Consider the following 88,128-nt stretch of genomic DNA (forward strand, 5'->3'; position numbering starts at 1 on the left):
GATGCCATAGGCGGTGCGGTTCTCGGCGAGGATCTGCTCGACGCAGGCGACGCTGGCTTCGATCTGCGCGGCGGCGCTGTAGTCGAGAGTCAGTTTGACCGGGTTCTGGTAGACATCACGCAGTTGGGCCAGGCTCAGTTGGCCGGGGATCAGGTTCAGCGCAGTCATGTTCAGGCTCCTTTAACCGAAGTGATCATTGGCAGGTTCAAGCCCTGCTCCTTGGCGCAGTCGATGGCGATCTGGTAACCGGCATCGGCATGACGCATCACACCGGTGCCCGGGTCGTTGTGCAGCACACGAGCGATGCGCTCGGCCGCCTCATCGGTACCGTCGCAGACGATCACCATGCCCGAGTGCTGGGAGAAGCCCATGCCGACGCCGCCACCGTGGTGCAGCGAGACCCAGGTCGCACCGCTCGCGGTGTTGAGCAAGGCGTTGAGCAGCGGCCAGTCGGAGACGGCGTCGGAGCCGTCCTGCATCGATTCGGTTTCGCGGTTCGGGCTGGACACCGAGCCGGAGTCGAGGTGGTCGCGACCGATCACGATCGGCGCCGACAGCTCGCCGCGGCGGACCATTTCGTTGAACGCCAGACCGAGTTTGGCGCGCAGACCCAGGCCGACCCAGCAGATCCGCGCCGGCAGACCCTGGAAGCTGATGCGCTCGCGGGCCATGTCCAGCCAGTTGTGCAGGTGGGCGTCGTCCGGGATCAGCTCTTTGACTTTGGCGTCGGTCTTGTAGATGTCCTGCGGATCACCCGACAGCGCCGCCCAGCGGAACGGGCCGATGCCACGGCAGAACAGCGGACGGATGTAGGCCGGGACGAAACCCGGGAAGTCGAAAGCGTTTTCCACACCCTCTTCCTGGGCCATCTGACGGATGTTGTTGCCGTAGTCGAAGGTCGGGATGCCTTGTTTCTGGAAGTCGAGCATGGCTTTGACGTGCACCGCCATCGACTGCTTGGCGGCTTTGATCACAGCGGCCGGCTCGGTCTTGGCGCGGGCGCGGTATTCGTCCCAGGTCCAGCCGGCCGGCAGGTAGCCGTTGAGCGGGTCGTGGGCGCTGGTCTGGTCGGTGACCATGTCCGGGCGCACACCGCGACGGACCAGTTCCGGGAGGATTTCTGCAGCGTTACCCAGCAGCGCGATGGAGATCGCCTTGCCTTCTTTGGTGTACTTCTCGATGCGCGCCAGGGCGTCGTCGAGGTCTTTGGCCTGCTCGTCGACGTAACGGCTTTTCAGGCGGAAATCGATGCTCACCTGCTGGCATTCGATGTTCAGCGAGCAGGCACCGGCCAATGTTGCAGCCAGCGGCTGGGCGCCGCCCATGCCACCGAGGCCGGCAGTCAGAACCCAACGGCCCTTGAGGTTGGAATCGTAATGCTGGCGCCCGGCTTCGACGAAGGTTTCGTAGGTGCCCTGGACGATGCCCTGGCTACCGATATAGATCCAGCTGCCGGCGGTCATCTGGCCGTACATCGCCAGACCTTTGGCGTCGAGTTCGTTGAAGTGTTCCCAGGTCGCCCAGTGCGGCACCAGGTTGGAGTTGGCGATCAGCACGCGCGGGGCGTTGCTATGGGTCTTGAACACGCCGACCGGTTTGCCGGACTGCACCAGCAGGGTCTCGTCGTCGTTCAGATTGGTCAGGCTTTCGACGATCTTGTCGTAGCACTCCCAGTTGCGCGCGGCGCGACCGATACCACCGTAAACCACCAGCTCTTTCGGGTTCTCGGCCACTTCCGGGTCGAGGTTGTTCATCAGCATGCGCAGCGGCGCTTCGGTCAGCCAGCTCTTGGCGGTCAGCTTGTTGCCGCGGGCGGCGCGGATTTCGACGTCACGGAATTTAGTAGTTTTTGCGTCAGTCACGAAAAAGACTCCTCAGCGATCAATTCAAACCAACCCTGGCGATGGGCAAGCGGCTTGTGCGCTTCAATGCGCGACAAGCGAATCAGTGGACGTGATGCTTGGTTTCTTTCAACTCGTATGCATACGTCTTTACTTGTACATACAAGCATATGCAATTGAACGGCCAACTTATGAAGAAGCTGTCCGACAAAACCAGCGAACATCGCTGAGGACACCGAAATCATGGGGCATCGAGTGATTGAATTTTTTTCGAAGGGACGCTTTTTGAAATCAGAGAGGTTGTTACAGGAGCGTGGCATTGCACCGCGCTGGGGTGTTCGGTAACAAAAAGTGGGAAACATCCCTCAGCCTGGAGACTCAATGAGTCTCCAGGCTGAGGTCGTCTATTGCGGCGTGTGGATAACTTATTCCACCGTCACCGACTTGGCCAGGTTACGCGGCTGGTCCACGTCAGTGCCCTTGAGCACGGCGACGTAGTACGACAGCAGTTGCAGCGGAATGGTGTAGAGGATCGGCGACAGGATGTCGTGGATGTGCGGCATCTGCACCACGTGGGTGCCTTCGCCGTTGGTCATCCCGGCCTTCTCGTCAGCGAACACGATCAGTTCGCCGCCACGGGCACGAACTTCCTGCAGGTTGGACTTGAGCTTCTCGAGCAGTTCGTTGTTCGGCGCCACAGTCACCACCGGCATGTCGTTATCCACAAGCGCCAGCGGACCATGCTTCAGTTCGCCGGCAGGATAAGCTTCGGCGTGGATGTAAGAGATTTCCTTGAGTTTCAGGGCCCCTTCCATCGCGACCGGATATTGCGCGCCACGACCAAGGAACAATGTGTGGTTCTTGTCGGCGAACAGTTCGGCGATTTTTTCCACCGTGCTGTCCATGGCCAGCGCTTCGCCCAGTCGGGTCGGCAGGCGACGCAGTTCTTCGACCAGCGTGGCTTCAACGTCTTTGCCCAGCGTGCCGCGCACCTGCCCCAGGGACAGGGTCAGCAGCAGCAGACCAACCAGTTGCGTGGTGAACGCCTTGGTCGAGGCCACGCCGATTTCACGACCGGCCTGGGTCAGCAGGGTCAGGTCGGATTCGCGCACCAGCGAACTGATGCCGACGTTGCAGATCGCAAGACTGCCCAGGAAACCCAGTTCCTTGGCGTTGCGCAGCGCCGCGAGGGTGTCGGCGGTTTCGCCGGACTGGGAAATGGTGACGAACAGCGTGTCCGGCTGCACCACGACCTTACGGTAGCGGAACTCACTGGCCACTTCGACCTGGCACGGAATTCCTGCCAGCTCTTCGAGCCAGTAACGGGCAACCATACCGGCGTGATAGCTGGTGCCGCAGGCCACGATCTGTACGTTGCGCACCTTGGCGAACAGTTCGGCCGCTTGCGGGCCGAATGCCTGCACCAGCACCTGGTTCGGGCTGAGACGCCCCTCCAGCGTGCGTTGCACCACAGACGGCTGTTCGTGGATTTCCTTGAGCATGTAATGGCGGAACTCGCCTTTGTCGGCCGCTTCGGCGCCATCGGTGTACTGCACGGTCTGGCGCTCGACGGCTTTGCCGGTCAGGTCCCAGATCTGCACCTTGTCACGCTGGATTTCGGCGATATCGCCTTCTTCCAGATACATGAAACGGTCGGTGACCTGACGCAGAGCCAGTTGGTCGGAAGCGAGGAAGTTTTCGCCCAGGCCCAGACCGATCACCAGCGGGCTGCCGCTTCGAGCCGCAACCAGACGATCCGGCTGCAGGGCGTGGATCACCGCCAGCCCATAGGCACCATGCAGTTCCTTGACCGCTGCTTTCAGGGCGTCGGTCAGATCCGGCAGCGCCTTGAGTTTTTCGGTCAGCAGGTGAGCAATGACTTCGGTGTCGGTGTCGGAAGAGAACACATAACCCTGCGCCTTGAGTTGCTCGCGCAGCACTTCATGGTTTTCGATGATGCCGTTGTGCACCACCGCGACATTGCCGGAGAAATGCGGGTGAGCATTGCGTTCGCTTGGCGCGCCATGGGTGGCCCAGCGGGTGTGGGCAATGCCGAGGCGTCCCGCCAGCGGATGTTCAGCCAGGGCCGCATCCAGTTCGCTGACCTTGCCCACACGACGGGTACGCTCCAAAGCGCCGTCATTGGTGTACACCGCCACACCGGCACTGTCATAACCCCGGTATTCGAGGCGCTTGAGGCCTTCGACCAGGATGGCGGTGATATTACGTTCAGCTACCGCGCCGACAATTCCACACATGCTTATTTCTCCTGACTGACCGTCGCGCAAATCAAATTGATACCGCGAGCCTGAATCTGATCCCGTGCCTCCTGCGGCAGGCGATCATCGGTGATTAGGGTATGGACGCTGCTCCATGGCAGCTCCAGGTTTGGAATCTTGCGACCGATCTTGTCGGCCTCGACCATCACGATCACTTCCCGCGCCACTTCCGCCATCACTCGGCTCAGGCCGAGCAGTTCATTGAACGTTGTGGTGCCACGCACCAGATCGATGCCATCGGCACCGATGAACAATTGATCGAAGTCGTAAGAGCGTAGTACCTGCTCGGCGACCTGACCCTGGAAGGATTCCGAATGAGGATCCCAGGTTCCACCGGTCATCAGCAGAACAGGTTCATGCTCAAGTTCGCTCAGGGCATTGGCGACATGCAGGGAGTTGGTCATCACCACCAGCCCGGGTTGCTGGCCAAGTTCGGGAATCATCGCGGCCGTGGTGCTGCCGCTGTCGATGATGATACGGGCGTGCTCGCGAATACGGGTGACCGCGGCGCGGGCAATCGCCTGTTTGTATTTGGAAACGTTCTGACTGACATCGGCCACCAGCTCCTGAGGCATGGTGATCGCTCCGCCGTAACGGCGCAGTAGCAGGCCATGGCTTTCCAGCGCGGCCAGATCCTTGCGAATCGTAACTTCCGAAGTTTCGAAACGCTTGGCGAGCTCGTCGACACTGACTTCACCCCGCTCGTTGAGCAAGGCCAGTATGTTGTGGCGGCGTTGGGGTGTATTGCGTTTCGACATGGCCTGATAAATTTCGATTCGAAAGATAACGGAAGCAATCAAAACCGATCAACGCAAAATCGTCAAGCCGGGGATGAAAAAAAAATCGCTGCCCTGGGGCAGCGATTTCTCTGGATTGAGGTGCTGTGGATAACTCAGCTCTTCCTGATTTTCTCGGGACGCTTCCAGCCATCGATGTTTCTCTGCCGCGCACGCCCCACGGCGAGCTGAGCGTTATCCACATTCTGAGTGATGGTCGAACCGGCGGCAGTGGTCGCACCGGAGGAGATATCCACAGGCGCCACCAGCGAGTTGTTGGAACCGATGAACACATCTTCGCCCAACACGGTTTTCCACTTGTTGGCGCCATCGTAGTTGCAGGTGATGGTGCCGGCTCCGATGTTGGTGCGGGCACCGATCTCGGCGTCGCCCAGATAAGTCAGGTGCCCGGCCTTGGCACCCTCGCCCATGCGGGTGTTTTTCAGTTCGACGAAGTTACCCACATGAGCGCGAGCTTCCAGCACGGAACCCGGGCGCAGGCGTGCAAACGGACCGGCTTCGCTGCCCTCGCCCAGCACCGCGCCTTCAATATGACTGTTGGCCTTGATCACCACGCCTTTGCGCAGGGTGCTGTCCTTGATGACGCAGTTCGGGCCGATCACCACGTCATCTTCAATGACCACCTTGCCTTCGAGTATCACGTTGATGTCAATCAGCACGTCGCGACCGACGGTCACTTCGCCACGTACATCGAACCGGGCCGGGTCACGCAGGGTCACACCCTGCGCCATCAGGCGGCGACCGGCGCGCAACTGATAGTGGCGCTCCAGTTCGGACAGTTGCTTGCGATCGTTGGCGCCCTGCACTTCCATCGGATCATGGGGTTGCTCCGTCGCAACCACCAGGCCGTCACCGACCGCCATTTCGATCACATCAGTCAGGTAATACTCGCCTTGGGCATTGTTGTTCGACAGGCGTCCCATCCAGTCGGCCAGATGGCTGGCCGGTACCGCGAGAATGCCTGTGTTGCCTTCGGTGATCATGCGTTGCGCTTCAGTGGCATCCTTGTGCTCGACGATTGCCGCCACCTTGCCGCTGGCATCGCGCACGATACGGCCGTAGCCGGTCGGGTCCTGCAGCTCGACAGTCAACAAGCCCATTTGCCCTGGAACGACATGCTTTAGCAGACGCTGCAGGGTTTCGACCTCGATCAACGGCACGTCTCCGTAGAGAATCAGAACGGTGTCGGAGGTAATGAACGGTACGGCCTGAGCGGTCGCGTGGCCGGTGCCCAACTGCTTGTCTTGCAGCACAAAATTGAGATCATCGGCAGCCAGACGCTCGCGCACCACATCGGCGCCATGGCCGATAACCACGTGAATGCGCTGTGGATCGAGTTGACGCGCACTGTGGATAACATGGCCGAGCATGGAGTCGCCGGCGATCGGGTGCAGCACTTTTGGCAATGCCGAACGCATGCGGGTGCCTTGGCCGGCCGCGAGGATAACGATTTCAAGAGACATGACTGGCTACCAATCCTGGGTGGTCAGCAACTGCGACCGGTTTTTTGAAAGTAGGAAAATAAAAAAGGGTAGCCGAGGCTACCCTTTTTTATCAATCGCACAATAAGTGGCTGACGGATCAACCGCCAAACTTCTTGCGGATCTGCTGGACGGTGCGCAGCTGAGCTGCAGCCTCGGCCAGACGTGCGGACGCAGCTCCGTAGTCGAAATCTGCGCTCTTCTCATGCAGAGCGGCCTCGGCAGCCTTGAGAGCTGCCTGGGCCTGAGCTTCATCCAGGTCGGCGGCACGTTGCACGGTATCGGCAAGCACCTTGACCATGTTCGGCTGAACCTCGAGGAAACCACCGGAGATGTAGAACACCTCGGCTTCCCCGCCTTGCTTGATCAGGCGGATCGGACCCGGCTTGAGATTCGTGATCAACGGCGCGTGGCCCAGAGCGATACCAAGATCACCCAGAGCACCGTGCGCAATCACCATCTCGACCAGACCGGAGAAGATTTCCCCTTCCGCGCTGACGATATCGCAATGGACTGTCATAGCCATCTGATTGCCTCAACCTAAATTAGCGCCCGTTGCCGGGCGCCTGGATTACAGTTTCTTGGCTTTCTCGATCGCTTCTTCGATGCCGCCAACCATGTAGAACGCTTGTTCTGGCAGGTGGTCGTAGTCACCGTTGAGGATGCCTTTGAAGCCAGCAATGGTGTCTTTCAGGGAAACGTATTTACCCGAAGCACCGGTGAAGACTTCAGCCACGAAGAACGGCTGCGACAAGAAGCGCTGGATCTTACGAGCACGAGCTACCAACTGCTTGTCGGTTTCCGACAGCTCGTCCATACCCAGGATCGCAATGATGTCCTTCAGCTCTTTGTAACGCTGCAGCACGTACTGAACGCCACGAGCGGTCTCGTAGTGCTCGTTGCCGATCACGTTCGGGTCCAGCTGACGCGAAGTCGAGTCCAGTGGGTCTACCGCCGGGTAGATACCCAGGGAAGCGATGTCACGGGACAGAACGACGGTGGCGTCCAGGTGAGCAAACGTGGTTGCCGGCGACGGGTCGGTCAGGTCGTCCGCAGGTACGTATACGGCCTGGATCGAAGTGATCGAACCTTGCTTGGTCGAAGTGATACGTTCCTGCAGAACGCCCATCTCTTCAGCCAGAGTCGGCTGGTAACCTACTGCCGAAGGCATACGACCCAGCAGTGCGGATACTTCGGTACCGGCCAGGGTGTAACGGTAGATGTTGTCGACGAACAGCAGAACGTCGTTACCTTCGTCACGGAACTTCTCTGCCATGGTCAGACCGGTCAGCGCTACACGCAGACGGTTTCCCGGTGGCTCGTTCATCTGACCGTAGACCAGGGCTACCTTGTCGAGAACGTTGGAGTCCTTCATCTCGTGGTAGAAGTCGTTACCCTCACGAGTACGCTCGCCCACACCGGCGAACACGGAATAACCGCTGTGCTCGATGGCGATGTTACGGATCAGTTCCATCATGTTTACGGTCTTGCCTACACCGGCACCACCGAACAGACCGACTTTACCGCCCTTGGCGAACGGGCAGACCAGGTCGATAACCTTGATGCCGGTTTCGAGCAGGTCGTTGCCACCTGCCTGTTCAGCGAAGGAAGGAGCGGCGCGGTGGATACCCCAGCGCTCTTCTTCGCCGATCGGGCCGGCTTCGTCGATCGGGTTGCCCAGTACGTCCATGATCCGGCCCAGGGTCGCTTTACCGACCGGTACGGAGATGGCTGCGCCAGTGTTGTTGACGTCCAGACCGCGCTTCAGACCCTCGGTGGAGCCCATCGCAATGGTACGAACCACGCCGTCGCCCAGCTGCTGCTGAACTTCCAGAGTGGTTTCGGCGCCTTGAACCTTCAAGGCGTCGTAGATGCTCGGTACGCTGTCGCGTGGAAATTCCACGTCGATAACGGCGCCGATGATTTGAACGATACGTCCGCTACTCATAGCTGGATCCTCTGAATATTTGAACCGTTAAACCGCGGCAGCGCCGCCGACGATTTCCGAGATCTCTTGGGTGATCGCAGCCTGACGCGCCTTGTTGTAGATCAGCTGCAAGTCGCTGATCAGATCACCGGCGTTGTCGGTAGCGTTCTTCATCGCGATCATCCGCGCAGCTTGTTCGGCCGCGTTGTTCTCGACCACCGCCTGGTACACCTGCGACTCCACGTAACGCACCATCAAGCCGTCAAGCAGCTCTTTGGCGTCCGGTTCGTAGAGGTAGTCCCAGTGGTGCTTGAGTTCTTGATCCGGGGTCGCCACCAGTGGAATCAACTGCTCCACGGTTGGCGTCTGGGTCATGGTGTTGACGAACTTGTTGGACACCACGGACAGGCGGTCGATACGGCCGTCCAGATAAGCATCCAGCATCACCTTGACGCTGCCGATCAGATCATTGATCGACGGCTCTTCACCCAGATGGCTGATAGCTGCAACGACGTTACCGCCGAAGTTGCGGAAAAAGGCCGCACCCTTGCTACCAACGACACACAGATCGATCTCGACGCCGTTTTCGCGGTTTACCGCCATGTCCTTGACCAGGGCCTTGAACAGGTTGGTGTTCAAGCCGCCGCACAGACCACGGTCACTGCTCACCACGACATAGCCGACGCGCTTGACGGCGCGGTCGATCATGAACGGATGGCGGTATTCCGGGTTGGCGTTGGCCAGATGCCCAATTACCTGGCGGATACGCTCCGCATAAGGGCGGCTAGCAGCCATGCGCATTTGTGCCTTGCGCATTTTGCTGACCGCCACTTTTTCCATGGCGCTGGTAATTTTTTGCGTGCTTTTGATGCTCGCAATCTTACTGCGAATCTCTTTTGCGCCTGCCATGTAACACCTATCAGGTTAGCAAGCGGGAGCCTTGCGGCTCCCGCTGCGGCTTACCAGGTTTGGGTGGCCTTGAACTTCTCGATACCGGCTTTCAGGCCAGCGTCGATTTCGTCATTGAAGTCACCCTTCACGTTGATCTTGGCCATCAAATCGGCGTGATCGCGGTTGAAGTAAGCAATCAGCGCTTGCTCGAAGCTGCCGACTTTGGCGATTTCAATGTCAGTCAGGAACCCACGCTCAGCGGCATACAGCGACAGCGACATGTCGGCGATCGACATTGGCGCGTATTGCTTCTGCTTCATCAGCTCGGTAACGCGCTGACCATGCTCAAGTTGCTTGCGGGTCGCTTCGTCCAGGTCAGAAGCGAACTGGGCGAATGCCGCCAGTTCACGGTACTGGGCCAGAGCGGTACGGATACCACCGGACAGCTTCTTGATGATCTTGGTCTGAGCGGCACCACCCACACGGGATACCGAAACACCGGCGTTCACTGCAGGGCGGATGCCCGAGTTGAACATGGCCGATTCCAGGAAGATCTGACCGTCGGTGATGGAGATCACGTTGGTCGGAACGAACGCGGAAACGTCGCCAGCCTGGGTTTCGATGATCGGCAATGCGGTCAGGGAACCGGTTTTGCCGGTCACTGCACCGTTGGTGAACTTCTCTACGTACTCTTCCGAAACGCGGGATGCGCGCTCCAGCAGACGGGAGTGGAGATAGAACACGTCGCCCGGGTAGGCTTCACGTCCTGGTGGACGGCGCAGCAGCAGGGAAATCTGGCGGTAAGCCACTGCTTGCTTGGACAGATCGTCATAAACGATCAGCGCGTCTTCACCGCGGTCGCGGAAGAATTCACCCATGGTGCAACCGGAGTACGGAGCCAGGAACTGCAGTGCTGCAGATTCCGAAGCGCTCGCGGCAACGATGATGGTGTTGGCCAATGCACCGTTTTCTTCCAGCTTGCGAACCACGTTGGCGATGGTCGACTGCTTCTGACCGACCGCTACGTATACGCAGAAAATGCCGCTGTCTTTCTGGTTGATGATCGCGTCGATCGCCAGAGCGGTCTTGCCGATCTGACGGTCACCGATGATCAGCTCACGCTGGCCACGGCCGACAGGGATCATGGCATCGACAGCCTTGTAGCCAGTCTGTACAGGCTGGTCTACCGACTTACGCCAGATCACGCCCGGAGCAACTTTCTCGACCGCGTCGGTCTCGGTGTTGCCCAGTGGACCTTTGCCGTCAACAGGGTTACCCAGTGCGTCGACAACGCGACCCAGCAGTTCCTTACCAACCGGAACTTCGAGGATGCGGCCGGTGCACTTGGCGCTCATGCCTTCAGCCAGAGTCGTGTATGCGCCCAGTACAACGGCACCTACGGAGTCTTGCTCCAGGTTGAGGGCCATACCGTAGACGCCGCCCGGAAACTCGATCATCTCGCCGTACATGACGTCGGCCAGACCGTGAATCCGCACGATACCGTCAGATACGCTGACGACAGTGCCTTCGTTACGGGCTTGGGAGGTCACATCGAGTTTTTCGATGCGGCCCTTGATAATTTCACTTATTTCGGAAGGATTGAGTTGCTGCATTGCTCTGCTGCCCCTTCAAACTCAAGATTTCAATGCTTCGGCCAGTTTCGCGAGTTTGCCGCTAACTGAGCCATCGATAACCAGGTCGCCGGCGCGGATAACGACACCACCTATGAGGGCAGCATCCTCCGCAACTTGCAGGCGCACTTCCCGGTTGAGTCGTGCACTGAGAACCTTGGCGAGTTTGTCTTGCTGTTCTTGGTTCAATGCAAAAGCACTGGTCACTTCAACGTCTACCGATTTCTCTTGTTCGGCCTTGTACAGGTCGAAAAGAGCAGCGATCTCCGGCAGAAGCGGGAGACGGTCGTTTTCGGCAACGACGTGAATGAAATTTTGTGCCTTGGCATCAAACTTGTCGCCGCACACGTCAATGAACGTGGCGGCCTTTTCTGCGCTCGTCAGTCGCGGGGCCTTGAGCACGCGCTGCATGGTGTCGTCTTGCGACACCGCTGCTGCCAGGCCGAGCATGGCTGACCAATTGGCCAGTTGCTGGTGGGCCTGAGCGTGCTCGAAGGCCGCCTTAGCGTAAGGTCGGGCCAACGTGGTCAGTTCTGCCATGATCGCCCTCGCTTAGATTTCAGCAGCCAGTTGGTTAACCAGCTCTGCGTGCGCGTTTTGATCGATTGTCTTGCCCAGGATCTTCGAAGCACCGCCAACGGCCAGGCTACCCACTTGGGCGCGCAGCGCATCTTTGACACTGTTCAGTTCCTGTTCGATCTCGGCCTGAGCCTGAGCCTTCACACGGTCAGCTTCGACGCGAGCCTGTTCACGGGCTTCGTCAACAATCTGGTTACCGCGTTTCTTGGCTTGCTCGATGATTTCAGCTGCCTGAGCTTTCGCTTCGCGCAGTTGCTGACCCGCTTTCTCTTGGGCCAGCTCCAGGTCGCGAGCTGCTCGGTTGGCAGCGTCCAGACCATCGGCGATCTTCTTTTGACGTTCGCGCAGTGCCGTGATGACCGGAGGCCATACGAACTTCATGCAGAACAGTACAAAAATCAGGAACGCAACGGACTGGCCAATCAGGGTCGCATTAATGTTCACGCCAACACCTCGCAGTTACGTTGTCCATCACATCAAATCAATCGGAAGATCCGAATGATTAGCCAGCGATCTGACCAACGAACGGGTTCGCAAAGGTGAAGAACAGAGCGATACCAACACCGATCATGGTTACGGCGTCGAGCAGACCGGCAACGATGAACATTTTAACTTGCAGCATTGGAACCATTTCCGGCTGACGCGCTGCGCCTTCCAGGAACTTGCCGCCCAGCAGGCCGAAACCAATTGCGGTACCCAGTGCGCCCAGGCCGATCAACAGTGCAACAGCGATAGCGGTTAGACCAACTACAGTTTCCATCTTTCCTCCCGACTTTTACGTCGTATGGTTTAGGTTTTTTAGATTAAAGCGGTAAAACAAATCGTTTCAGCGGCCCCGTGAGGAACCCCCTCCCGTTTGACCGGGAGGGACATCAGACCGGCCGAGACCGGTCTTAATGGTTTTCTTCGTGCGCCATCGACAGGTAGACGATGGTCAGCATCATGAAGATGAACGCCTGCAGGGTGATGATCAGGATGTGGAACACCGCCCACGCCCACTGCAGCGCAACGCCCAGGCCGCTGAGCCAGAGCAGGCCGCTGCCGAACATCACAGCGATCAGGATGAACACCAGCTCGCCGGCATACATGTTGCCGAACAGACGCAGGGCCAGAGAGATCGGTTTGGCGATCAGGGTCACGAATTCCAGCAGGAAGTTCACCGGGATCAGCAGCGCCTGAACGAAGATGTTCTTGCTGCCGAACGGGTGCAGGGTCAGCTCGCCGATGAAGCCGCCGATGCCCTTGACCTTGATGCTGTAGAAAATGATCAGTGCGAAAACCGAGAACGCCATGCCCAGGGTCGCGTTCGGGTCGGTAGTCGACACGGCACGGAACGGGATGTGGTGGTCGCCGGAGATCAGGATGGCCAGCTGAGGAATCCAGTCGACCGGTACCAGGTCGACGGCGTTCATCAGGAACACCCAGACGAAGATGGTCAGTGCCAGCGGTGCGATCACCGGGCTACGGCCATGGAAGCTGTCTTTCACGCTGCCATCGACGAATTCGACCAGCACTTCAACGAAGTTCTGCAGTGCACCTGGCTGACCGGAAGTCGCCTTCTTGGCCGCCATGCGGAAAAGAATGACGAAAATCAGACCCAGTGCGACCGACCAGCCGAGGGTATCGACGTGGAAAGCCCAGAAACCCATTTCCTTGGCTTCTGCTGCGGTGTGGGCAAAGCCCCAGCCGCCGTTGGGTAGCTGACCGAAGGTCAGGTTCTGCAAGTGGTGCTGGATATAGCCCGAAGCGGTTGTTTCTGCCATGGTTGCCTCAAACGCCCTAAGGTCTCGAAAGTCTTGTTCTCATCAGCAGGGGAGCGAACCAGCTGACCGACTGAGTCAGCACGAAGGCGCCGAATACAGCGATCGGCGCCAGTGGCTTCACACCTGCAAACACCAGTGCAAAAAGCACTGCCGTCAAAATCAGTTTGCCTGCCTCGCCGGCATAGAAAGACCGGACGATGGACTGGGCTGCTCGGGCGCCGGAAAACCGAAATGCCTTGTGAGCGAAATAAACATTGGGCAGCAAGGCTATCAGGCCTCCGCAAAGTCCCGAGTATCCGGCAACGACTCCGTGCCATTGCCAGAGCGCCAAAGCGGCAATGAGCAAAATGACAAATTGAGCCATCAACACCGGAAAAACCGCCAGGCGATGGAAGGGCAGGCGGTTTGGCTTGCGGGTTTCCATCACGATTGCTCTCCAATGGTCGGCTGCCGAAATTCAATAACTTGGCATAATTTGTGCCGACAAAATGCGCGCAGAGTATAGGGGCGGTTCTGCCCCTATTCAACTGTCAGGTAGTGATTTCCGACTGCGCGCTACAAGAGCAATTGTTTCAGCGGATGTGTGCAAGCACACCTTGAAGCTCGTCGAGCGAGTTGTAGCCGATCACCAGTTGACCCTTTCCCTTCTTGCCGTGGCGGATCTGCACCGCAGAGCCAAGGCGCTCGGCCAGACGTTGTTCGAGCCGGGCGATATCCGGGTCGGGTTTTGCCGGTTCGACCGGCGCGGGTTTGCCACTCAGCCACTGGCGAACCAGTGCTTCAGTCTGGCGCACTGTAAGGCCGCGTGCGACAACATGTCGCGCCCCTTCCACCTGCTGATTGTCCGGCAGACCGAGCAATGCACGGGCATGACCCATTTCCAGGTCGCCGTGGGACAACATGGTCTTGATGACTTCCGGCAGTGCGATGAGTCGCAGCAGGTTGGCCACAGTGACGCGAGACTTGCCCACAGCCTCGGCCACCTGTTGCTGGGTGAGCTGGAATTCCTGCTGCAAGCGCTGCAGGGCCACCGCTTCCTCGATGGGGTTCAGGTCTTCGCGCTGGATGTTTTCGATCAGGGCAATGGCGATCGCGGTTTCATCCGGCACATCACGGACCATGGCCGGAATGGTTTCCTGCCCGGCCTGCTGGCTGGCACGCCAGCGACGTTCACCTGCGATGATTTCAAAGCGGCCACCACCGATCGGGCGAACCACGATCGGTTGCATCACGCCCTGAGTCTTGATCGATTGCGCCAGCTCTTCCAGCGCCTGGGGATCCATGTCCCGGCGCGGCTGATACTTGCCACGCTGCAACAGATCCAGCGGCAGGTGCTGCAACTCACGGCTGTCAGCCTGCGCAGCCTGTTCTTCCAGGGCGCTGACAGTCGGACCGCTCAGCAGTGCATCCAGTCCACGTCCGAGACCTCGTTTCTTGACGGCCATGGGGATTCCTTAAGTTGGCTGGGCAGCGGCGATGCGTGAATTTTTGCGCTGGCGGCGAACCATCTCGCCTGCCAGAGCGAGATAGGCCAGCGCTCCACGCGACTGCTTGTCGTAGGCCAGCGCCGGCATGCCGTAGCTCGGTGCTTCGGCCAGGCGGACGTTGCGCGGGATCACCGTGTCGTACAGCTGATCGCCGAAGTGTTCCTTGAGCTGCGCCGATACATCGTTCATCAGACTCAGACGCGGGTCGTACATGGTCCGCAGCAGGCCTTCGACCTTGAGGTCCGGGTTCAACAGCTCGGCGATGCGCTTGATGTTATCCACAAGGTCGCTCAAACCTTCGAGCGCAAAGTATTCGCACTGCATGGGGATAATCACCCCGTCGGCGGCAACCAAAGCGTTCAGCGTGAGCATCGACAGCGATGGCGGGCAGTCGATCAGAATGTAATCGTAATTTTCACGGACCGGCGCCAGCGCGCTGCGCAGGCGACTTTCCTTCATCTGCATTTCCAGCAGCACCACTTCGGCCGCCGTCAGATCACGGTTGGCCGGCAGCAGTTGATAACCGCCGTGTTCGGAAAAATGCATGGCCTGGGCCAGATCGCATTCGCCGATCAACAGGTCGTAGACCGAGTTTTCCAGGCCATGTTTATCCACACCGCTACCCATGGTGGCGTTGCCCTGTGGATCGAGATCGATCAACAGCACCCGGCGCTTGGTCGCGACCAGGGATGCTGCGAGGTTGATGCAGGTGGTGGTCTTGCCCACACCACCCTTCTGGTTCGCTATCGCGAATACCTTAGCCATTCTTGCTTGTGTTCCCAATCATGCCGTGCGGCGCAGTATCAGCAGATGGCGTTGGCCCTGGCAACCGGGTACGGCCAGGGCGTGTTCGCTATCGAGTTTGAAGTCTGCCGGCAATGCTACCAGCTCATCGGCCGGATGAACGCCCTTCATTGCCAGCCAGCGCGTATCGGCGTCGCCGAGGTGGCGAGTCCAGTTGGTGAAATTCTCCATGCTGCTGAATGCCCGGGAAATGATCCCGTTGAAAGGTTCTGCAGGCTGGAAGGCTTCGACGCGGCTGTGGATAACTTGCAGATTGTCCAGTTTGAGCTCAAGTTTGACCTGGGTCAGAAAGCGGGTTTTCTTGCCGTTGCTGTCCAGGCAGGTCACTGGCGAATCCGGATACAGGATCGCCAAAGGAATACCAGGCATGCCTCCGCCGCTGCCGACATCCAGCCAGCGACCGTTTTCGACGAACGACATCACGCTCAGACTGTCGAGCAAATGGCGGGAAACCATTTCGTCCGGATCGCGAACGGCAGTCAGGTTGTAGGCCTGGTTCCATTTGATCAACAGGGCCAGATAACCCAGCAGCAATTCGTGCTGGGCCTCTGTGAGATTGACACCGAGCTCACGGGCTCCTGTGGATAACTCTTCGGCGTGTTGCGAAGTGACCTTAGAACTCAAGCGCTTTGCTCCAACTGACGGCCCGCGCCGCGTTTTTTCAAATGAATCATCAACAGCGAAATCGCTGCCGGGGTCACGCCCGGGATCCGCGAAGCCTGGCCCAGCGTCTCGGGACGCGTGGCGCTCAGCTTGCTCTGAATCTCCTTGGAGAGACCGGAAATGCTGGTGTATTCGATATCCACAGGCAATTTCGTGTCTTCGCTGGCGCGCAAACGGGCGATTTCGTCCTGCTGACGGTCGATGTAACCGGCATATTTGGTCTTGATCTCGACCTGCTCGGCGACCTGTGGGTCTTGCGCACCCGGCCCGGTCACTTCGACCAGACCAGCGTAGTCGATTTCCGGACGACTCAAGAGATTGAGCAAGTTGTATTCGTGGGACAGCGGTGTGCCGAATTTTTCCGCAATCGCATCCCCCTGCGGCGTGCCCGGACGAACCCAGGTGCTTTTCAGGCGTTGTTCTTCAAGTTCGATGTTTTCGCGTTTCTTGCAGAACGCCGCCCAACGCGCGTCATCGACCAGACCCAGTTCGCGACCTTTTTCGGTCAGGCGCAAGTCCGCGTTGTCCTCGCGCAGGATCAGGCGGTACTCGGCACGTGAAGTGAACATGCGGTACGGCTCCTGGGTGCCGAGGGTGATCAGGTCGTCGACCAATACCCCGATGTACGCCTCATCGCGACGCGGGCACCAGGCTTCCTTGCCCTTGGCCCGCAGTGCGGCGTTCGCGCCAGCCAGCAGACCTTGAGCGCCGGCTTCTTCGTAACCGGTGGTGCCGTTGATCTGGCCAGCGAAGAACAGACCGCCGATGACTTTGGTTTCCAGGCTGTACTTCAGATCCCGTGGATCGAAGTAGTCGTACTCGATCGCGTAACCCGGACGCACGATGTGCGCGTTTTCCATGCCGCGGATCGATTGCACGATCTGCAATTGCACGTCGAACGGCAGGCTTGTGGATATCCCGTTCGGATACAGCTCATGGGTGGTCAGGCCTTCCGGCTCGATGAACACCTGATGGCTTTCCTTGTCGGCAAAACGGTGGATCTTGTCTTCGATGGACGGGCAGTAACGCGGACCGATGCCCTCGATTTCTCCGGCGGCGGAATACATCGGCGAACGATCGAGGTTCGAAGCGATGATTTCGTGGGTACGGGCGTTGGTGTGGGTGATCCAGCAACTCACCTGCCGTGGATGCTGTTCCTTGTTGCCCAAAAACGACATCACCGGGATCGGCGTATCGCCTGGCTGCTCGGTCATGACCGAGAAATCCACAGATCGGCCATCGATGCGCGGCGGTGTACCGGTCTTCAACCGGCCGACACGCAGTGGCAGTTCACGAAGACGACGAGCCAACGCAATGGACGGCGGATCACCGGCGCGACCGCCGGAGTAGTTCTGCAAGCCGATGTGGATAAGTCCGCCCAGGAACGTACCGGTGGTCAATACCACGGAATCTGCAAAGAAGCGCAGACCCATTTGCGTGACCACACCACGCACCTGCTCCTGCTCGACGATGAGGTCGTCAGCGGCCTGTTGAAATATCCACAGGTTCGGCTGGTTCTCCAGGATTTCGCGGACAGCGGCCTTGTAAAGAATCCGGTCGGCTTGTGCACGGGTTGCACGCACGGCCGGGCCTTTACGGCTGTTCAATACACGAAACTGGATGCCACCCAGATCGGTAGCCGTGGCCATCGCGCCGCCGAGGGCATCGATTTCCTTGACCAGATGGCTTTTGCCGATGCCGCCGATGGCCGGGTTGCAACTCATGGCACCGAGGGTTTCCACGTTATGCGTCAGCAGCAGGGTTTTTGCCCCCATGCGTGCTGAGGCCAGTGCTGCCTCGGTACCGGCATGACCGCCGCCGATGACGATCACTTCAAAACGGGAAGGGAAATCCACCACGCACCTCGTGCCTGCTTAAGTAGGTATTCAGGAATAGTTTGAGATCAGGTTTCTGGACCTGGTCGACAAGTATAGGGACTTCGCCCTTCCTAAAGAACCCTTTGCACAAAATTTAACCAGCTGTGGAGAACTCGCGGTTAAAAAAATAAAAAAGAGAGAAATTTATAAAACCCTTGTTTTAAAGCTTATTCTTACTGCACCTGATTTCTGTGGATAGATTTCTACAGGCCTTTATTTTCGATGTGTACAGAGATTCAAAACCCTGTGCCCATGTCACCGTGAGGCCCTTGGATAACCGGTGTAAGCCTGTGGATGAATGAGATGGTTATCCACAGAGGCGGTTATATCCAGTTTTGAAGCTCTGTTATCAACTGTCCTTAACGGCAGTTATTCACAGGGCTTGATCCACAGTATTCGGATGAGTGAGCACGCAGCGGACAGGAGAAATCCGCTCAGGGAGAAGGAATCTGCCCGGGGCTGGAAGCAAAGAAATGCAAAGAGAAGGAACAGACAGGTCGCGAACGGACCTGTCTGTGGACAACGGAAGGGTTATTTACCGATGCAGAAACTGGAAAAGATCCGCCCGAGCAGATCATCGGAGCTGAACGCCCCGGTAATTTCCCCGAGGGACTGTTGAGCCTGACGCAGATCTTCTGCCAACAACTCGCCGGCCCCCGCCAGGGTCAGCTGTGCACGGCCATGTTCAAGAGCAGCGCTGGCATGGCGCAAGGCTTCCAGATGACGACGACGTGCGCTGAAGCTGCTTTCCGAGGTCTGCTCGTAACCCATGCAGGCCTTGAGGTGATCGCGCAGCAGATCCAGGCCTTCGCCGGCAGCCTTGGCGCTCAGGCTGATGGTCACATGGCCATCGTCGCTGACTTCCAGGGCAATCGCTTCACCGGTCAGGTCCGCCTTGTTGCGAATCAGGGTGACCTTTGCCGGATCCGGTCGGGTTTCAAGGAATTCGGGCCATAACGCGAAAGGATCGGCCGCTTCCGGAGCCGTAGCATCGACCACCAACAGTACTCGATCGGCTTCGCCGATGGCTTTCAGCGCACGTTCTACACCGATCTTTTCCACATGGTCGTCGGTATCGCGCAATCCGGCAGTGTCTACGACATGCAGCGGCATGCCATCGATGTGGATATGTTCGCGCAGGATATCCCGGGTCGTACCGGCGATTTCCGTCACGATGGCGGCTTCTCGCCCAGCCAGTGCATTCAACAGACTGGATTTGCCGGCATTCGGACGACCGGCAATCACCACGGTCATACCGTCACGCAGCAACGCTCCCTGCCCGGCTTCACGCAACACGGTGGATAACTCGTCACGAACCTTGTCGAGCATGCTCAGCACATGGCCATCGGCAAGGAAGTCGATTTCTTCTTCCGGAAAATCGATGGCAGCCTCGACATAAATGCGCAGGCCGATCAGTTGTTCGGTGAGGTTATGCACACGTTGGGAAAAGGCGCCCTGCAAGGAACGCAACGCATTACGTGCAGCCTGTGCAGAACTGGCTTCGATCAGGTCGGCGATCGCCTCGGCCTGGGCCAGGTCGAGTTTGTCATTGAGGAAAGCGCGTTCACTGAATTCCCCCGGACGGGCCAGACGGCAACCCAGTTCCAGACAACGTTTGAGCAACATGTCGAGGACGATCGGACCGCCGTGGCCCTGCAGTTCCAGCACATCTTCGCCGGTGAACGAGTTCGGGCCGGGGAAATACAGCGCCAGACCTTCGTCCAGCACCTGTTGATCGTCACTGAAGAACGGGCCGTAGTGAGCGAACCGTGGTTTCAGTTCACGGCCGCTGATGGCTTTGGCTGCAACGCCAGCCAACGGCCCGGAGATCCGAACGATGCCCACGCCACCACGGCCCTGGGCGGTGGCGACGGCTGCGATGGTTTCACGAGGTACGCTCATAACCGGTATCCAGACAGAAATGGCAGATAGCAAAACGCCCCACTAGGGGGCGTTTCGAATGGTGTTATCCACAGAGTAAGTTACGCCTCGGCTTTTTTCGTCGCCGATTCGATCTTACGCGTGATGTACCACTGTTGGGCAATCGACAGGCAGTTGTTCACAACCCAGTACAGCACCAGACCGGCCGGGAACCACAGGAAGAAGAAGGTGAAGATGATCGGCATCATTTTCATGACCTTCGCCTGCATCGGATCCGGCGGAGTCGGGTTCAGACGCTGCTGGATGAACATGGTCGCGCCCATGATGATCGGCAGGATGAAGAACGGATCCTTGATCGACAGGTCGGTGATCCACAGCATGAACGGCGCCTGGCGCATTTCCACGCTTTCCAGCAGAACCCAGTACAGCGAAAGGAAAACCGGCATCTGCACCAGGATCGGCAGGCAGCCACCCAGCGGATTGATTTTCTCTTTCTTGTACAGCTCCATCATGGCTTGCGACATTTTCTGCCGGTCATCGCCATGTTGTTCTTTCAACGCAGCCAGTTTCGGAGCCACGGCACGCATGCGGGCCATCGACTTGTAGCTGGCGGCCGACAGAGGGAAGAAAATTCCCTTGATCAGCATGGTCAGGAAGATGATCGACCAGCCCCAGTTGCCGACAATCGCGTGGATATGTTGCAGCAGCCAGAAGATCGGCTGGGCAATGAACCACAGAATGCCGTAGTCGACGGTCAGTTCCAGACCTGGGGACAACTCCTTCAGGACAGCCTGGCTTTTCGGGCCGGCGTACAGAATGGCGCCGGTTTCAACTTTTGCACCTGGTGCCGCGGTCAGCGAAGGACCGGTGTAACCGATGATGTAGTTGCCTTTGCTGTCTTTACGGGTCTGGACGATGTTGTTTTCGCCTTTCGGCGCAACCCATGCCGTCACGAAGTAGTGCTGCAGCCAGGCGACCCAGCCACCGGTGACGGTTTCCTTGAGCTGACCCTTGTCCATGTCCTTCATGGACACTTTCTTGTAGGGCTCGGAACTTGTCCACAGGGCGGCGCCCAGGTAAGTCGCAGTACCGGTAGCGGTGGTCGACGAAGGATCGGCGCTGTTGTCACGCTTCAACTGCGCAAACATCGAACCGGTCCAGGGCTGAGCGCTCTGGTTATCCACAAGGTAGGTCACGGTCACGTCATACAGGCCACGTTTCAGGGTGAAACGCTTGATGTAGTTGACGCCGTCCTTGCTGAATTTCAGGTCGACGACCAATTGGTCCTGACCGTCGGCCAGTTGATAACTTTTCTTCTCCGAGGAGTAGACCGGACGGCCGGCCGGATTGGCGTCCGGGCCGTTGGTGCCGATCAGCCCGCTTTGCGCCAGATAAGTACGTTCACCGCCGTTGTCGAACAGCTGGAACGGAACATCCGGACGGTCCTGACGACGTGGATACAGTGGCAAGGTCAGTTGTGCAACGTCACCGCCTTGTGGGTCGATCGCCAGATCGAGCACGTCGGTTTTGACCTGGATCAGATCCTTGCTGGCAGCGACCGGGACTTCTGCAGGTGCGCTGGTATCGCTTGCGGCATGCGGAATATCGTCACTGACGGAAGCGTTATTGCCAGGAACGGTGTCCGGCAAACCGGAGGTGGTCGTGCTGGAAGCAACATTCTGAGTCGGCAGGGCAGCCTGGCCATAATCCTGGTTCCATTTAAGAACCATGACGTAGGACACGATTGCCAGGGCGACGATCAGGATCGTGCGTTTGATATCCATGATTACTCGGCCATCGAAGAAGAACGGGAGGTAGGGACAGGTGGAACCGGGTCATAACCACCGGGATTCCACGGATGACAGCGACCTAAACGACGAAAGGTCAGCCAGCCACCGCGAAGAAGACCATGATTTTCGATGGCTTCCAACGCGTAGCAGGAACAACTGGGGTAGAAACGACAGTGACTGGCCATCAGGGGGCTAATGGCGTAGCGGTAAAACTGGATCGGAACGAGTGCCAGTTTACGCATCTGGACTGTCTACCCCTACAGTTTCGGTTTTGGCTGCCGGTGCCGGCTTGTTGCGCGCCAGACGTTTCCAGAGTTTGCCGAAATGCTGAATCAATTCGGGGTTTTCTACATCGCCCAAACCTTTGCGCGCGACGATAACGATGTCCCAGCCGACCAGTGAATCCTGGTGCAGGCGAAACGATTCGCGCATAAGACGTTTGAGACGATTGCGCTCGACGGAGAGCTTTACGCTCTTTTTCCCGATGACCAACCCTAGACGGGGGTGATCGAGATCGTTGTTGCGCGCAAGGAGCAGGAGATTTTTCCCCGGAACCTTGCCGGTAGGGGAGTCAAAGACCGCCTTGAAGTGCCGGGGGGTAAGCAGACGCTTTTCCCGACTGAAGTCCTGACTCACCTCCAGTGCCGGATTATCAAACTGCCAGACGTGCGCGGCCTTTGGCGCGACGACGCGACAGTACGGCACGACCGTTCTTGGTAGCCATGCGAGCACGGAAACCGTGGGTACGAGCGCGTTTGATAGTGCTTGGTTGGAAAGTGCGTTTCATGTCGTGTTACCTGGTTCGTCCACAACGGGCCGGAATGGCCCCCGTTTTAAGAGACCGGGGATTCTAGAGAAAGCAAGTCCACAGGTCAATTTCCAACCAGCGTTTCCTTATAAATAGATCCCGGATGCCTCGACGCTCGAAACCTTGTCGACCAGACATAAAAATAAAGAAGCGAAGTATTTAAAGCTTTTCTGTAAAGCTTGTAAAAGCTAGGCTAGCCCATGTCTGTGGATAACTGTCTCAAGTCCTTATTCGACGTGATGTACAGAGAATGACAACTACGGTGGAAAACCGTGATCAGCCTGTGCTGCGCGACCGGATAACCTGTGTGTGGAAGGTGGTGTTATCCACAGGCGGATTATCCACCGGGTTTCGCCCCCGGTTGTCCAGTGCTCTCAGCTGTATTTATCCACAGAGCTTATTCACACACCGTCGGTCGCTTTTTCGTGGGTTAACGTATTGATAAATCATGTCCACCGGGCAACCTGCGTGTGGATAAGTGAACGTCCCGCCGCTACAATGGCCGCTTGTTTTTTGCCTCACCGGCTTTCAACTTAGGGGATTTCCGTGTCAGTGGAACTTTGGCAGCAGTGCGTGGAGCTTTTGCGCGAAGAGCTGCCAGCCCAACAATTCAACACCTGGATCCGTCCATTACAGGTCGAAGCCGAAGGCGACGAGTTGCGTGTCTATGCACCGAACCGTTTTGTTCTGGACTGGGTCAACGAAAAGTACCTCGGGCGCGTCCTTGAACTGCTGGATGAGCATGGCAACGGTCTGGCGCCATCGCTTTCCTTATTAATAGGCAGCAAACGCAGTTCTGCCCCACGCGCAGCGCCGAACGCTCCGCTGGCCGCGGCGGCAGCGTCTCAGCTGCAAGCCAGCGCGGCTCCAGTCAGCGCTCCGGCTCCGGTTCCGGCTTCTGCCCCGGCCAAGCCGGCGACGCAGAAAACCGAGGAAGTCAGCGAAGAGCCGTCCCGCGACAGTTTCGATCCGATGGCAGGCGCTGCTTCGCAGCAAGCCCCGGTTCGTGCCGAACAGCGTACCGTGCAGGTTGAAGGCGCACTCAAGCACACGAGTTATCTGAACCGTACGTTTACCTTCGAAAACTTTGTCGAAGGTAAATCCAACCAGCTCGCCCGTGCGGCGGCCTGGCAAGTGGCAGACAATCCCAAGCACGGCTACAACCCGCTCTTCCTTTATGGCGGCGTGGGTCTGGGTAAGACGCACCTGATGCATGCGGTGGGCAACCATCTATTAAAGAAGAACCCGAATGCCAAGGTCGTCTACCTGCATTCCGAGCGTTTCGTCGCCGACATGGTCAAGGCGCTGCAACTGAACGCGATCAACGAGTTCAAGCGTTTCTATCGCTCGGTGGACGCCCTGCTGATCGACGACATTCAGTTCTTTGCCCGCAAGGAGCGTTCACAGGAAGAGTTTTTCCACACCTTCAACGCCCTGCTTGAAGGTGGCCAGCAGGTCATTCTCACCAGTGACCGCTACCCGAAGGAAATCGAAGGCCTTGAAGAGCGCCTGAAATCCCGTTTCGGTTGGGGTCTGACGGTCGCCGTCGAACCGCCGGAGCTGGAAACCCGCGTAGCCATCCTGATGAAGAAGGCCGACCAGGCCAAGGTCGAGCTGCCGCACGATGCGGCATTCTTCATTGCCCAACGCATTCGCTCCAACGTCCGTGAGCTGGAAGGCGCGCTGAAACGCGTGATCGCCCATTCGCACTTCATGGGCCGCGACATCACCATCGAGCTGATTCGCGAATCCCTGAAAGACCTGTTGGCATTGCAGGATAAACTGGTCTCTGTGGATAACATTCAGCGCACCGTCGCCGAGTACTACAAGATCAAGATCTCCGACCTGCTGTCCAAGCGCCGCTCGCGCTCGGTCGCTCGTCCGCGTCAGGTGGCCATGGCGCTGTCCAAGGAACTGACCAACCACAGCCTGCCGGAAATCGGCGATGTGTTTGGCGGTCGTGACCATACGACGGTGTTGCACGCCTGCCGCAAGATCAACGAACTTAAGGAATCCGACGCGGACATCCGCGAGGACTACAAGAACCTGCTGCGTACTCTGACCACTTGATGAACACCAGCGCAGCTTATTAAGGCAAGGGACTAGACCATGCATTTCACCATTCAACGCGAAGCCCTGTTGAAACCCCTGCAACTGGTCGCAGGCGTCGTCGAGCGCCGACAGACCTTGCCGGTACTGTCCAATGTGCTGCTGGTCGTCGATGGCCAGCAGCTGTCGCTGACCGGTACCGACCTGGAAGTCGAACTGGTCGGTCGCGTTCAACTCGAAGAGCCTGCCGAAACAGGTTCCATCACCGTGCCGGCGCGCAAGCTGATGGATATCTGCAAGAGCCTGCCGAACGATGCACTGATCGACATCAGGGTCGACGAGCAGAAGCTGGTGGTGAAGGCCGGTCGTAGCCGCTTCACCCTGTCGACCCTGCCGGCCAATGACTTCCCGACCGTGGAAGAAGGCCCGGGTTCGCTGACCACCAGCCTGGATCAGAGCAAACTGCGTCGCCTCATCGAGCGCACCAGTTTCGCCATGGCCCAGCAAGACGTGCGTTACTACCTCAACGGTATGTTGCTGGAAGTGTCGACCGGTGTGATCCGTGCTGTGGCGACCGATGGTCACCGTCTGGCCATGTGCTCGATGCAGGCCGATATCGGTCAGCAGGATCGCCATCAGGTGATCGTGCCGCGCAAAGGTATTCTCGAACTGGCACGCCTGCTGACCGAACCGGACGGCAACGTCAGCATCGTCCTCGGTCAACATCACATCCGTGCGACCACCGGCGAATTCACCTTCACTTCGAAACTGGTCGACGGCAAGTTCCCTGATTACGAGCGCGTTCTGCCAAAGGGCGGCGACAAGCTGGTACTGGGTGATCGCCAGGCACTGCGCGAAGCGTTCAGCCGTACCGCGATTCTGTCCAACGAGAAGTACCGCGGCATTCGTCTGCAACTGGCCAGCGGTCAGTTGAAGATTCAGGCCAACAACCCGGAGCAGGAAGAAGCGGAAGAAGAAGTGGGCGTGGAATACAACGGCGGCTCGCTGGAAATCGGCTTCAACGTCAGCTATCTGCTCGACGTGCTGGGCGTGATGACCACCGAGCAGGTTCGCCTGATTCTGTCCGACTCCAACAGCAGTGCGCTGCTGCAGGAGTCCGATAACGACGATTCGGCTTACGTTGTCATGCCGATGCGTCTGTAATCAGCTGACTCTGGATGTCGCTAAGTCGCGTCTCGGTCACCGCGGTGCGCAATCTGCACCCGGTGACCTTCTCCCCCTCTCCCCGAATCAACATTCTTTACGGCGCCAACGGCAGCGGCAAAACCAGTGTTCTGGAAGCCATTCATCTGCTGGGGCTTGCCCGTTCGTTTCGCAGCACACGACTGTTGCCGGTCATCCAGTATGAGCAACTCGCCTGTACCGTATTCGGGCAGGTGGAGCTCGCTGAGGGTGGTCACAGCGCATTGGGGATTTCTCGCGACCGTCAGGGCGAATTCCAGATCCGCATCGACGGTCAGAATGCCCGTAGCGCCGCGCAACTGGCGGAAATGTTGCCGCTGCAGTTGATCAATCCGGACAGTTTTCGTCTGCTGGAAGGCGCACCGAAGATCCGCCGGCAATTCCTCGACTGGGGCGTATTCCATGTCGAGCCGCGCTTCATGGCCACCTGGCAGCGTTTGCAGAAGGCCTTGCGCCAGAGAAACTCCTGGCTGCGGCATGGTACACTTGACGCCGTTTCGCAGGCGGTTTGGGACAGGGAACTGTGCCAGGCCAGCGCTGAAATCGATGAATACCGCCGCGCCTATATCAAAGCCTTGAAACCGGTCTTTGAGCAGACCTTGAGCGAACTGGTTGAGCTTGAAGGTTTGACGCTCAGCTATTACCGAGGCTGGGACAAGGATCGCGAACTGAGTGACGTGCTTGCCGGATCCTTGCAGCGTGACCAGCAAATGGGTCATACCCAGGCCGGGCCGCAACGTGCTGATTTGCGTCTTAGACTCGGCGCACACAATGCCGCGGACATCTTGTCCCGGGGTCAGCAGAAGCTGCTGGTCTGTGCGTTGCGGATTGCCCAGGGGCATCTGGTGAGCCAGGCCCGGCGCGGTCAGTGTATTTATCTGGTGGATGACCTGCCGTCCGAGCTGGACGAGAGCCACCGTCGCGCGCTGTGCCGCTTGCTGGAAGACTTACGCTGCCAGGTCTTTATCACCTGTGTAGATCATGAATTATTGAGGGAAGGCTGGCAGACGGAAACGCCAGTCGCTCTGTTCCACGTGGAACAGGGCCGTATCACCCAGACCCACGACCATCGGGAGTGAAGGCATTGAGCGAAGAAAATACGTACGACTCATCGAGCATTAAAGTGCTGAAAGGCCTGGATGCCGTGCGCAAACGTCCCGGTATGTACATTGGTGATACCGATGATGGCAGCGGTCTGCACCACATGGTGTTCGAGGTGGTCGACAACTCGATCGACGAAGCCCTCGCCGGCCATTGCGACGATATCAGCATCATCATCCACCCGGATGAGTCCATCACCGTCAGAGACAACGGTCGTGGCATCCCGGTAGACGTGCACAAAGAGGAAGGCGTATCCGCTGCCGAGGTCATCATGACCGTCCTCCACGCCGGCGGTAAGTTCGACGACAACTCCTACAAGGTATCCGGCGGTCTGCACGGTGTAGGTGTTTCGGTGGTGAACGCGCTGTCCGAAGAGCTGGTCCTGACCGTGCGCCGCAGTGGCAAGATCTGGGAACAGACCTACGTCCACGGCGTACCTCAGGCGCCGATGGCCATCGTTGGCGACAGCGAAACCACCGGTACCCAGATCCACTTCAAGGCTTCCAAGGAAACCTTCAAGAACATTCACTTCAGCTGGGACATTCTGGCCAAGCGTATCCGTGAACTGTCCTTCCTCAACTCCGGTGTCGGTATCGTCCTCAAGGATGAGCGCACCGGCAAGGAAGAGCTGTTCAAATACGAAGGCGGCCTGCGTGCGTTCGTTGAATACCTGAACACCAACAAGACTGCGGTCAACCAGGTATTCCACTTCAACATCCAGCGTGATGATGGCATCGGCGTGGAAATCGCCCTGCAGTGGAACGACAGCTTCAACGAGAACCTGTTGTGCTTCACCAACAACATTCCGCAGCGCGACGGTGGCACCCACCTGGTGGGCTTCCGTTCCGCGCTGACGCGTAACCTGAACAACTACATCGAGCAGGAAGGTCTGGCGAAGAAGCACAAGGTCGCCACCACCGGTGACGATGCCCGTGAAGGCCTGACCGCGATCATCTCGGTGAAGGTGCCGGATCCGAAGTTCAGCTCGCAGACCAAGGACAAGCTGGTGTCTTCCGAAGTGAAGACCGCGGTCGAGCAGGAAATGGGCAAGTACTTCTCCGACTTCCTGTTGGAAAACCCGAACGAAGCCAAACTGGTTGTCGGCAAGATGATCGATGCCGCCCGTGCCCGTGAAGCGGCGCGCAAGGCCCGTGAGATGACCCGCCGCAAAGGCGCACTGGACATCGCCGGCCTGCCGGGCAAGCTGGCCGACTGCCAGGAAAAAGACCCGGCGCTGTCCGAACTGTACCTCGTGGAAGGTGACTCCGCGGGCGGCTCTGCCAAGCAGGGACGTAACCGCAAGACCCAGGCGATCCTGCCGCTGAAGGGCAAGATCCTCAACGTCGAGAAAGCCCGATTCGACAAGATGATCTCGTCCCAGGAAGTGGGCACCCTGATTACTGCACTGGGCTGCGGTATCGGTCGCGAAGAGTACAACATCGACAAGCTGCGTTATCACAACATCATCATCATGACCGATGCTGACGTCGACGGTTCGCACATCCGTACCCTGCTGCTGACCTTCTTCTTCCGTCAGTTGCCGGAGCTGATCGAGCGCGGCTACATCTATATCGCCCAGCCGCCGCTGTACAAGGTCAAGAAAGGCAAGCAAGAGCAATACATCAAAGACGACGACGCCATGGAAGAGTACATGACGCAGTCGGCCCTGGAAGACGCAAGCCTGCACCTGAACGAAGACGCCCCGGGCATTTCCGGTGAAGCGCTGGAGCGTCTGGTGAATGACTTCCGCATGGTGATGAAGACCCTCAAGCGCCTGTCGCGCCTGTACCCGCAGGAGCTGACCGAGCACTTCATCTATCTGCCTGCCGTCAGCCTGGAAATGCTGGGCGACCACGCGAAGATGCAAGCCTGGCTGGCTCAGTACGAAACCCGTCTGCGCACCGTCGAGAAATCCGGTCTGGTTTACAAGGCCAGCTTGCGTGAAGACCGCGAGCGTGGTGTGTGGCTGCCAGAGGTTGAGTTGATCTCCCACGGCCTGTCGAACTACGTCACCTTCAACCGCGACTTCTTCGGCAGCAACGATTACAAGACCGTCGTTTCCTTGGGGGCCCAACTCAGCACTCTGCTGGACGAAGGGGCTTACGTTCAGCGTGGCGAACGCAGAAAATCGGTCACCGAGTTCAAGGACGCTCTGGACTGGCTGATGGCCGAAAGCACCAAGCGCCATACCATCCAGCGATACAAAGGACTGGGTGAGATGAACCCGGATCAGCTGTGGGAAACCACCATGGATCCGACCGTGCGCCGCATGCTGAAGGTCACCATCGAAGATGCCATTGCCGCGGATCAGATCTTCAACACCCTGATGGGTGATGCGGTCGAACCTCGCCGTGACTTCATCGAGAGCAACGCCCTGTCGGTTTCGAACCTGGATTTCTGATCCCGCTCGGTACCAACGCAAAAGGCCAACGCATTCGCGTTGGCCTTTTTTATTTGCCTGTCGTTTATTGGCCGGCAGATGCCACACTCTCCAACCGATACCCGTACCCGTAAATCGTCAGCAACTGCCAGCCCCGATCCGCTGTCAGCCCGAGCTTGTTGCGCAGGCGATAGATGTGGGTATCCAGCGGTCGTGACGAGGCCATCTCTTCATGGGGCCAGAACCTTTCGTATAGATAGTCCCGTGACAGTGGTCGGCCGAGGTTGCTGAACAGGCAATGAGCGAGCCGGTATTCGCGCTCAGTCATCATGATCGGTTTTCCTTCACGGGTAACGGTCAGCTCGGCATCGTCGAACACCAGATCATTGAAACGCAGGACATTGGCTGCAGCCGGGCGTTGATGGCTGTGCCGACGCAGCACGGCGGTGACCCGGGCCTTCAATTCGTTGGGACGAAATGGTTTGCTGACGTAATCGTCGGCGCCGGCGTTCAGGGCCTGGACGATATCGCTCTCGCCGTCGCGACTGGTCAACATGATGGCCGCTGGCGGCGCTTCCATGTGTTCTCGGGTCCAGCGCAGCAGCGCCATTCCGGTAAGATCGGGAAGCTGCCAGTCGAGTATGAGCAGGTCGAAGGTTTCGCGACGCAGCTGTCGCAGCAGGTCTTCTGCGCGTTCGAAACTATGCAGTGACCAGGGCTGTTCGCCGGCCTCGGCCATTTGTTGCAGGGTCTGCTCGACCCGGCGCAGTTCGGCGGGTTCATCGTCCAGTATCGCAACGCGCATACGCGGGATTCCTTGTCGCTGGTTTTATGCAAAGCAAATGAAAGTAAGCGGCACGCCGTGAGGGGAGCCGCTATGATTCTTCGGATCTACGTCCTCAGACCTGTCGCCTGTGAAACCATTCAACCCGCCCAGTCCGGTATTCCATGATTAACCGCCGCCGCCACGAAAGCCGTGTGCAAAGTCAGGTTCAACGCCTGTTTCGGCAACTGGTACGCGAATGGGTGTGGATAAGTCTAGTGCTGTTGCCGCTGACTGCATTGTTGTCGTGGCGTGCGCAGGTCAATCTGCAGGAATCGGCGCCGGCGATCGGCGCGATGTTGTCGGTCGCTCTGGTGGCTAGTGTGTTGGGGTTGCTGCTGTGGCGCCCTCGCCTGGCTATCTGGGTGACGCTCGGCGGGATTGCCAGTGTGTTGCTGACCAGTGCCGGCCTGGCGCAGATGCGCCTCTGGTGGTCACCGACACCGGCGGCGCTGGGCATGCTGTTTGGCTACCTGATCTGGAACTGGCGTCGTCTGAGCGTCGTACTCACGTACTTCGGCTGGGAGCTGTCACGGCTCGACAGTGAACCGAAGGTGTTCCCCGAGCGACGCCGGGCGCAGTTTTCCAGTGCGGATCGCCTGCAGGGGCAGATCATGGCCCTTGAACAGGCCATGAGCCGCACCCGCGATACGCGACGGTTCATTGCCGATGGGCTGGAGTACTTGCCGGTAGCGACCTTGATCAGCGATCCACGGGGGCAAATCCTGCTGGGCAATCGCAAGGCCCGGAGCCTGTTCGATCATCCTCTGGTGGGTGAGGATGTCCTCGATCAACTGGCGAGTCTGGGCTATCCGGATTTATCCACAGACTCGCGCCCCCCGCTATCTGATTTACCTCTGCTGGAATTTCGCGACCCCAAGGAACGCAGCCTGCGTCTGGAACGCGCCGCGTTGTTGCCAGTGGATGGCGATACGCCGATTGGCTGGCTGCTCAGCCTCACCGATCTGAGTGCCGAGCGCGCCGCCGAGGAACAGCGCAGCGTGTTGCTGCGTTTTCTGTCCCATGATCTGCGAGCTCCGCACTCGGCGATTCTCGCCCTCCTCGACGTCCATCGGCACCAGGCAGGAAGCGATGCGCCGTTGTTCGAGCAGATCGAACGTCAGGTGCGCCGCGCGCTGGAACTGACCGATGGTTTCGTATTGCTGGCCCGGGCCGAATCCGAGGCGTATCAGTTCCAGCCGACTCTGTTCGCAATGCTGGTGATGGACGTCCTGGACCAGGCACTGCCGATCGCCCAGCAAAAGCGTATCGAACTGCTGAACGAGATGGATGAGCAATCACAGGAACGTCTGGTAATGGCGGATCAGGGCTTGCTGACCCGGGCGCTGTTCAATCTGCTGGAAAACGCGATCAAGTACAGCCCGGTCGGCTCCACGGTCAGATTGCGCGTTCGCTGTCACGATGACTGGTTGCAATGCGAATTGACCGATCAGGGCAAAGGCATCGCCGCCGAAGAACTGCCCGAACTTTTCAGTCAGTACCGCCGTTTTTCTTCAGCCCAGGGTATCGATGGCGTGGGCCTGGGGCTATCGATGGTCAAGGCTGTGGTGGATCACCACGGTGGCCGGATCGAGTGTCTCAGCGTAGTCGATCAAGGCACCACATTTCGTCTGGCGTTACCGATGATTGCCGAAGAGCAGGTATAAAAAAACCGGCTATATCAGCCGGTTTCCTTACTTCCGAAAAAAACTTATGCACCTTTTACGGCGTTTTAGCAGGTTCAGAAATATATAAGAAAATCAGTCACTTATTTATTACTTTCTGAACGATGCCAACAAACCGTACACAGGTTATCCACAAAAATCAGACCGTCGCCTGATCGTTGGTAGCCGGTGCTTGTGGAGCCGGTGGCAGCGACCCCATTTCTCGCTGGGCCTGTTCGTTCCACGTCTGCACCCGGTCATTCAGATCGGCGATGGCGCGGGGGCCGGTTCCTTCGGCATACATCGGTTCACCGATGACTACGGTGATCACCCCCTGCTTTTTTCCCCACCCGATTTTCGGCCAGAACTTGCCGGCGTTGTGCGCAACCGGCAATACGGGCAACTGCGCATTGACTGCCAGCGCGCTGCCACTGCGGGAGAACTTGCCGATGGTGCCGTGAGGTACACGAGTGCCTTCCGGGAAGATCAGCACCCAGACATTGTCCTTGAGCAGATCATCACCTTTTGCCGCCACCTGTTTGAGCGCGGCTTTCGGGTTGTCGCGGTCAATCGCGATCGGCCGCAGCATGGCCATCGCCCAGCCGAAGAACGGCACATACAGCAATTCGCGCTTGAGTACCTGGCTCAAGGGCGAGAAATAAGCGGAGAGAAAGAACGTTTCCCAGGTGCTCTGATGGTTCGATTGAATCACGCAGGGCCGGTCAGGCACGTTTTGCGCGCCTTTGACTTCATAACGGATACCCAGGAACACCTTGGTCAACCACAAGGCGCAGCGGCACCAGTACACATTGATGAAGCGATAGCGCGCCTTGAACGGCAGAAAGGGCGCGATAAAAAAGCTCAGGCTGCACCACAGCAAGGCGGTGGTACCCAGCAGCAGGTAAAAGAGGACAATTCTGATGGCCTGCAGTATCGACATGGCGACGTTTACCGTTACGGGCGATGCCCGACTGTTCAAGCGCACTCCCGATCAATCCCTGGTCAGGAACTTCAGAAGTACTCTAGTTGTGGATAAGTTCTGCGGCAATCGCCGCCAGATCGTCAAAAATCAGGGTGCCGACCGGAAGGGTCTTGCCCAGGGTCTTTTCGCCTTTCCCGGTCTTTACCAAAACGGGCTGTGAATCGACGGCTTTGGCAGCCTCCAGGTCACCAAGGCTGTCGCCGACAAACCAGACATTGGTCAGCGTCACGTTGTAATGCTGCGCGATGGTTTTCAGCATGCCGGGTTTCGGCTTGCGGCAGTCGCAACCCTCGTCCGGCCCGTGCGGGCAATACACGATCAGCCCGACTTCACCACCCTGCTCCGCCACCAGTTCGCGCAGGCGCGCGTGCATGGCGTCGAGGGTGGCGAGGTCGTAGTAGCCGCGAGCAATGCCCGACTGGTTGGTAGCGACCGCCACCGTCCAGCCGGCCTTGCTCAACTGCGCAATCGCTTCGATCGAACCGGGCAGCGGAATCCACTCCTCCACCGACTTGATGTAAGCGTCGGAGTCGTAATTGATCACTCCGTCCCGATCGAGAATCAGCAGTTTCAACAGCAATCCCTCAACCCAGCAGCGAAATGTCGGCAACGCCCAGGAACAGGCCACGCAGGCGCGCCAGCAGCGCGTAACGGTTGGCCCGCACATTGGCGTCTTCGGCATTGACCATCACGGCGTCGAAGAACGCGTCCACCGGCTCGCGCAGTGCAGCCAGACGTGCCAGCGATTCGTTGTACTGACGCGCCGCAGCCATTGGCTGTACCGCCTGGTCCGCCTGCTGGATCGCCGAGTACAGCGAGAACTCGTTGGCGTTGTCGAAGTACTTGGCCTGAACGTCGGTCGGCACCGAGCCTTCGACTTTGCTCAGCAGGTTCGACACCCGCTTGTTCACCGCCGCCAGCGCTGCCGCTTCCGGCAATTTGCGGAAGGCCTGAACCGCTTGCACACGCTGGTCGAAGTCCAGCGCCGAACCTGGCTTCAGGGCCCGTACCGACAGGTAGGTGGCGACATCCACGCCTTCGTCTTCGTAACGCGCACGCAGACGGTCGAAGATGAACTCCAGCACCGCGTCGCTCAGGCCGGCAGCCTTGACCTTCGCGCCGAAGGAATTCACGGCGAACGCCACGGCGTCGTTCAGGTCCAGATCCAGTTGTTTCTCGATCAGGATCCGCAGCACGCCCAGTGCCGCACGGCGCAGGGCATACGGGTCCTTGCTGCCGGTCGGCAGCATGCCGATGCCGAAGATGCCGACCAGGGTATCGAGCTTGTCGGCAATGGCCACGGCCGCACCGGTCAGGGTGGCTGGCAGTTCAGCGCCGGCACCGCGCGGCATGTACTGCTCGTTCAGCGCCAGGGCGACGTCTTCCGGCTCGCCGTCATTGAGGGCGTAGTAGTAGCCGGCGACACCTTGCATCTCCGGGAACTCGCCGACCATTTCGGTGGCCAGGTCGCACTTGGACAACAGGCCTGCACGGGCAGCCCACGAAGCGTTGCCGCCGATACGCGCCGCGATGTATGCGGCCAGTTTCGACACGCGCTCGGCCTTGTCGTAGACGCTGCCGAGTTTTTCCTGGAACACCACGTTCTGCAGACGTTCGTTGAACACTTCGAGCTTCTGCTTCTTGTCCTGCTTGAAGAAGAACTCGGCGTCGGTCAGACGTGGGCGAACCACTTTCTCGTTACCGGCGATGATCTGCTGCGGGTCTTTGGATTCGATGTTGGCCACGGTGATGAAACGTGGCAGCAACTTGCCGTCGGCATCCAGCAGGCAGAAATACTTCTGGTTGTCCTGCATGGTGGTGATCAGCGCTTCCTGCGGCACGTCGAGGAAGCGCTCCTCGAACGAGCACACCAGCGGCACCGGCCATTCGACCAGCGCGGTCACTTCGTCGAGCAACGCCGGCGGCACGATCGCGGTGCCTTCCTGACGGGTTGCCAGTTCTTCGGTGCGCTTGCTGATGATCTCGCGACGTTCGTTGGCGTCAGCCAGTACATAAGCGGCACGCAGGTCGGCCAGGTAGCTCGACGGCGAACCGATGCGCACGGCTTGCGGGTGGTGGAAACGGTGGCCACGGGATTCACGGCCGGCCTTCTGCGCGAGGATGGTGCAGTCGATGACCTGGTCGCCGAGCAGCATCACCAGCCACTGGGTCGGACGCACGAACTCTTCCTTGCGTGCACCCCAACGCATGCGTTTCGGGATCGGCAGATCGTTCAGCGAGTCTTCGACGATGGTCGGCAGCAGGCTGGCGGTCGGCTTGCCGGCGATGTTCTGGCTGTAGCGCAGTTTCGGACCGCTCTGGTCGATTTCGCTCAGCTCGACGCCGCATTTCTTGGCAAAGCCCAGTGCAGCCTGGGTCGGATTGCCTTCGGCATCGAACGCGGCCTGACGTGGCGGGCCGTCGAGGTTGATGCTGCGATCGGGCTGCTGGGTGTCCAGCCTGGTGATCAACACGGCCAGACGACGTGGCGCGGCATAGACAGCCTTGGACTCGTAGCTGAGACCGGCAGTCTGCAGGCCCTTTTCGATACCGGCCAGAAACGCTTCGGCCAGGGTGTTCAGGGCTTTGGGTGGCAGTTCTTCGGTGCCCAGTTCAACCAGAAAATCTTGAGCACTCATTGTGCAGCCTCCAGCTTGGCCAGTACTTCGTCACGCAGATCCGGGGTTGCCATCGGGAAGCCCAGCTTGGCGCGGGCCAGCAGGTAGGCTTGGGCGACGGAACGCGCCAGGGTGCGAACGCGCAGAATGTATTGCTGACGCGCGGTCACCGAGATCGCCCGGCGCGCATCCAGCAGGTTGAAGGTGTGCGAGGCCTTCAGGACCATTTCGTAGCTTGGCAACGGCAGCGGCTGGTCAAGTTCGATCAGGCGCTTGGCTTCGCTTTCATAGAAATCGAACAGTTCGAACAGCTTGTCGACGTTGGCGTGCTCGAAGTTGTAGGTGGACTGCTCCACTTCGTTCTGGTGGAACACGTCGCCGTAGGTCACCTTGCCGAACGGACCGTCGGCCCAGACCAGGTCGTAGACCGAGTCCACGCCTTGCAGGTACATGGCCAGACGCTCGAGGCCGTAGGTGATCTCGCCGGTCACCGGGTAGCACTCGATGCCGCCTGCCTGCTGGAAGTAGGTGAACTGGGTCACTTCCATGCCGTTGAGCCAGACTTCCCAGCCCAGACCCCAGGCGCCGAGGGTCGGCGATTCCCAGTTGTCTTCGACGAAGCGGATGTCATGGACCAGCGGGTCCAGGCCGACATGCTTGAGGGAGCCCAGGTACAGTTCCTGGAAGTTGTCCGGGTTCGGCTTCAGGACCACCTGGAACTGATAGTAGTGCTGCAGACGGTTCGGGTTTTCGCCGTAACGGCCGTCAGTCGGACGGCGGCTTGGCTGTACGTACGCGGCGTTCCAGGTTTCCGGGCCGATGGCACGCAGGAATGTCGCGGTGTGGAAAGTGCCGGCGCCTACTTCCATATCGTAGGGCTGAAGTACCACACAACCTTGCTCGGCCCAGTATTGCTGGAGCGCGAGGATCAAGTCTTGGAAGGTACGCACGGCTGGCGTAGGCTGGCTCACGAAATTCACCTGTTTCTTGGGCTGCGATTTAAAGAGCGGGAGTATACCCGATTCAGTCGCACCTCCACCCCCTGGAGCCTTATGCCACGCTGCTTTTGGTGCAACGATGATCCGCTGTACATGGCTTACCACGATCAGGAGTGGGGTACGCCGCTACGCGACGCGCAGGGATTGTTCGAGTTGCTTTTGCTCGAAGGGTTCCAGGCCGGGCTTTCCTGGATCACCGTGCTGCGCAAGCGTGAGCGATATCGCGAGGTGTTGTACGGCTTCGACGTACAGCGCGTAGCGCAGATGAGCGACGCGGAAATCGATGAGTTGATGCTCGATCCGGGGATCATCCGCAACCGTCTCAAGCTCAATGCCGCCCGGCGCAACGCTCAGGCGTGGCTGGAACTGGATGACCCGGTGGCGTTCCTCTGGTCGTTTGTGGATAACCGCCCGATCATCAATCATTTCAAGGATCGCAGCGAAGTCCCGGCCATTACCCCGCAAGCCGTGGCCATGAGCAAAGGCCTTAAAAAGGCCGGTTTCACCTTCGTCGGCCCGACCATTTGCTATGCCCTGATGCAGGCTTCGGGCATGGTCATGGATCACACACAGGATTGCGACCGCTACGCGCAGTTGGTCAACGGCGGTTAGAATGGCCGCCTCGCGCACAGCACAAGATCAGGAGTGACCTGTGGAAAAGTTTAAAGGCGCCATGCTGGTCGGCGCTCTGCGGCTGTTTGCCATGCTTCCGTGGCGGGCCGTGCAGGCCGTGGGTTCGGCGATCGGCTGGATCATGTGGAAAACCCCCAACCGTTCCCGCGATGTGGTGCGGATCAACCTCGCCAAATGTTTTCCACAGATGGACCCGGCCGAACGTGAGCGTCTGGTGGGGCAGAGTCTGAAAGACATCGGCAAGTCCCTGACCGAAAGCGCCTGCGCCTGGATCTGGCCGGCCCAGCGTTCCATTGATCTGGTACGCGAAGTCGAAGGCCTCGACATCCTCAAGGAGGCGCTGGCGTCGGGCAAAGGTGTGGTCGGCATCACCAGCCACCTGGGCAACTGGGAAGTGCTCAACCATTTCTATTGCAGCCAGTGCAAACCGATCATTTTCTATCGTCCGCCGAAGCTCAAGGCTGTGGATGAATTGTTGCGCAAGCAGCGGGTGCAACTGGGCAACCGTGTGGCGGCGTCGACCAAGGAAGGCATCCTCAGTGTCATCAAGGAGGTGCGCAAGGGCGGTCAGGTGGGGATTCCGGCGGACCCGGAGCCGGCCGAATCCGCCGGGATCTTCGTGCCGTTCTTCGCCACCCAGGCCCTGACCAGCAAGTTCGTGCCGAACATGCTGGCCGGCGGCAAGGCTGTCGGCGTGTTCCTGCACGCCCTGCGTCTGCCGGATGGTTCCGGTTACAAGGTGATCCTCGAAGCGGCGCCGGAAGCCATGTACAGCACCGATACCGGAACCTCCTGCGCCGCAATGAGCCAGGTGGTCGAGCGTTATGTGGCGGCCTATCCGAGCCAGTACATGTGGAGCATGAAACGCTTCAAGAAGCGCCCGCCGGGCGAAGCGCGCTGGTACTGAGCCGCGCGTTCATCTGTGGATAACCTCGCCTGCGAGGTTATCCACAGACTTCACGGCTTTTGCCGATCCAGCTTCTTCAGAAACACCGTCATTTCCTTCTCGGCCTGCTTGTCGCCATGGGCCCGGGCCGCTTCCAGTCCCTGCTCCCAGGCCTGTCGCGCAGCCGCCGGATCACCCAGCGCCAACTGCGCCTTGCCCAACAGTTTCCAGGCCGCCGAATACTTCGGATCGAAACCGACGCAATGCTGAAAATGTTCGGCCGCCTTCGCATTTTCCCCCTGATCCAGATAACCCTTGCCGAGGCCGAAGCGCAGCAATGAGTTATCCACACCCTTGGCGAGCATTTTTTCCAGGGATTCGATCATCGGTTTCGCCTCGAGGTCGGTCAGAAAAAACTCAGTCCCACGTGGAACAGCTTCTCCACATCGCGAATATGCTTTTTATCCACAAGGAACAGAATCACATGGTCACCGGCGGCGATGACGGTATCGCCGTGGGCGATGATCACTTCTTCATCGCGAATGATCGCGCCGATAGTCGTGCCCGGCGGCAGGGCAATGTTCTCGATGGCCTTGCCGATGACCTTGCTCGACTTCGAATCACCATGGGCCACCGCTTCGATGGCTTCCGCCGCGCCACGGCGCAGGGAGTGCACGCTGACGATATCGCCACGGCGCACATGGGCCAGCAAGGTGCCGATGGTCGCCAGTTGCGGGCTGATGGCGATGTCGATGTCGCCGCCCTGGATCAGGTCGACGTAGGCCGGGTTGTTGATGATCGTCATCACCTTCTTCGCCCCCAGGCGCTTGGCCAGCAGCGATGACATGATGTTGGCCTCGTCATCGTTGGTCAGCGCGAGAAAGATGTCGGCGTCGGCGATGTTTTCCTCCAGCAGCAGGTCGCGATCCGACGCACTGCCCTGCAGCACCACGGTGCTGTCGAGGGTATCGGAAAGATAGCGGCACCGCGCCGGGTTCATCTCGATGATCTTCACCTGGTAACGGCTTTCGATGGCCTCGGCCAGGCGCTCGCCGATCTGCCCGCCGCCGGCAATGACGATGCGTTTGTAGGTTTCGTCGAGGCGGCGCATTTCGCTCATCACGGCGCGAATGTTCTCACGGGCGGCGATGAAAAAGACTTCGTCGTCGGCCTCGATCACCGTGTCGCCCTGAGGAAGAATCGGGCGGTCGCGTCGGAAAATGGCGGCAACCCGTGTCTCCACATTCGGCATGTGTTCGCGCAACTGACGCAGTTGCTGCCCCACCAGCGGCCCGCCGTAGTAGGCGCGCACCGCTACCAGTTGCGCCTGGCCTTCGGCGAAGTCGATCACCTGCAAGGCGCCGGGATGCTGGATCAGGCGTTTGATGTAGTTGGTGACCACTTGCTCGGGGCTGATCAACACGTCGACCGGAATCGCTTCGTTCTGGAACAGCTGTTCTTCGCGGGTCAGGTACGAAGCTTCACGTACGCGGGCGATCTTGGTCGGAGTGTGGAACAGGGTGTGGGCGACCTGACAGGCGACCATGTTGGTTTCGTCGCTGTTGGTCACGGCCACCAGCATGTCGGCGTCGTCGGCGCCAGCCTGGCGCAGCACGCTCGGCAGCGAGCCTCGGCCCTGTACGGTGCGGATATCGAGACGGTCGCCGAGGTCGCGCAGACGGTCGCCATCGGTGTCGACCACGGTGATGTCGTTGGCTTCGCTGGCCAGGTGTTCGGCCAGCGAACCGCCGACCTGCCCCGCACCGAGGATGATGATTTTCAACCCGTCACTCCATTGAATCCGTTTAGCCGCGCGCGGCAGCGATCTTGATCAGCTTGGCGTAGTAGAACCCGTCATGCCCACCCTGCCGGGCCAGCAATTGGCGACCATGAGGTTGTTTGATTCCAGCCTGCGTGGCCAGATCCAGTTCCCGGGCGCCCGGCGTGCGCTCAAGGAACGCGGCGATCACTTCGGTGTTCTCGGTCGGCAAGGTCGAGCAAGTGGCGTAGAGCAGGATGCCGCCCACTTCGAGGGTTTTCCACATGGCGTCAAGCAGTTCGCCTTGCAGTTGCGCGAGGGCGGCGATGTCGTCGGCCTGGCGGGTCAGCTTGATGTCCGGATGACGGCGGATCACCCCGGTGGCCGAACACGGCGCGTCCAAAAGGATGCGCTGGAACGGTTTGCCGTCCCACCATACGGAAGTGTCGCGCCCGTCGGCGGCAATCAGTTCGGCGCTCAGGCCAAGGCGTTCGAGGTTTTCCTTCACCCGTACCAGCCGCTTGGCTTCCAAGTCCACCGCCACCACACCGGCCAGCGCCGGTTCGGCTTCAAGGATGTGGCAAGTCTTGCCGCCCGGCGCACAGCAGGCATCCAGTACCCGTTGGCCCGGTGCGAGATCGAGCAGGTCGGCGGCCAGTTGCGCGGCTTCGTCCTGCACGCTGATCCAGCCTTCGGCGAAGCCCGGCAGGCTGCGCACATCAGCGGCGGCATCCAGCACGATGCCGTCGCGGCTGAACGTGCACGGCTGCGCAGCGATGCCCGCTTGCGTCAGCAGACCGAGGTAGGCGTCGCGGCTGTGATGACGGCGGTTGACCCGCAGGATCATCGGCGGATGGGCGTTGTTGGCTTCGCAAATGGCTTCCCATTGTTCAGGCCAGAAAGCCTTCAGGGATTTTTGCAGCCAGCGCGGGTGGGCGGTGCGCACCACAGGGTCGCGTTCCAGTTCGGCGAAGATCGCCTCATGATCGCGCTGGGCATTGCGCAGCACGGCATTGAGCAGACCTTTGGCCCATGGTTTTTTCAGCTTGTCGGCGCAACCGACGGTTTCGCCAATGGCGGCGTGCGGCGGGACGCGGGTATAGAGCAACTGATAGAGACCGACCAGCAGCAGCGCCTCGACATCGGCGTCCGCCGCCTTGAACGGCTTCTGCAACAGTTTTTCCGCCAGTGCCGACAAGCGTGGTTGCCAGCGGGCAGTGCCGAACGCCAGATCCTGCGTGAAACCGCGGTCGCGATCTTCGACCTTGTCCAGTTGTGCCGGCAGGGAGCTGTTGAGCGAAGCCTTGCCGCTCAGGACAGCGGCGAGTGCCTTGGCGGCGGCCAGACGCGGGTTCATGGCGCGTCCACCGCTGCACCCAGTAGGGTGCCGATGGCGAATTTCTCACGACGGCTGTTGAACAGATCGCTGAAGTTCAGCGCCTTGCCACCGGGCAATTGCAGGCGGGTCAGGCACAACGCCTGTTCGCCACAGGCAACCAGCAGACCGTCCTTGCTGGCGCCAAGGATGGTGCCCGGCGCGCCTTTGCCTTCGGCCAGCGTCGCCGCCAGCACTTTCAGGGCTTCACCGTTGAGCGTGCTGTGGGTGATCGGCCATGGGTTGAAGGCGCGGACCAGACGCTCCAGCTCGATGGCCGGGCGGCTCCAGTCGATGCGTGCTTCATCCTTGTTCAGTTTGTGGGCGTAGGTGGCGAGGTCATCGTTCTGCACTTCACCTTCCAGGGTGCCGGCGGCGAGCCCGGCAATCGCCTGCACGACGGCGGGCGGGCCCATTTCGGCGAGGCGGTCGTGGAGGCTGCCGCCGGTGTCTTCGGCGCTGATCGGGGTCACGACCTTGAGCAGCATCGGCCCTGTGTCCAGGCCGGCTTCCATGCGCATCACGGTCACGCCACTTTCGGCGTCACCTGCTTCCACAGCGCGCTGGATCGGTGCTGCCCCGCGCCAGCGTGGCAGCAGCGAGGCGTGGCTGTTGATACAACCCAGACGCGGAATATCCAGCACCGCTTGCGGCAGGATCAGGCCGTAGGCGACCACCACCATCAAGTCCGGTTTCAATGCCGCGAGTTCGGCTTGAGCGTCGGCATTGCGCAGGGTCGGCGGCTGCAACACCTGGATATTGTTTTCCAGGGCGAGTTGTTTGACCGGGCTCGGCATCAGTTTTTGTCCGCGACCGGCCGGACGATCCGGTTGGGTGTAGACGGCGACGATCTCGTAAGGGCTGTCCAGCAGGGCCTTGAGATGTTCGGCGGCGAATTCCGGGGTACCGGCAAAAACGATGCGCAATGGCTCAGTCATGGGGGGAATCTCGTAAAAAGAAAAAGGCTTGCCGCGGCAAGCCTTTGGAGAGGGGCATCAAGCGTTCTGGCGGTGCTGCTTTTCCAGTTTCTTCTTGATCCGGTCGCGTTTGAGCGTGGACAGGTAATCGACGAACAGCTTGCCGTTGAGGTGGTCGCATTCGTGCTGGATGCACACCGCGAGCAGACCTTCGGCGATCAGTTCGTATGGCTGGCCGTCACGGTCCAGCGCCTTGATCCTGACCTTCTGCGGGCGGTCGACGTTTTCGTAGAAGCCCGGCACCGAGAGGCAGCCTTCCTGATATTGCTCCATTTCGTCGGTCAGCGGTTCGAACTCGGGGTTGATGAACACCCGGGGTTCGGTGCGGTCTTCGGAAAGGTCCATCACGACGATACGTTTGTGCACGTTGACCTGGGTCGCGGCAAGGCCGATGCCCGGCGCTTCATACATTGTTTCAAACATGTCATCGACCAGTTGACGCACTTCGTCGTCCACTACGGCCACAGGTTTGGCGATAGTGCGCAGACGCGGGTCCGGAAATTCGAGGATGTTCAAAATGGCCATAAGCTTGATTGCTGCACGTGTGAGGTAAAGTCGGGTCGATGGCCTGGCGGGTCCGAAGATGCAGGCTACCGTTGTGAAACGTAGCGCCTTGCTTTTCAGCGTAGAGCAGGGAGCGAGCCACGGGGGCTCTGGCGTTTCACGCGAACGCACATGATAAAGGGATTCACCGCATGAGGAAATCACTACTCGCCCTGCTGTTTCTGGCCTCGGCCGGCGCCGCATACGGGCAAGTGCAACTCAAGGAAGGTTTTCCACAGCAATACACGGTGGTTTCGGGGGATACACTCTGGGACATATCCGGCAAATATCTGCGCGAACCCTGGCAGTGGCCACAACTGTGGCGGGCCAATCCGCAGATCGAAAACCCCAACCTGATCTATCCGGGCGACACCCTGACGCTCAGTTACGTCAACGGCCAGCCACGTCTGACCCTCAATCGCGGGGCGTCGCGCGGCACCATCAAACTTTCGCCCAGGATCCGCAGCAGCCCGGTGGCCGAGGCGATTCCGAGCATTCCGCTCAAATCCATCAACAGCTTTCTGCTGAGCAACCGGATCGTCGACAAGGTCGAGGACTTCGACAAGGCGCCGTACATCGTCGCCGGCGATGCGGAGCGCGTGCTCAGCGGCACCGGCGACCGGATCTTCGCCCGTGGCCATTTCGATCCGGGCCAGCCGGTCTACGGCATCTTCCGTCAGGGCAAGGTCTATACCGATCCACAGACCAAGGAGTTTCTGGGGATCAACGCCGACGATGTCGGCGGCGGTGAAATCGTCGCCACCGAAGGCGACGTCGCCACCCTCGCCCTGCAACGCACGACCCAGGAAGTACGCCTCGGCGACCGTCTGTTCGGTGGCGAAGAGCGTTCGATCAACTCGACTTTCATGCCCAGTGCTCCCGCCACCGACATCAACGGCCTGATCATCGATGTGCCGCGTGGCGTCACGCAGATCGGCGCGATGGACGTGGTGACACTCAACAAGGGCAAGCGCGACGGACTCGCCGAGGGCAATGTGCTGGTGGTGATGAAAACCGGGGAAACCGTACGCGACCGGATCACCGGTCAGCCGCTGAAAATCCCCGATGAACGTGCCGGATTGCTGATGGTGTTCCGTACCTACGACAAGCTCAGTTACGGCCTCGTCCTGAACGCGTCGCGCTCGCTGGCAGTGCTGGACAAGGTGCGAAATCCTTAGCTGACTTCACAAGTTACCAACAGAGTTATCCACAGCTTGTCCCGAAGGGTTCGGGGCTGATGACGATCAAGGATGATCCATGATGATGCCTGTCTGTACGTCGGTTTCCCCGGCGGAACTGGAGGCGCGTTTGCGCCTGCACCGCCTGCCGGAAATCGGCCCGAAACGTTTTGCCCGATTGCTCGAAGCGTTCGGTTCTGCGTCCAAGGCCCTCAGCGCGCCGGCCAGTGCCTGGCGCTCGCTGGGATTGCCGGCGGCGAGCGCCGAAGCTCGCCGCTGTCCTGAAGTGCGCGACGGCGCCAGCCACGCACTGCGCTGGCTGGAGCGGCCACGGCAGCATCTGTTGATGTGGGACCAGGCGGATTACCCGGCGTTGCTGGCGCAGATTCCTGATCCACCGCCCTTGCTGTTTGTCGCCGGGGATCCCGCCATTCTGGAAAAACCGCAACTGGCGATGGTCGGCAGCCGACGTGCCTCGCGTCCGGGCATGGACACGGCGGCGGCGTTTTCCCGGAGTCTGGCCGGAGCCGGTTTTGTCATCACCAGTGGCCTGGCCCTGGGAATCGATGCAGCGGCCCATCAGGCGGCGGTGGACGTCGGCGGGCAGACCGTCGGCGTGCTGGGTACCGGGCTGGAAAAATTTTACCCACAGCGCAATCGACGGCTGGCGGACGCGATGATTGCCTCCGGCGGCGCGGTGCTTTCGGAATTTCCACTGGACGCCGGACCGACGGCGAGCAACTTCCCCAGGCGTAACCGGATCATCAGCGGTTTGTCCCTCGGCGTGCTGGTGGTCGAGGCCAGTGTGGCCAGCGGCTCTCTGATCACGGCGCGACTGGCGGCGGAACAGGGCCGCGAGGTTTACGCGATTCCGGGGTCGATCCACCATCCCGGTGCGCGCGGATGCCACCAGTTGATCCGTGATGGCGCTGTGCTGGTGGAGACCGTCGAACACATCCTCGAAGCCCTGCGTGGCTGGCAGTACCTGCCGGCATCCGCGACTGCGCCGGGCTCCGACAGCCCGTTGCTGCGCCTGCTGCATGCGGCCCCGCACACCAGCGAAGGGCTGGCCGAGAGCAGTGGCTGGGCGTTGCCCAAAGTGCTGGCGGCACTGACCGAACTGGAGATGGAGGGGCGAGCGGTGTGCGAAAACGGTCGCTGGTTTGCACGGGCAAGCTAGGTTTTACATTGAAGATCGGTAAACTGCGCGAAACCTGTTTGCGGAGAGTTTTTTCATGGTCAACAGTTGGCGTGTGCAACAAGCCGCACGAGAAATTCGCGCCGGGGCGGTGATTGCCTATCCAACCGAAGCCGTCTGGGGGCTGGGGTGCGATCCATGGAATGAAGAAGCGGTGGATCGCCTTTTGGCGATCAAGAACCGTTCGGTGGACAAGGGACTGATTCTGGTCGCCGACAACATTCGGCAGTTCGATTTCCTGTTCGAGGATTTCCCCCAGGACTGGATCGACCGCATGGCCAGTACCTGGCCGGGTCCGAACACCTGGCTGGTGCCGCACCAGAACCTGTTGCCGGAGTGGGTGACCGGTGTGCATGACACCGTGGCGCTGCGGGTCAGCGATCATCCGCAGGTGCGGGATCTGTGCTCGCTGGTGGGGCCGCTGATTTCGACCTCGGCCAACCCGCAGGGACGGCCGGCGGCGAAGAGTCGCTTGCGGGTCGAGCAGTATTTTCGCGGGCAGGTCGATCTGGTGCTGGGCGGCATGCTGGGCGGCCGCAAGAACCCGAGCCTGATCCGCGATCTGGCTACCGGCAAGGTCGTGCGCCCGGCCTGACACCGTGGTGATTTGTGGCGAGGGAGCAAACGCCCTCGCCACCTTCGGTCTATGGCAACAGAATGGTCGAGCCAGTGGTACGCCGCGCCGACAACTCGGTCTGCGCCTTCGCCGCATCCGCCAGTGGATAACGCTGACCGATATCCACTTTCAGCTTGCCGCTGGTGATCATTCCGAACAATTCATCCGCCATGCGCTGCAGGTTCTCGGCGTTGTTGGCGTAGGTCGCCAGGGTTGGCCGGGTGACGTACAGCGAGCCTTTCGCCGCCAGAATGCCCAGATTGACCCCGTCCACCGCGCCGGACGCATTGCCGAAACTCACCAGCAGCCCCCGTGGTGCCACGCAATCCAGCGAGGCGAGCCAGGTGTCCTTGCCGACGCCGTCGTAGACGACCGGGACTTTCTTCCCGTCGGTCAGTTCCAGCACTCGTTGCGCGACATTTTCGTGGCTGTAGTCGATGGTTTCCCAGGCGCCGTGGGCCTTGGCCAGTTCGGCTTTGGCTTGCGAGCTGACGGTGCCGATCAGCTTCACGCCCAGGGCTTTCGCCCATTGGCAGGCGAGCAAACCGACGCCGCCGGCCGCCGCGTGGAACAGAATGGTTTCGCCACCCTTGAGTTCATAAGTCTGGCGCAGCAGGTACTGCACGGTCAGACCCTTGAGCATTACGCCCGCTGCGGTTTCGAAGCTGATGTCGTCCGGCAGGTGCACCAGATTCGCCTCGGGCAGGACATGCACGTCGCTGTACGCGCCCAGCGGACCGCTGCCGTACGCCACGCGGTCACCGACCTTGAACCGGGTAACGGCGCTGCCCACGGCCTCGACGATGCCCGCGCCTTCCGCACCCACACCCGACGGCAATGCCGGCGGCGCATACAGACCGCTGCGGTAGTAGGTGTCGATGAAGTTAAGGCCGATGGCCTTGTTGCTCACGCGGACCTGCTGCGGGCCGGGCTCGGCGGGCTGGTAGTCAATGTATTCGAGCACTTCGGGGCCGCCATGGGCGCGGAACTGGATTCGCTTGGCCATCTGCCTACTCCTCGGGACGATTCGGAAGGCCCCTATCGAACTCCCCTGCTTGATCTTCGTCAACTGCGGCGTGCCGGCCTGCGATGGTATGCTACGCGCCCATTTGCGCCGCCCCTCGCCCACGGGGCGATGCCCGATCCAAGGTGATGCCATGACGACCCGCACCGAAGCCGTAAAGGCCTATCTGCTCGACCTGCAAGACCGCATCTGCGCGGCGCTGGAATCCGAAGACGGCGGTACACGCTTCGTCGAAGACGCCTGGACCCGTGCGGCCGGCGGTGGCGGTCGCACCCGGGTGATCGAGAACGGTACGGTGATCGAAAAGGGCGGCGTCAACTTTTCCCACGTCTTCGGCAGCGGTCTGCCGCCGTCCGCCAGCGCCCATCGTCCGGAGCTGGCCGGGCGCGGCTTCGAAGCCCTTGGCGTGTCGCTGGTGATCCATCCGCACAACCCGCATGTGCCGACGTCCCACGCCAATGTGCGTTTTTTCATCGCCGAGAAGGAAGGCGAAGAACCGGTCTGGTGGTTCGGCGGTGGCTTTGACCTGACCCCGTACTATGGCAACGAAGAAGACTGCATCCACTGGCACCGCGTCGCCGAGCAGGCCTGTGCGCCGTTCGGTGCGGACGTCTACCCGCGCTACAAGGCCTGGTGCGACACCTATTTCCACATCAAGCATCGCCATGAACCACGGGGCATCGGCGGTCTGTTCTTCGATGACCTGAACGAATGGGATTTCGACACCAGTTTCGCTTTCATGCGTGCCATCGGTGATGCCTACATCGACGCTTACCTGCCGATCGTGCAACGTCGCAAGAATGATGCGTTCACGGCCAAACAGCGTGAGTTCCAGGAATTCCGTCGCGGTCGCTATGTCGAGTTCAACCTGGTTTACGACCGTGGCACCCTGTTCGGTCTGCAATCGGGCGGGCGTACCGAGTCGATCCTGATGTCGCTGCCGCCGCAAGTGCGCTGGGCCTATGACTGGAAGGCCGAACCGGGCAGTGAAGAAGCACGCCTGACCGACTACTTCCTGCAAGACCGCGACTGGCTGGCCCAGGCCTGAGGATTTCTGATGGATCGTTACGTCGTTTTCGGTAACCCCATCGGCCACAGCAAGTCGCCGATGATTCACAGGCTGTTCGCCGAGCAGACCGGGCAGAGCCTCGATTACAGCACCCTTCTGGCGCCGCTCGACGACTTTTCCGGCAGCGCCACGGCGTTTTTCCGCGAAGGTCGCGGCGCCAACGTGACCGTACCGTTCAAGGAAGAGGCCTACCGCCTGGCCAACAGCCTGACCGACCGTGCCCAACGGGCGGGAGCAGTGAACACCCTGAGCAAACTCGCCGACGGCAGCCTGCTCGGGGATAACACCGACGGTGCCGGGCTGGTGCGGGACCTGACGGTCAACGCCGGGTTCAGCCTCACCGGCAAGCGCATCCTGCTGCTCGGAGCCGGTGGCGCGGTGCGTGGCGCACTGGAGCCGTTGCTGGCGGAGAAACCGGCCTCGATGATCATTGCCAACCGTACCGTGGACAAGGCTGAGCGGCTGGCCGAGCTGTTCTGCGATCTGGGGCCGGTGTCGGCCAGCGGTTTCGACTGGCTGCGCGAGCCGGTGGACGTGATCATCAACGCCACCTCCGCCAGCCTCAGCGGCGATGTGCCGCCCATTGCTGCGAGCCTGATCGAACCGGGCAAGACCCTGTGCTACGACATGATGTACGGCAAGGAGCCGACCGCGTTCTGCCGCTGGGCCAGCGAACAGGGCGCGGGCGTGGTGATGGATGGCTTGGGCATGCTGGCGGAACAGGCGGCGGAAGCGTTTTTCCTGTGGCGTGGCGTACGTCCCGACACGACGCCGGTTCTGGCGGAACTGCGTCGGCAGTTGACGGAATAATACCTGTGGGAGCGAGCTTGCTCGCGATGACGTCGCCAGATCCAGAATCAATCTGACAGACAGACCGCCATCGCGAGCAAGCTCGCTCCCACAATGGGTTCTTCTTCAGTCCTCGAAGCGGATCGGGCATTTCTCCGGCCCTTCGAGTTTGCGCAACTCTTCCACCACCTGCGGTCGCGCCTGACGCAAGGTCAGGCTGCGATCCTGGCGCAGCAGGCGCCGGGCTTCCTGATGGAGCATTTCCACGCCGGAATAGTCGATGAAGTTGATCTGCTGCGCCTCGATCACCACCCGCGTGCCGTGCATCCGTTGCAGGCGCACTTGCAGGTAGTGGCTGGCGCCGAAAAAGATCGATCCGCCGACCCGCAACACATCGTCATCGCCATCGCGCCAATGTTGCACTCTCGGCTGCGAAGTGCGCTTGAGGTAGAAAAACAGCGAAGCCAGCACGCCGGCGTAAATGGCCGTCTGCAATTCCAGCAGCAACGTGGCGACGCAGGTCAGGCCCATCACTACAAACTCGGCCCGACTGACCCGCAACAGCGCACGAATGCCGCGATGATCCACCAGCCCCCAGGCGATCAACAGAATGCTGCCGGCCATGGCCGGGATCGGAATGTGCGCGATCAGCCCTGCACCGAAAATCGCGAACAGCGCCACCCACAATGCCGAAAACACCCCGGCCAGCGGTGAACAGGCGCCGGCCTCATAGCTCAGTCCGGAACGGGTGAACGAACCGGCGGACAACGAGCCCGAAAAGAACGCCCCGACGATATTGGAAAGCCCCTGGGCGCGGACTTCCTGATTGGCATCGAGCAATTGTTGCGAGCGTGCGGCAATCGAGCGGGCAATCGACAGGCTGGTGACCAGCCCGAGCATGCCCACCGCCACGGCGCTGGGCAGCAGCCTTAAAACCAGATCCATATCCAGCGGCAATCCGCTGAACGGCGGCAGGCGCCCGATAAAGGCACTGACCAGATGAACATGGCCGAACATCGTCGGCCACAGCCACACCGTCAGACTGCCGAGGACCAGCGTTATCAACAACGTCGGCCAGCGTGGCAGCAGTTGCTTGAGCAATACGCCCACCACCACCGTAGCGGCGCCAAGGACAAGCGAAGGTTTATCCACAGCCCCGAGATGTCGCAGCAGATCCAGCAGGCTGGCCAGTGCCGTCGCCCTGGCCGGCAGATCCAGCCCGAGCAAATTCGGCAATTGCCCGATGGCAATCACCACCGCCGCACCCAGGGTGAAACCCAGTACCACTGAGTGCGAGACGAAATTCACCAGCGCGCCGAAGCGCAACAGCCCCAGCAGCCACTGGAAAATCCCCGCGAGAAATGTCAGCAGCAGGATCAGGGTGATGTAGTCCTGCGACGTCGGCACGGCGAGCGGACTGACGCTGGCGAACAGCACGATCGAAATCGCCGCCGTCGGCCCGCAGATCAGATGCCAGGACGAGCCCCAAAGACAGGCGATCAGCACCGGAATGATCGCCGCATAGAGGCCGTACTCGGGGGGTAGACCGGCGATCAGGGCGTACGCAATCGACTGCGGCAGCGCGAGAATCGCACCGCTGAGGCCTACGATCAGGTCCCGTCCGACGCTGGCGCGGGTCTGCCGGGGCAGCCAGGCCAGGAAAGGGAACAGTGAGCGGCGGCTGGGGAAGGCCATGGATCCTCTCGGGTGAAATTTTGCGCAAGCGTAACAGTACAGGGCTGATCATTGTGGCGAGGGAGCTTGCTCCCGCTGGAGTGCACAGCACTCCCGATCCCGCAGACTCGGCCAATGAGAAATACATCGTTGTCTGTTTTTTGGACTGTTACGCAGCCCAGCGGGAGCAAGCTCCCTCGCCACAAAGCGGAGGTAATGATTTACAGCCGGGCTTTTACGGCCGGCAACGCATCCTTCCCGTCCACCGTCTTCACGCCGTCGAGCCACTTGTCCAACACCCCCGGATTCGCCTTGATCCAGGCCTTCACCGCATCGGCATTGCTGACCTTCTTGTTCACCACGTCGGCCATGATGCTGTTCTCCATCTCCTGCGTGAACGAAAGATTGGTCAGCAATTTGCCCACATTCGGGCAGGCCTGTGCGTAGCCCTTGCGAGTCAGGGTGTAGACACTGCCGGTGTCGCCGAAGTATTTCTCGCCACCCTTGAGGTAATGCATTTTCAGCTGCACGTTCATCGGGTGCGGGGTCCAGCCGAGGAAGGTGACGAATTTCTGTTTCTTCACCGCCCGCGAGACTTCGGCCAGCATTGCCTGTTCGCTGGACTCGATCAGCTTCCACTGACCCATGTCGAAATCGTTTTTCCTGATGATCTCCTGCAGCGAGATGTTCGCCGGAGCGCCGGAGCCGATGCCGTAGATCTTGCGGTCGAACTTGTCGGCGAACTTGTTCAGGTCGGCAAAGTCATGCACACCGGCATCCCACACGTAGTCCGGCACGGCCAGGGTGAATTCGGTGCCGTCGAGGTTCTTCGCCAGTTGCGTGACATCGCCGGTGGCCACGAACTTGTCGTAGAAGCCCTGCTGCGCCGGCATCCAGTTGCCCAGGAAGACGTCGACCTGGCCGTCCTTCAAGCCGCCAAACGTGATGGGCACCGCGAGCGTATCGACCTTGGCCTTGTAGCCCATGCCGTCGAGCAGAAAGCCCGCGATGGCGTTGGTCGCGGCAATGTCGCTCCAGCCGGGATCGGCCATTTTCACCGTGTCGCAGCTCTCGGCGAACGCGCTGGCGCTGCCCAGTGCCAGCACACTGACCGTCACAACTGTGGATAACTTGACCATGGACTTCCCCTCGACTTTATTGGTTTTGGCAGGGTTGTGGATAACGGGCCTTGCGCTCCAGGTCATCGAGGTCGATGTGGTTGCGCATGTACTGCTGACTGGCGTCCACCAGCGGCTGGTGGTCCCAGCTCTTCAGTTTGCCGATCGTCAGCGCCTCGGCAACAAAACGCCGACGCCGCTGGCTTTCGAGCACTTCGCGATGAATGGCCGGAATGTTCCATCTGGCCCGTGCTTCGGCGAGAAAATCGTCGAACAGTTGGCGATGTTGCGGTGACTGGCTGAGTTCCTCCTCTTCGCGTGGATCGTTATCCACATCGAAAAGCAGACAAGGGTCGGTTTCGCTGTAGATAAATTTGAAAGCGCCCCGCCGGATCATCATCAGTGGGCTGACGGTGCCTTCGGCCATGTATTCGCCGAACACTTCATCGTGACCGCCCTGCCCTCGCAGATGCGGCACCAGGGAGCGGCCATCCAGCGGCAGATCCGGCTCCAGGCTGCCACCTGCCAGTTCCACGAAGGTCGGTAACAGATCGGCGGTGGACACTGCAGCGCCCACACGGCCTGCATTGAACTGACCGGGCGCACTGATCAACAGGGGCACCCGCGCGGCCATTTCGAACCAATGCATTTTGTACCAGAGGCCTTTCTCGCCAAGCATGTCGCCGTGGTCGCCGGAGAAGACGATGATGGTGTCGTCCGTCAGCCCACAATCGTCGAGGGTTTGCAGGAGTTTGCCGACGTTGGCGTCGATATAACTGCAGGCGCCGAAATAAGCCCGGCGCGCATCGCGAATCTTGTCCACAGGCAACGGCTTGTCCCACAGGTCGTAGACCTTGAGCAAACGTTGCGAGTGCGGATCGAGTGAATGCTGATCCGGTGTGGTCGGAAGCGGGATATCCGCTTCGTCGTACAAATCCCAGAATGCCTTGGGAATCGTGTACGGATCGTGTGGGTGCGTCATTGAAACGGTCAGGCAGAACGGCTGGTCGCCGTCCTCGCGGATGTGGTCGAACAGGTATTGCTGCGCTTTGAACACCACCTCTTCGTCGAAATCGAGCTGATTGGTGCGCACACATGGTCCGGCCTGCAGCACCGAGGACATGTTGTGGTACCAGCTCGGTCGTACATCCGGCTCGTCCCAGTTCACCGCCCAGCCGTAGTCGGCCGGGTAGATGTCGCTGGTCAGGCGCTCCTCGTAACCGTGCAGTTGATCGGGGCCGCAGAAGTGCATCTTGCCCGACAGCGCGGTGCGATAACCGAGGCGACGCAGGTAATGGGCATAGGTGGGAATGTCGGCGGGAAAATCGGCGGCGTTGTCGTAGGCGCCGATCTTGCTTGGCAATTGACCGCTGACCAGCGTGAAACGCGAGGGCGCGCACAACGGACTGTTGCAATACGCGGCGTCGAACACCACGCCTTGTTCGGAGAGACGACTCAGGTTCGGCAGTTTGATCGGCGACGGGCCGTAGAAAGGCAACATTGGCGCGGCCATTTGATCGGCCATGATGAAGAGAATGTTCTTGCGCTTCATGTGATCGCGGCATTCCATAGTGAATATTTATGCGATATTGCTGTGATCGAGCATGGATTCCACTCAATCTCTGGTAAAGCCCGTGCCGGACAATGACTAGGATAAGCACAGCTTATGTATGAAGCCCTCGGTGACCTGTCCCTCGACCTGCTGCGCGCTTTCGAGGCGGCGGCCCGTCATCGCAGTTTTACCGCCGCCGCTGTGGAGCTTGGTACCACTCAGCCGGCCATCAGCCAGCAGATCAAACGGTTGGAGGAACAGCTCGGGACGCGGCTGTTCGACCGGATTTATCGAGGCATCGAACTGACCGAGCCTGGTTCAATCCTTTTCGAGCAAGTTACCCTCGGTTTACAGAATATCGACGCAGGATTGGGTGCGATCAGCGCACAGCAACAGCATGAAGTGTTGCAGGTCGCCACCGACTTCGCCTTCGCCGCCTACTGGTTGATGCCCCGTCTGCATCGTTTTCACGCAGCCAATCCGCAGGTCGATGTCAGCCTGGTCACCAGCGAGCGCAATCACAACATGCTCCGGCCGGACATCGACGTTGCCGTGCTGTTCGGCGACGGTCGCTTCAAACAGGGCGAAAGTCACTGGCTGTTCAGCGAAGAAGTGTTTCCGGTGTGCAGCCCGCAATTGCTCAAGGATCGCGTTCTGCCCTTGCCGCCCCAAGGGCTGCTGGAGTTCCCGCTGCTGCACTTGCGTGGCGAAAACAGCAGTAACTGGTTCGACTGGAGCGGCTTGTTTCGCGCACTGGAAATCCACACGCCGCCCGCGCCGGGCCAACTGCGTTTCGACAACTACACGTTGCTGATTCAAGCGGCGATTGGCGGTCAGGGCGTGGCGATTGGCTGGCGGCACCTTGTGGATAACTTGCTGGCGCAGGGCTTGTTGTGCCGGCCAATTGCCGAGACCACCCTCTCCCGCCTCGGCTATTACGTGGTACTACCCCAGCGCAAACGCCGGGGGGCGTTGATTCAGCGGTATGTCGATTGGCTGATGGCCGAACAGGCCAGCAGCGCGCAGTCGCTGACGGGCATGGCGTTGCCTTCGATCGCTGTGTGATCAAGGCTTCGATGCGGCAACAAAACTCACATGTTCGCCTGTATGCAGGTTCAGACGCAGTTCATCGGCAATTCCGACCGCCACCCGGTGCAGACGCTCCAACGGTTCGGCCAGGCCCGGCTCCAGCGTTGCGCCGACCTGGCTGAAATGCTCGATGGTCAGCCCCGCCACTCCACGGGGCGCATCGACCAACGTCCAGCGCAGTGAGCTGCCTTGCAGGGCCTCGCGGATTTCCCCGGCGGCGTGGCGTTGCAAGCGATCATCCGGACCCGGTTCGTCCAGCAGCGCGAAATCCCCCACGACAAACAACCGGGATACGCTCGCCGCTTGCAAACCATCGATCAGCGCATCCACCGCCAGCACCTGCTCCACCGGCCCGAGCACCACGGACTTTTCCACATGATCGCTGCTGAACGGCAGGCCCGGCGCATCCAACAGGCAGATCACCGCCGAGCTGCCGGCCACGCTCTGGTTGACCCGTTCGGCATCGAACAGATCACCGCCCTTGGTGCGCAGGCCCGGGCGTGGCGCGAGGGCGGTCAGGTCGTCGAGGATGGCGATGACTTCGTGCTGACGGCGCAGCAGTTCAGCCATCAACGCACTGCCCAGGCTACTCATGGCACCATAGAGCACCACCTTCACCACCGGGGTTTCGGCATTTTTCATGGCTGAGGTCCCTTTTGATTTCCATTGTATGGCGTGTGACATATTGCCAACGCCAAGGGTTCGAACCGATTCAGAGGGTTTGCGATGCAGACGATCAAGGGTTACCACGCCCACGTTTATTACGACGCCGGCACCATCGAACAGGCGCGGACGCTGTGTGAGCAGGCGGCAGCGTTGTTTCCATTGAAGATGGGCCGCATGCATGAACGCCCGGTGGGCCCGCATCCGGACTGGAGTTGCCAGCTGGCCTTCGGTCCGGAGCTGATTGGCGATGTGCTGCCGTGGCTGGCACTCCATCGCAAGGGACTGGTGGTGTTTCTGCACCCGGACACCGGCGATGACTTGCTCGATCACACCGAGCACGCAATCTGGATGGGTGCGATGCGACCGCTGGACCTGTCTGTTTTTTGATCAGATGGTTTCTTCGGGCTCGCCGGGCAAATGCTCGTCCAGGTGCAGCCACGGCAATTGGCTGTCGATCCAGATATGCCGCTCGGCGGCGGCTTGTTCCGGGTGATCGAGCGTGGCGATGGTCAGATCGATGCTCTCGGGGCTGAGCGATGTCACCAGCGCCAGTTGTGCACCGCAGTTCGGGCAGAAGAACCGTGCGCAACTGGCTGACGAGTCATAGCGTGAAGGTGTTCCGGTCAGCCATTGGAAATTCGCCGCTGGCAGCGTGATCCAGGTGGTGACGATGCCGCCACTGACCTTTCGACAAATCGAACAATGACAGTGGGCAATGTCGCGCAACGCTCCGCTGAACTGATAGCGGATATGTCCGCAATGGCAGCCGCCTGTGTGCAAAAGGCTCATGAGGACTTCACCTTCGCGTCAGGTGATCAGATTGAGTTCGCGGGCTTTCTCGTCGTTAATGACCACTACCGAGGCAGGGCTGAAGCCCATGGTTTTTATCAGCGTCCTCATTTCTCTGTTCAATGACTCCTGTAGTGGCGCAATCCATTCCTTTCGAAAATTGCGGATTACCAGAACACACTTTACAGAACACTTTCCAAGATTCAGCTTCCTGAACTCCAGAGGTAGCAGATCCTCTGTGTCCTCGTGACGCTTGAGACAGGCGGCGAATGTCAGTTGTACCGAGTTCGTGAATTTCTGTCGGATTTCCTCAACGTAGATCGCATGCTCCTGTGGAGCACTCGATTTTGCCTCTATGAACCACGCCGCTTGAGTATTGTCAGGTGCATTTCGCAATAAAACGAATTCAGAGACCTTCAACCCTTTTCCCAGTCTGGTGAAAAGCGGACTGGTCTCGATCGGGAAACACTTGTCCTGAGAGTAAGGTCCGAAATTCATTCCGGATTCCTGGATTGAAATACTCATCCCAACGCCAGCTCCACTTCTTCCTCGTAAAGTCGAATTGATTCATCAACGATCGGGTTGGTCGGCATTCCTTTGAGCAAATCATCACCTACCCATTCGCCCTCAATGGATGACAGGACCGGTATGGATACTTTCTGTTTCTGGGCTGCCAGATACAAAGCTTTGATGACGAAGTACGAGTGACTGGCAATGAAAAACTGAATGCCACTTCCGGCAAGAGAAACAATGATTTCCACCAGTCTGGAAATGGCTACCGGGTGGAGAGCAGACTCCGGTTCGTCAATGAATACCATGGAGTCTTTCGTCAAGAAACGATTGCCCAGCAAAGTATCAAGAATTGCAATTTTCTTGATGCCTTCAGCCGTTGATCCGATCTGGAACTTCTGATTGCCTTTCTTGAACTGCCATCGATTCGCACTGCTATCAAATTCGACTTTGCCGCCGAACATTTCTTCGAGGTTCTCGCGCGCTTTTGCGAAGTGCGCGTGATTTTTTCCTTTTGTAGGAACGAGACGCAGGGCTTTGGCCAAATCGTAGTAGGTGTCGTCAAAGCCGAAGTCTTTATCGATATCGCGGCTTTTCAGAATGATGTGTTGCAGTGAGAGCACTTCCTTGGGAGGAAGGAAAATGGAGTTGCTGCTCCGTGGTGGGACATGGTTTTCGAGAGTAGCGATGTTCTTCGTCGTGTCCTTGCCGAAGCTGTAACGAAATTCACGCGCATCCACTTTGACTCTGCAGGACAGAGGGCCGTCTGCACTTTTTGTTACCAGATCGCCAATCTTGTCGGCCTGATATGTCCAATAAAGCTTGTCAGTCAGGATTTCTGCGGCCGAACGCTGGTCATTGCCGCGTTGGTACTCTTCAAGTGTCCTCATCGTGCAATAGAGCGCTTTGAGCAGAAAGGTCTTGCCAGCGCTGTTTGCACCAATGATCAGGTTCAGGTTCGAGAGATTGCTCCAGCGAATGTTCTGTAACGGGCCGAAATTATCTAAATCAACGCTGTTGAGCATTGGTTGGAGCTCCTCACGAACTTTGCAGTGGTCGCAAGCCTAGCATTGCGAATGCCTTCCATACAGCGATGGACATGGCCCTTCAAAATCTCCGGAATGGTCTTACGATCACGCTCCACTGCAGATTCACTTGTTGCACGACATTGTCCGAGCCTTCTGTCAGACCTTTCATCAGCGAAAGGTAGTTGAAAGGTTGCCCCATTAGGATCGCCGCCACCACCGGCAACAGACCGGTTGGCCAACGCATGTCATTGCTCGCATGTCAGGCCCGATTAACAACAACAATGGTGATTCTGATGTCCTCTGTAGCCCGCCTCCTCGCTCCAACTCCGCCCGTACGTCTCGTGCTTCCCGTTCTGCGCTGATCCCCCCTCGATCCGCTTACTTACCTAGCCGCGCTACGCCTGGAGTTTTCCCATGCTGACTTTCCTTGGCTTCGCCATGGTCATCACGTTCATGTTCCTGATCATGACCAAGCGCCTGTCCGCGCTGATCGCTCTGATCATCATCCCGATCCTGTTCGCCCTGTTCGGTGGCTTCGCGCCGAAGATCGGCCCGATGATGCTCGAAGGCATTACCAAGCTTGCGCCGACCGGCGTGATGCTGATGTTCGCCATTCTGTACTTCGCCCTGATGATCGACTCCGGCCTGTTCGACCCGGCCGTGCGCAAGATCCTCAAACTGGTCAAGGGCGACCCGCTGAAAGTGTCGGTCGGCACCGCCGTCCTGGCGCTCGTCGTTTCCCTCGACGGTGACGGCGCGACTACCTACATGATCTGCGTGGCCGCCATGCTGCCGCTGTACAGCCGCATCGGCATGAGCCCGCGAATCATGGCCGGCCTGATCATCCTCGCCGGCGGCGTGATGAACATGACCCCATGGGGCGGCCCGACCGCCCGTGCCGCGAGTGCGCTGCACGTGGACCCGTCGGACATCTTCGTGCCGATGATCCCGGCCATGTGCGCGGGTGTGGTGGCGATCCTGATCATTGCCTACTTCTACGGCAAACGTGAGCGTGCGCGTCTGGGTGAGCTGCACCTGATCGGCGACGAAATCGATCACAGCGAAATCAGCGTGTCGCAGTTCCCGGATGCCCGCCGTCCGAAACTGATCTGGTTCAACGGCCTGCTGACCCTGGCGTTGATGTGCACCCTGATCGCCGGCCTGCTGCCGCTGCCGGTGCTGTTCATGGTGGCGTTCAGTATTGCCATGATCGTCAACTACCCTTGCCTGCAACAGCAGAAGGATCGTGTCGCCGCTCACGCCGGCAGCGTGCTGTCGGTGGTCAGTCTGATCTTCGCGGCGGGCATCTTCACCGGTATCCTGTCGGGCACCGGCATGGTCGATGCCATGTCGAAAAGCCTGCTGGCGGTGATCCCTGATTTCCTCGGCCCGTACCTGGCGGTGATTACCGCGCTGGTGAGCATGCCGTTCACGTTCTTCATGTCGAACGACGCGTTCTACTACGGTGTGCTGCCGGTGCTGTCGGAAGCAGCCAGCCACTACGGCATCACTGCAGTGGAAATGGCCCGCGCCTCGATCGTCGGGCAGCCGGTTCACCTGCTGAGCCCGCTGGTGCCGTCGACGTATCTGCTGGTGGCACTGGCCGGGATCGAGTTCGGCGATCACCAGCGTTTCACCCTGAAGTGGGCAGTGCTGGTCTGCCTGTGCATACTGGCCGCCGCACTGCTGTTGGGGACGTTCCCGCTGTTCAGCACGTTGTAACGGCATCAAATCACCCGTACGCCGGCGGCCTGCCGGCGTACGGGTTCAACACTCGCTCAAAGGAATACACATGGATTGGCTGACCAACCCCGAAATCTGGGTTGCCTTCTTCACCCTGACCGCCCTGGAGATCGTCCTGGGCATCGATAACATCATCATGATTTCGATCCTGGTCAGCCGCATGCCCAAACACATGCAGCAGCGCACCCGGATTTTCGGTCTTGGCCTGGCCATGATCACGCGGATCCTGTTGCTGCTGTCGATCACCTGGGTCATGCGCCTCACTGCCGACCTGTTCGTGGTGTTCGGTCAGGGCATTTCCGGTCGCGACCTGATCCTGTTCTTCGGTGGCCTGTTCCTGCTGTGGAAAAGCTCCCAGGAGATGTACCACGCGCTGGAAGGCGAGGACGAAAGCGATGATGCGCCTTCGGGCAAGGGCGGCAACTTCTTCTACACCATCATCCAGATCGCGATCATCGACATCGTGTTTTCGCTGGACTCGGTGATCACCGCCGTCGGCATGGTCTCCCATGTCCCGGTAATGGTGGCGGCGATCGTCGTGGCGGTGCTGGTGATGATGGCGGCCTCGGGCAAGATCAGCGAGTTCATCGACAAGCACCCGTCGCTGAAAATGCTCGCGCTGTCGTTCCTGCTGGTGGTCGGCACCGTGCTGATCGCCGAAGCGTTCGACGTTCACGTACCGAAAGGCTACGTCTACTTCGCCATGGGCTTCTCGCTGGCGGTCGAAGCGATCAACATCAAGATGCGCGGCGCGATTGCCCGCAAGAAAAAACAGCAGGATCCGGTGAAACTGCGCAAGGATGTTCCGGGTCAGTAACCGCAACGTTGCGCTGATGATCAAAGGGCCTTCGGGCCCTTTTTTCATGGCTGCATGAACCTGTTTTCATGACACTTTTGTTTCAATCCGCACTTTAGCTGTGCAATGCTGGCGCCCGGACCGTTCGCCAACTACAGCTTAAGAACAACACGTAGAAACTGCGCGGTATCGTCAACTTGCCCCTTTGGGGCGCTGCAACTACAGGGGGTCTGCATGCTCACCCTGCTCAATCTGCTGTCTGCCGTGGCCCTGCTGATCTGGGGCACGCACATCGTCCGAACCGGCATCCTGCGGGTGTACGGCACCAACCTGCGGCACGTGATCGGCCAGAACATGTCCAGGCGCTGGCTGGCGTTCATCGCCGGCATCCTGGTGACCGCGATGGTGCAGAGCAGCAACGCCACCGCCATGCTCGTGACCTCCTTCGTCGGCCAGGGGCTGATGGGGCTGACCCCGGCCCTGACCACCATGCTCGGCGCCGACGTCGGTACGGCATTGATGGCGCGGGTGCTGACCTTCGATCTGTCGTGGCTGTCGCCACTGCTGATTTTTCTCGGGGTGATTTTCTTTCTGTCGCGCAAACAGACGCGGCTCGGGCAGATGGGCCGCGTGGCCATCGGCCTGGGGCTGATCATCCTGGCGCTGCAATTGATCGTCGAGGCCGCCGGGCCGATCACCCATGCCAAAGGCGTGAAGGTGATTTTCGCCTCGCTGACCGGCGACATCCTGCTCGACGCCCTGGTCGGCGCTCTGTTCGCGATGATTTCCTACTCCAGCCTTGCCGCTGTACTGCTGACCGCGACCCTGGCGGGCGCCAATGTGATCAGCCTGCCGGTGGCGATCGGTCTGGTGATCGGCGCCAACATCGGCAGCGGCGTGCTGGCGTTCATGAGCACCAGCATGCAGAACGCGGCCGGCCGGCAAGTGGCACTCGGCAGTCTGTTGTACAAACTGATCGGCCTGTTGCTGATCATTCCGGTACTCGACCCGCTGGCGCACTGGATCGACAGCCTCGATTACAGTCCGCAGGAAATGGTCATCGGCTTCCACCTGCTCTACAACACTGCACGCTGCCTGATCCTGTTGCCGACGGTCGCACCGATGGCGCGGCTGTGCGCCTGGCTGTTGCCGGAGCGTCCGGAGGTCAATGGTACCGCCAAACCGCGTCACCTCGACCTCACCGCGCTGGTCACGCCAAGCCTGGCGCTGGCCAACGCCGCCCGGGAAACCCTGCGCATGGGCGATCTGATCGACAACATGCTCGACGCCACCCTCGACGTGCTGCGCGGCAAACAGACCGCAGTCACCCAGGAAATGCGCAAGCTGAGCGATGACGTCGAAGCGCTGTACAGCGCGATCAAGTTGTATCTGGCGCAGATGCCCCGGGAGGATCTTGGCGAGCAGGACAGTCGGCGCTGGGCGGAAATCATCGAACTGGCGATCAACCTCAAGCTTGCCAGCGACCTGATCGAACGCATGCTGCGCAAGGTGCAGCAGCAGAAGACGTCCCAGCGCCGTTCGTTTTCCGAAGACGGGCTGGAGGAGCTTGCCGGGCTGCATCAGCAATTGATCGCCAACCTGCGGTTGGGGCTGTCGGTGTTTCTCAGCGGTGACAAGGAAAGCGCCCGCCAGTTGTTGCGCGAGAAACGTCGCTTCCGCGCTCAGGAGCGGCGTCTGGCCCATGCTCATGTCAGCCGTTTGCAACGCAAGATCGTGCAAAGTATCGAGACCAGTTCGTTGCACCTGGAGCTGATTGCCGACATGAAACGCCTGAACTCGCTGTTCTGCAGCAGTGCCTACGTGGTGCTGGAAACTTCCGACACCGGCGCGCTGGCGGCGGACGAAATGGCCGACATCACGCATTCGCCTTGAACGTCTGGGGCTGTGGTCAGTCAGTAGCTCATGGTTCAGCCTCAAGGACGCCTTCGCGAGCAGGCTCGCTCCTGCATTTGAAAGGCATTCCTTTGCGGGAGCGAGCCTGCTCGCGAAAGCGATCCGACTGACGACACGGATCTCCGACTCAGTTGTATGGAAGCTCGTTATGCGTTGCCTGTTGTTCGCTTGTCTGCTGCTCGGTTCCCTGCCCGCCCTCGCCCTGGATCGTTTCCAGGTCGAGGGCTATGCCCTGCCCAACGGCCTGCAATTGCTGCTCAAACCCGGTACCGAACGCGGGCATGTGGCGATCCGCCTGGTGGTGGGCGTCGGCCTCGACGATTTCGACTGCAATGAAAAGGAGCTGCCGCACCTGCTCGAACACCTATTGTTCAGCGGCATCGACGCCACTGGCGAAGGTGGCCTCGAAGAGCGCATGCAGGCCCTGGGCGGTGACTGGAACGCCTTCACCAGCAACGCCGACACCACGTTCGTCATCGAAGCCCCGGCGAAAAACCAGCGCAAGGTCCTCGATCTGTTGCTGGATTTGCTGACCCAGACCCGTTTCGACGACAACGCGATCAACGCCGCCAAACGGGTGGTCGAGCGCGAGGACGGCGGCCATTACACCCGTCTGCGGCGCTTTCTCGACCGTCAGGACCTGGGCCACAGCGCCAGCAATCAGCTGGCGGTGGAGCTGGGGCTGAAGTGCCCGCAACGGGCCGAAGTCGATGGCCTGACCCGCGAACAGCTGGATAAGGTGCGCAGGGCCTGGTACGCGCCGAACAACATGACCCTGATCGTCGTCGGCGACCTCGACAAGTTGCTGCCGGCCTATCTGGAACGGGCGTGGGGCGCGCTCGAGGCGGTCGATCCGAGCGAGCATCGGCCGCTGCCGGACATCCGCACCAGTGCCGCCCATGAGCGCACGCTGACCCGTGGCTTCATCGGCAATGGCGCCAAGCTGCACTGGCTGGTGCCGGAGCCGGTGCTCGACGACCAGTACGACGAGACGTTCGATTTGCTAAAGGAATATCTGGAGTGGGCGCTGTACCGCGAGCTGCGCCTGAACCATGGCTTGTCCTACGGACCCTGGGCCGAGCGCGAGGTGTTCGGCGGTGTCGGCTTCATGAGCCTCAACGCCGATCTTGATCGTGGCGACATCACCGAAGCCGAACAGGTGCTGGAAGATCTCAAGGCCAGCCTGCTGAAGAACGGCCTCGATGCCGACACCTTCAATCGCATCAAACAGGCAGCCATCGCCCACCAGGCCTGGGCCGTGCAGGGCAACAGCGGCATGGCCGACTATTACTGGAGCGCGCTGGGCGACTACGAGGATGGCCGCTTCGCCGATCCTGCCCGGGAACTGCAAGGGGTGACGCTGGAAGCGGCGAACAAGGCCATGCGCGAATTGTTATTGCAGCCGGGGTATCTGCGCATTGAGAAAGCGTTGTTCAGTGACGATCAGGTGGTGTGGCTGATGGGCGGCGGTTCGGGCGTTATGTTGCTGCTTCTGCTCGGCTGGCGACTGCGCCGGCGAAAATCCGTGCCTTCAGACTGACCGGCAGCCTCGCCACAGGCCCTGGCGGGCGGTACTCTGTCGAGGTTTTTTTCCTCGACTGTCGTGAACCGCCCACATGCTCAAATTGAACCTCCTGATCCAGCGCATCCTCGAACTGATGAAGCGCTACCCCGGGGTCATCGCACTCGGCGGTTTCATTTCCGGCGTCGGCAGTTTCATTCTGGTCGACCGGCAACAGGGACTGGCGAGCTGGATCACCACGATCATGCTGCTGAGCTGGATCTGGCTGATGCTGGAAAACAGCCTGACCGAGCTGTTCACCCGGGTCTTCAAACGGGAAATACCTCAGCCGCTGCTGCGTTATGCGACGCAGATGATCCATCAGGAAAGTCTGTTTTTCGTCCTGCCGTTTTTCTTCATCACCACCACCTGGAACAGCGGCCAATTGGTTTTCACCGGCCTGCTGTGCATCGCGGCGCTGATCTCGATTGTCGACCCGCTCTACTACAAATGGCTGGCGCCCCGGCGTTGGGCGTTTCTCGCGCTGCACACCCTGACCCTGTTCGCGGCCCTGCTTACCGCCCTGCCGGTGATCATGCACCTGACCACCTCCCAGAGCTTCAAGTGGGCGCTGGGCATTGCCGTGGTGTTGTCGTTCCCGAGCCTGGCATCGATCTTCCCGATTCGCACCGTGCGCAATGCGCTGGCGATCCTCAGCATCACCATCGGTATCGGTGGCGTCGGCTGGGTTCTGCGCTCGTGGGTGCCGCCGGCAACGTTGTGGATGACTGACGTGGCGATCAGCACTCAGGTGCAGGACCGCACTCCCGGGGCCAGCCTGGAGCAAGTCAGTGCCGATCAGATACGCAGCGGCGGCCTCTACGCCTACACCGCGATCAACGCGCCGCGCGGGCTCGATGAGCGGATCTACCATGTGTGGCAGTTCAACGGCAAAGAGGTCGACCGCATTGCCCTCGACATCCACGGCGGGCGCAAGGAAGGCTATCGGGCGTGGACCCACAAGCAGAACTTCCCCGGCAATCCGGTCGGTGACTGGCAGGTGCGGGTGCTGACCGAAGATGATCAGGTGATCGGCGTACTGCGCTTCGAAGTGACGGACAGCACACCGATCAAAGAAAAGTAATCCGGTTCGTGCTATTACGTAGATTCGCTCAGCCGCAGAACAAGCACGGAGTCTATGACCAGCAGCGCGATGACCGGTAATGCCCGACTGGACACGTCAATCAGCCCTGCCCGCCTGCGGGTCACCGGGGACTGGACGCTTGTCCATTACGCCGAACTCAAGCACCTGAGCGAAACGCTCCGCGGTCAGTACGACGCCAGCACCACCATCGATCTCAACGGCCTCGGCGCCCTCGACACCGCCGGCGCTTCACTGCTGGTGGAGCTGCTCGGCTCCGAGCGACTGGGCAAGTCCGCCGAACATCCCGATTGCACGATTTCCGCTGCCGACCGCGCCTTGCTGCAAACCGTGTATCGCTCGCTGACCGACTTCTGCGTACCGGTCAAGGAGCCGGAAATCAGCGTCAGCGTGCAGTTGCTGACCCGTATCGGCCGGGCCGTCGATACGGTGTGGCAGGACACCCTGCAACTGCTCGGTTTTGTCGGTCTGATTCTCGAAACCATCGCTCGCAGCCTGTTCCGACCCAAGCGCTGGCGGATCACGCCGATGATCGCGCACATCGAACAGACTGGCCTCGACGCCGCGCCGATCGTCGCCCTGCTGACCTTTCTCGTGGGCGCGGTGGTGGCGTTTCTCGGGGCGACGGTGCTGGCCAGTTTCGGCGCCAGCGTGTTTACCGTGGACCTGGTGGGCTTCGCCTTTCTTAGGGAATTCGGCGTGTTGCTCACGGCAATCCTGATGGCCGGCCGGACCGCCAGTGCCTTCACCGCGCAGATCGGTTCGATGAAGGCCAACGAGGAAATCGACGCGATCCGCACGCTTGGCCTCGACCCCATGGAATTGCTGGTAGTGCCGCGGGTGCTGGCGTTGCTGGTAGCCCTGCCGATGCTGACCTTTCTGGCGATGATCTGCGGGATCATCGGTGGCGCCGTGGTCTGTGCGGTGTCGCTGGATATTTCCCCGGCGATGTTCCTCTCGCTGCTGCAAAGCGACATAGGGATTCAACATTTTCTGGTTGGCCTGGTCAAAGCCCCGATCTTCGCGTTCCTGATTGCCGCCATCGGCTGTCTGGAAGGCTTCAAGGTCAGTGGCAGCGCCGAATCGGTCGGCGCCCATACCACCTCGAGCGTGGTGCAATCGATCTTCGTGGTGATCGTGCTCGATGCGGTTGCCGCGCTGTTCTTCATGGAGATGGGCTGGTGAGTCGTCTACCCCGCATGCCGTCCGAAGCGGTGATCGAAGTCCGTGGCCTGTGCAATCGCTTCGGCAGCCAGAGCGTGCACGAGAACCTCGACCTGGACTTGTACAAGGGCGAAATTCTCGCGGTGGTCGGCGGTTCCGGCAGCGGCAAATCGGTGTTGCTGCGCAGCATCGTCGGTTTGCGCCGGCCCAGCGAAGGCATGGTCAAGGTGTTCGGCCAGAATCTGCCGAGCCTGCCGGAGCATGAGCGTTCGTTGATCGAGCGGCGTTTCGGTGTGCTGTTTCAGAAAGGCGCGCTGTTCTCTTCGCTGACGGTGACCGAGAACGTCGCCCTGCCCCTGATCGAACACGCCGGCCTGAGCCGTGAAGACGCCGAGCACCTGGCGGCGGTGAAACTGGCACTGGCCGGGCTGCCGCTGTCGGCGGCAGATAAATACCCCGCCTCGTTGTCCGGCGGCATGATCAAGCGTGCAGCCTTGGCCCGGGCATTGGCGCTGGACCCGGACATCCTGTTTCTTGACGAACCCACCGCCGGCCTCGATCCGATTGGCGCAGCGCAGTTCGACCAGTTGATCCTGACCCTGCGCGATGCGCTGGGGCTGAGTGTGTTTCTGGTGACTCACGACCTCGACACGCTCTACACCATTACCGACCGGGTGGCGGTGCTGGCGCAGAAGAAAGTGCTGGTGGCCGGGCCCATCGACGTGGTCTCGGAAACCGACGACGCGTGGATTCACGAATATTTCCACGGCCCTCGCGGCCGCTCGGCGCTGGACGCCGCCAAACTGCTTAACGAGGTCTGACATGGAAACCCGAGCCCATCATGTGTTGATCGGCCTGTTCACGGTGATTGTGGTGGCCGGCGCCCTGCTCTTCGGTCTGTGGCTGGCCAAGTCCAGCGTCGACACCGAGTTCAAGGATTACGAAATCGTCTTCAACGAAGCGGTCAGCGGTCTGTCCCGGGGCAGTCCGGTGCAGTACAGCGGGATCAAGGTCGGCGATGTGGTCAGCCTGCGCCTCGACCCGCAGGACCCGCGCCGGGTGCTGGCGCGGATACGCCTCGGCGGCGACACGCCGGTCAAGGAAGACACCCTGGCCAAACTGGCCCTGGCCGGGATCACCGGCACGTCGATCATCCAGCTCAGCGGCGGTACGCCCGAGAGCCCGAAACTGCGCGGCCATGACGGCAACCTGCCGACCATCGTCGCTTCGCCCTCGCCTATTTCGCGGCTGCTCAATGACAGCAACGACCTGATGAGCGGAGTCAGTACGCTGCTGAGCAACGCCAATCAGATGTTCTCCGCCGACAACATCGAGCGCGTGAGCAAAACCCTCGAACATCTGGAGCAGACCACCGGTTCGATCAATGATCAACGCGGCGACCTGCGCCAGGCCATGCAGCAACTGGCGACCGTCGGCAAACAGGCCGGCAGCATGCTCGAGCAGACATCGGCGCTGATGCGTAATGCCAACGGTTTGCTCAACGATCAGGGCAAACAGGCGCTGGGCAGTGCCGAGCAAGCGATGAAGTCGCTGGAACAGAGCAGCGCCACCATCAACGGCCTGCTGAGCAAGAATCAGAATTCCCTCGACAGCGGCATGCAGGGCCTCAACGGCCTAGCGCCGGCAGTGCGCGAACTGCGTGAAACCCTGACCTCGCTGCGGGCCATTTCCCAACGTCTGGAGGCCAACCCCAGCGGTTACCTGCTGGGCAGTGACAAGAACAAGGAATTCACGCCATGAAGCTGACTCGCCTCGCCCTCCTTGCCGGCTTCACGCTGATCGGCGCCTGCTCGATCCTGCCCAAGTCCGAGCCGCTGGATGTCTACCGCCTGCCTTCTGCGCAGGCGCCCGCCTCGGCCGCTTCGGCGACTCAGCATTGGTCGCTGCGTCTGAACAAACTGCAGGCCAGCGAAGCGCTGAACCGTCCGGGCATCGCGGTGATTCCCCAGGGTGACGTCATCAGCACTTACAAGGCTTCGCGCTGGAGCGACCCGGCGCCGGTGCTGATGCGCAACCGGCTGCTCGATGGCTTCCAGCGCGATGGCCGGGTGTCGCTGTTGAGTACCGACGACAGCAACTTCCAGGCAGATCTGGAACTGGGCGGCAGCCTGCAGGCATTCCAGACGGAATATCAGGGCCATCAGGCCAGCGTCGTGGTGCGGGTCGATGCGTTGCTGGTGCGCGGCCATGACCAGAAGATTCTCGCCAGCCACCGCTTTGAAGAGCGTCAGCCGCTCAATGATGTGAAGGTACCGGCGGTGGTGGCCGGATTCGGTCAGGCCAGTGATCGGCTGACGGCGAAGGTCGTGGCGTGGGCGGTGGAACAAGGCCAGAAATTCGCCCCCGCAACACCCTGATTCACCATAGCCCCTGTGGGAGCGGGCTTGCCCGCGATGGCGGTGTGTCAGTCACCAGAAATTCTGGATGTGCGGCCCTCTTCGCGGACAAGTCCGCTCCCACAGGGTTTTCTATCAGCCGAAGAACCAGTAGCAGACGCCGATTGCGCCTAGCACACCGGCCAGCTCGGCCAGCAGCGCGCATCCCACCGCATGTCGCGCCCGCTGGATGCCCACCGCGCCGAAGTACACCGCCAGCACATAGAAGGTGGTCTCGGTGCTGCCCTGGATGGTCGCCGCCACCAGCGCCGGGAAGCTGTCGACGCCGGAGGTCTTCATGGTTTCGATCAGCATCGCCCGGGCGGCGCTGCCGGAGAACGGCTTGACCATCGCGGTCGGCAGCGCATCGACGAAGCGCGTGTCCCAGCCTGCCCACTGCACCAGATGGCGAATGCCGTCGAGGCCGAAATCCAGCGCACCGGACGCTCGCAATACGCCGATCGCACAGAGCATCGCCACCAGATACGGCAGCAGGTTTTTGGCGACGTCGAAACCTTCCTTCGCACCTTCGACGAATGCTTCGTAAACCTTCACCTTGCGCAAGGCGCCGATCACCAGAAACAGCATGATCAGACCGAACAGCGTCAGGTTGCCGAGAATCGACGACAGGCCCGCCAGCGCGGTGGCCGACATCGTGGCCAGCAGCGCCATGAAACCGCCGAGGATCAGCGCACCGGGAATCAGATAAGCCAGCACCACCGGGTCCCAGACCCGCAGGCGTTGCATGAACGCCACCGACAGGAAGCCGACGATGGTCGAGCAACTGGTGGCCAAAAGGATCGGCAGGAACACCAGCGTCGGATCCGGCGCGCCTTGCTGGGCGCGGTACATGAAGATCGTCACCGGCAACAGGGTCAGGGACGAGGCGTTGAGTACCAGGAACAGGATCTGTGCGTTGCTGGCGACGGTCGAGCTGGGGTTGAGTTCCTGCAGCGCCTTCATGGCCTTGAGGCCGATCGGCGTGGCGGCGTTGTCCAGGCCCAGGCCGTTGGCGGCGAAGTTCAGGGTAATCAGGCCCAGCGCCGGATGCCCGGCCGGCACTTCCGGCATCAACCGCAGGAACAGCGGCCCGAGCACTTTGGCCAGCCATTCGACGATCCCGGCCTTCTCGGCGATGCGCAGAAAGCCCAGCCACAGGGTGAGTGTGCCGAACAGCAACACCATGACTTCGACCGACAGCTTGGCCATGGCAAAAATGCTTTCCACCATCGCCGCGAAGATCCCGGCGTTGCCGCCGATCAGCCACTGCCCCAGCGCCGACACGGCTGCCACGATGAAGAAGCCAAGCCACAGGCCATTAAGCATCAGTCAAATCCCCCGGAAGATGCGGCGAATGATAGCGGGGTCGCCAGAAACGACAAACCCCGGATTTCTCCGGGGTTTGTCAGGGCGCATGGCAGGTGGGGATCAGTTTTTCGAAACGTCACCGGCCGGCAGTGGTTCCTTGCTGCGCCAGTGCGGCAGCGAGTTCCAGTAGCGCTGGCCCTTGGCGTCGTCGTACATGCCTTCCCAACGGGCGATGACCAGCACGGCGAGGGCGTTGCCGATCACGTTCAGGGCGGTACGCGCCATGTCCATCACACGGTCGACACCGGCGATGAACGCCAGGCCTTCCAGCGGAATGCCGACGCTGCCCAGCGTGGCCAGCAGGACCACGAAAGACACGCCCGGCACACCGGCGATGCCTTTGGAGGTGACCATCAGGGTCAGGACCAGCAGCAGTTGCTGGCTGATCGACAGGTCGATGCCGTACAGCTGGGCGATGAAGATCGCAGCGATGGACTGGTACAGGGTCGAACCGTCCAGGTTGAACGAGTAGCCGGTCGGAACCACAAAGCTGCAGATCGCTTTCGGTGCGCCGTAGGCTTCCATCTTCTCGATCACGCGCGGCAGCACGGTTTCGGAGGACGCGGTGGAATAAGCCAGAACCAGCTCATCCTTGAAGATGCGCATCAGCTTGATCACCGAGAAACCGAACATTTTGGCGATCAGGCCCAGGATCACGAAGGCGAAGAAAGCGATGGCGACGTAAACCAGGATCACCAGCTTGGCCAGCGGCAGCAGCGAGGCGAAACCGAAGTTGGCCACGGTCACCGCGATCAGCGCGAACACACCGATTGGCGCGTAGTTCATGATCATGTGGGTGACTTTGAACATGCTTTCCGAGACGCCCTGGAACATCTTCACCAGCGGCTCGCGCAGGTCCGACTGCAGGCTCGACAGACCAAGGCCGAACAGCACGGAGAAGAAGATGATCGGCAGCATTTCGCCGCGGGCCATGGCCGCGAAGATGTTCGACGGGATCAGGTTGAGGATGGTCTCGATGAACGCGTGTTCATGCTGTACTTCGGCGGCGGTCGCCTGGTACTTGGAGATGTCCACGGTGCCCAGGGTGCTCATGTCGATGCCGGCACCCGGATGGAACAGGTTGGCCAGCAGCAGGCCGACGACGATGGCGATGGTGGTGACGATTTCGAAGTAGATGATGGTCTTCAGGCCGATACGCCCGAGCTTCTTGGCGTCGCCCACGCCGGCGATGCCGACGATAAGGGAAGAAATGACGATCGGGATCACGATCATCTTGATCAGACGGATAAAGATATCGCCTGCCGGTTGCAGGACATTGCTGATCCACCAGGGCTTTTCGGCACTGAAATGGTTGAGCAACGCACCGATTGCAATCCCCAATACCAGACCGATGAGGATCTGCCAGGCGAGGCTGAGCTTTGCCTTCTTCATATTCTTTACCCTTACTTGCGTTTGACTCAAGGCACATGCAGGAACTGGAACGCTCTTGGCGGAAAAGTCTGTGCATCTGCCTCCGTATAAGGTGCCCCGAAGCGCGTAATTACGGCTCTCCGGCAGGCGAAAAAAGGCGCAACTATTCCGATGCGGGGTTGCGCCGTCTAATGCCGTAAACGCCTACCCTATGCCGAATCGGCATGAGTTTTTTTTAGTGAAACTGGCGTCCCAACCGGTTCGAATACGACATTTCGGCAGGCATAAGTGCCGTGAACCGGCCATTACAGCGTAGATTGGTTATTTTTTGAGCGAGTGATTTCGACGAAAATTTTCGGAAAAAGCCTACGTTTGGAATCCAAAACCCTGACAGGCTTTATCGACTCTTTCTCGATATACGGTCGCGAGGAAACACCGCGAAACGCTTTTCGCGCGCAGTGTGAACGACAAAAAGATGAGCAGAACGCTCTGGATCAATGTTTTGTCACTTTGAAAGCTCAGCGCAAGCCCGTCGAACCACTTCGGGTTGGCGAACTTGCGTTGCAGCTTTTACCCTGACCCGGCCCTCATCGCAGGCACTCCCTGTACCCGTAGGTCACTCCGACCCTGAAACAGTCAGAACGTCCCGGCCCCCTGGTCATGCACCGGCCTTCCTCGGGCGGGCGCAATGGAAGGCAGCTGTCGGCTGCCTTCATGTTCAATACCAGTTCGGATCTTTCTTCAGCGTTTCCATCAACAGGTCCTGCATGCCCTGGTCGGGTTTGCCGAGGAAGCGGTAAGTGGCGTGTCGTGTTGGCGACTTGTCGGCCGGCAATCCTTCGGGCACATCGACCAGCATGGCGTAGGCGTGTTTCTTGTCGAAGCTGAACGCGACGATCAAGCGGTGGTTGAGGCACTTGTCCTGCGATTCGCAGAGCGGCCCCACCAAGTACTTGTCGCCGTCTTCCGTGACGGCATTCATCTGTTGGTCCGGCGCGCCGGATAGGTTCATGACCCATTCCGGCAGGCGTTCTTCCTTTTTCACCACGCCTTCCCAGGTTTCCCGGTATTGCGGGTCCGAACTCAAGAGTTCATTGACCCGGGTCTGGCCATCATTGGCCGCCATCGCCATGGCACTACCGCCCAGAAGCAGGGCGGCTGCCAGTGTCTTTAAAGCACTCATGATCAACCTCGGCCGCGACGGCCAAAGAAGAACGAGGCGATGAACATCACCAGGAACACGACAAAGAGAATCTTGGCGATACCCGTGGCGGTGCCCGCGATACCACCGAAGCCCAGGACTGCAGCGATGATGGCAATGATCAGGAATGTAATTGCCCAGCTCAACATGGTGATTCTCCTTGTTTCTATTTAGGGATGTTGCCGGTCTCGGCGCAGCGGCGCCCAGATTCGTGGATCAGAAAACCCAGCGTTCCTCGCGCGGCATGTCGCCCAACGGTTGCGGCTGGTCGACATCCATCATGCGCATCGCGCCGTTATCGACCTGGCTGCTGGTGACGGCGCTGAAGTGTGTCTGAGTGGCGTGTTGCATCGAAATCAAAGGCTCGGGGTGCTGACTCTGTTCCCAAAGCAGGTATTGCTGGCAGGCGATCAGGGTGATCAGCAGCGCCAGTGCGCCAAACAGGCCCTGCTGCAGATGCAGGGGCGAAATACGCATTTGGGCAGCACGTTGGCGAGTCATCCTGGTTTCCTCACTCTTGTCGGGTTGGGGCAGTGCATGTCTGCCCGGGCTGATAGAGGTATTGCAGTCGGCATGCCAGCTTTTTTGTTTGAAAAAATCCAATAAAATCAGTTAGTTAGAATTGACATGAAAGTTTTTGACGACGCATCCTGCACGATGGCCGTCTCGCGGTCGTGCGAAATGCACGAATGCGACGTAGGAGAAATCATTCTTTTTGAATTGAGAGCAGGGTATGGATGTCAGAAAAGGAAGCAGGCAAACGCCTGCAAATCGGCGATTGTTCAAAAAATCAACAAAATCAGTGTATTAGCCGAAAGGGCAGGAGAGAGCTACCCTGCCATGACTGGAATCGATCAGAATCAACCATGCAACTTGCCCGATTTTTCCGGGACTAACTCAAGACATTCATTTATGGAGCGTAGGAAACATGGAATCAGCCACTGAGCATCAAGGCCGCATTCTGCTGGTGGACGATGAGTCCGCCATCCTGCGAACTTTCCGTTATTGCCTCGAAGACGAAGGCTATACCGTCGCCACCGCCAACAGCGCAGCTCAGGCCGATGCGTTGTTGCAGCGTCAGGTATTCGACCTGTGCTTCCTCGATCTGCGTCTTGGTGAAGACAACGGTCTCGACGTGCTGGCGCAGATGCGCATTCAGGCGCCCTGGATGCGGGTGGTGATCGTCACCGCCCATTCGGCCGTCGACACGGCGGTTGATGCCATTCAGGCCGGCGCCGCCGACTATCTGGTCAAACCGTGCAGCCCGGACCAGTTGCGTCTGGCCACCGCCAAGCAGCTCGAAGTGCGCCAGCTCTCGGCGCGTCTGGAAGCCCTTGAAGGCGAGATCCGCAAGCCAAAGGACGGCCTGGATTCCCACAGCCCGGCGATGAAAGTCGTACTGGAAACGGCACGGCAAGTGGCGAGTACCGATGCCAATATCCTGATCCTCGGCGAGTCCGGTACCGGTAAAGGTGAACTGGCCCGGGCCATTCACGGTTGGAGCAAACGCGAGAAGAAATCCTGCGTCACCATCAATTGCCCGTCCCTGACTGCGGAACTGATGGAAAGCGAGCTGTTCGGTCACAGTCGCGGTGCGTTCACCGGCGCCAGCGAAAGCACCTTGGGGCGGGTCAATCAGGCCGATGGTGGAACGCTGTTTCTTGACGAGATCGGCGATTTTCCACTGACGTTGCAGCCAAAGTTGCTGCGATTTATTCAGGATAAGGAATACGAGCGGGTAGGGGACCCGGTCACCCGCCGCGCCGACGTGCGCATCCTCGCGGCCACCAACCTCAATCTTGAGGACATGGTGCGTGACGGTCGTTTCCGTGAAGACCTGCTGTATCGCCTGAACGTCATCACGCTGCATCTGCCGCCCTTGCGCGAACGGGCCGAGGATATTCTGACCCTGGCCGACCGTTTCCTCGCGCGTTTTGTGAAGGAATACGCTCGCCCGGCCCGGGGCTTCAGTGACGAGGCCCGGGAAGCCCTGCTGGGTTACCGCTGGCCAGGCAACATTCGCGAACTGCGCAACGTGGTCGAGCGGGCGAGCATCATTTGCCCGCAGGAGCGGGTAGAAATCAGCCACCTCGGCATGGCCGAACAACCGGCCAACAATGCCCCGCGAGTCGGCGCGGCCCTCAGCCTCGACGAACTGGAAAAGGCTCATATCGGTGCGGTGCTGGCGACCGCCGGCACCCTCGACCAGGCTGCCAAGACCCTCGGGATCGATGCCTCGACCCTGTATCGCAAGCGCAAGCAGTACAACCTGTGAGCACCCGCCGATGAAACTGGCGATGAAGTTGCGGACCCGCTTGTTCCTGAGTATTTCCGCACTGATCACCGTGGCCTTGCTCGGGCTGCTGCTCGGGCTGGTCAGCGTGATGCAAATGGCCGGGACTCAGGAAGCGCTGATCCGCAACAACTTCGTTACCCTCGATCTGGGCCTCAAGCTGCGCCAGACCTTGGGCGATCAGCTGATCATGATGCTCGCCGAGAAGCCCGATCCGGTGGCATTCGAAGCATCGAAGCAGCATTACTTCGAGCTGCTCGACGAGGGCATCGCTCAGGAGCAGAAAGACGATGACCGCCAGTACGGATTCCGTCAGGCCAAGGCCGATTACCTGAGTTTTCTGCAGGCGTTCGACCTGTACCGCGATCCGGGCGCGGCCCTGAGTGGTGGGGGAGACTTGCGCGAACGCTTCAATGTCTTGCGCAACGGTCTGATTTCCGAACACAAGCACGCACTGGACAATATCAACGCGGTACAGCATGACGCCCGGGACCGGGCGCTGTTGGTGGCCGGTCTGCTCGGGCTGGTAGGGCTGGCGGTGCTGATCATCGGTTTCATCACCGCCCAGGGGATTGCCCGCCGGTTCGGTGCACCGATCGAGGCGCTGGCGAAAGCGGCGGACAGCATCGGCCAGGGCAATTTCGAAGTGACCCTGCCAGTGTCCTCGGCCATGGAAATCAATCTGCTGACCCGCCGTTTCGGGCTGATGGCCGAAGCCCTTCGCGAGCATCAGGCGACCAATGTCGACGAATTGCTGGCCGGTCAGCAGCGCTTGCAGGCGGTGCTCGACAGTATCGATGACGGCTTGCTGATGATTGACCGCCAGGGTCATCTGGAACACCTGAACCCGGTGGCACAGCGACAGCTGGGCTGGGACAGCGACCGTTTCGGCGAGGGGCTGGGCAGTGCCTTGCAACGTCCGGAACTGGATGCGCAACTGCAACTGGTATTGCGCGGCGGCACTCTTGAGCGCGCGCCGGAAGACTTGAGCATCGAGGTCGACGGAGAATCGCGGCTGCTGACCTACAGCCTGACCCCGGTCAGCCACACCCAAGGGCATATCCTCGGCGCAGTGATGGTGCTGCACGACGTCACCGAGCAGCGTGCGTTCGAGCGGGTGCGCAGCGAGTTCGTGCTGCGCGCCTCCCACGAGCTGCGTACGCCGGTGACCGGCATGCACATGGCCTTCGGGCTGTTTCGCGAACGGGCGAAGTTTCCGGCGGACTCCCGCGAGTCGGATCTGCTCGATACGGTCAACGAAGAAATGCAGCGCCTGATGCAGTTGATCAACGACCTGCTGAATTTCTCACGCTATCAGAGCGGTTTGCAGAAACTCACGCTGGCACCATGTTCCATCGAAGATTTGCTGACGCAGGCGCAATCACGGTTCGCCGATGCTGCCGCGCAGAAGGGGGTGGCGTTGAATGTCGAGGTGCAGAGCCCCTTGCCGCGCTTGCAGGCCGATCAGGCGCAACTGGATCGGGTGCTCGACAATCTTATCGACAACGCCTTGCGCCACACCGCTCGCGACGGGTTGATCCGTCTGCAGGCGCGGCGCCATGGCGAGCGGGTCATCATCAGCGTTGAAGACAACGGTGAAGGCATTGCCTACGGCCAGCAGGGACGGATCTTCGAGCCCTTCGTGCAGGTCGGGCGCAAAAAGGGTGGCGCAGGGCTCGGACTGGCGCTGTGCAAGGAAATCGTTCAGCTGCATGGCGGGCGGATGGGCGTCTACTCGCGACCGGGGCAGGGCACGCAGTTCTACATGGCGCTGGCGGTCTAGGCTTCGTCGTCCATGCGGCGGCCGGCGAGCCGCCGGCCTCGTGTGATGAGCTCGATGAATTGCACGGCGCTCAAGGCCTGGGCGAACAGCCAGCCCTGGCCGAACTTCACGCCTTCGCTGCTCAGCAGTGCGGCCTGGGATTCATGTTCGATCCCCTCGGCGATGACCTTCAGGTCCAGGGCCTGAGCCATGTGAATGATGTGCGGGGCGACGCCGCTGCTGGCCGCGTCATGTCCGAGCGCATCAATGAACGCCTTGTCGATTTTCAGACAGTCCACCGGCAGGGTCTGCAGGTAGGAGAGGCTGCAATAGCCGGTGCCGAAATCGTCGATCAACACCTGGTGACCGACATCGCGTAACGCTTGCAGGTTTTCCCGGGCCACCACGACATCGATCAGTCCGCGTTCCGTCACTTCAAATGCAATCTGCCGTGCCGCTACCCGGTGCAGACTCAGCAACCGCGCCATGACCTGGCCGATGCGCGGCACCATCACATCACAGGCTGCCAGGTTCACCGAAATGTAGAGCTGTGGATTGGCCCGAAGCAGTTGACCCAGCTGTTCCAGCAGGCGCTGCAGGACGAAATCGGTCATCTGGCGGATCTGCCCGGTGTTTTCCGCCATCGGGATGAACAGGTCGGGACTGGTCAGCGTACCGTCCGGTCGCCGCCAGCGCAGCAACGCTTCGGCGCCGACGCAATTGCGACTGTCGAGATCGAAGATCGGTTGATACAGCACTTGAAGCTCACCGCGGCGGATCGCCCCGTGCAGTTCGGCATCCAGCGACTGACGCTGGCGGATCAGCCAGAACACCAGGACCCCGACAAATGCCCCCAGCAACAGACAAAACGGCACCATCCACCACCAGAGCTCCGGAATGTGCATGCCGGTGCGCGGTGTGATCAACACCAATTGATATTCCGGATTGTCGGTCGGCATGCGGTAGATGAGCTGTGTCTGGGTTATCTGCAGCGCGTCGGTGGACTTCGGTGGCCATGGCTCGGCAGGTGGCCAGGCCTGTGGAACGCCGAGCACCGGAATGGCTCGGGTTCCGTGATCCAGCACCACCAGCAGGCTGCTTTCCGGGGGCAGGTCGACCATGTCGGTCAAGTGCCCACGTGAGGTGGCCACACGAAAGTTGCCCCGTCCGAGCATCAGCGCCGCCCGGTTTTCATCGGGTTCGGTGGTGGTGTTCAGCCAGTAGCTGTAGGTCGGGCCTTTGATATCCGGTGGACGGACGACCGACAGACCTTCCTGGCGCGGACGATTGGAGCAGAGGCGGGAGGCATCCATGTAGGCCGCTTCATAGACGAAGCGATAGTTGAAGGTCACTTGCTGCAGCGTGGCGATCATCTCGTCGTCGCAACTGCGCAACGGTTGGGCTTCGAGGTCGTCGAGACTTTCGCGCAACTGGCCGAACAGCTGTTCCAGGCGAGCCAGAAAGCGCTCGCCCTGGGCGTTCATTTCCTGACTTTCGCTCTGTTCGACCTGATGCATGGCCACGAACAGTCCGCCGGTGATCAGCAGGCTGGCGCTGAGGACAGCCGCCAGCATCGCCAGAAACCACGGACGATAAAACCAGCTGCGCAGCGCCTCTCGGGTAGCAACCATATGGATATCCGAAGAATTACCAATGAGTTATAGCTGCTGATTGCGTTTTCGCCTCGACCGTCGGGCGGGCGTCATTATTTTGTCTGATTCAACACCAGCAGCAACGCTGCCGTTTGCGCATCCGGCGTGCCGTCGAAGCGGGAAGGGCGGAAGTGCATCTGGAAGGCGGCGAGTACATGGCGGGTCGCCACGTCCAGTTCACCGTTTTGCGGGGTTGCATAACCCAGGCGGGCCAGTTGCGTCTGGAACCAGCTGATGCTCGGTAACTCGACGTCGAATCTGACCTGCTGGCGGGCGACCGCCTGCTCGTCGGGCCACAGCCCCAGCCCCTCGGCAGCCAGGCGTTTCCACGGGAACAGCGGGCCAGGATCCAGCTTGCGCAGCGGTGCAATGTCGCTGTGTCCGATGATGTGGTCCGGGCTGATGCCGTGGCGTTTGCTGATGTCCCTGAGCAACACGATCAGCGACTGCACCTGCGCTTCACTGTACGGATACCACACGCGGCCGGTCGGCGTGTCCTTGAAGCCGGGATTGACGATTTCGATCCCGATCGAGCTGGAGTTGAGCCAGGTGCGCCCCTGCCATTCGCTTTCGCCCGCATGCCAGGCACGCAGGTTTTCGTCCATCAGCTTGTAGATTGTGCCGTTTTTGTCGTCGCCGATCAGATAGTGGCTGCTGACTTCACCGTGGGTCAGCAGTTGCAGCGAGCGCTGCAGGGAAGCAGAGGTGTAATGCACGATCACGAACTGCGCGCGGCTGTCGTGGTTGGCGGAAGGATGGCTGGTGTCGTAGCGCGGGCCGCTGGCACAACCGGCCAGGATGAGCAGCGACGCAATGAGAGCAAGGAATTTCATGGCAGAGAGCAGTACACACAAGACAATAATGCAACAGTGTAACGTAATGACCTGCCTGCGAACGGCAAAAGGTCTGATTTAAATGAAATGGAACAATTGTGTTCAGCCCAGTTCGACCCGGTTGCGACCCGCATTTTTTGCCCGGTACAGCGCCTGATCGGCCCTTTTGAGCACCAGATCGCTTCGCTCTCCTGGCTTGAACGATGCCAGCCCCATGGAAATGGTGATCGTCACCCGCTCGCCCTTGAAGTGAAAAGGGCAGGCCTCGATCGCGGCACGCAGCGTTTCCAGCAACCGGACGCCGACAGCCGGCGGGGTGGCCGGCAGCAGCAGGACGAACTCCTCGCCGCCGAAACGGGCAATGAAATCGTTGCCCCGCAGACGTTTGCGCAACACGGTGGCGATGATCTTCAACACCTTGTCGCCGGCCAGATGCCCGTAGTTGTCATTGATTCGTTTGAAGTGATCGAGGTCGAGCATGGCCAGGCTCAGGGTATTGCCGTGTTGCTGCCATTGGGCTATTTCATGGTCGAGACGCTCGCTCCAGGCGGCGCGGTTGGGCAGGCCGGTGAGCGGGTCGATCAGGGCTTTCTGGCGTTGCTCTTCAAGGTGTTCGCGATAGCCGAGGGCTTCTTGTTCCATGTGGGCCACACGTTCGGCGAGGCTTTTGAGGCGGTTGGCCACTTCCTGTTCACGGGCGTCGCGTTGTTTCTGGTGCTGGTCCATCGTGCCGAGCAGGCCTTCGAGATGGTTTTCCAGTACCTGCTTGAGGTCGTCCAGGTCCGCCGCTTCCTGCACGCTGTTCTGCAAACCGTCGACCTGTTCGCGAATCTGCGTGTCCATCGCCCGCGCTGCAGAGCTGTTGTCGGCATGGCCTTCGCTGGCGGCCTGCAGGTTGCTCTGGAATGCTTCGAGGCGTTCGTTGAGTTGCTGCAGATAAGCCTCGAATTCGTGCTGGCCGCTGTCGGTGATGGCCAGCATCAAGGTCGCCAGATCATCGAGGATCGGCAGCAGTTCGTACCAGTTCAAGCCGTTTTTCAGCCGTTCACGCATGGCTTCGGCTTGCGGACGATGGCGCTCCGGCAGGGTCAGGTCATCGAGTAGCCCGATCAACGTGTCTTCGATGTGTCTGGCTACCGAGCTGTAGGACGGTTCAGGCGAGTCCGGCAGGGCATAGAGAATGTCGTGCTCGGACTGCTCCGGATCGATGGCCGCCAGGGCCTGCGCAATAGGCTCGGGAAGGGGCAGGCTGTCGAGGATGACCGGGGGTGGGTTGTCACCGGGATGGATCAGTTCATCAGGGTTGATGGCGATTGGCGTCGGCGCAGCGAACACCGGAGGCAGCGCGGCGGCTGGTGGTTCAGGTTCCGGTTTGAAGGTCTGCGGCTCGCCGGGGGCGGGGACGACTTCGGGAACGATTCTGACAGGCTCGAAGGCGACCACTTCCGGCTCTGGCTCCGCCGCATGCTCGGGCGTTGGTGCGCAAGCTTGCGGCGGGGTGGCGGCAGCAACGGCAACAGGCTCGGCAGAGGCGACAGGCGTTTCCTGCATTGGCACTGCTTCAGGCGCAGCGGCGGGTGACTGCACAGGTTGAACATCCGGAGCCGCTCCGGCAGGTTGAGCCACAGGCGCAGGCGTTTCTTCGCTGTCACGGCTGCCGAACAGACGCTGCAACAAGCCGGGGCGTACCGGTTCAGCCGGCGTCTCCAACTGGCTCAAGGCCTTGCCCTGCAAGCCGCTGAGTTCGCTGAGCAGCAGCGGCATTTCCCGGGCCTGACTGACTCGACCGTCGAGTTGCTTGGCGAATTTCTTCAACGGCTGAGCAACTTCCCGGGGCAGCGGCAACGATTGCAGCTGGGTGACCAGCGCGTTGAGGGCGGTGCTGACCTGTTCGATGCGGGTTTCACGACGTTGCTCGGAATCGAGCACGGCTTTTTCCAGACGCGGCAACAGGGCGGCGAGGCCGGCATCCATGTCGTCGGTGCGTATCACGTCGCGCATTTCTTTCATGTATTGATCGACCACGCGGTCGGTACCTTCCGCCGCCAGGGTGCTGCGCACCAGGCCGCGGCGCAGCAGGTCGAGCCGGGCGTCCCATCGACGTTCCAGCTTTTCCTGTTGTTCGATGCTCTTGAGGTATTTTTCTTTCCAGCGCTGGGCTTCGTCGCTCATTCAGGCGTTCCGCGAGGGGCAGGACTCAACGCGGGCAATGCATCGGCCGTGAGCGAACCCGGCAGACGAATCTCTACCGCGACGGGCAGGTGATCGGAAATCGGTTGGGCCAGCACTTCGACCTTTTCCAGGGTCAGGGTCGGGCTGAGCAGAATATGGTCCAGGCAGCGCTGGGGGCGCCAGCTGGGGAATGTCGCTTCGAGTTGCGGGGCCAGCAGCCCGAGGTCGCGCAACGGTGAGTGTTGCAGCAGGTCGTTGGCGTGGGTGTTCATGTCACCCATCAGCACCTGATGCTGGTAGCCACCGATCAATTCGCGGATGTAGGCCAATTGCATGGTGCGTACCCGGGCGCCGAGCGCCAGGTGCATCATCACCACCACCAGCGCGTCGGGACCTTCGCCGAAGCGTACCAGTATCGCCCCGCGACCCTTTGGTCCTGGCAGCGGATGGTCCTCGATCGCCCACGGGCGCAGGCGACTGAGCACGCCGTTGCTGTGCTGGGCCAGTCGGCCGAGGTTGCGATTGAGCTGTTGATACCAGTAGGGGAAAGCGCCGAGATGGGCCAGGTGTTCGACCTGATTGACGTAGCCTGAGCGCAGGCTGCCGCCATCGACTTCCTGCAGGGCGACCAGGTCGAAGTCGCCGAGCAGATTGCCGATCTTCTGCAGATTGCCGGAGCGCCCGGGATGGGGCAGCAGATGCTGCCAGCTGCGGGTCAGGTAGTGCCGATAGCGCTCGGTGCTGATGCCAACCTGGATATTGAAGCTGAGCAAGCGCAAACGGCTGTCTGCAGGCAGGCCCGTGGATTCCAGGTGGTGCTCGTTGACCTGCGGATCATGCAGGCCGACGAGTCGTTCGGTTCCCCAGCGGCGCATGGCGATTGCCGCGCTTAGTTGGCGGCTGCCTTGTTGGCCGCTCGCTCTTTGGCGACCAGTTGGTCAGCCAGTTTCAGAGCCTCTTCGGCACCACCGGCAGAGCCGATGTCAAAGCGATATTTGCCGTTGACGATCATGGTTGGAACGCCGGAGATTTCATATTTCTTGGCCAGTTCGCGAGCCTTGACGATCTGGCCCTTGATGGCGAAGGAGTCGAAAGTGGCCAGGAACTTGTCCTTGTCCACGCCTTGAGTGGCGAGGAAGTCAGCCATGTCGTTCTTGTCGGTCAGTTTCTTGTGTTCTTTCTGAATCGCGTTGAACACTGCAGCGTGCACGTTGTGTTCGACGCCCATGGCTTCCAGGGTCAGGAACATCTGACCGTGGGCGTCCCAGGGACCGCCGAACATGGCCGGGATGCGAACGAAGTTGACGTCGGAAGGCAGTTTCTCGACCCATGGATTGATCACCGGCTCGAAAGCGTAGCAGTGCGGGCAGCCGTACCAGAACAGCTCCACCACCTCGATCTTGCCAGGCACGGCAACCGGTACCGGGTTGCTCAGTTCGACGTAAGGGGCGGCAGGTGCTTCGGCGGCCTGGGCCGTCACGCCGAACAGGCTGGCAGCGACGAGGGCGGCGCTGATGATCAGATTACGCATGCTTTACTCCTGGGCAAATTGGGTCGCCTCGCGCGACCTGTTTTCAGACAGATCCTGGCGGGCATGAGTTCTGTAGTGTAACGGCAGCGGCCACAAAAAAGGGCGGCCAAAGCCACCCTTTTTATACTTGCTGCAATGGATTAATCGAGCGTTAACGTGGTGGGGGTTGTTCTTCACACGCAACGCTCGAATCACCATCGCAGGCCGGGCCTCAGTGCAGCCCTTGAATGTAGCTGGAGACTGCCGCGATGTCCTCGTCGCTCAGCTTGCGAGCGATGGTGCGCATGGTCATGGCATCGCCGTCGTTGTTGCGACCGGCTTCTTCCTTGCGGAAATCGGTCAGCTGCTTGGCGATGTATTGAGCGTGCTGGCCACCCAGATGCGGAAAGCCTGCGGCGGCGTTGCCCGCGCCGTTCGGCGAATGGCAACCGGTGCAGGCCGGCAGGCCTTTCTCCAGGTTGCCGCCACGGAACAGGGCTTCACCGCGAGCGACGATTTTCGGGTCGGCGGCGCCGACGCTGCCTTTCTGGCTGGCGAAATAGGCGGCGATGTCAGAGAGGTCCTGATCGCTCAGGTTGGTCAGCAGTCCGGTCATTTCCAGAACGGTGCGTTTGCCCGACTTGATGTCGTGCAGTTGCTTGGTCAGGTAGCGTTCACCCTGACCGGCCAGTTTTGGAAAGTTTGGCGCCATGCTGTTGCCATCCGGGCCATGGCAGGCCCCGCATACGGCCGCTTTCGCCTGGCCTGCGGCGGCATCGCCTGCAGCATGGGCGAAACCTGAGATTCCCACGGTCAACAGCAGACTCACGATCAGTTTGTTCATCAGCTAATCCAACTACGGCTAAGGGTTAAGAGTTATGGACCGGGTTTACTCTCGCTCATCCAGAGGATGATGGCCTGGTAATCCTCGGCACTGCAGTCCATGCACAAACCACGCGGCGGCATCGCCTTGAAACCCTGGGTCACGTGTTGCACCAGCGTCCCCATGCCTTTCGCCAACCTCGGCGTCCAGGCTGCCTGATCGCCTCTTTCGGGCGCCATGGGTAGCTGGCCGGAATGACAGGCACCACAAACACGGTTGTACACGGCTTCCGGATCCTGTGTAGCCTGTGCGCCGCAAAGCGGCATCAGAACTCCGGCAGCCAGCAGCCATTTCGTCATAAAACGACCTTTTCAGGGTTGAGAGCGATCTGCGTTCTGTTGCGCAATCAAAGTCTGTCGCTCTCGTGAGCTTCATCCTTCGCCGGGACAAAGCACACACAAAATCTGCGGCATTATATACTGGCGTCACTGAAACGGAAGCGACACCGCGTTCCGCGCCCAATCCTGGCGCCGCCCACATCGGAAATCCCATGCAACTCAAGAATCCCATCCTCGGCCTGTGCCAACAGTCCACGTTCATGCTCAGCGCCGCCAAGGTCGATCAGTGCCCCGACGACGAAGGCTTCGAAGTGGCATTCGCCGGCCGTTCCAACGCCGGTAAATCCAGCGCGCTGAACACCCTGACTCACGCCAGCCTGGCGCGCACCTCGAAAACCCCGGGTCGCACACAGCTGTTGAACTTCTTCAAGCTAGACGATGAACGGCGTCTGGTCGACCTGCCGGGCTACGGTTATGCAAAAGTACCGATCCCGCTCAAGCAACACTGGCAGCGTCACCTCGAAGCCTATCTGGGTGGCCGCGAGAGTTTGAAGGGGGTGATTCTGCTGATGGATATCCGCCACCCGATGACCGACTTCGACCAGCTGATGCTCGACTGGGCCGTTGCCGCCGGCATGCCGATGCACATCCTGCTGACCAAGGCCGACAAGCTGACCTACGGCGCAGCCAAGAACACGCTGCTCAAGGTGCAGTCGGAAATCCGCAAGGGATGGGGCGATCTGGTGACGATCCAGCTGTTCTCCGCGCCAAAGCGCATGGGCCTGGAGGAGGCCTACACCAGACTGGCGGGCTGGATGGAACTGGCGGATAAGGGAGCAGAGCTGCCTGCTGAGTAAATCGCAGGCAAAAAAAGCCCCGGACTTCATATGGGGAGGGAGAAGTTCCGGGGTTCAAGTTCCGAACCGCTAGGGCGGGGTTCAGATATCTGCCAACACTTAACACAACATAGGAGCATCGAAGGGCTTCACCAGCCATTCAGTATCTCTGAGTGGCCTGTCGCAAGATTAGTTCAGATTCTTTTCAAAAAAGTTTGGAATAAGCTCAAGAACGATCAGCGCTAAGCCCTGTCGATGGCCTTGCCGCGACGCCCTGTCGCGGCAAAACCACGGCCCAGAGGCCTCAGTGCGCCTCATCCCAGTTGTTGCCGACGCCCACTTCCACCAGCAATGGCACGTCCAGCTTCGCCGCTTCGCTCATGTGGAGGCGAATTTCGTCGCGAACCTGATCCACCAGATCCTCACGAACCTCCAGCACCAGTTCGTCATGCACCTGCAGGATGACTTTGGCGTCCAGCCCCGAAGCGCTCAGCCAGTTATCCACCGCCACCATGGCTTTCTTGATGATGTCTGCTGCGGTGCCCTGCATCGGCGCGTTGATCGCCGTGCGTTCGGCAGCGGCGCGCTCCTGCGGCTTGTTGGAGTTGATGTCCGGCAGGTACAGACGACGGCCGAAGATCGTTTCCACATAGCCCTGATCCGCTGCCTGGGCGCGAGTGCGGTCCATGTATTCGCGAACACCCGGGTAGCGCGCGAAGTAGGTGTCGATGTAGGCCTTGGCGGTCTTGGTGTCGACGCCGATGTCCTTGCCCAGCTTCTGCGCGCCCATGCCGTAGATCAGACCGAAGTTGATCGCCTTGGCGCTGCGGCGCTGGTCGGACGTCACTTCGCCCAGCTCGACCTTGAACACTTCGGCTGCCGTTGCGGTGTGCACGTCCAGGTTGTTGCGGAAGGCGTTCATCAGGCCTTCGTCGCGGGACAGGTGCGCCATGATCCGCAGTTCGATCTGCGAGTAGTCCGCCGCCAGCAGGTTGTAGCCTTTCGGCGCGACAAAGGCCTGACGGATGCGTCGGCCCTCGGCGGTGCGCACCGGGATGTTCTGCAGGTTCGGGTCGCTCGACGACAGGCGACCTGTCGATGCCACAGCCTGATGATACGAGGTGTGGATACGCCCGGTGCGCGGATTGATCTGCTCCGGCAGGCGATCGGTGTAGGTGCTTTTCAGTTTGCTCATGGAGCGGTGTTCCATCAGCACTTTTGGCAGGCGGTGATCGTCTTCGGCCAGTTTCGCCAGCACCTCTTCGGCAGTGGACGGCTGGCCCTTGGCGGTTTTCTTCAGCACCGGCAGGCCGAGCTTTTCGTAGAGGATCACGCCCAGTTGCTTCGGCGAGCCCAGATTGAATTCTTCACCGGCGATTTCGAAGGCTTCACGCTCCAGCGCCACCATCTTGTCGCCCAGTTCGATGCTCTGTACGCCGAGCAGCGCGGCATCGACAAACGCCCCCTGACGCTCGATGCGTGCAAGTACAGGCACCAGCGGGATTTCGATGTCGGTCAGCACGCTGGCCAGGCTCGGAATGGCGCTGAGCTTTTCGAACAGCGTCTGGTGCAGGCGCAAGGTCACGTCGGCATCTTCGGCAGCATACGGCCCGGCCTGTTCCAGAGCGATCTGGTCGAAGGTCAGTTGTTTGGCGCCTTTGCCGGCGATGTCCTGGAAGCTCACGGTGGTGTGATCCAGGTACTTCTGCGCCAGGCTGTCCATGTCGTGACGGGTGGCGGTGGAGTTGAGCACGTAGGACTCGAGCATCGTGTCGAAGGCGATGCCGCGCACGGTGATGCCTTCGTTCTGGTCGCCACCGATGGCGCAGTTGGCCAGGATGTTCATGTCAAACTTGGCGTGCTGGCCGACCTTGAGTTTGTTCGGGTCTTCGAGGATTGGCTTGAGCGCGCGCAACACCGTGTCGCGATCCAGTTGCTCCGGGACGCCGATGTAGGAATGCGTCAGCGGGATGTAGGCCGCTTCGTTGGCCTGCACTGCAAACGACAAACCGACCAGCTGCGCCTGCTGAGCGTCGACGCCGGTGGTTTCAGTGTCGAAGGCAAACAGCTCGGCTTTCTTCAGTTTTTCCAGCCAGACGTCAAAGCGGGTCTGGTCGAGGATGGTTTCGTACTGCTTTTCAGTGCTGGCGGCTGGGGCTTCGGTTTTCGGGGCGCTGAACAGATCGACAACCGGCTCCGGGGCGGCGGCGCTGCTCAGTTCCTGGCGTTTGGCGTCGCGCTCCAGATCGTTGATCCAGCTCTTGAACTCCAGCAGGGTGAAAAGCTCGTAGAGCTTGGCCGGGTCTTCCGGGCCCATCTGCAGGTCGTCGAGACTGATATCCAGAGGTACGTCGACCTTGATGGTCGCCAGTTGATAGGAGAGGAATGCCATCTCCTTGTGTTCTTCGAGCTTGGCCGGCAGGGTCTTGGCGCCGCGGATCGGCAGGGTCGGCACGATGTCGAGCTGCGCGTAGAGCTCGGTCAGGCCGCCGTTTACACCGACCAGCAGCCCGGACGCGGTTTTCGGGCCGATGCCGGGAACGCCGGGGATATTGTCGGAAGAGTCGCCCATCAGGGCCAGATAATCGATGATCTGCTCCGGAGCGACGCCGAATTTCTCCTTCACGCCCTCCACGTCCATCGAACTGCCGGACATGGTGTTGACCAAGGTAATGTGCCCGTCGACCAGTTGGGCCATGTCCTTGTCGCCGGTGGAGATGATCACCGGACGATCAGCGGCTGCGCTGCTGCGGGCCAGGGTGCCGATCACGTCATCGGCTTCGACGCCATCGACGCACAGCAGCGGAAAGCCCAGCGCCTTCACGCTCTGGTGCAGTGGTTCGATCTGCACACGCATGTCGTCGGGCATGCTCGGGCGGTTGGCCTTGTATTCGGCATACATCTCATCGCGAAATGTCCCGCCCTTGGCGTCGAACACCACGGCGAACGGGCTGTCCGGATACTGCTTGCGCAGGCTTTTGAGCATGTTCAGCACGCCCTTGACCGCACCGGTCGGCATGCCTTTGGAGGTGGTCAGCGGTGGCAGCGCGTGAAAGGCGCGGTACAGGTAGGACGAACCGTCCACCAGGACGAGGGGGGCTTGGCTCATGAGCAGGATCAACCTTTTCGGCGGGTCCGGCGCTAGAATAGCGGGACCGTTGACGACAAAGGGACAAGGTTATCATGCGTACGTTAAATCGCTTGCTGCTGGTCAGTCTGATTGCTGTCTCACCGTTGCCTGCGATCGCGGCGGATGATGCGCCGTCCGCGGAGCCGGAAGTCACTATCCGTACCGAGGGTGACAAAACCATCCAGGAGTACCGGCAAAACGGTTTCCTGTACGCGATCAAGGTGACTCAGAAGGGTTTCCCTCCCTATTTTCTGGTGCGCGCGGACGGTACTGATGCAAACTTCATCCGCTCGGACCAGCCGGATATGCTGATCCCCGCGTGGAAGATTTTCGAGTGGAAGTAGTTTCTTAATTTCAACCGGCGCCGGCTCGATGGCGGCGCCAGAACTGAGCAGTTTTCAACCATGTCTGTGTTCACCCCCCTGGCTCGGTCCGAGCTGGAAACCTTTCTCGCCCCTTACGGGCTCGGCCGTCTGCTCGATTTCCAGGGGATCGCCGCCGGCAGTGAAAACACCAACTTCTTCATCAGCATGGAAAAGGGCGAGTTCGTCCTGACCCTGGTCGAGCGCGGCCCGGTGCAGGAAATGCCGTTTTTCATCGACCTGCTCGACGTTCTGCACGAAGCCGACCTTCCGGTGCCCTACGCACTGCGTACCACCGACGGTGTGGCCCTGCGCGAGCTGAAAGGCAAGCCGGCGCTGCTGCAACCGCGTCTGTCCGGCAAGCACATCAAACAGGCGAACGCCCAGCATTGCGCGCAGGTCGGTGATTTGCAGGCCCATCTGCACCTGGCAACCCAGGGCGACAGCATGATCAAGCGCAAGACCGATCGTGGCCTGGACTGGATGCTGGAGGAGGGCACGCAGTTTCTTTCGCGCCTCGGCGATGAGCCGCGTGCGCTGCTGCAGACCGCGCTGGACGAAATCACCCAACAGAAAGAGAAAATTCTCGCGCTGCCTCGGGCGAACATCCACGCCGACCTGTTCCGCGACAACGCGATGTTCGAAGGCACGCACCTGACCGGGTTGATCGACTTCTACAACGCCTGCTCCGGGCCGATGCTCTACGACGTGGCGATTGCCTTGAACGACTGGTGCTCGGACGATGACGGCCTGATCGACGGCCCGCGTGCGCGGGCATTCCTGGGCGCCTATGCGGCACTGCGTCCATTTACGGCGGCCGAGGCCGAGTTGTGGCCGACCATGCTCCGAGTGGCGTGCGTGCGGTTCTGGCTGTCGCGGTTGATCGCGGCGGAGTCATTCGCCGGGCAGGACGTGCTGATTCACGATCCGAAAGAGTTCGAGCAGCGGCTGGCGCAGCGGCAACAGGTCCACTTACCTTTGCCTTTCGCCCTTTAAAAGCTTCGCGAGCAG

The 88,128-nt window shown here is 60.1% G+C and carries 81 protein-coding genes and 1 pseudogene; 28 read left to right on the forward strand and 54 right to left on the reverse strand.

The window, feature by feature from the left end; genetic code table 11:
- The 23 genes and pseudogenes from BBF94_RS27660 to rpmH form a co-directional block, all read right to left on the reverse strand.
- Positions 1-168: pseudogene (locus BBF94_RS27660) on the reverse strand (histidine ammonia-lyase); the annotation flags it as partial.
- Between the two features lie 2 nt (positions 169-170).
- Positions 171-1,862, reverse strand: coding sequence for a urocanate hydratase (gene hutU, locus BBF94_RS16820; RefSeq protein WP_065260113.1), 1,692 nt, complete (start codon positions 1,860-1,862; stop codon positions 171-173).
- 404 nt (positions 1,863-2,266) lie between these two features.
- Positions 2,267-4,099, reverse strand: a complete 1,833-nt coding sequence (gene glmS, locus BBF94_RS16825) for a glutamine--fructose-6-phosphate transaminase (isomerizing) (protein ID WP_065260114.1) — start codon at positions 4,097-4,099, stop codon at positions 2,267-2,269.
- Between the two features lie 2 nt (positions 4,100-4,101).
- Positions 4,102-4,878, reverse strand: coding sequence for a DeoR/GlpR family DNA-binding transcription regulator (locus BBF94_RS16830; protein ID WP_065260115.1), 777 nt, complete (start codon positions 4,876-4,878; stop codon positions 4,102-4,104).
- Positions 4,879-5,012: 134 nt separating this feature from the next.
- Positions 5,013-6,380 (reverse strand): bifunctional UDP-N-acetylglucosamine diphosphorylase/glucosamine-1-phosphate N-acetyltransferase GlmU, encoded by a 1,368-nt coding sequence (gene glmU, locus BBF94_RS16835; protein ID WP_065260116.1) that lies wholly within the window; start codon positions 6,378-6,380, stop codon positions 5,013-5,015.
- 118 nt (positions 6,381-6,498) lie between these two features.
- Entirely contained in the window at positions 6,499-6,924 is a 426-nt protein-coding gene (locus tag BBF94_RS16840; protein ID WP_007954164.1) for a F0F1 ATP synthase subunit epsilon, read from the reverse strand.
- Between the two features lie 45 nt (positions 6,925-6,969).
- A complete protein-coding gene (atpD, locus tag BBF94_RS16845; RefSeq protein WP_065260117.1) occupies positions 6,970-8,346 on the reverse strand; it encodes a F0F1 ATP synthase subunit beta in 1,377 nt (458 codons plus the stop codon).
- A gap of 27 nt (positions 8,347-8,373) precedes the next feature.
- Positions 8,374-9,234, reverse strand: coding sequence for a F0F1 ATP synthase subunit gamma (gene atpG / locus BBF94_RS16850; protein ID WP_065260118.1), 861 nt, complete (start codon positions 9,232-9,234; stop codon positions 8,374-8,376).
- 50 nt (positions 9,235-9,284) lie between these two features.
- Positions 9,285-10,829 (reverse strand): F0F1 ATP synthase subunit alpha, encoded by a 1,545-nt coding sequence (gene atpA, locus BBF94_RS16855; RefSeq protein WP_065260119.1) that lies wholly within the window; start codon positions 10,827-10,829, stop codon positions 9,285-9,287.
- A gap of 21 nt (positions 10,830-10,850) precedes the next feature.
- Entirely contained in the window at positions 10,851-11,387 is a 537-nt protein-coding gene (locus BBF94_RS16860) for a F0F1 ATP synthase subunit delta (RefSeq protein WP_065260120.1), read from the reverse strand.
- Positions 11,388-11,399: 12 nt separating this feature from the next.
- On the reverse strand, positions 11,400-11,870 hold the full coding sequence (locus BBF94_RS16865; protein ID WP_065260121.1) for a F0F1 ATP synthase subunit B: 471 nt from the start codon (positions 11,868-11,870) through the stop codon (positions 11,400-11,402).
- A 58-nt stretch (positions 11,871-11,928) separates the two neighbouring features.
- Complete coding sequence (gene atpE, locus BBF94_RS16870) at positions 11,929-12,186, reverse strand: F0F1 ATP synthase subunit C (protein WP_003097235.1); 258 nt, start codon at positions 12,184-12,186, stop codon at positions 11,929-11,931.
- Between the two features lie 133 nt (positions 12,187-12,319).
- Positions 12,320-13,189 carry a F0F1 ATP synthase subunit A gene (gene atpB / locus BBF94_RS16875; protein ID WP_065260122.1) on the reverse strand — a complete coding sequence of 290 codons (870 nt, stop codon included), beginning with the start codon at positions 13,187-13,189 and terminating at the stop codon, positions 12,320-12,322.
- A 16-nt stretch (positions 13,190-13,205) separates the two neighbouring features.
- On the reverse strand, positions 13,206-13,613 hold the full coding sequence (locus BBF94_RS16880; protein ID WP_003229783.1) for a F0F1 ATP synthase subunit I: 408 nt from the start codon (positions 13,611-13,613) through the stop codon (positions 13,206-13,208).
- 148 nt (positions 13,614-13,761) lie between these two features.
- Positions 13,762-14,634 carry a ParB/RepB/Spo0J family partition protein gene (locus BBF94_RS16885; RefSeq protein WP_065260123.1) on the reverse strand — a complete coding sequence of 291 codons (873 nt, stop codon included), beginning with the start codon at positions 14,632-14,634 and terminating at the stop codon, positions 13,762-13,764.
- A gap of 9 nt (positions 14,635-14,643) precedes the next feature.
- Positions 14,644-15,441, reverse strand: a complete 798-nt coding sequence (locus tag BBF94_RS16890) for a ParA family protein (RefSeq protein ID WP_065260124.1) — start codon at positions 15,439-15,441, stop codon at positions 14,644-14,646.
- Positions 15,442-15,459: 18 nt separating this feature from the next.
- On the reverse strand, positions 15,460-16,104 hold the full coding sequence (gene rsmG / locus BBF94_RS16895; RefSeq protein WP_065260125.1) for a 16S rRNA (guanine(527)-N(7))-methyltransferase RsmG: 645 nt from the start codon (positions 16,102-16,104) through the stop codon (positions 15,460-15,462).
- Complete coding sequence (mnmG, locus tag BBF94_RS16900; RefSeq protein ID WP_065260126.1) at positions 16,101-17,999, reverse strand: tRNA uridine-5-carboxymethylaminomethyl(34) synthesis enzyme MnmG; 1,899 nt, start codon at positions 17,997-17,999, stop codon at positions 16,101-16,103. The genes rsmG and mnmG overlap by 4 nt, the downstream gene beginning before the upstream one ends.
- A gap of 552 nt (positions 18,000-18,551) precedes the next feature.
- Positions 18,552-19,922, reverse strand: a complete 1,371-nt coding sequence (mnmE, locus tag BBF94_RS16905; protein ID WP_065260127.1) for a tRNA uridine-5-carboxymethylaminomethyl(34) synthesis GTPase MnmE — start codon at positions 19,920-19,922, stop codon at positions 18,552-18,554.
- 80 nt (positions 19,923-20,002) lie between these two features.
- Complete coding sequence (yidC, locus tag BBF94_RS16910) at positions 20,003-21,685, reverse strand: membrane protein insertase YidC (protein WP_065260128.1); 1,683 nt, start codon at positions 21,683-21,685, stop codon at positions 20,003-20,005.
- A gap of 2 nt (positions 21,686-21,687) precedes the next feature.
- Entirely contained in the window at positions 21,688-21,933 is a 246-nt protein-coding gene (yidD, locus tag BBF94_RS27240) for a membrane protein insertion efficiency factor YidD (RefSeq protein WP_082302427.1), read from the reverse strand.
- Positions 21,926-22,327, reverse strand: coding sequence for a ribonuclease P protein component (gene rnpA, locus BBF94_RS16915; protein ID WP_065260184.1), 402 nt, complete (start codon positions 22,325-22,327; stop codon positions 21,926-21,928). The genes yidD and rnpA overlap by 8 nt, the downstream gene beginning before the upstream one ends.
- 16 nt (positions 22,328-22,343) lie before the next feature.
- Positions 22,344-22,478: a 50S ribosomal protein L34 gene (rpmH, locus tag BBF94_RS27245; RefSeq protein ID WP_003213577.1), complete on the reverse strand. Its 135-nt coding sequence runs from the start codon at positions 22,476-22,478 to the stop codon at positions 22,344-22,346.
- 567 nt (positions 22,479-23,045) lie between these two features.
- Between rpmH and dnaA the strand changes: the two genes are divergently transcribed.
- From dnaA to gyrB, 4 genes are read left to right on the forward strand one after another with little or no spacing between them, the layout of a single operon-like run.
- Complete coding sequence (dnaA, locus tag BBF94_RS16920) at positions 23,046-24,569, forward strand: chromosomal replication initiator protein DnaA (RefSeq protein WP_065260129.1); 1,524 nt, start codon at positions 23,046-23,048, stop codon at positions 24,567-24,569.
- Positions 24,570-24,608: 39 nt separating this feature from the next.
- Positions 24,609-25,712 (forward strand): DNA polymerase III subunit beta, encoded by a 1,104-nt coding sequence (gene dnaN, locus BBF94_RS16925; RefSeq protein ID WP_065260130.1) that lies wholly within the window; start codon positions 24,609-24,611, stop codon positions 25,710-25,712.
- 14 nt (positions 25,713-25,726) lie between these two features.
- Positions 25,727-26,830, forward strand: a complete 1,104-nt coding sequence (gene recF, locus BBF94_RS16930) for a DNA replication/repair protein RecF (protein WP_065260131.1) — start codon at positions 25,727-25,729, stop codon at positions 26,828-26,830.
- 5 nt (positions 26,831-26,835) lie between these two features.
- On the forward strand, positions 26,836-29,253 hold the full coding sequence (gene gyrB, locus BBF94_RS16935; RefSeq protein WP_065260185.1) for a DNA topoisomerase (ATP-hydrolyzing) subunit B: 2,418 nt from the start codon (positions 26,836-26,838) through the stop codon (positions 29,251-29,253).
- A 64-nt stretch (positions 29,254-29,317) separates the two neighbouring features.
- Here the strand turns inward: gyrB and BBF94_RS16940 are convergent, their stop codons facing one another.
- Entirely contained in the window at positions 29,318-30,037 is a 720-nt protein-coding gene (locus tag BBF94_RS16940; protein WP_065260132.1) for a response regulator transcription factor, read from the reverse strand.
- A 143-nt stretch (positions 30,038-30,180) separates the two neighbouring features.
- Between BBF94_RS16940 and BBF94_RS16945 the strand changes: the two genes are divergently transcribed.
- Positions 30,181-31,722 carry a sensor histidine kinase gene (locus tag BBF94_RS16945; protein WP_065260133.1) on the forward strand — a complete coding sequence of 514 codons (1,542 nt, stop codon included), beginning with the start codon at positions 30,181-30,183 and terminating at the stop codon, positions 31,720-31,722.
- Positions 31,723-31,879: 157 nt separating this feature from the next.
- Here BBF94_RS16945 and BBF94_RS16950 read toward each other — a convergent pair whose 3' ends face one another.
- The 4 genes from BBF94_RS16950 to glyQ all read right to left on the reverse strand — a co-directional run bounded on the left by BBF94_RS16950 (position 31,880) and on the right by glyQ (position 36,290).
- Positions 31,880-32,659 carry a lysophospholipid acyltransferase family protein gene (locus BBF94_RS16950; RefSeq protein ID WP_065260134.1) on the reverse strand — a complete coding sequence of 260 codons (780 nt, stop codon included), beginning with the start codon at positions 32,657-32,659 and terminating at the stop codon, positions 31,880-31,882.
- An 82-nt stretch (positions 32,660-32,741) separates the two neighbouring features.
- Positions 32,742-33,281 carry a D-glycero-beta-D-manno-heptose 1,7-bisphosphate 7-phosphatase gene (gmhB, locus tag BBF94_RS16955; protein ID WP_176704469.1) on the reverse strand — a complete coding sequence of 180 codons (540 nt, stop codon included), beginning with the start codon at positions 33,279-33,281 and terminating at the stop codon, positions 32,742-32,744.
- A 4-nt stretch (positions 33,282-33,285) separates the two neighbouring features.
- Positions 33,286-35,340, reverse strand: a complete 2,055-nt coding sequence (glyS, locus tag BBF94_RS16960) for a glycine--tRNA ligase subunit beta (RefSeq protein WP_065260136.1) — start codon at positions 35,338-35,340, stop codon at positions 33,286-33,288.
- Entirely contained in the window at positions 35,337-36,290 is a 954-nt protein-coding gene (glyQ, locus tag BBF94_RS16965; RefSeq protein ID WP_003187265.1) for a glycine--tRNA ligase subunit alpha, read from the reverse strand. The genes glyS and glyQ overlap by 4 nt, the downstream gene beginning before the upstream one ends.
- Before the next feature lie 81 nt (positions 36,291-36,371).
- On the opposite strand from glyQ, the gene BBF94_RS16970 reads away from it, so the two are divergent.
- Positions 36,372-36,929: a DNA-3-methyladenine glycosylase I gene (locus tag BBF94_RS16970; protein ID WP_065260137.1), complete on the forward strand. Its 558-nt coding sequence runs from the start codon at positions 36,372-36,374 to the stop codon at positions 36,927-36,929.
- 40 nt (positions 36,930-36,969) lie between these two features.
- Positions 36,970-37,857, forward strand: a complete 888-nt coding sequence (locus BBF94_RS16975) for a lysophospholipid acyltransferase (RefSeq protein WP_065260138.1) — start codon at positions 36,970-36,972, stop codon at positions 37,855-37,857.
- 50 nt (positions 37,858-37,907) lie between these two features.
- On the opposite strand, the gene BBF94_RS16980 is transcribed toward BBF94_RS16975, so the two are convergent.
- The 5 genes from BBF94_RS16980 to def are packed head-to-tail and all read right to left on the reverse strand — an operon-like array spanning position 37,908 to position 42,472.
- The gene (locus BBF94_RS16980; protein ID WP_065260139.1) at positions 37,908-38,222 is read right to left on the reverse strand and encodes a tetratricopeptide repeat protein; all 315 of its coding nucleotides are present in this window, start codon (positions 38,220-38,222) and stop codon (positions 37,908-37,910) included.
- A 20-nt stretch (positions 38,223-38,242) separates the two neighbouring features.
- Positions 38,243-39,619 (reverse strand): Trk system potassium transporter TrkA, encoded by a 1,377-nt coding sequence (gene trkA / locus BBF94_RS16985; RefSeq protein ID WP_065260140.1) that lies wholly within the window; start codon positions 39,617-39,619, stop codon positions 38,243-38,245.
- A gap of 22 nt (positions 39,620-39,641) precedes the next feature.
- The gene (rsmB, locus tag BBF94_RS16990; protein ID WP_065260141.1) at positions 39,642-40,952 is read right to left on the reverse strand and encodes a 16S rRNA (cytosine(967)-C(5))-methyltransferase RsmB; all 1,311 of its coding nucleotides are present in this window, start codon (positions 40,950-40,952) and stop codon (positions 39,642-39,644) included.
- Positions 40,949-41,908, reverse strand: a complete 960-nt coding sequence (fmt, locus tag BBF94_RS16995) for a methionyl-tRNA formyltransferase (protein ID WP_065260142.1) — start codon at positions 41,906-41,908, stop codon at positions 40,949-40,951. Before fmt ends, rsmB begins: the two co-directional genes overlap by 4 nt.
- Positions 41,909-41,965: 57 nt before the next feature.
- Positions 41,966-42,472, reverse strand: a complete 507-nt coding sequence (gene def / locus BBF94_RS17000) for a peptide deformylase (protein WP_065260143.1) — start codon at positions 42,470-42,472, stop codon at positions 41,966-41,968.
- Positions 42,473-42,642: 170 nt separating this feature from the next.
- On the opposite strand from def, the gene BBF94_RS17005 reads away from it, so the two are divergent.
- The 3 genes from BBF94_RS17005 (at position 42,643) to BBF94_RS17015 (ending at position 45,461) form a co-directional block, all read left to right on the forward strand.
- Positions 42,643-43,668, forward strand: a complete 1,026-nt coding sequence (locus BBF94_RS17005) for a LysM peptidoglycan-binding domain-containing protein (RefSeq protein WP_065260144.1) — start codon at positions 42,643-42,645, stop codon at positions 43,666-43,668.
- Between the two features lie 79 nt (positions 43,669-43,747).
- Entirely contained in the window at positions 43,748-44,848 is a 1,101-nt protein-coding gene (dprA, locus tag BBF94_RS17010; RefSeq protein WP_065260145.1) for a DNA-processing protein DprA, read from the forward strand.
- 55 nt (positions 44,849-44,903) lie between these two features.
- A complete protein-coding gene (locus BBF94_RS17015; RefSeq protein WP_065260146.1) occupies positions 44,904-45,461 on the forward strand; it encodes an L-threonylcarbamoyladenylate synthase in 558 nt (185 codons plus the stop codon).
- A 49-nt stretch (positions 45,462-45,510) separates the two neighbouring features.
- Here BBF94_RS17015 and BBF94_RS17020 read toward each other — a convergent pair whose 3' ends face one another.
- Positions 45,511-46,488: an NADPH:quinone reductase gene (locus BBF94_RS17020; protein ID WP_065260147.1), complete on the reverse strand. Its 978-nt coding sequence runs from the start codon at positions 46,486-46,488 to the stop codon at positions 45,511-45,513.
- Positions 46,489-46,639: 151 nt separating this feature from the next.
- Between BBF94_RS17020 and hemF the strand changes: the two genes are divergently transcribed.
- Together hemF and aroE are read left to right on the forward strand one after the other, a co-directional pair.
- A complete protein-coding gene (gene hemF, locus BBF94_RS17025) occupies positions 46,640-47,554 on the forward strand; it encodes an oxygen-dependent coproporphyrinogen oxidase (RefSeq protein WP_065260148.1) in 915 nt (304 codons plus the stop codon).
- Between the two features lie 9 nt (positions 47,555-47,563).
- Complete coding sequence (aroE, locus tag BBF94_RS17030) at positions 47,564-48,385, forward strand: shikimate dehydrogenase (RefSeq protein ID WP_065260149.1); 822 nt, start codon at positions 47,564-47,566, stop codon at positions 48,383-48,385.
- Between the two features lie 105 nt (positions 48,386-48,490).
- Here the strand turns inward: aroE and BBF94_RS17035 are convergent, their stop codons facing one another.
- From BBF94_RS17035 to betC, 3 genes are all read right to left on the reverse strand, one after another.
- Positions 48,491-50,059 (reverse strand): SulP family inorganic anion transporter, encoded by a 1,569-nt coding sequence (locus tag BBF94_RS17035; protein ID WP_065260150.1) that lies wholly within the window; start codon positions 50,057-50,059, stop codon positions 48,491-48,493.
- 200 nt (positions 50,060-50,259) lie between these two features.
- Positions 50,260-51,177 carry a choline ABC transporter substrate-binding protein gene (gene choX, locus BBF94_RS17040; protein ID WP_065260151.1) on the reverse strand — a complete coding sequence of 306 codons (918 nt, stop codon included), beginning with the start codon at positions 51,175-51,177 and terminating at the stop codon, positions 50,260-50,262.
- Positions 51,178-51,193: 16 nt separating this feature from the next.
- Complete coding sequence (betC, locus tag BBF94_RS17045) at positions 51,194-52,708, reverse strand: choline-sulfatase (protein ID WP_065260152.1); 1,515 nt, start codon at positions 52,706-52,708, stop codon at positions 51,194-51,196.
- 114 nt (positions 52,709-52,822) lie between these two features.
- Here betC and BBF94_RS17050 point away from each other — a divergent pair, with 114 nt between their 5' ends.
- The gene (locus tag BBF94_RS17050; protein WP_065260153.1) at positions 52,823-53,773 is read left to right on the forward strand and encodes a choline sulfate utilization transcriptional regulator; all 951 of its coding nucleotides are present in this window, start codon (positions 52,823-52,825) and stop codon (positions 53,771-53,773) included.
- Here the strand turns inward: BBF94_RS17050 and BBF94_RS17055 are convergent, their stop codons facing one another.
- The gene (locus tag BBF94_RS17055; RefSeq protein WP_065260154.1) at positions 53,774-54,439 is read right to left on the reverse strand and encodes an NAD(P)-dependent oxidoreductase; all 666 of its coding nucleotides are present in this window, start codon (positions 54,437-54,439) and stop codon (positions 53,774-53,776) included.
- 84 nt (positions 54,440-54,523) lie between these two features.
- Between BBF94_RS17055 and BBF94_RS17060 the strand changes: the two genes are divergently transcribed.
- Entirely contained in the window at positions 54,524-54,850 is a 327-nt protein-coding gene (locus BBF94_RS17060) for a DOPA 4,5-dioxygenase family protein (protein WP_065260155.1), read from the forward strand.
- Here the strand turns inward: BBF94_RS17060 and BBF94_RS17065 are convergent, their stop codons facing one another.
- The 3 genes from BBF94_RS17065 to BBF94_RS17075 are packed head-to-tail and all read right to left on the reverse strand — an operon-like array spanning position 54,851 to position 56,787.
- Entirely contained in the window at positions 54,851-55,252 is a 402-nt protein-coding gene (locus BBF94_RS17065) for a GFA family protein (protein WP_065260156.1), read from the reverse strand.
- Between the two features lie 18 nt (positions 55,253-55,270).
- The gene (locus tag BBF94_RS17070) at positions 55,271-55,777 is read right to left on the reverse strand and encodes a hypothetical protein (RefSeq protein ID WP_065260157.1); all 507 of its coding nucleotides are present in this window, start codon (positions 55,775-55,777) and stop codon (positions 55,271-55,273) included.
- Complete coding sequence (locus BBF94_RS17075) at positions 55,774-56,787, reverse strand: AAA family ATPase (protein WP_065260158.1); 1,014 nt, start codon at positions 56,785-56,787, stop codon at positions 55,774-55,776. The genes BBF94_RS17070 and BBF94_RS17075 overlap by 4 nt, the downstream gene beginning before the upstream one ends.
- 417 nt (positions 56,788-57,204) lie before the next feature.
- Between BBF94_RS17075 and BBF94_RS17080 the strand changes: the two genes are divergently transcribed.
- The 9 genes from BBF94_RS17080 (at position 57,205) to BBF94_RS17120 (ending at position 67,448) form a co-directional block, all read left to right on the forward strand.
- The gene (locus BBF94_RS17080) at positions 57,205-58,512 is read left to right on the forward strand and encodes a CitMHS family transporter (protein WP_065260159.1); all 1,308 of its coding nucleotides are present in this window, start codon (positions 57,205-57,207) and stop codon (positions 58,510-58,512) included.
- Positions 58,513-58,582: 70 nt separating this feature from the next.
- Positions 58,583-59,350, forward strand: a complete 768-nt coding sequence (locus BBF94_RS17085) for a TerC family protein (RefSeq protein ID WP_065260160.1) — start codon at positions 58,583-58,585, stop codon at positions 59,348-59,350.
- A 213-nt stretch (positions 59,351-59,563) separates the two neighbouring features.
- Positions 59,564-61,222, forward strand: a complete 1,659-nt coding sequence (locus tag BBF94_RS17090) for a Na/Pi cotransporter family protein (RefSeq protein ID WP_065260161.1) — start codon at positions 59,564-59,566, stop codon at positions 61,220-61,222.
- Positions 61,223-61,391: 169 nt separating this feature from the next.
- Entirely contained in the window at positions 61,392-62,783 is a 1,392-nt protein-coding gene (locus BBF94_RS17095; protein ID WP_065260162.1) for a M16 family metallopeptidase, read from the forward strand.
- 76 nt (positions 62,784-62,859) lie between these two features.
- The gene (locus BBF94_RS17100) at positions 62,860-63,888 is read left to right on the forward strand and encodes a DUF5924 family protein (protein WP_065260163.1); all 1,029 of its coding nucleotides are present in this window, start codon (positions 62,860-62,862) and stop codon (positions 63,886-63,888) included.
- A gap of 54 nt (positions 63,889-63,942) precedes the next feature.
- Complete coding sequence (locus tag BBF94_RS17105; protein ID WP_065260164.1) at positions 63,943-65,091, forward strand: ABC transporter permease; 1,149 nt, start codon at positions 63,943-63,945, stop codon at positions 65,089-65,091.
- Between the two features lie 14 nt (positions 65,092-65,105).
- On the forward strand, positions 65,106-65,891 hold the full coding sequence (locus BBF94_RS17110; RefSeq protein WP_176704470.1) for an ABC transporter ATP-binding protein: 786 nt from the start codon (positions 65,106-65,108) through the stop codon (positions 65,889-65,891).
- 1 nt (position 65,892) lies between these two features.
- Complete coding sequence (locus BBF94_RS17115; protein WP_065260166.1) at positions 65,893-66,831, forward strand: MlaD family protein; 939 nt, start codon at positions 65,893-65,895, stop codon at positions 66,829-66,831.
- Positions 66,828-67,448 carry an ABC-type transport auxiliary lipoprotein family protein gene (locus BBF94_RS17120; RefSeq protein WP_065260167.1) on the forward strand — a complete coding sequence of 207 codons (621 nt, stop codon included), beginning with the start codon at positions 66,828-66,830 and terminating at the stop codon, positions 67,446-67,448. The genes BBF94_RS17115 and BBF94_RS17120 overlap by 4 nt, the downstream gene beginning before the upstream one ends.
- A gap of 114 nt (positions 67,449-67,562) precedes the next feature.
- On the opposite strand, the gene BBF94_RS17125 is transcribed toward BBF94_RS17120, so the two are convergent.
- The 5 genes from BBF94_RS17125 to BBF94_RS17145 form a co-directional block, all read right to left on the reverse strand.
- On the reverse strand, positions 67,563-68,792 hold the full coding sequence (locus tag BBF94_RS17125; protein ID WP_065260168.1) for a nucleoside recognition domain-containing protein: 1,230 nt from the start codon (positions 68,790-68,792) through the stop codon (positions 67,563-67,565).
- A gap of 102 nt (positions 68,793-68,894) precedes the next feature.
- Entirely contained in the window at positions 68,895-70,226 is a 1,332-nt protein-coding gene (gene gltP, locus BBF94_RS17130; protein WP_065260169.1) for a glutamate/aspartate:proton symporter GltP, read from the reverse strand.
- Positions 70,227-70,923: 697 nt separating this feature from the next.
- Positions 70,924-71,388: an inhibitor of vertebrate lysozyme family protein gene (locus BBF94_RS17135; protein ID WP_065260170.1), complete on the reverse strand. Its 465-nt coding sequence runs from the start codon at positions 71,386-71,388 to the stop codon at positions 70,924-70,926.
- A 2-nt stretch (positions 71,389-71,390) separates the two neighbouring features.
- Positions 71,391-71,555: a DUF1328 domain-containing protein gene (locus BBF94_RS17140; protein WP_003177151.1), complete on the reverse strand. Its 165-nt coding sequence runs from the start codon at positions 71,553-71,555 to the stop codon at positions 71,391-71,393.
- 67 nt (positions 71,556-71,622) lie between these two features.
- Entirely contained in the window at positions 71,623-71,907 is a 285-nt protein-coding gene (locus BBF94_RS17145; protein ID WP_065260171.1) for a hypothetical protein, read from the reverse strand.
- Positions 71,908-72,334: 427 nt separating this feature from the next.
- Here BBF94_RS17145 and algB point away from each other — a divergent pair, with 427 nt between their 5' ends.
- The gene (gene algB / locus BBF94_RS17150) at positions 72,335-73,681 is read left to right on the forward strand and encodes a sigma-54-dependent response regulator transcription factor AlgB (protein ID WP_025112294.1); all 1,347 of its coding nucleotides are present in this window, start codon (positions 72,335-72,337) and stop codon (positions 73,679-73,681) included.
- A 10-nt stretch (positions 73,682-73,691) separates the two neighbouring features.
- The gene (locus tag BBF94_RS17155; protein WP_065260172.1) at positions 73,692-75,482 is read left to right on the forward strand and encodes a KinB sensor domain-containing domain; all 1,791 of its coding nucleotides are present in this window, start codon (positions 73,692-73,694) and stop codon (positions 75,480-75,482) included.
- Here BBF94_RS17155 and BBF94_RS17160 read toward each other — a convergent pair.
- The 7 genes from BBF94_RS17160 to BBF94_RS17190 all read right to left on the reverse strand — a co-directional run bounded on the left by BBF94_RS17160 (position 75,479) and on the right by BBF94_RS17190 (position 82,810).
- The gene (locus tag BBF94_RS17160) at positions 75,479-77,092 is read right to left on the reverse strand and encodes an EAL domain-containing protein (protein ID WP_065260173.1); all 1,614 of its coding nucleotides are present in this window, start codon (positions 77,090-77,092) and stop codon (positions 75,479-75,481) included. The two genes, BBF94_RS17155 and BBF94_RS17160, sit on opposite strands and share 4 nt — an antisense overlap.
- A gap of 74 nt (positions 77,093-77,166) precedes the next feature.
- A complete protein-coding gene (locus BBF94_RS17165; RefSeq protein WP_065260174.1) occupies positions 77,167-77,946 on the reverse strand; it encodes an N-acetylmuramoyl-L-alanine amidase in 780 nt (259 codons plus the stop codon).
- A 102-nt stretch (positions 77,947-78,048) separates the two neighbouring features.
- The gene (locus tag BBF94_RS17170) at positions 78,049-80,118 is read right to left on the reverse strand and encodes a GGDEF domain-containing protein (RefSeq protein WP_065260175.1); all 2,070 of its coding nucleotides are present in this window, start codon (positions 80,116-80,118) and stop codon (positions 78,049-78,051) included.
- On the reverse strand, positions 80,115-80,993 hold the full coding sequence (locus BBF94_RS17175; protein ID WP_065260176.1) for an endonuclease/exonuclease/phosphatase family protein: 879 nt from the start codon (positions 80,991-80,993) through the stop codon (positions 80,115-80,117). Before BBF94_RS17175 ends, BBF94_RS17170 begins: the two co-directional genes overlap by 4 nt.
- 14 nt (positions 80,994-81,007) lie before the next feature.
- The gene (locus BBF94_RS17180) at positions 81,008-81,649 is read right to left on the reverse strand and encodes a thiol:disulfide interchange protein DsbA/DsbL (protein ID WP_065260177.1); all 642 of its coding nucleotides are present in this window, start codon (positions 81,647-81,649) and stop codon (positions 81,008-81,010) included.
- Positions 81,650-81,860: 211 nt separating this feature from the next.
- Complete coding sequence (locus BBF94_RS17185; RefSeq protein WP_065260178.1) at positions 81,861-82,472, reverse strand: c-type cytochrome; 612 nt, start codon at positions 82,470-82,472, stop codon at positions 81,861-81,863.
- A 32-nt stretch (positions 82,473-82,504) separates the two neighbouring features.
- Entirely contained in the window at positions 82,505-82,810 is a 306-nt protein-coding gene (locus BBF94_RS17190; RefSeq protein WP_065260179.1) for a c-type cytochrome, read from the reverse strand.
- Positions 82,811-83,001: 191 nt separating this feature from the next.
- Between BBF94_RS17190 and yihA the strand changes: the two genes are divergently transcribed.
- Positions 83,002-83,646, forward strand: a complete 645-nt coding sequence (yihA, locus tag BBF94_RS17195; protein ID WP_065260180.1) for a ribosome biogenesis GTP-binding protein YihA/YsxC — start codon at positions 83,002-83,004, stop codon at positions 83,644-83,646.
- 283 nt (positions 83,647-83,929) lie between these two features.
- Here yihA and polA read toward each other — a convergent pair whose 3' ends face one another.
- Complete coding sequence (gene polA, locus BBF94_RS17200) at positions 83,930-86,734, reverse strand: DNA polymerase I (protein WP_065260181.1); 2,805 nt, start codon at positions 86,732-86,734, stop codon at positions 83,930-83,932.
- Between the two features lie 74 nt (positions 86,735-86,808).
- Between polA and BBF94_RS17205 the strand changes: the two genes are divergently transcribed.
- Both BBF94_RS17205 and BBF94_RS17210 read left to right on the forward strand, forming a co-directional pair.
- Positions 86,809-87,099, forward strand: a complete 291-nt coding sequence (locus tag BBF94_RS17205; RefSeq protein WP_065260182.1) for a DUF2782 domain-containing protein — start codon at positions 86,809-86,811, stop codon at positions 87,097-87,099.
- A gap of 60 nt (positions 87,100-87,159) precedes the next feature.
- Positions 87,160-88,113, forward strand: a complete 954-nt coding sequence (locus tag BBF94_RS17210) for a homoserine kinase (RefSeq protein WP_065260183.1) — start codon at positions 87,160-87,162, stop codon at positions 88,111-88,113.
- Positions 88,114-88,128: the final 15 nt, after the last annotated feature.

Source organism: Pseudomonas bananamidigenes (assembly GCF_001679645.1).
GTDB lineage: Bacteria > Pseudomonadota > Gammaproteobacteria > Pseudomonadales > Pseudomonadaceae > Aquipseudomonas > Aquipseudomonas bananamidigenes.

What these genes read in the sequence shown, in the direction of transcription:
- glmS (WP_065260114.1), bottom strand. Translation starts at nt 4,099, where the DNA reads ATGTGTGGAATTGTCGGCGCGGTAGCTGAACGTAATATCACCGCCATC.
- BBF94_RS16830 (WP_065260115.1), bottom strand. Translation starts at nt 4,878, where the DNA reads ATGTCGAAACGCAATACACCCCAACGCCGCCACAACATACTGGCCTTG.
- glmU (WP_065260116.1), bottom strand. Translation starts at nt 6,380, where the DNA reads ATGTCTCTTGAAATCGTTATCCTCGCGGCCGGCCAAGGCACCCGCATG.
- BBF94_RS16840 (WP_007954164.1), bottom strand. Translation starts at nt 6,924, where the DNA reads ATGGCTATGACAGTCCATTGCGATATCGTCAGCGCGGAAGGGGAAATC.
- atpD (WP_065260117.1), bottom strand. Translation starts at nt 8,346, where the DNA reads ATGAGTAGCGGACGTATCGTTCAAATCATCGGCGCCGTTATCGACGTG.
- atpG (WP_065260118.1), bottom strand. Translation starts at nt 9,234, where the DNA reads ATGGCAGGCGCAAAAGAGATTCGCAGTAAGATTGCGAGCATCAAAAGC.
- atpA (WP_065260119.1), bottom strand. Translation starts at nt 10,829, where the DNA reads ATGCAGCAACTCAATCCTTCCGAAATAAGTGAAATTATCAAGGGCCGC.
- BBF94_RS16860 (WP_065260120.1), bottom strand. Translation starts at nt 11,387, where the DNA reads ATGGCAGAACTGACCACGTTGGCCCGACCTTACGCTAAGGCGGCCTTC.
- atpE (WP_003097235.1), bottom strand. Translation starts at nt 12,186, where the DNA reads ATGGAAACTGTAGTTGGTCTAACCGCTATCGCTGTTGCACTGTTGATC.
- atpB (WP_065260122.1), bottom strand. Translation starts at nt 13,189, where the DNA reads ATGGCAGAAACAACCGCTTCGGGCTATATCCAGCACCACTTGCAGAAC.
- BBF94_RS16880 (WP_003229783.1), bottom strand. Translation starts at nt 13,613, where the DNA reads ATGGAAACCCGCAAGCCAAACCGCCTGCCCTTCCATCGCCTGGCGGTT.
- BBF94_RS16885 (WP_065260123.1), bottom strand. Translation starts at nt 14,634, where the DNA reads ATGGCCGTCAAGAAACGAGGTCTCGGACGTGGACTGGATGCACTGCTG.
- BBF94_RS16890 (WP_065260124.1), bottom strand. Translation starts at nt 15,441, where the DNA reads ATGGCTAAGGTATTCGCGATAGCGAACCAGAAGGGTGGTGTGGGCAAG.
- mnmE (WP_065260127.1), bottom strand. Translation starts at nt 19,922, where the DNA reads ATGAGCGTACCTCGTGAAACCATCGCAGCCGTCGCCACCGCCCAGGGC.
- yidC (WP_065260128.1), bottom strand. Translation starts at nt 21,685, where the DNA reads ATGGATATCAAACGCACGATCCTGATCGTCGCCCTGGCAATCGTGTCC.
- yidD (WP_082302427.1), bottom strand. Translation starts at nt 21,933, where the DNA reads ATGCGTAAACTGGCACTCGTTCCGATCCAGTTTTACCGCTACGCCATT.
- rpmH (WP_003213577.1), bottom strand. Translation starts at nt 22,478, where the DNA reads ATGAAACGCACTTTCCAACCAAGCACTATCAAACGCGCTCGTACCCAC.
- dnaN (WP_065260130.1), top strand. Translation starts at nt 24,609, where the DNA reads ATGCATTTCACCATTCAACGCGAAGCCCTGTTGAAACCCCTGCAACTG.
- recF (WP_065260131.1), top strand. Translation starts at nt 25,727, where the DNA reads ATGTCGCTAAGTCGCGTCTCGGTCACCGCGGTGCGCAATCTGCACCCG.
- BBF94_RS16940 (WP_065260132.1), bottom strand. Translation starts at nt 30,037, where the DNA reads ATGCGCGTTGCGATACTGGACGATGAACCCGCCGAACTGCGCCGGGTC.
- BBF94_RS16945 (WP_065260133.1), top strand. Translation starts at nt 30,181, where the DNA reads ATGATTAACCGCCGCCGCCACGAAAGCCGTGTGCAAAGTCAGGTTCAA.
- BBF94_RS16950 (WP_065260134.1), bottom strand. Translation starts at nt 32,659, where the DNA reads ATGTCGATACTGCAGGCCATCAGAATTGTCCTCTTTTACCTGCTGCTG.
- glyS (WP_065260136.1), bottom strand. Translation starts at nt 35,340, where the DNA reads ATGAGTGCTCAAGATTTTCTGGTTGAACTGGGCACCGAAGAACTGCCA.
- BBF94_RS16970 (WP_065260137.1), top strand. Translation starts at nt 36,372, where the DNA reads ATGCCACGCTGCTTTTGGTGCAACGATGATCCGCTGTACATGGCTTAC.
- BBF94_RS16980 (WP_065260139.1), bottom strand. Translation starts at nt 38,222, where the DNA reads ATGATCGAATCCCTGGAAAAAATGCTCGCCAAGGGTGTGGATAACTCA.
- rsmB (WP_065260141.1), bottom strand. Translation starts at nt 40,952, where the DNA reads ATGAACCCGCGTCTGGCCGCCGCCAAGGCACTCGCCGCTGTCCTGAGC.
- fmt (WP_065260142.1), bottom strand. Translation starts at nt 41,908, where the DNA reads ATGACTGAGCCATTGCGCATCGTTTTTGCCGGTACCCCGGAATTCGCC.
- def (WP_065260143.1), bottom strand. Translation starts at nt 42,472, where the DNA reads ATGGCCATTTTGAACATCCTCGAATTTCCGGACCCGCGTCTGCGCACT.
- BBF94_RS17005 (WP_065260144.1), top strand. Translation starts at nt 42,643, where the DNA reads ATGAGGAAATCACTACTCGCCCTGCTGTTTCTGGCCTCGGCCGGCGCC.
- dprA (WP_065260145.1), top strand. Translation starts at nt 43,748, where the DNA reads ATGATGATGCCTGTCTGTACGTCGGTTTCCCCGGCGGAACTGGAGGCG.
- BBF94_RS17015 (WP_065260146.1), top strand. Translation starts at nt 44,904, where the DNA reads ATGGTCAACAGTTGGCGTGTGCAACAAGCCGCACGAGAAATTCGCGCC.
- BBF94_RS17020 (WP_065260147.1), bottom strand. Translation starts at nt 46,488, where the DNA reads ATGGCCAAGCGAATCCAGTTCCGCGCCCATGGCGGCCCCGAAGTGCTC.
- hemF (WP_065260148.1), top strand. Translation starts at nt 46,640, where the DNA reads ATGACGACCCGCACCGAAGCCGTAAAGGCCTATCTGCTCGACCTGCAA.
- aroE (WP_065260149.1), top strand. Translation starts at nt 47,564, where the DNA reads ATGGATCGTTACGTCGTTTTCGGTAACCCCATCGGCCACAGCAAGTCG.
- BBF94_RS17035 (WP_065260150.1), bottom strand. Translation starts at nt 50,059, where the DNA reads ATGGCCTTCCCCAGCCGCCGCTCACTGTTCCCTTTCCTGGCCTGGCTG.
- choX (WP_065260151.1), bottom strand. Translation starts at nt 51,177, where the DNA reads ATGGTCAAGTTATCCACAGTTGTGACGGTCAGTGTGCTGGCACTGGGC.
- betC (WP_065260152.1), bottom strand. Translation starts at nt 52,708, where the DNA reads ATGAAGCGCAAGAACATTCTCTTCATCATGGCCGATCAAATGGCCGCG.
- BBF94_RS17050 (WP_065260153.1), top strand. Translation starts at nt 52,823, where the DNA reads ATGTATGAAGCCCTCGGTGACCTGTCCCTCGACCTGCTGCGCGCTTTC.
- BBF94_RS17055 (WP_065260154.1), bottom strand. Translation starts at nt 54,439, where the DNA reads ATGAAAAATGCCGAAACCCCGGTGGTGAAGGTGGTGCTCTATGGTGCC.
- BBF94_RS17060 (WP_065260155.1), top strand. Translation starts at nt 54,524, where the DNA reads ATGCAGACGATCAAGGGTTACCACGCCCACGTTTATTACGACGCCGGC.
- BBF94_RS17065 (WP_065260156.1), bottom strand. Translation starts at nt 55,252, where the DNA reads ATGAGCCTTTTGCACACAGGCGGCTGCCATTGCGGACATATCCGCTAT.
- BBF94_RS17070 (WP_065260157.1), bottom strand. Translation starts at nt 55,777, where the DNA reads ATGAGTATTTCAATCCAGGAATCCGGAATGAATTTCGGACCTTACTCT.
- BBF94_RS17075 (WP_065260158.1), bottom strand. Translation starts at nt 56,787, where the DNA reads ATGCTCAACAGCGTTGATTTAGATAATTTCGGCCCGTTACAGAACATT.
- BBF94_RS17080 (WP_065260159.1), top strand. Translation starts at nt 57,205, where the DNA reads ATGCTGACTTTCCTTGGCTTCGCCATGGTCATCACGTTCATGTTCCTG.
- BBF94_RS17085 (WP_065260160.1), top strand. Translation starts at nt 58,583, where the DNA reads ATGGATTGGCTGACCAACCCCGAAATCTGGGTTGCCTTCTTCACCCTG.
- BBF94_RS17090 (WP_065260161.1), top strand. Translation starts at nt 59,564, where the DNA reads ATGCTCACCCTGCTCAATCTGCTGTCTGCCGTGGCCCTGCTGATCTGG.
- BBF94_RS17095 (WP_065260162.1), top strand. Translation starts at nt 61,392, where the DNA reads ATGCGTTGCCTGTTGTTCGCTTGTCTGCTGCTCGGTTCCCTGCCCGCC.
- BBF94_RS17100 (WP_065260163.1), top strand. Translation starts at nt 62,860, where the DNA reads ATGCTCAAATTGAACCTCCTGATCCAGCGCATCCTCGAACTGATGAAG.
- BBF94_RS17105 (WP_065260164.1), top strand. Translation starts at nt 63,943, where the DNA reads ATGACCAGCAGCGCGATGACCGGTAATGCCCGACTGGACACGTCAATC.
- BBF94_RS17110 (WP_176704470.1), top strand. Translation starts at nt 65,106, where the DNA reads ATGCCGTCCGAAGCGGTGATCGAAGTCCGTGGCCTGTGCAATCGCTTC.
- BBF94_RS17115 (WP_065260166.1), top strand. Translation starts at nt 65,893, where the DNA reads ATGGAAACCCGAGCCCATCATGTGTTGATCGGCCTGTTCACGGTGATT.
- BBF94_RS17120 (WP_065260167.1), top strand. Translation starts at nt 66,828, where the DNA reads ATGAAGCTGACTCGCCTCGCCCTCCTTGCCGGCTTCACGCTGATCGGC.
- BBF94_RS17125 (WP_065260168.1), bottom strand. Translation starts at nt 68,792, where the DNA reads ATGCTTAATGGCCTGTGGCTTGGCTTCTTCATCGTGGCAGCCGTGTCG.
- gltP (WP_065260169.1), bottom strand. Translation starts at nt 70,226, where the DNA reads ATGAAGAAGGCAAAGCTCAGCCTCGCCTGGCAGATCCTCATCGGTCTG.
- BBF94_RS17135 (WP_065260170.1), bottom strand. Translation starts at nt 71,388, where the DNA reads ATGAGTGCTTTAAAGACACTGGCAGCCGCCCTGCTTCTGGGCGGTAGT.
- BBF94_RS17140 (WP_003177151.1), bottom strand. Translation starts at nt 71,555, where the DNA reads ATGTTGAGCTGGGCAATTACATTCCTGATCATTGCCATCATCGCTGCA.
- BBF94_RS17145 (WP_065260171.1), bottom strand. Translation starts at nt 71,907, where the DNA reads ATGACTCGCCAACGTGCTGCCCAAATGCGTATTTCGCCCCTGCATCTG.
- algB (WP_025112294.1), top strand. Translation starts at nt 72,335, where the DNA reads ATGGAATCAGCCACTGAGCATCAAGGCCGCATTCTGCTGGTGGACGAT.
- BBF94_RS17155 (WP_065260172.1), top strand. Translation starts at nt 73,692, where the DNA reads ATGAAACTGGCGATGAAGTTGCGGACCCGCTTGTTCCTGAGTATTTCC.
- BBF94_RS17160 (WP_065260173.1), bottom strand. Translation starts at nt 77,092, where the DNA reads ATGGTTGCTACCCGAGAGGCGCTGCGCAGCTGGTTTTATCGTCCGTGG.
- BBF94_RS17165 (WP_065260174.1), bottom strand. Translation starts at nt 77,946, where the DNA reads ATGAAATTCCTTGCTCTCATTGCGTCGCTGCTCATCCTGGCCGGTTGT.
- BBF94_RS17170 (WP_065260175.1), bottom strand. Translation starts at nt 80,118, where the DNA reads ATGAGCGACGAAGCCCAGCGCTGGAAAGAAAAATACCTCAAGAGCATC.
- BBF94_RS17175 (WP_065260176.1), bottom strand. Translation starts at nt 80,993, where the DNA reads ATGCGCCGCTGGGGAACCGAACGACTCGTCGGCCTGCATGATCCGCAG.
- BBF94_RS17180 (WP_065260177.1), bottom strand. Translation starts at nt 81,649, where the DNA reads ATGCGTAATCTGATCATCAGCGCCGCCCTCGTCGCTGCCAGCCTGTTC.
- BBF94_RS17185 (WP_065260178.1), bottom strand. Translation starts at nt 82,472, where the DNA reads ATGAACAAACTGATCGTGAGTCTGCTGTTGACCGTGGGAATCTCAGGT.
- BBF94_RS17190 (WP_065260179.1), bottom strand. Translation starts at nt 82,810, where the DNA reads ATGACGAAATGGCTGCTGGCTGCCGGAGTTCTGATGCCGCTTTGCGGC.
- yihA (WP_065260180.1), top strand. Translation starts at nt 83,002, where the DNA reads ATGCAACTCAAGAATCCCATCCTCGGCCTGTGCCAACAGTCCACGTTC.
- polA (WP_065260181.1), bottom strand. Translation starts at nt 86,734, where the DNA reads ATGAGCCAAGCCCCCCTCGTCCTGGTGGACGGTTCGTCCTACCTGTAC.
- BBF94_RS17205 (WP_065260182.1), top strand. Translation starts at nt 86,809, where the DNA reads ATGCGTACGTTAAATCGCTTGCTGCTGGTCAGTCTGATTGCTGTCTCA.
- BBF94_RS17210 (WP_065260183.1), top strand. Translation starts at nt 87,160, where the DNA reads ATGTCTGTGTTCACCCCCCTGGCTCGGTCCGAGCTGGAAACCTTTCTC.